The organism is Rhodoflexus sp., from assembly GCF_053489755.1.
The window spans coordinates 1-91399 of sequence record NZ_JBRCHD010000028.1; the positions used below are offsets into that span (position 1 = coordinate 1).

The window sequence follows — 91399 nt, forward strand, 5'->3', positions numbered from 1 at the left end:
AAACCGGCAAGTAGCCCTACTTCTATGAGGGGAGTAGGAGCGGTAAGGGCAAAGTCGAACAGGTAGCCGCGCACTTTGGTTTCTTCAGGCGTACCCGATTTGATGCTAATGAGCCGATAGGGTTTTTTATGATACCGAAGCAGGCGAAACTCAAAAGGGTGGTTTTGCCAGGATGGGTCTAACGAAGCGCCGCAGGATTCGTATTTTTCAATCAGATTTTTGAGCAGTAGATCTGCATATTCTTCGTGTTCCGGGCTAAGGTAGTCGTGTAACCCGCGTTCATTTCTGCGACTTACTACAATGGGCGAGCGCATCTGTAAGTGCGTGGTTGTGTGCAGCGGGGGCATGGGCAATACTTCTACCTGCCGAACAGTCATGCGCAGGCGGTATTGGTTATCGCCTAAAATGCAGTGTTGGTGCATAAAAAGTCCTTGTACAAAGCGCTCGGCTACTGTATCCAAATAAAAATTGAGATGCAAACTTGCTTCTCGGCTTTTAATACGCATCAAGCCGTTTTCTACCGTAAAATTCGTTTGCAGGCTGCTGAACGTGTGTAGTTTGAAGTTTTTCCTCCCACTTTGGTAACCTTGACGGTGTAAAAATTCAGCAAGAGGCGCATCTGCATAGGCGATCTGCTTATAAAGCCAGCTTGCTATGTAGTAGGGGTAATTAAAGTTTAGATAATAGCCATCTTCGATGCTGAATAATAATTTTAATCTCATAAAAAGTCTATTTGACTTCGATTGCAATGTGAGCAAGATAAATTAATTATTCGAATCGAAGCAATTTTCTTGATAAAAATAAACCTGCAATCTTGATGATAAAATTACATCTAATATATACTCAAAAGGATTGACCCATGACAGGTAAATGATTCTTGGAGTAAAAATTATGGGGTGCTGCTGTACTATTTACAGCGGCAACCTATCAATAGCCTGCATGTTGTAGATAAAAGCCACTTACTTACCCCATCTCCAGTCGCCGCTGATGACAAGGGGTTCTTTCAGACCGTTGTCAATTAGGAAATTCTTGACTGTTTCGTCGTCCATGCGCTTGAGTGGCAACTCGGCGGCATTTGCTAACTCATAAAGCGCCATTCCTATCATGCGCACGGTGTGCTTCAGGGCTTGTGCATCTACCAGATTCATATTGTCGCAGTCTGCATGGTAACAGTTGAGTACATGGGCAGGGAGACTCCCTGTGAAACTCATAACCGGTACTCCTTGCAACATAAAAGGCTGATGATCAGAGTGTAAACCTGCACTTGAAGCGAAGTTATTAGTAAAACTATTGTCAATAGCTTTGAGCTTTTCGCCGATTTCCTTGTAGAAAGCCTCTGCTTGCGGCTGTCCGGGCACAGAAAATCCGGTAGGATTAGAAGTCATATCTACATTAATCATCAGGTCTATTTTTTTGATACTGCCGTCGGCGATTGCTTGCTGTACGTACTGGCGCGAACCAAGCAGCCCTTGCTCTTCGCCCATAAACATTACAAACTCGATGGTGCGCTTAGGTTTGAGTTTCAGTGCGGCAAAAGTGCGGGCAATGTCGAGAATCGTAAATGAGCCGATGCCATTGTCCACCGCGCCTGTTGCCAGATCCCATGAATCTAAGTGTCCGCCGATGACAATTTTACCTGCCGAAGGATCGCTGCCTTTGATCGTTCCGATCACATTGCGGGCTTTGATTGTGCCAATATTATTGGTCATGCGGATGCGGGCAGCCAGTTGGCGTGTTTTTAATTCTTCGCGGAGTTTAATGCCGTCGTCATTGGTGATGCTGACAGCGGGAATGCTGATAGTTTTTCCTGTAACCGATGCTGTTCCTGTTAGTAATATTTTACCGGGCGCATTGTTAATCATGATAACACCAATGGCGCCGTATTTGATGGCAAGCGCTGTTTTTTCAGAACGATGCAGATTTTTTCTACCTTCTGCGCGATTGGTCAGGCCAATATTCATCAGCACAATTTTTCCTTTGACCTGGTCTGCTGCTGCTTCAAATTCTGTCGCCAGACCATCGCCCAAGTCTATAATGGCTGCATTTACGTCTGCTTCGGCAGGGGAATGCGCCAAAGTAGCCGCGGGCATTTCAGGAAAGGCATCGCTGCCGACCGCACCTATGCCCAGCGATACAGTTCCACGCGACCATGACTGCACCTCGAACGGCTGAAAGCGAATGTCTTTCAATCCTGATTTTTTCAGGAAATCATAGGTGTATTGTTCTGCTTTTGCACCATTTGCACTGCCCGTCAGCCGATGCCCGATAGTGCTGCAGGCTTTATCTAAAGCGCTGTAAGCCTGAGAGTTGTTGGTTGCTTCGCGATAAATATTTTGCAAAACCTTGTCGTTAGCATTGCTTTGTGCGGCAGCCTCTATTGCCAGAGCAAGGAAAATAGCGGCAAAGATTTGTTTTTTCATGCGTTTGAGATTTGGATGAGCCTATCAAAACCTAAATTTAGCCATAACTTTGCCTTATGGCAAATCCACAAACAACAGAACTTTTTAAAATTGTAGAGAAATACTTCCCCGAACTGAGCGATAAGCAACGCCGGCAGTTTTTGGAGATGTACCCTATATACGAGGACTGGAACGGCAAGATCAACGTAATCTCGCGCAAAGACACTGAAAATTTTTACGAGAGGCATGTTCTTCATTCGCTTTTTATTGCAAAAATCATTCAATTTGCACCCGGCAGTCGTTTGATTGATGTGGGAACGGGTGGCGGATTCCCGGGTATTCCGCTGGCTGTACTTTTTCCTGAGGTTGAGTTTTTGTTGATTGATTCTATCGGTAAGAAGATCCGCGTGGTAGAAGATGTTGCCCGACAATTAGGCCTAACCAATGTGAAAGCCGTTCAGATTCGCGCGGAAGATGTCAATCAGAAATTTGACTTTGTACTGAGCCGTGCAGTTGCAGAAATTAACACCTTTTGGCGATGGACTGCGCATTTGATTGCCAAGAAATCGCAACATGAAATGCCTAATGGATTACTCTGTCTCAAAGGTGGCGATCTGATAGAAGAGTTTGCAGCGTTTCCGCACTTTTTTAAGTTTTATGAGTTGCGCTACTATTTTTCGGAAGATTTTTTCCACACTAAAAAATTAGTTTATGCACATGCCTGAGGAACACCTGCGCGTCAGTGTATTACAAGCCGATTTGCATTGGGAAAACCCCGAAGCTAACCGCGCAATGTTCGAGGAGATGATTTGGCAGTTAGGTACTCCAACAGATGTAATTGTATTGCCGGAAATGTTTACAACAGGCTTTACCATGTCGCCTGAAAAATTGGCAGAGCCGATGAACCTGCACACGCAAAAATGGATGCAGCAAATGGCTGCGCAAACTCATGCGGCTGTTTGCGGCAGCTACATTGTGCAGGAAAACGGGCGCTATTACAACCGATTTTTATGGATGCAGCCCGATGGTAAACATTTACACTACGACAAAAAACACCTTTTCGGAATGGCAGGAGAGACGACGCGCTACACTGCCGGAACTAAGCCGCTGGTTGTAGAGTGGCGCGGCTGGCGCATCTGCCCAATGATTTGTTATGATCTGCGCTTTCCTGTATGGTCGAGGTTGCGGTCAGATCTGCAATACGACCTGTTGATCTATGTGGCCAGTTGGCCTGCGCCGCGTGTACACGCATGGAATACGCTGCTCAAAGCCCGTGCAATCGAAAATCAGTCGTATTGCGTGGGAGTCAATCGCATCGGCAAAGACGGCTATGGACACGACTACACGGGAGAATCTGCCATTATTGATTATACCGGACATGTGCTTTTCTATGCCAAAGAAACGACTGCCACGCCTACTGTTGCTTTAGATAAAAAGCAACTGAACAAGTTTCGGCAGTCATTTCCGTTTCAGCAAGATGCCGATCTTTTTAAGATACTTCCATGAACCAGCGGCTGTACATAACGTAGTTGCCGGGGGTGCGTTGCAAGATGTCGCGCAGTTTATCGTCAATAGGCTTGATTTTTTTTGCAGGAATGCCCGCGTAAAGAAAACCTGCTTCGCAAATTGTGTTTTCCAGAACGATTGCGCCTGCGGCTATGAATGCGCCTTTTTGTACAACGGCATGATCCATCACAATAGCACCCATGCCGACCAGCACGTCATCTTCCAACGTACACCCGTGAATGATGGCATTATGTCCAATAGAGACACGGTTGCCGATAACCGTTGCTGCCCGCTGATAGGTACAGTGAATCACTGCTCCATCTTGAATATTGGTCGTATGCCCGATGGTGATAGTGTTAACGTCGCCGCGAACAACGGCATTGAACCATACACTGCAATTTTCGCCCATCGTTACTTGTCCTACGATAGTGGCATTATCTGCTAGAAAACAATTTTTGCCAATAACAGGCATTATTCCGTTGACTGCTTTGATCAGAGCCATAATATTTTGTATAAGAGTTAGCGTCTTAGTAATTTTGCCGCTTGGTAAGTGTTGCCTGCGGCGTGTTTTCCAACAAAAGTATAAAACTATTTCCAATGTCAAGAATTCTTACAGGGATTCAGAGTTCGGGCAGACCGCACCTAGGCAACTTGCTAGGCGCAATTATTCCCGCTATCGAACTTTCCAGAGACCCTAAAAACGAAGCCTTCATATTTATAGCGGATCTGCATTCGCTAACCACTATTAAAGATGCGGCACTCCGAAAGGAAAATACCCGTGCGGTAGCTGCTGCTTGGCTTGCTTTTGGGTTTGATACTGAGCGCAATACTTTCTACCGCCAGTCAATGGTGCCGGAGGTATGCGAGTTGGCATGGTATCTGAACTGTTTTACGCCCTATCCGATGCTTGCCAACGCACACTCGTTCAAAGATAAATCGGATCGTTTGGCAGATGTGAATGCAGGTTTGTTTACCTACCCCGTGCTAATGGCAGCCGATATTTTGTTGTACGAAGCACATTTTGTTCCTGTGGGCAAAGACCAAGAACAACATCTGGAAATTACACGCGATATTGCCCGCTCTTTCAATCACCAGTACGGCGATGTTTTTGTTATACCCCAAGCCCGCATCAGCGAAGAGGTCAAGACAATTCCGGGTACGGACGGACAAAAGATGAGTAAATCTTACAACAACATAATAGACATTTTTCTGCCCGAAAAAGCACTCAGAAAACAGATAATGGGCATCAAAACAGACAGCACTCCGCTTGAAGAACCTAAAAACCCTGACACGTGTACAGTTTTTAAACTATATTCGCTTGTTGCTACGCCCGATCAGACGCAGCAATTGCGCGAAAAGTACTTGGAAGGCAACTATGGCTACGGTGCGGCCAAGCAAGAATTATATGAAGTGATTGTAGCAAAATTTGGCAAAGAGCGCGAAAGATTCAATTATTACATGTCCGACAGTGCAGCTTTAGAGGCAGCACTTGAAAAAGGCGAAGCCAAAGCGCGTATCATTGCCCGCGAGGTATTGGCTAAGGTGCGTCAAAGACTTGGTTTTTAACAATAAAATGCTAATGATACAACCTGAGATTCACCTGTTACAGGAACTCTTAGAGCAGAGCGGACAGTCTGTTGTGCTATGCAACGCCGCGGGCGAGATTAGGTATGCCAATCGGCAGGCTAAGCAACTGATTGGAGCAGATTGTATCGCATCGCATCGCATTCAGTTTGCTGATACTCCCGTTCTTGTAATAGGTGAGCGCACCCTCAGGCTGCAAGAGCGCCCGCTAAACTCGCCCGATCTGCGTTGGTTTACTATTCTGGAAGAATCTTCCTCTACAGGGCAACTTTACAAAAATCCTGCCGACGAAATTAACAACTTGCTACTCCAACTTTCCAGTGGCATACTGAGCGATGTTCATAATGATCAGAGCATTATCAAAATTCTGGAGAGTATTACGCTGATCGGTAACTACGATGCAGGGGTTATCTATCCCAAAGCCAATAGCGACTGGGCTCAGCACACGCAACTTAGCTTTATCAGAAATAAAGATGTATCGCCTTTACCGCAATTATTATCTCTCAGTTCGGCTATGCTGGACAGCCTGATTAATATTTTAGGGCCGCGTACACGCTACCTCCTCCGCACAGACGCTCATGTGCCTGAGGAATTGAAGCCATTGCAGGATATTGTTCGCCAGAGTGGTTTCAGCCTGATGATCATTGTGCCGATAAGATCCGATCAGGGAGTAGAGGGTTTGCTGAGCCTGTACTCTTCCGGGCCTTTTTTGCTTTCACAAAAAAAACTGGATGCAGTGCTTGTATTTTTTGCTACAACCTTTGCCAACAGCATCCGCAATCTACGCATCAAGCAGCAGATAGACAGCTACCGCGAACTTGCAGAGAAGCAGATCGTACATACGCTTAATGTATTAGATAGCCTACTCAACAACACGCCGCTCGTTGCCATCCAAGCCTACGACCCTCAAGGGATCATTACCTACTGGAATACACACAGCAAAGAGATTTACGGCTACAGCGGTCAGGAGGTAGCGGGGCGGCATCTATCCGAGTTTTTTGTCAATAGCCATGCAACTGTTGAGCAACTGAACAAAGTACTTCGCACCCAACAGCCTTCACAACCTACCGAAATGCTTGTGAAAACAAAAAATGGCAAAAAGATTTGGGTGATTAGCAGCATGATTCCCGTGCTTGCAGACAATTCGGTAATCAATGTATCGAGTATTTACCGTTTAGACGTTGATATTACGCGCCTCAAAGAAATAGAGGCACAGGAGCGCATTACCAAGAATGCGCTTCAGCAATACAGTTTGAGAATTGAACAGCAAAATCAAGATTTACTGCAAAAAGAAGAAGCACTTATCCAAGCCAATGAGGTGCTTAAACTACATCAATACAGCTTAGACAATGCCATTAAGGAGCTTTCCGAGCGCAATTATGAATTAGACCAGTTTGTGCATAAAGTATCGCACGACATCCGCTCGCCGCTTACCTCGCTGCTGGGGCTGATAGACGTTATGTACATGTACTTGCACAGTCCCGAAATGCTCAAAGAGTGTCTTGAAAATATGGTTAAAAGTATTAAAAGGCTCGATCGTTTTGTGCTTTCTATGCTGGACTACTCGCGTGCCAACCGCAAAGAGGACTATCTCGAACCGATTAAGATTGAGGCGATCCTCGAGGAGGCTTTAGAAGACCTGAAATACATGGATAATTTTCAGCGGATGCGGATCACCTATCACCTGCCCGATGAGGCACAGATTTTCAAATCCGATCCGGTGCGCTTGGTCATCATTCTGCGCAACCTCATCTCCAATGCGATCAAATACGCAAACGTCTATAAAAACGACAACCGATTAGAAATTAGCGTACAAGTAACACCTGAAAAAGCTGTTTTTATTATCCAAGATAACGGTATTGGTATCAAGCAAGAGCTTGCAGACAAAGTGTTTGATATGTTTTTCCGTGCAACTGCCAATGCACAAGGCTCAGGCTTAGGGCTTTACATTGTTAAGCAAACAGTTACGCGCATGGGTGGAACAATTGACATGCAAACAGAATACGGACAAGGCACTACTTTTACGGTTATTTTACCGAACCATGCCTAACTGCTATGCAACCAAATAACCTTTTGTCTGTCAAACAATGGAAATCCTTTGAGTGGCTTGCGCTATTGATTGTTTCGATGCACCTCTTCGGCTTTGGCTTTATGCTTTGGGAGCCAACCTCTGCATTATTTGTATCCTTAACTCCCCTTACACTGTTGGTGTCGCTTGGTGTTATGTTGTATTTCCACCAAGATCGCACGAGTTTATTTTTTATCAGTTGTTTTTTGGTATGGCTGGGGGGCTTTCTGGTAGAACTTGCAGGTGTACAAACCGGGTTTATTTTTGGGCAATACGCCTACGGTGAGGTGCTGGGCATCAAAATCTGGGACACACCGCTGATGATAGGTGTCAATTGGCTTTTGCTTATCTATGCCATAGCTGCGCTGATGGCACATAAAACTTGGGCACTGTGGCAAAAAACCCTTATTATCGGTACGGGCATGACGCTGCTGGATGTGCTGATCGAACCCTTTGCTATTCGCTTTGGACTTTGGCACTGGTTCGGTGCGCCTGTTCCTTTGCAAAACTACATCGCTTGGCTGATTACGGGATCTACCATCGGCGCAGTATTTCTGGCGCTTAACCCGCGTATGCAAACGAAGAACCGTATGGCAACCGTTGTGCTGATCGCACAGACCTTGTTTTTTCTGGCACACAACGTAGCCATCTTCTTAGCACTTTAAGTAGTTGTACAAAATTCAGCCTTCCGCGTTCATATACAGGAAATTGTAGGAAACTTTGACCTATGAAGGCTTGCTGAATTTTACAGCCTTCCGCGTTCATATACAGGAAATTGTAGCTGTTACAGCTACGGCATTTTGTCAATAAAAAATACACGATTTTACTGCAAAGACAGCAAGCCCAACGGCTTTTTGTTACGCAAAGCCCATAGGACTGCTACCTTTGTAGGCTATTGTGTAATTTTATTAGCTAAACACCGCAGGTGTGGCATCATAGGGGCATCGAACGATAAAGGAAACTTTAATTTGACTATTTACTTGAACCGACAAACAATGAAAACAAATAAGCAGCGAATTGCCATTGACATGGATGATGTAATGGCAGATGCTACCGGCAGATTCATCCAGTTAGTAGCCGAAAGGCATGGCGTTGTTATAGCAAAACACGAACTTCGCAACGATCTGCTCCAAAAAGCCGGCATACCTTACCAACAGGTCAGGCATTGGCTTTGGGAAGAGGGCTTCTTTCGCCATATGCAGCCCCTACCCGACAGCCGCGAGGTGATGCGCGAATTAGTCGAAAAGTACGAGGTTTTCATCGTCTCGGCAGCTATCGAGTTTCCCCAATCGCTGCGCGAGAAAGTAGAATGGCTCGCTGAACATTTTCCATTCATAGACTGGCGATATATCGTCCTCTGCGGACATAAGTACATGATCCAAGCCGACTACCTGATAGACGATCACGAGAAAAACCTGATTCACTTTACCGGAACACCTATCGTATTTACTGCCCCACACAATATCCACTTACAAGGCTATGAGCGCGTGAACAACTGGGCGGAAATAGGCGCAAGATTTTTGTAAAAAAGGCACTTTGTCGTAATTTGGAAAACGTGAAAGTGAAAATAATACTTGAACCCATATGTCGCGTCTTTTACATTGGCTGCAAAAAAACTTTATTTATGTCTCTGTTTACATCGTAGCCGCACTAATCAGTATAGGTATCATTACTTCCTACAATACTAAGCTCAAAATTGATACATTGGCGGAAAATCGCGCTTTTTATGATACCATGTATGTCCACTACAACATCCAGTACATAGATATTATCCGCGCACTGGATGTTGGTATTCGTGGGTTTGCAATCACGCGCGACACTGTCTATCTGGATGCCTACCGCGAAAATGGAAGACGCTACAAAACCAGCACAGACATCATAGATTCAGTTATGCGCCTGCGTAATTATCCTTTCGAGGATAAAATGCGTTCTGCTATGCAAGCCATCAAGGACTACGAAAGCTACATTCTGGAAATGGAGCGGCAGGTGCGAGAGAACAATATGGAGCGCTTCTATGATTTGCTGCGGGAAGATCGCGGAAAGGCGCTTTGGCACTTCTACTACTCTACATGGATAGCAGTTAGGGACTTTGAAACACAGCGCGTGCAGCAAGCAGAAGCAGATTTACAGTTAGCCTTTGCACTCAACCGAAGTTTCCAACTGCTGTTGTTAATTATTGGTATTCCCTTGCTGATCTGGCTAGCGCGCAAACTACAGCGGGATGCCCTTAACCGCGAGCAACTCTTGCAACAACTCGACTATACCAACCGCACAGAACTTTTTAATGATGGAAAAGAGAAAAAAGGGCTTACCCCATCAGACATTATCAATAACGTTACCCAAAACATGAAACAGGCTGAGTTTTTTATTCGATGTATTGCCGAAGGAAAATACGACATCACATGGGACGGACTTACACCTGAAAACGCAGCATTGAACACCACTAACGTTGTTGGCGAGTTGTTGCAACTCAGAGATAAGTTGGCGCGCGTCAGTCATGAAGAGGCACGTCGCAAATGGGCGGCAGAGGGCATTTCTCAGTTTAACGATCTGTTGCGCAAATATCAATACAACCTCAATGAACTATCTGTTCAGGCGCTTTCTTTCATCGTGCGTTATACGGGCAGCCTGCAAGGAGCGCTATTCATTGAACAAGTACAGAACGACACTGTGGTGCTCCAAATGAGTGCCTGTTATGCCTATGAGCGCATCAAGGCCATACAGCGTCATGTTGCACCCGGCGAGGGGTTGGTAGGGCAGGTCTATCTCGAAAAACAACTGCTGCATATTGCCAAAATTCCGGCAAATTATACGGCTATCTCTGCGGGGCTGGGAGTTCTGAAGCCTTCCGAACTGCTCTTGCTGCCGCTCAAAACCAACGAATTGGTAGAAGGCGTGATCGAACTGGCTACACTAAGCGAATACGACAAGGAAACGATCCTGTTTTTGGAGCGAATAGCCGAGTCTTTAGCCGCCGCAATAGCCGCACAGAAAAATGCAGAGCAGAATCGCATCCTACTCGAGCAGCTCAAACAGCAAACCGAAATTATGCGAGCGCAGGAAGAAGAACTACGCCAAAATATGGAAGAGCTTCATGCAACACATGAATCGCTCAGCCGCACGGTTGCCGCCACAAGAGGCGAGGACAAACAACCGCGCAGCACATACTAAAACTGGTCTGCCAGCGATATGCTTGCCCGAATGCAGTCCGCCAGCGATATGCCGTGTACCCAGTTGGAGTGGCAATAGATGCCGTCTTGTCGTAGTTCTGTTGCCGCCTGTTTAGCAGCGCCTATGTGCAGATCGTATTGCGGAATGGCAGCTTTCCAGCGGGTAAAGTGTGTGGCAAGTGGCTCGTCCTGTATGTGATAAATACGCTGCAACTCTTTTGACACATTATCAATAATTTCTTCATCGGGAAGTTCGGTTTTTTCAGCAAACATAGCGCCGCCAACGAAGTTGGTAAATAGTACCTGATCTTCGGGGCAGCAATCGGGGAAGATACTGCTGCTCCAGATGCTGCCTGCCGTAAATGTACCTTCTGCTTTTGGATGCAATAAGCCAAAGCCATCGGGAAGGTTGTTGACGGCGCTTTTGGCAAATACTGTATGCACCACACACATAGGCGGGTAGTACACTGCTTCAAACGCATTTGCGGCAGAAGGATAAAGATTTGAGAGCAATCGGGCAGCCTGAAAAGCAGGCAAAGCCAGTACCAGCCGCGCAGCAGCAAACTCTCCCCCACTCTCAAATGAGAGTTGAAAACCGTTGTCAGTATCTTTTTGAATAGCAATCAGTTTTGCTCTATAGGTAATATCCAAACCTTTGGCAAGTGCATGGGCAAGTCCCTGCATCCCCCCCTGAAAGGTGTAAGATTGCTTGCGTCCGCCTCCGCCCGCTTTGAGCAAGCCGCGCAATACAGAACCGAACTCGCGCTCGTAAGTGGCAAGTTGTGGAAATGCCTCACGCACCAGTAATTGCTCAGGATCGCCCGCATAAATGCCTGCTACAAAGGGCTTTAATACTTTTTCGACTACTTCATCGGAGAAACGACGGCGGACAAATGCTGCCAGCGTTTCATCTGCTGCCCCCTTGCTTCTTCTGAAAAACTCGGTAAGTATGCGCCATTTGGTGCGCCATGAAAAAAAATCGCCTTTCAAAAGTGCCGGCGGCGATGTGGGCAGCAAAGCAGGGCGGCCTTTCCACAAAATGTAGCGGTTTTTAGATGCTACAGAAGGCGCTATCATCAGATCACTAATGCCTGTGTCAGACAAAAATTGGTGTACCTGCCCATCTACCAGCAGCGAGTTGGGCCCCGTATCGAATCTGTAAGCGCCTGCATGTACAGTTTTGATATTGCCGCCCGGCGACAGATCTGCCTCAAAAACAGCTACAGGAATACCTTTTTTCTGTAGTGCCTGTGCCAATGCCAGCCCCGATATGCCCGCACCTATGATCGCCGTTGGCAGAGATTGATTAGTTTTGCTCATAAAAAATCAATTATATTTAGCCTTCCACATGGCTTTCGCATTTCAATTGCTTGATTATTGCTGAAATAATGCCTTACTTTGCGGCAATCATCAAACAAAGATACACTTGCCCGTCCTCTCATGGAAAACCCGATAGCAAAGAAATTAGAAGCCCTGCTCAAACTACAGCAGATAGATTCCAAATTAGACGAAATTGACAAAATCAGAGGGGATTTACCCGAAGAAGTACAGGATTTGGAAGATGAAATCGCCGGCTATCAGACCCGTATTGCAAAGTTTAATGAGGAGTTAAGGTCTTTCAACGAAACGATCAGCAGCAACAAGCAGAGCATCAAAGATGCGGAAAAGTTGATCGAAAAGTACCAAGCGCAACAAGAAAATGTCCGTAACGACCGCGAGTTTGCCGCTATCAGCAAAGAAATAGAGTTGCAAGAGCTTGAAATTCAAATCTTTCAGAAGAAAATAAAAGAAACCGAACTCAAAATACAAGGTAAGAAAAAGCAGATAGAAGAAACAGAGGTAATGCTTGCAGAGCGCCAAAAAGATTTGGAGAACAAGCGCAAAGAACTTGAGTTAATTATTGCCGAAAGCAAAGAAGACGAAGCAAGGCTGTTCAAAGAACGCGAGAAACGCGCCAAGAGTCTCGATCCTCGCTTGTACAAATCTTACATGAAAATTCGCGAAAACTCAAACAACGGGTTAGCTGTCGTTACTGTCAAGCGCGATGCTTGTGGAGGTTGTTTCAATATTGTGCCTCCGCAGCGCCAAGCCGAGATCAAAGAACAGAAAAAACTGATTATTTGCGAACATTGCGGCAGGATACTGGCAGGGGTAGAAGAGGCAGTCGCTCCCGAAAAATCTGCAACTGCTAAAAAAGGAAGTCGCCGCCGCGCTATCGAAGAAAAAGTCGAGGTTTTAGACGTAGGTTTGGGGAGCTTAGATGATTAAGCGACCACAACGCCGCAAATGTTTTTTAAGGCCCTGAGGATGTATTGCCATCCTTAGGGTTTTTTCAATCATACCGATCCAATTCTTTTTTTGTCCTACCATTGCCATGAAACAATTTACCGGTGTAGCCGATGTGCGTCATTTTTTGAATGACCTTGTGCAAGAAGCGCTTGCGCTCAAAAAAAATCCTTTTGCCCACCAGCACTTGGGCAAGAATAAAGTAATCGGTTTGGTGTTTATGAATCCCAGCCTGCGAACGCGCCTAAGCACGCAACGGGCCGCTTTAAATCTGGGGATGCAGGCAATGGTGATGAATGCTGATAAGGACGCTTGGAAAATGGCAACAGGCGAGGGCGTAGTAATGAACGGCGATGCGGCAGAACATATCAAAGATGCTGTCGCTGTCATGGGGCAATACTGCGATATTCTCGGGCTGCGATCTTTTGCTACTTTGGTCAATAAAGACGATGACTATGCCGAACAAAACCTCACTGATTTTATCCGCTATTCGGGCGTGCCTGTAGTTAGCCTTGAGTCGGCTACGCGCCATCCGCTGCAATCCCTTGCCGATCTGGTAACGATAGAAGAGTACAAGAAAAAGCCGCGCCCCAAAGTAGTACTTACTTGGGCGCCGCACCCACGCGCCTTGCCGCAGGCCGTACCCAACTCGTTTGCCGAGTGGATGCTGGCTGCCGATATGGATCTCACGATTGCACATCCTGAGGGCTACGAACTCGATCCTGCTTTCACACAGGGAGCTATCATCACCTACGACCAGAAAGCAGCCTTCAAAAATGCAGACTTTATTTATGCTAAAAACTGGTCGAGCTATAGCGAATACGGACAGATACTACTTCGCGATCGCTCGTGGACGGTTTCGGCAGATAAAATGGCGCTGACCAACAACGCATATTTTATGCACTGCCTGCCGGTGCGCCGAAACGTAGTGGTGGACGATGCGGTAATTGACAGCCCCCAATCGCTTATCATTCCGCAGGCAGCCAATCGCGTCTGGGCTTGTCAGGCCGTACTGAAACGCATGTTGGAAAACCTATGAGAAGCGCGGAAAAATCATTAATTTTGTAACAGTTAATCTCCTATACACATGACAACGATTCTTTTGGCAGTTGGCATCATGGCCATGTTCTTTGCATTGATGAGTGTGCGTTTGTTATTCCTGAAAAACGGTGAATTCAAAGGCACCTGCGCAACGCAAAGCCCAGTTCTGCGCGAAAATGGCGTAGATTGCTTGGTTTGCGGCAAAAAAGCAGGCGAAGAGTGCAAAAATGAAATAAAAGATGTGAAAGCCGCCTAATGGCTATATTCTTGCTGAACAAACTTCACGTGAAAGAGTATATCTTCCTCTTCCTGAAAGGTATTGCCATGGGATCTGCCGACGTAGTTCCGGGTGTTTCGGGAGGTACAATAGCCTTTATTACAGGTATTTACGAGCGGCTTCTCAATGCCATTCGTTCTGCCAACGGCGCAGCCCTGAAACTCTTATTGGGTTTTCGCATCAAAGAACTCTGGCAACATATAGACGGGACTTTTCTGCTCGTCCTTTTTGCAGGTATCGGCGTGGCTGTTATTGGGCTGTCCAAGCTCATCCTCTACCTGCTTGCAAACTATCCTGAAATGCTTTGGGCTTTCTTCTTCGGGCTGATCATCGCTTCGGCTCTACTGGTTTCCAAGTCAGTCAAAAAGTGGAATGTTGCAGCTATTGCCTTTCTGCTGGTTGGCGCTGTGCTTGCTTACTGGGTAACAGTTGCCGTACCCGTAGAAACACCAACCGACTTATGGTTTATTTTCCTAAGCGGATCTCTTGCCATCTGCGCAATGATCTTACCCGGCATTTCGGGCAGTTTCATTCTTTTGCTGCTCAGTAAATACGAATACATCATCCGCTCGCTGACCGAATTGAATTTTAAAGTCATCATCACCTTTGCATTGGGTTGTATTACGGGACTGTTGAGTTTTTCACATGTACTGCACTGGTTACTGAGGCGCCACCACGATCTGGCTGTAGCTATGTTGATGGGCTTTATGATTGGTTCGCTAAACAAGGTCTGGCCATGGAAGCAGGTGTTGGAATACTACACAGACCGCCACGGTAAGATGAAGCCGATTGTAGAGGCAAACGTATTACCGACACAATATCTCGAACTGACGGGGAAAGATCCGATGCTACTTGCCTGTGTGCTGCTTTGTATCTTCGGTTTTGCTCTTGTTTATCTGATTGAACGCACCGCTTCCCGGCAATCAAACTGATACAGATGCCACTCGTCAGCGTGATTATGCCCGCGCTACAGGCGGAAAAATACATTGACAAAGCTATCCAAAGCGTTGTAGATCAGGTGTTTGTAGATTGGGAACTCATAGTGGTCGACGATGGCAGTTGCGATCGGACAGCTGCCATCGTTACACAATGGACTATGCGCGACCAACGCATTCACCTGTTCTCAAATCCTCAAACGAGAGGCGCTGCACGCAGCCGCAACCATGCCATTGACCATGCCACAGGTGAACTAATTGCCTTTCTGGACGCAGACGATCTGGCCTATCCGCAGCGCTTGCAACAACAAGTGCAATACCTGCAACAGCATCCGCAGGTAGGACTTGCAGCGCATTGGTTAGACATTATAGATGAAAACGGTATGTTGCATCCTGTACAATGGCAATGGCGCAAGGAGAAAGATACACATTTACCTGTTTTTTTGCTGTTTGGAAATGCTTTCGCACTATCTGCTGTTATGATGCGGCGCGGTATTTGGCTACAGCTGAAAGGTTTTCAGCCTGATTTTGAACCCTGCGAAGATTATGCGCTATGGACAGATGTCGCGCAGATAACGGGCGTTCATATACTGCCTCAAAAGTTGGGCGCAAGACGCGAACACCGCAACAGTTGGACAAATCGCGCAGCAGATCGAAGCTCATTGCAGACAGCCCGCATCGTTACTGCGCACTTAAAGGCGATCGGTGTCGAACCTACCGAAGCACAGTTGCACCTCCACCAACAGTTGCGCCATCGCCAATTTGAAAAAAATAATGATTTTGCACGAGCCGCCAAGAACTGGCTTGGACTGCTGCTACAAAAAAATCAGCAAAAAAGGCGCTATTCCCCGGAAGCTATGACAGAAGTACTCGCCGAAATCTGGTATGATTACTGGCATTTACGCCATGCCGAAGGACTTGCTGCCTTGAAACAATACTTCAACAGTCCGCTTTGGCAAGCCAATGGCTTACGCAAAAACGGACTATTGATTGCCCTATGTATCAGGGCTTTCTTGCGCTAAAGTTATACCAATACCTGCTCAGCAGCCATCAGTACTGCTTTGAGCTTGGCTGTATTTTTCCCTGCCGCAGTTGCAAAGAACGGCTGACCGCCGCCGCCGCCTTCCACTAATTTGGCAAAGTCTTTTGCGATTTGCGAAGCGTTCCAGTTGCGTTCTTTTACCAAGTTGTCCGCAATCATCACGGCAACATGTGCTTTGCCGTCAATTGCCGCAGTTAATACAGCAAACAGCGACTCGGTTTCTTGTTTCAACTGGAAAGCCAGCGTTTTCAACGCATCGGCTTTAGGCACATCTACTTGTGCAGCTAAAAACTGAACGCCGTTTTTATTAGTGATTTGCTTGCGTAACTCTTGCTTGACAACTTGAAGCGCTTCGTTTTGCAGGCGCTCAATTTCCTTTTGTAAGGTCTGTTTTTCTTCCAGTAAGCCTTCTAGGGATTTGAGCAAATCTTTCGGATTCTTCAGCAAGCTACGCACTGCATCCAGCAAGGCCATTTCCTGATTAATCATTTCCTCCGCCTTAACGGCTGTAACTGCTTCAATTCGGCGCACACCTGCGGCAGAAGATCCTTCCGATACAATTTTAAAATATCCGATGGTTCCTGTTTGTGCAACGTGTGTACCGCCGCAAAGTTCTACGCTAAAATTTTTATCAAAGGTAATCACACGGACAAAATCGCCGTATTTTTCGCCAAATAACGCCATAGCTCCCATTGCTTTGGCTTGTTCTATCGGCACGTTGCGCTGCTCGTCTAACGCAATGTTTGCGCGGATTTTAGCATTGACAATTTTTTCTACCTGCGCTATTTCTGCCTCCGTCATTTTGGCAAAATGAGAGAAGTCAAAGCGAAGCGCTTCATCATTGACTAATGAGCCTTTTTGCGCCACGTGCGTGCCAAGCACTTCGCGCAAAGCGGCGTGCATTAGGTGCGTAGCTGTGTGATTGCTTTCAATCAAACGGCGGCGGTTGCTGTCTATCAACGCCGTTACAACAGGCGCTCCATTAACACCTGTCAAAATTTCAGGCAATTTATCGTAAGTAAAATGAACAATTTGGTCAATTTCCTTTTTGGTGTCTGCAATGTGGATTTTGCGAGGGGTATCTCCGTGAATGACCAAAATGCCCGTATCGCCTACCTGTCCGCCGCTTTCGGCATAGAAGGGCGTGCGATCTAACACAAGCTGGTATTGCGTTCCTTTTTTGTCTGTGATTTGGCGGTAGCGGAGCAGGCGGGCTTCTGCCTCATCTGCCTCATAACCAACAAATTGGGTAGGTTCATCGGAAGGCTCGAGGATAATCCAATCTCCTTTTTCGGAAGCGGCTGCGCTGCGCGAGCGTTCCTTCTGCTCTTGCATCGCTTTGTCAAAACCGGCTTCGTCTATCAATAAGCCGTTTTCGCGGGCGATGAGCGCCGTCAAGTCCAGTGGAAAGCCGTAAGTATCGTATAGTTCAAACGCTATTTTTCCATCAATAATTTTTTTATCGGCAGACTGGGCGATAATATCATCTAACATACGCAAACCGTTTTCCAATGTACGCAAAAAAGCCGCTTCTTCTTCGCGCACCACGTTTGCGATAAAATCGAGCTGGGCTTTTACTTCGGGAAAGATAGCTGCAAACTGTTCAGCCAACAGCGGCACTAAATGGCACATAAAAGGCTGTCGGAAACCTAAGAATGTGTAGCCATAGCGCACAGCGCGGCGCAGAATGCGGCGGATAACGTAGCCTGCCCTGTTGTTGGAAGGCAACTGCCCGTCGGCAATGGCAAAAACAACGGCGCGCAGGTGGTCTGCCACCACACGCATAGCGACAGCCACTTTGCTGTTTTCCTGTTCAGCCTGATGATAATTTTTACCCGATTCCTGCTCTAATTGGCGGATAATCGGCTGGAAAATGTCGGTGTCGTAGTTAGAAACTTTATTTTGAATGGCTCTTACCAAACGTTCAAAGCCCATGCCCGTATCCACGTGCTTGTCGGGAAGGGGTTCGAGGCTGCCATCCGCCTTGCGATTGAACTGCATAAACACTAAGTTCCAAATCTCAATTACCTGCGGATGGTCTTTATTGACCAAATCATAGCCCGATACCTGCGCGCGCGCGACATCAGGGCGCAAGTCTATATGAATTTCCGAGCAAGGCCCACATGGCCCTTGGTCGCCCATTTCCCAGAAATTGTCTTTTTTGTTGCCGTAAAGGATGCGGTTTTCGTCTATATGCTGCTTCCAGAGTTCGCGGGCTTCATCATCGCGGCTCAGTCCTTCTTTTTTATCGCCGCCAAAAACGGTCACATACAGCCTGTCTTTGGGCAAACGATAAACTTCGGTGAGCAACTCCCAAGCCCACTGAATGGCTTCTTTTTTGAAATAATCGCCAAAAGACCAGTTGCCGAGCATTTCAAACATGGTATGGTGGTAGGTATCCAGCCCTACATCTTCCAAGTCGTTGTGCTTGCCCGATACGCGCAGACACTTTTGTGAATTGGCTACGCGCTTGTGTTCCGGCGCTCGGTTGCCCAAAAAGTAGTCTTTAAACTGTACCATGCCCGAATTGGAAAACATCAGCGTCGGGTCGTTTTTTAATACCATCGGCGCAGAGTGGACGTAAGCATGTCCGCATTTTTTGATAAAAAAGTCTAAAAATTGCTGGCGTATTTCGTTGGCAGTCATCATTGGGATATTTGAACGGGCAAAGATAAAAGTTAATCCGGTTTTTCATCGGCAAATTTCCATGCAAGATACTGCCGCAACACAGGCACATCGGCAGCGCACCAGTCTAACAGGTGCAGCTCTTCGTCGGCGCACCAGCGGATTTTGTTATGTTCAATCAACTGAAAATCAGCATTTTTTTCAGGTTCGCAGACAAAAGGAATCAGGCGGATGGATTTGTCGGGATAGTGATGCACGCAATCGGGCAGGCGGGCAATGATGCGCACTGCCGCGCCTAGTTCTTCGGCAATTTCGCGGCGGATGCACTCCTCCGCTGTTTCGCCTGCATGCATTTTGCCGCCGGGAAATTCCCACAAGCCGCCCTGCGAACGATTCACAGCGCGTTGGGCAGCCAGCACACGCCCCTCGTGGACGATGATGGCACAGGTTACGGAAAGGGTGCGGGACATGGTGCAAATGTCGGTATTATTGCCCTAACTTTGCAGCGTTTACACGATTAGAACGCAGATGACACGGATACATATAGACAAAAAATCCGCCTACATCCGTGCAATCCGCCAATATCAGCGTTTAAGACAGTCAAAAAAATGCGCAAATTAAGCATAGAAGAATTAGGGCGAATAGATGCGAAGGATTACAAGCAATTTGCTAACCGAAATGTGGCCATTGTACTCGACAACGTCCGCAGTGCGCTCAATGTGGGTTCGGTTTTTCGCACGGCGGATGCCTTCGGGGTGTATAAACTCTATCTGTGTGGCATTACCGCCACGCCGCCCAATCGGGATATTCACAAAACGGCGCTTGGCGCACAGCAAAGCGTGGCTTGGGAATATTTTGCCGATACCGCTGCCTGCTTACAACGGCTCAAAGGTCAAAATTTTCAACTCGCGATTGTGGAACAAACCAACGAAAAAATTATGTTGCACGAATTTTTTCCGCAAGAGGAAGTTAGTTATGCCTTTATTTTTGGCAATGAAGCTACCGGCGTAAGCGAAGCAGCAGTCGCAGCGGCAGATTTTGCGCTGGAAATCCCGCAATTTGGCGCTAAACATTCATTTAATATTGCCGTAACGGTCGGTATTGTAATGTGGCATTACTTTGTGCGCGGTTTGGCCGCCCGATGACCAGATAGCCGCTTACGACAACATGTCATTTTTTATTCACCTATTTTAACTCCATGAAAATCGGAATTATCAGAGAAGGCAAGACTCCACCCGACCGCCGCGTGCCGCTAACTCCACGTCAATGTACGCTGATTCGCCGCTTATATCCTCACATTGAAATATACGTACAGCCCAGCCCTATCCGCTGCTATGCAGATAAGGAATATGCCGCCGAAGGACTGCCGCTTAGTGAAGATTTGAGCCATTGCGATGTGCTGCTGGGCATTAAAGAAGTACCCATTCCGCAACTGATAGCCAATAAAGTTTACTTTTTCTTTTCGCATACGATTAAAAAACAGGCTTATAACCGTCCGCTTTTGCAGGCTTTGTTGCAAAAAAATATTACTATGGTGGACTACGAGACCCTGACCGATGAAAAAGGCAATCGCCTGATTGCTTTCGGGCATTATGCGGGGTTAGTAGGCGCTTACAACGGCATTCTGGCTTATGGCGAAAAATACAACCTGTTTCATCTCAAACCGGCGCATCAGTGTTTCGACCGCCACGAACTGATTTTTGGTCTGCATAAACTGGCGTTGCCCCCTATCAAAATTGCCGTTACGGGTAGCGGACGCGTAGCCAAAGGCGCGATGGAAATGCTCGATGAAATGAAAATTGAGCGCGTGGACGTAATGGAATACCTGAACCAAAAGCAATTTTCTATGCCTGTTTACACACAGCTAAACTCTTCTGCCTATCATGTACACAAAAAAGGGCGCAAGTTCATTGCAGAAGAATTTTACAGTTTTCCAGAACATTTTGAGTCGCATTTTGAGCCGTTTTATCGCAATACAGACCTATTAATTGCAGCCGCTTATTGGAATCCCAAAGCGCCGCGATTGTTTAGTGCCGAAGAAATGAAACGCGATGACTTTCGGATTCGCGTCATTGCTGATATTACTTGCGACATTGACGGCTCGATTCCGTCCACGAAGCGCCCCAGCAAAATCGGCGACCCTGTGTATGACTACAACCGCTTTACCGAACAATTAGAACCGCCTTACAGCCACCCTGACAATGTTTCGGTAATGGCGATTGACAATCTTCCCAGCGAACTGCCCCGCGATGCTTCGGAAGAATTCGGCGGCATTTTCATTGAGCGCATTTTGGCGCATTTGTTCAACGATGAGCAAGGCATTATCGCGCGGGCTACCATTACCAAGGGCAATCGTTTGACACAGCGCTACTCCTATTTGCAGGCTTTTGCAGAGGGGCGGGAGTAACTTATTTGCGGTTGCTCGGGCCTGATTCAATCGTAATGCCTGCCTGCAGGTTGCGCATATTGATACCTAAGCGTTTCGCGTCGGTATTGCCCCATGTGTAGGCAATGGCTTCAGGTTTACCCTCTTCGTAAATAGCCAACTTGAGTACTTGCATATCTTTTCCGTACACGACTTCGGATAGCTCTAACCAGTATTTGGTAGGTTCGCCTTTTTCAGTAACGAATTGCACCTTATCGCCTTGATTGTGCAGGCGTAGGTTGCGCATTGTGAAATACTCGTTTTGCTTGAGTGGATTTTGCACGACCATCCATGCGGTGTAATAAGTCGAGCGTTTGAGCATGTGAGGAATCTTCCCTTTATGACCGAATACGTAGTTGCCGTCTTCGTCTTCTGCCTCATCGCGGATCCATATTTCGTCGCGTGTAAGTTTGAGGCTGTCGGTAATATAGATGCGTTTGCCTGTGCGTTTAGAGACTACATTGCAGGCACGAGGCTTCATATAGCCGATGAAGTGATCACCGTTGCGCTTCCAAAACACACCACAGCCGGGCGTAGTAATGAGTTGTTCGGGCTTGAGGTCGCGCAATTTATCAGGCTGTAAATGTGCGTCGTAGTAGAGGCTATCTACGGGAAAACTGTAAATATCTAATCGAATAGCTCTCTCGGCAGCATCTATACCGAAACTGTACAGCCGTTGGCGGTATATTTTTTTCGGATTGCCGTCCATGTATTGCTTTACATAGAATACATGCTTACCGAAAGCAGGCACTTGTACAGGAGCAAAAATAGAGTGAATATGCTCGTGCATCAGATCGGGCTTTACCGAATCGCGCTTCTCTTTCCAGACCTGTTGGAAATTATCGAATTCACCTGTAAACCAGACCATCATAGTGTCGAGGTCTTGCTGTAGCGGATTTTTGTTTTTCTGTGCAATTGCCTGACAAGCAATTAACAGCGATGCAATTGTAAGTAGTTTGATGTTCGTTTTCATAGACAGTTAGTCAAGTTGATAAAGTGTACACTCAAGCAAATTTATGGAAATTTCTGTACCTGCCTGCAAGAGTTTGAATTGTTAATGAGATTAACTAATTTAGGCAAAAGTTTGTTTGTCTCAACCATCCAAATCGCATGAACATGAAAGAACTTAGACACCACCTATTGATTATGGGGCTATTGATGGCTCTACCGCAATGGCTCTGGGCACAATCAGGCACAATCAGTGGTAAAATTACCAATGCAGCGGGTGATGAGCCGCTCATCGGCGCCACTGTGCAGATCAAAGGTACGACCATCGGCACGGCTACCGATTTTGCAGGTCAGTACCGCCTGACAGGTATTCCTGTTGGAAGAACTGTAACTTTGGTGATTCGAAACATCGGCTTCAAAGAGCGCGAGGTAGCTATCCAACTGGCAGCCAATGAGAGTAAAACATTTGATTTTACGCTGGAGAGCACGGATTTGTATTTGGAAGACATTGTGGTAACGGGACTTGCTGTGCAAACCAAGCAAAAAGAATTGGGTACTTCCCGCGCCAATATTAGTAGCAGAACACTTGAGGAATTACCTATTCCAACAGTAGAAGATGCACTGATTGGTCGTTTGGCAGGGGTAGAAACCTACTCAACCGATGGTACACCCGGAGGCGGTTTCCGTTTCAGGATACGCGGGGGCAATTCAATCATTGGCGCTTCCGAGCCGTTGGTGATCGTAGATGGGATTTTTCTGGACAACTCCAATCGAAATGTAACCACAGGTGCTAATGCCGTTAATGGTACAGGCTCAGCCTCTTTTGGTATGAACAATGGTACACGCGCATTGGGGGCTATCAACCCCGAGGACATTGAAAGTATAGAAGTACTGAAAGGCGCAGCAGCGGCTTCGCTTTACGGTTCGCGTGCTTCTTCGGGCGTTATCGTAATCAAGACCAAAAGCGGCGGAGGAGGACAGCCTACTTTTGAGTACAGTTTAGACGCAGGTACGACAGAGGTGCACCGTGGAGTGCTAAACTATAAAATGAACTGGTCGCCTGAGGAGGTGCGCACTTGGGCTGCCTTAGTGAATGAGGCACAAACAGGTGCTGCGATTGCGCGCCGCTATACCCCCGCCGAAATAGATCTATTCGCGCAGCAAAGCGGACTTGGCATCAACTGGATGACAGCGGCTTTCCGTCGCGGTTCGTTTACGCGGCATACCTTCCGCGTAGCAGGGGGCGATAACAAACTCAGCTATTACGCATCTGCCAGTACGCAAAACAACATCGGGCATATGAAAGGAACGGAATTCGGTGCAAACGGCTTCCGTGTGAGCGTTACCTCGCGCCCGACCAATAAATTTGAAGTACGTGTAAATGCCGATTATTCAGCAGACAAGCGCGTACAGTTGCCGGGAGGTGCGCCGGGCTTTTTTATAGTAAACGCATGGGGGCGCAACTCGAACGCCATGCCGTTTATGACCTTAGAGCAGGTGCGTAACCCTGCGCAGGCTGCGCGGGTAGATTTGGGCATCGCCTCGCCAGATGCTTATACAACGCTACGCCGCGAAAACGACATTCAGCGCATTATTGGCAGTGTAAACGCCAAATACAACATCACGCAAAATCTGGTAGTAGATGCCAATTTGGGGGTAGATAACAGCAATATTGATGGTAAAATGATTTATCCGTTCGGGCTGGTGTCGCTGTTTCCTACAGGTCGCCTCGATGTGGATAAAGAAGTGCTGCGCCAGACAACTTTTACCCTTGGTCTGAATCATGCCTGGGAAATCAACAAGGACTTGTATGTTAAATCTGCAGTTGGCTTGCAGTACGACGAAAATCTGCGCACCTATCTGTATGCGCGTTTCCAGAACCGCGTACCGACTATAAATGAGCGTTTTCTCGGTGGTTATCAGGTGTTTAATGCAGGATCTAACTTCGAGCTGCGCACTCCCGTAAATACGCTGGGTATTTATTTCAACGAGACAATTGGGTACAAGGATAAGGTTTTCGTCAATTTAGGTGGACGTTTTGATCGGGGTACTGCTTTCCGCGAAGAATTTTTCTTCTATCCGCGTGCATCGGTAAGCTACAGCATCAAAGATAACATCCGCGCCCGCGCTGCGATTGGCTCTTCGGGTACACAGCCGCCGCCGTTCTTCATCAACCCTACCTTTGGCTTAGATCCAGGGGGCTACAACGGCGCTTCTACGATCAACTACCTGACCCCGGGTAATCCTAACCTCAAACCTGAGACGCAGATCGAATCGGAAATTGGCATTGATGGTTCGCTGCTGAAAGGTCGCCTGAACTTTGAGCTGACCTACTATAACAAACAGTTCCGCGACTTGCTGCTCAACTCGGGCGTGAACCCTGCCACTAATCGCGGCTTTACCGAAAATTTGATCAATGTGGGCGAAATGTACAATCGCGGTTTTGAAATTGCCATCAATGGCGATGTGATCCGCACGAAAGATTTGACTTGGAACTTAGGCTTTACAGGAACAACTTTAGACAATAAAGTTACCAGCCTGAATATTGCCGCACAGCCCGGACAAACGCCGCAAGTACTGGGCGGTTTGCTGAGCATTGCCCGCATCAAGGAAGGTTATCCATTGGGCGGCTTATGGACTCCGGCTTTTACAGGTCAGGATATTTTCCTTGGTTCACCTTTTGCCCGTTTCGATTTCAACTTTAATACTCAAGTTGACTATAAAGGCTTATTTGCCCGCGTATTGTTTGGCGGCAAGAGCGGTCTGAAGCGATTCAATGGCACAGCGCGCGATCTGGCTGCGCCCGGCACACGTATGCACGATGAATTTTGGAATCGCTCGGCAGCAGAGTTGAACGCTCCTGCAGCGCAAGGCGGCATATTCAACGATTTCAGCCGCTGGGTGCAGGACGCAAGTTTTACCAAATTGCGCTTCTTAACAGTAGGCTATACTGTGCCTAAAGATCAATTAAGCAAGATTCCGGGTAGCTTTGTAAAGAAACTCAGCCTCTCGCTTACAGGTGCTAACCTGCTGACATTCAGTAAGTACAAAGGTGGCTTTGACATCGAGTCCGAAACTTCAGGCGCAGGACAGCAGAACGCATGGGTGCGCGGTGTTGATTTCTGGGAAGCCGGTATTCCGCGCAGTTATACTTTCTCTCTCAACGTTGGATTTTAACTCTGCTAAATTGAACAATTATGAAAAACGTACATAAACTGATGATTCCTGTGCTGGGGCTGTTCGTTGCCCTGACAGGTTGCGACAGACTTAAAGTAATAGACAATCCTGTTGCAATTACCCCTACCAATGCGACCAATCCATCGGGAACAATTGCCTTAGTAGCTAGTGCGTTGAAAAACGGCTTTGAGGCACACCAACAAATCGGCTGGTCGGCTTCGCTCATCGGACGCGAAGAACTTCGCGCGACAGGCTCTGCCGGGCAGTTTATTTTTGCCAATAGGATAGAGGAAGAAGGTATAGTAGCCTTAGATAATTCACAAAATTCTACCAACTCGCGTCGCGCGTACACCGCTCATGCGCTGGTGATTGAGGCTTTGGAAGCCATTCCGCGCAACACTTTCAGTAGCAACCCGCAGCAGGACAGCAAAGCAAAAGCCCTGCTGACAGCCAATGCTAAAGTGATCGAGGGGTTGATGTTTCTGGATTTTGCTAAGTTTTACGAACAGACTCCTGAACCCGGTACGGGCAGGCTGCTTTCGCCTGACGAAGCAAAAGCACGTGCTATTGCCGCATTACAGGCTGCTAAGCAACAGTTTCAGGCATATAGCGCTTTAGCTATACCCGATCCTGTGGTAGGTGGTGTTCCCATTACAACAGGATTGCTACTCAACAATAATCGCTCCGGTGAAAAACTATGCGACTCACTGATTGGTATGTTGCATTTCGATACGGGTACGCGCAATCAGGCAGCAGCATTCTTGCAAAACGGTTATACTGCCGCAGATGCTGCTACGCAGGCAGGCTATCGGGTAATTAATGCGCTGACAGGCCCCGGTCTGTATCCGCCTGCAGTTAACTATATTTCATTCCGCGTGAATGACTTCAGCGATAGCTTTGTACAAAACCGCATCCCGGGTGATGTAAACCGCAGGGGAGCGCCTGTCAACTGGTTTGATCCTTCGGTAGCTATAGAAACGCGCATCAACTACTTTTTCCCTGTGCCTCCCGGTCCGGGTGCAATTACGCCTGTCGTGTTATATCCCATCATCAGTTGGCAGGAGGTGGCGCTAATGCTGGCAGAACTGGGGCAAGCTGACCGCAACACTACTGTATTCAATGTGGTGCGCAGTTGGGGAGTCCCTGAAGCACAGGCGCGTACAGTTGCCGATAACCCAACAGAGTTTCCGCTTGCCCGTGTGGCGCGTTATGAGTACGTCGGCAGAGGTCGTCGCTGGAGTCAGGTGAACGCAGAACGCCCCAATACCTACCGCCGCTGGCCGGTGAGCTTTGAGTTTGCGCTGCGCTAATTATTTCGGCAAATTCGCTGTCGAGGTCTATGACCACCGGCAGGTATTAATTACAACCCTGACAGGCTTCAAAAACTTGTCAGGGTTTGTGTTGCCGATCAGCTGAGCAAAATGGTTTGTACGGGCTTTGAAAAATACTGCACCGCACCGGTGCCAATGCCAATCAGCCGATCGCAGTCAGCACCACTCCGCCAAGCAAGTAACTGAGCGCTACATTTTTGGACGGTGTTTTTCGGGGAGTATGTAGATTTCGTTTTCCATTTTTGTAATTTGTTTCTGTATTGGTCAATATTTGTGTGCTTCAAATCATACATCTTTCCCCGAATTTTTTGTGATATGCTGCTCGGCTTCATTCTGATATACCTGCTTATCACCATGCTAATTGGTTATTGGGCTTCCCGAAGGGTTACTACTGCCGAAGATTTTCTGATAGCGGGCAAACAGTTGCCCATGATTGTTACGGCAACGGCGCTGTTTGCCACTTGGTTCGGTTCGGAAACGCTCATGGGCGCGTCTTCCAAGTTTATTGAGCTGGGAGTGCTGGGCGTAATTGAAGACCCCATCGGTGCGGCGCTTTGCTTTGTCCTCGTCGGGCTGTTCTATGCACGACCGCTGTACAGGCTTAACATCCTCACTATCAATGACTTTTTCAAAATCCGCTTTGGCAGAAAAGCCGAACTGATTTCCGCTATTTTCATGGTTCCCTCCTACTTTGGATGGATTGCGGCGCAACTCGTCGCACTTGCGCTGCTGCTCCAAACCATTACGGGGCTGCCGATGGTTTGGGGCATCTGGCTTTCTATGGGCGTAGTGCTGTTCTATACTTACATCGGTGGCATGTGGGCGATTTCCGTTACTGATTTTCTGCAAACCTTTATCATCATCATCGGGCTGCTTTTTCTGCTGCACCGTCTCTGGGGCGATGTTGGCGGCTGGGAAGCTATTGAGCAACACACGCCGGAAGGATTTTTTGATTACACCCCTGAATTTTCGTGGCATGGTATTACGCACTACATCGCCGCGCTGATTACGCTGGGGCTGGGTTCTATTCCTTCGCAAGACCTTTTTCAGCGCATCATATCCTCCAAATCGGAACGCGCCGCCGTCAATGCCTCGCTGCTGAGCGGAGTGATGTACCTTTCCATTGGCGTAATGCCGCTGATGATTGGGCTTTGCGGTTCTATTCTCTATCCTGACATCATGAAAGGCGATACGCAACTCGCCCTGCCAACAATGGTTATGCGACATACGGACATCTGGCTGCAAATCATGTTCATGGGAGCGCTGCTGTCCGCGATTCTGAGCACTACGAGCGGGGCAATCCTTGCACCTGCCGCCGTTTTGGGTGAAAATATCCTCAAACCACTTTTCAAAGGCTCTACCCTGACCAACCGCCAGGTACTAAACCTGATGCGGGCTTCTGTGGTAGTGGTTGCTGTGCTTTCCGCCATCATGGCAAACCTGCATTCCAGCATCTACGAACTGGCAGCAATGGCATCTGCATTTACATTGGTGTCGCTTTTTGCTCCATTAACCGCCGGATTGTACTGGAAACGGGCAAATTCTTTTGGCGCTATTACCTCCATGATAAGCGGACTCGCTGTATGGCTGCTGTGCATCCTGCTGGATACGGCAACTCCTCCTTTAATTTACGGCACGGCAGTCAGTATTTTTTGTATGATTACAGGGAGTTATATCAAAGAATAATTATGATGAATTTATTGAAGGACTATTGACTCATATTGGTGCTTTTTATATCTTAGTATGCAATTATTACTAACCTTAAATTGTCATTCTTATGAAAAATTCCTTCATTATTTATGTTGCAACAATAATACTATTGTCTGCAACAGTTATTAGCTTGAATAGCTGTCAAACAACTGATCAGCAGCTAAATATTGTAGAAAATGTTGTTTATTTATCCGAAGACAAGAGGGCGTTTCATGTAAATCAACAATCGGAGCTGGATGGTTTAGTCAAAGCATTAGCAAAAGAACGTTCCGAAATAGCTATTGTAGAAGCTGCTTTTACAGAGCTTCAAGATAGTCAAGGTACATTCAAGGCTATTGTAGCAAAGTATCATGTGAACGATGAACTTACACAACTTGTAGTTCCTCTTGTAGAGCACAATGCATCCATGGATTTAAATCCTAAAAATGCTACTGTTTACGCTGTTGGTGAATGCGAAATGAAATGTACAAGCGCATGGGGATGCCAAGAGTGCACACAAGAGATTATTGAAAGATGTAAAAAACAAAAATGCTCTTGTACATCCGGCAGTGGAGGGTGTAGCTCTAAAACTACTTTTCTAAGCCTGTAGTTTTGATCTGATAAGCGCACGAGCCATTCTGACAGTAGATTCAGAGTGGCTTTTTTATATTCCGGTCTGACCGCGATTGACAATCGCAAAGACCGCAGTGTATTTCTGATTATCCCTTCAATTTATTGTCGCAACAACCTTTGTGCGACGCAGCCGTTAAACAACAGGAAATAAAAAAGCTGTTCTGAGACAGAACAGCCTTTCGCTACAACAATTAAAACATATCAACCTATAAATTCAAAGCTATCAAGATGAAACTTATTTATTTTATCTACGTGTTGCCAAACCAAGTGCCAAAACTCGTAAACACGTGACTATCAACACTATAAAATAATTGTTGCAACATCAATCATAGATAATATGTCCGATTTTGTCCAATTTTTGTCCGTTTTCGGACAATGTTACGTGCTGTAACAACTAAATTTTTTAATACTGCTCGTAGAGTTGCCATAGGATTTTCCCCATTTCCTCGCGGATGGTAGCTGTCGGCACCATGAAATGATTGTTCATGTAAGAAAAAATCAGCCTCCTGCCGCTGCGCGTAATGAGAAAGCCGCTCAAGTTGTGGTTATTGCTCAATGTACCCGTTTTGGCATACACCGAAGGAGGATAAACTTTTACATTGCGCAGCGTGCCGCTTTTGCCCGCCTGCGGCAGCAGACTAAACAGCCGCCGCTCACCAACGGAGTCTGTTGCCACTTTCGTGTAAATCTTGCGCAGCAGTTCCACGCAGTTGCGCGGTGTGAACAGGTTGTAACGGGAAAGCCCCGAACCATCCACCCAGCGCGGTTGTTCGCTCAGGTCTGCCAAATGTGTTTTCATCATGTGGCTGATGACTTTGTCGCTGCGGAGGGTAAAACTGCCCGCCCGCAGTTCGCCTGCGCAAAGCAATAGCGTATGCTCTGCCAAAAAATTATCGCTTTCCTGTAACATCAGGCGGTAAAGTTCATCAATTGGAAGCCCGGGAAGCGTTTGCCACTGTCCGCTATCGGGCAGTGCGATATTGACCAACTGCACGGGTCTTTTCAGCGTGTCCGCCAGCAATCGCGCCGTCAGTTCGGGGGAAGTGTAGAAAGGCGTTTCTTCCTCTTTGAGCGTTGTGGGGTTGTAGCGGAAATGATTGTCCGAAAGCCCGCGCATCACGGGGCTGAGCAAGTCTTTTTCAGCGGTAGCATTTGCCGCAAAAAAAGTGGGCACAATTCGCACCTGCTTGTCTTTCTTGCTGAATTGCACGAAGTTGCCATACAGCGGCAGCGGCGATTTTTCGGGCTGGTAGCTGTACAGATAGTCATTCCAAGCCCAGCCTGAGCCGAAGCGCTCGTCGGAAAAATTGGCTGCCGAGTAGAAAATATTGCCCTTTGTCTCTTTGAGAAAATCAACGACGGCGCGGCTTTTCAGGTCGGGGTGCAGTTGCGTAGGGTCGCCCGTCCCCCAGATAATAAGCGAGTCGCCGCGCTGCTGATAGCGCAATGCCGGAACTTTGTCGCCCAGTAGTTCCAGCCCTGCATAGAAGGTAAAAAGTTTGACATTGGAAGCGGGAGTAAAGTACTTCTGCGCATTGTAGGCAATCAGATACTTTTCCGCAGCAAGGTCATAGACGGCAAGCCCGTGGAAACTCCGCTCATAGCTTTTGTTTTTGGCAGCTTGCCGTTCCATGCTCCGCGTGGTCAGGCGAGGGTTGCAGGCTGTGGCAATTAACAGCAGCCACAAGCCTGCATAAGCGTATTTTTTCATCCTTAGCAGCAATTATTTTGCGGCTAAGGTAGCAAATTGTTACTTCATTGCTTTTTTGCGCATTGCCAGTTCTTCGGCGGCTTTTTTGCGGCTGGCGGCGATGCTGCGATTGGCCACAACCAGCACTACGACGATAGCAAGGACAATCAGCGCAAACCAGAGGTGCGAATTTGTGGTTTTGAACTCAAATACGCCTGTCGGCTGTTCTTCACCTGTCTGTTCTTGCTGCGCCCGATTGCTTTGCTGCAAGGTGAGTTCTTCGGCATCTATGGTGCAGTGGCGTTTTACGAGCAGGGAAGCATTGGCTTTGAAGTTTTCATGCGTAAAAAATTCTGTCAGTGGCTCTGCCCAGTCGCTTTGGCGGGGCAGCCACCACGAAACGTCCGCCTGTGGCACTTCCAGAAACTTCTGGCGATTTACCTCCAAGCCGCGCTTTACAGCTACAAAATAATCGTACAGCGGCATAATTGCATAGCTGTTTTCTGTAGCAGCAATCGCATCGGCAAGCGCCTCACTGTTTTTGACTGCCACTGTTTTGGCAGCGCTGTTCAGCTTTTGCAACTCATCATAAGCAACGGTATTTTCTACATAGTAAGCTGTTGCTTCTTTCAAAGCAGCCTTGAGCGCTGCCTCAGAAGCTGCCTGCCGGATGCTCGGATGCGTTACGACTACTAAATTGTTATGCATATAGGGCAGTGAGAGCAAGGCAATCTGCCCCATATCGGGCGTGGCTGACATGGCAGGCATACCAATAGTCCCGTTTTTAACATTAGGGAAATAAGCAGCTAACTCTTCGTAGTTGGATAACTCTATCCAGATAGGCTCAATATTTACATTGTACTTCCTTTTGAGAAAACTAATGAATAGATTAACCATTTCATAGTCAATACCTGTCTGCCGAGCATAGTCGTCCATATAATTGAAGGGGCGGCTCTTGTAGTATAGCAAAATTAGCCTGCCTTCCTGATTGGCCTTGACAGAAGCCCATGTTTCCCCCATAATCGTTACATCTAATAGTTCCTGTGCCAGAACTGCCTGCTGTCTTATGAGCAATACCAGCAATAGACCAACTGTTGTTTTTGTAAAATTATTCAACTGCTTTCTCATGTTATTTGATTGATAGAAAATTATAGACTTGTACACACCGGTCGTACAAAACTGTATCACAAGTGTGCTACTGTACCAGTAGAATGTTTTGATGTGATAAGGGGTAGGCTGCCATGTAGCATACTAAGCGAGCATCGTGCAATATAGGGCAAAATTATTGCCAAAACAGATGATGTGATCCTAAAAGCGTCTTAGGATCTGTGACTGTGGCAAATAGTGTACGCTTTGTCAGTGGTTTTGACAACAGGCAGCAAGACGCAAATAGATAGCTTTCAAATAATGCAAAAAACGCGTTTTTTGAGAAAAAGTCTGCTTTCATAAAGCAAAAACCCTGATTTGGAGCGTTCTGAGGGATATTGAACACTAAAAGAAAAAACTTTGTGGCTGCGCCAGGAATCGAACCTGGATCTTGAGTTCCGGAGACTCACGTACTATCCATTGTACTACGCGGCCCTGTTGAAAGGCTTGCAAAAATATAAAAAGCCCGCCAAACAAGGATACACCTACGGCAGTTATTCCGCTAAAAGTTTTCTCAATCTGTAAACACAATATAATATATTATGGCATTAGCACCCGGTACTCAAGCCCCTGACTTTGAAGGTAAAAATCATGCAGGTGAAACCATTCGCCTATCTGACTTCAGAGGCAAAAAAGTAGTGCTTTACTTTTATCCGAAAGACGATACTCCCGGCTGTACGGCGGAGGCTTGCAATCTGCGCGACAACTACGATCGCTTGCTGGCAGCAGGTTATGAGGTAATCGGTGTTAGTACAGACTCCGAAAAATCACACACTAAATTTAAAGAAAAGTACAACCTGCCCTTCCCGCTGATTGCTGACACAGACAAAACAATTCACCAACTCTATGAAACATGGGTAGAAAAAAGCATGTATGGCAAAACCTACATGGGAACAGCACGAGTTACTTATGTGATTGATGAACAGGGAGTTATTACCGACACGATCGAAAAAGTAAAAACTAAAGAACACGCCTCCCAAATCCTTAAATAGAGACAGTTGAAATAAATCAGAAAGGCTGCTTCAGGGTATTTGCTACTACACTGAGCAGCTTTTCTTTGCTCAGAGGTTTACGACAAAAAGCATTGAAATTGGCTTCCCTGCAAATTTTTTCGTACTCTTCTTCTGTAAAGGCAGTAAGGGCAATTGACTTAAAGCGTTGATGAGGATAACTGCGGCGAATATGTTGCAAAAGTTCAACCCCGTTTTCATCTGAATTATCTAAATTGATGTCCATCAGGATGATGTCTATAGATATTTTTTGCAAAATATGTGATAGTATATTGCTGTTATCGGCAAGGTAAACATTATATCTATCTGAAAGGTACTTTTGAAACACAAAAGCATTAATCATGTCATCTTCAACTACTAAGATGTTTATTTTTTTTGAATCTGCTGATTGTGCCTCAAACTGGGACATAAGTGGAGAGTTATTTATTAATTGAGAGTTTTGCGCAAACTACCCAAGTCAATACTGCAATCTCATTTTAAACGCCTCAAAAGCAAAGTTATGATACTTAGCTGTAAAATAATGTCATTTTTTTAAGTTTGTGGAAACTCATACAGATGTCAGTAATTATTTCTGGGCTTACAAAGCAGTACGGCAGCCAATTGGCAGTTAATCAGGTCTCTTTTCACGTAGGTCAAGGAGAGATTGTTGGCTTTTTGGGCCCCAACGGTGCAGGTAAGTCCACAACTATGAAAATTGCTACTGGCTACCTGCCTGCCACAGCGGGTAGCGTAACGGTTTGCGGCTTCGATGTGGCGCAGCAAACCGCCGAAGTAAAGAAGCGTGTAGGCTATCTGCCCGAGCACAACCCACTCTACTTAGACATGTACGTGCGCGAGCATCTCGAGTTTGCCGGTAAACTACATGGACTCAAAGGGGCGCGCTTGCAACAAAGGGTTGCCGAAATGGTCAATCGCTGCGGGCTGGAACGCGAACAGCACAAAAAAGTCGGTGCACTTTCCAAAGGCTATCGGCAGCGGGTAGGTTTGGCACAGGCACTGATCCACAATCCTCCTGTACTGATTCTAGACGAGCCGACTACAGGTTTAGACCCTAACCAGATTATAGAAATCCGCCAACTGATCCTTTCTACTGCAACTGACAAGACGGTACTACTCTCCACACACATTATGCAAGAGGTGCAAGCCATTTGCCAACGCGTAGTTATTATCAACTTAGGCAAGATAGTGGCAGATGCTTCCGTTAGCGAGTTGACCAGCGATACGAGTCTGGAAGAGGTCTTTCGTCAATTGACGCAGCCCGCGCAATAAAATCCATTGCTTCTTTATTGCGAAGGCGAGCCAAAAAAATATTTTGCGAATAACGGCAAATTATCGGACTAAAAAATTTATTATTCCAATCGGAATATGTAGATTTGCAATGTTAATATTTCTCAATAACACCATTCATTAGTATGCAAAAAGGAACAGTTAAGTTCTTCAATTCCACCAAAGGCTTCGGCTTTATCAAAGCTGATAGAACTGGTGAAGAAATCTTTGTTCACGTTACAGGTCTCATTGACGAAATACGTGAAAATGACGAAGTTACCTATGACACGGAACGCGGCAAAAAAGGTTTGAATGCAGTCAACGTTAGATTAGCCAACTAATTCATTAACGATTGCAGTCCACGGTTAGGCAAGCCGTAGAATATGATTTAGAATGCCTTGTTGCAATTAAAATATATTTTAGGGTTTCCTTTACATGTCAAAACCCCGAAGTACACATAAAGTACTTTGGGGTTTTTGTTTGGCTATCGCGATGTGATATTGAATATAACTCTGCCCACAGTAATAGAAGGGCGAGCGCCCGCCGCAGTCGGGCGAAATGAGACTTCGCGCAGCGCTTCCTCGTAAAGCCTTGCTACCGAGGGACTTACAGAGCGAAATAACAGCCGCACACCTACCACGTCTCCGTTTCTATCTACACGGATTTCAAATTCCAGCCTGCCTGTTTCCGAAGATTTGTCGTTGACCACAGGGCGCGTATCCCACGTCCATCCTGCAAGATCTAAGGCAGTGCCGCCGCTGCCACCGCTGCCCATGAGCGCATCGGTGTTCAGGCTGCCATCGGGTTTGCCCTGATCGCCGGTTGCTCCTGCTACGTTGCCGTTGTTGTTGGCAGTGCTCTTATCGCCGGCGCCTCTGCCACTTTCGGTATTACTTGGCTGTTCGGTACGCTGCAGTTGCTCCGTTGGCCGATTGACCACAGGCGGCGATATTTTCTGATCGTTGCGAATATCTGGGCTGTTAGGATCTTCCGTGACTACCGGACGAGCTACGGGCTGCTCCACAACTCTTTCAGGAGTTGGCTGAGCAGGCTGCGTTGTAGGACGCGTTTCGGTTACGGGCGTTGTGTTGGGGCGCGCATCATCCAGATTGTTATTGTTATTGGCTTTGGACTGGCTCTGTATCCTGCCACTGCCCGCATCAGCCGTCCCAAAATTTACTTCTATGCCATAGACGGGAATAGGAGGATCGGGCGGCGACCATACGACCGTAAAAATAAAGATAGCTAGTAGCGCAGCATAAATCACAATAGTGAATATGCCTGCCAACCGACGGTCTTGTTCCTCGCGTTGGGTGCTGTTCATGGTTAATCGGGTTTGGTGGCGATTGAAACTTTCGCGCGGAGCTTTGTGGCTATGCCCGCCACATCTACCAGATACTGGACAGGTACGTCCTTATCTATCTGCAAAACGACCAAACCATCCTCGCGGTTGCGCAATTGCGCACGCAACTCTGCCTCCAGCCGCTCGTAGGGAACGCCAATTTCATTGATAAAATAGCGCCTGTCTTTGGTGATGCTGACGCTGATTTTAGGAATTACCTTGCCGCCTGCCTTGCTTGTCGGTACGTTGATGGGAAGCCCCGAGGGGGTAACAAAGTTAGAGGTGAGCAGGAAGAAGATGAGCAGCAGAAAAACCATGTCCGTCATAGAGGACATGTTAAAATCTGCACTGACTTTATTTTTTGAACCAAGTGCCATTTTGAATGATCGTTAAAAGTAAATGGGCAGATTAAGCTTGTGGGCGTTCGAGCAGTTCTACAAACTCAATCGTAGTCAGTTCCATGTTATAGATTACTTTCTGGATTTGGGTTACCAGATAGTTGTAGCCTACGTAGGCAATGATGCCGACAAACAGGCCTACGGCAGTGGTAATCATTGCCTCGTAGATACCGGCAGAAAGCAGTTTAGGGCTGACCGAGCCTTCCTGCTGCGCAATAGCAATAAAGGCAGAAATCATACCTGTTACCGTTCCGAAAAAGCCAATCATGGGGGCAGCGCCGGAAATAGTTGCCAAAATGCCCAAATTTTTCTCTAACCGGTAGATTTCCAGTTTGGCAGCGTTTTCTATCGTGGCTTCTATGCTTTTCATATCAAAACCAAGCTTACCGATGCCTCTATCCAACATGCGCGAAATAGGATTGTCTTCTTTGGCGCAAATAGCGCGCGCTTTTTGAATATTGCCTTCCAGCACCGCTTTTTTAACCTTTTCAAATAATTCCTCAGGGTTTTGTGAAGCCCGTGTAATATTCAAATAGCGTTCAATAAAAATAAAAAGAGCGGCAGCGCCAAGCAGCGCCAGCGGAATCATAATCAGACCGCCTTTCATCAAAAGCCCGATGAGCGTAATTTCATCATTCATGTCGTAGCCTTCGGTGGCTAAAATATCTGTCTGCAAGAGTAGCATAGCAAATGGTTAGGTTTAAAATTGGGGTATTGATTGTTGTGCCGCTAAATAATACTAAAATGAATTTAATCTCAGTGTTTTCCGCGTAAAACTTGGCGTTCTTTGCGGTAAAAAAGATTCAACCGCTGCAAATAGGTTGCATTGGTAAAATACAACCTAATATCGTTAAAATAATAAATTATCATACCAATTATTTCTCAGGCATCAAAACAAGTTCGCTAAGGCGGTCTTCTGCAAACACCTCACAGGCAATTTCCTGCAAATCGGCGGCGGTGATGCGTTCAATGCGTTCAAAAATTTCGTTTAGGCTCTCTACGCGTCCTAAGTCAAGAATGCTTTTGCCCATCATTAGCATCATGCCGAGGTTGCTCTCTTCTGCCATAGCCAATTGCCCCATGAATTGTTGCTTACAGCGCTGTAATTGCAAAGCGCCGAGCGGTTGTTCGCGCAGTTTCTGCAACTCTTTCATTACAAGGCTTTTACACTTATTGAGCGCGTTGGGGTCAGTGGCAAAATAAATGCTGAACGTTCCGGCATCCAAATAGATGTTATAGCCCGAATCTACACTGTAAACCAAGCCGTGTTTTTCGCGCAGGCTCATATTGAGGCGCGAGTTCATACCCGGCCCGCCGAGCAAATTGTTGAGCATAAAAAATGGAATCCGCCTTTCGTCGTACAAATTGTAGCTATGTCCGCCAATGAGGCAATGCGCCTGATGAATCGGGCGGTATTGTACAACCCGCTGCGGGACATAATCCTGCGGTTTTCGGCGGTTCAGCGCGGCGGTAGTTTTTGGCAAATCGCCTAAGTATTTTTCGGCCAACTGTTTGGCTTTTTCAAAGGCAATATTGCCTACAACCGATACAACGATGCGATTGCTTTGCATATGTCTGCGTACAAAATCCAAGAAATGCTGCCGCGTGAAGCTGCCTATGCTTGCCGTCGTGCCTATGATGTTCCAGCCCAGCGGATGATTGGGGAACAAAATTTGGTCAAAAGCATCGTAAATCGCGTCGGCGGGGTCATCTTCATACATTGCCATTTCTTCGAGAATAACGGTCTTTTCCTTTTCAATCTCCCTTTCGGGAAAGATAGAATGAAAGGCAATATCCGACAGCAGTTCCAGCGCTTTTTCAAAGTGAGATTCCATCACCGAAGCATGAAAACACACCTTTTCTTTGGTCGTATAGGCGTTCAGTTCGCCACCAACATCCTCCAAACGGCTTAGGATATGGTAAGTTTTGCGTTTTTCCGTGCCTTTGAAGGCCATATGCTCCCAAAAATGAGCGATGCCCTGTTCGTGAGAGCGCTCGTCGCGGCTGCCGACATCCAGAATGATGCCGCAATGGGCAATTTTTGTGTGCAATACGCGCTTATGAACCAAACGCAAACCGGAAGGAAACTCGTAGAGTTCGTAATCTTTCATAAGACTTGCAAAAATAAGCGATTATCGGCAAAAAGAGCAGAGCGGCTTATGCCGAAAAATAAATCCGCTTGACCCGCTCGCCGATGCCGGTCAATACCTCGTAAGGAATAGTATCTAACTGATTAGCAAAGCTTTGCAGCGTTGCTGTATCGTAGAAAACAAACGCCTCGTCGCCTTCTTGCGCTTCGGGGATGTGGGTAACATCGGCCATGCACATATCCATGCAGATGCGCCCTACCGTTGGAGCTCGTTTGCCGTGAATTCGGAAATATCCCTTGCCGTTGCCCAGCGAACGCCGGTAGCCATCCGCATAGCCAATTGCCAGCGTTGCGATACGCGAAGGTTGGGTAATTACCCCATGCCTCCCATAGCCGACCGTGTCGCCCGCTATGAGGCTTTTAATTTGCGAAATAGTGGTTTTCAGCGTTGCAACTGATTGTAAGTGAGATTGTTGTGCGCCATTAGCTTCTATGCCATACAGACCAATACCCAGCCGCACCATGTCGTATTGCGCTTCGGGGAAGCGCACAATGCCAGCCGAGTTGAGGGCATATTTGATGACAGACCTTCCCCAAGCGCTTTCTATTTGTGTGGCAGCCTGTTCAAATAAGGATAATTGTCGCCGCGAAAATGTCTCTAAACGTTCTTCATCAGCGCCCGCCAGATGGGTAAAAACACCACTAATATTTATTTTTTCTCTATTTTGACCAATAATTGCACATAGTTCGTTAATTTCATCGGGAAGAAAGCCTAAACGGTGCATACCTGTATCAATCTTCAAGTGGATCGGTGGCCATGAGAGGCTGCCCGAAGCTACAAACCGCAACCACTCCTGCAAAATGCGAAAACTGTAAATTTCAGGCTCTAATTGGTAGCGGTGCAACATTGCAAAACTATCAAGTGATGGGTTCATCACCATGATGGGCAACGTAATGCCCTGTTGCCGCAATGCAACACCTTCATCCGCATAGGCAACTGCCAGATAATCACAACCTTTTTGCTGGAGATACTGCGCAATTTCGTGGCTGCCGCTGCCATAGGCAAACGCTTTGACCATCGCCATTATTTTTACGCCCGGACGCAGCAGGCTTTTGTAGTAACCCAAATTATGTCCGACGGCATCCAGATTAATTTCCAAACGCGTTCCGTGTATTTTTTCTTCCAATCGTGCAACAATCTGTTCAAATTGAAAGATACGAGCGCCTTTAATTAAAATATTTTCTTCTATGAAAGAAATTTCGCCATTGTCAATCGCCGCAAGCAACGATGCGGTATCGGGAAAACGCTGTATCGAGAGGGCTGATGAACTTTGCAAATTAGCCCATTCCTGCCCGACCAGCAGCAAGCGGTCAATAGCAAAGCGACTGGCAAGTGCCGATACTTGGTCACATATAGCTGTTGGTGAAAGACCGCTTTGCAGCATATCGGATAATATCAGCGTGCGGGGGCGATTGGGCAAAGCATGAAGCGCCAAAAACTCCAGCGCAACCCGTAAACCCGCCAAATCATTATTGTAACTATCGTCAATCAGCGTACAGCGGTTGATGCCTTTTTTGCGCGCCAACCGCATGGCAGGTTGCATATGCGAGTTTAATATTTTTGACAATGAATTGTTAATGTAGTTTACATCCCTTGTAAGATACCACATAGCAACGACGCAGTGTAGCGCATTCTCCAGCGATGCCCAATCAGCAAATGGCAGCTGTAGGCGTGTTGGCTGATGAGGATTGAAGCAAATATCTAAGGTTGTTTTTTTGTCTTTTTTTTCTATGTTTTTTATCCTGATGAAACTCTCTTCAGACTCGCCCCAGCTCAAGAGTAGGCAATCGGGGCGGGACTTGTGCCATGCGGCAATCTCATCGCAAAGTTCATGCTGCCAAGTGCTGAATATCAGTACCTTAGCATTGTAGAATAGTTGTAATTTTTCCCTGATTTTCTCGCGGCGGCTGCTGAACCCTTCGTCGTGTGCTGTACCAATATTGGTAAAAATACCGACCATAGGGCGAATTATATCGGCTAAGACTTTCATGCTGTTGCGCATGGCAACCCCTGCTTCAAAAATGCCCAGCGTGTGATGTCCGCTCATTTGCCAGACAGATAGCGGCACGCCCAGCTGCGAGTTGTAGCTTTTGGGGCTTTTCACAATGTTAAATTTTTCTGCCAGCAACTCTGCCAGCCATTCTTTGACGATAGTTTTGCCATTGCTGCCGGTAATTGCTATGACGTTGTAACTAAATTGTTGCCTATGTATCGCGGCAAGGTCTTGTAAAGCGCGGAGCGGATCTGATGCTGCCAAATAATATCCATCTAAGTTTTCGGGTATATGGCGCACGATGAAGAACCGCACACCTTTGGTATGTACATTGGCAACAAACTGATGTCCGTCAACGTGCTTTCCTTGCAAGGCAATGAAAATGCTGTCAGACGCATTTTGAGGCGTAATCGAGCGGCTATCGGTTTGTAATTGCCGCCCGTAGGATGCCTCATAAAAAGCACGGACATCATCAAAAACAAGCTGCATGAGTAGTTCTACTTAGTCAAATTGAGTAAATCTCAGGATTTATCTGCAAAGAAAGAGGACTTATCTTTGCACTAGATATTAATTGGATTAAAGCCAAGTGGCATTAAGATAATTAATAAGGGGTAAATTTAAACAACGCTGAAACAGTCGTGCCAATATTTGGGGCGACTGTTTTTTTATTGCCCTCTCTTAGTAGGTTTACATCGGAGATTTCCCTAATAAATGTTCGCACTTGTAATTTCTTGTTTGCTGCTACCATGTTATCTTTGTAAACGACAAGTTTAACAAATCCATAACTTTTTCAGATAATGGCATTCGATATAGAAATGATCAGAGCCGTGTATGCACGCATGGGTGAGCGCATAGAAGCGGCAAGAAAGACGCTTGGTAGGCCAATGACGCTAAGCGAGAAGATCTTGTATTCTCACTTATACAAAGATCAGCAGTTAGCGGCTTTTGAGCGCGGTAGAACCTATGTTGATTTTGCCCCAGATCGCGTGGCTATGCAGGATGCAACGGCTCAAATGGCGCTGTTACAGTTTATGTCTGCGGGCATTCCTCGAGTTGCTGTGCCTTCTACGGTACACTGCGACCACCTCATTCTAGCAAAAACAGGTGCAAAAGAAGACCTCAAAGTTGCCAACCAGACTAATAAGGAAGTATATGACTTTTTGAGTTCCGTATCGAACAAATACGGCATCGGCTTCTGGAAGCCGGGTGCAGGCATTATCCACCAAGTGGTATTGGAAAACTATGCGTTCCCCGGCGGTATGATGATTGGTACAGATAGCCACACGCCTAACGCGGGCGGATTGGGTATGGTTGCTATCGGTGTAGGCGGTGCCGATGCAGTGGACGTGATGGCTGGCATGGCTTGGGAGCTGAAAATGCCCAAACTAATTGGGGTAAAACTCACCGGCAAAATGAGCGGTTGGACTTCGGCCAAAGACGTTATCCTCAAAGTAGCCGGCATTTTGACCGTATCGGGCGGCACTGACGCTATTGTAGAATATTTTGGCGATGGCGCGGATAGCATCTCCGCCACAGGCAAAGGCACTATCTGCAACATGGGCGCTGAAATTGGCGCAACTACCTCTATTTTCGGCTACGACCGGCATATGTACGATTATTTGATAGCTACAGGGCGTAAAGATGTGGCTGACTTAGCCGAGCAACACAAAGAACATTTGCGTTCAGATGACGACGTTTATGCAAATCCTGAAAAATATTTTGACCAACTCATTGAAATTAATTTAAGTGAATTAGAGCCGCACATCAACGGCCCCTACACTCCCGATTTGGCATGGCCGCTTTCTAAGTTCGCCAATGCGGTACGCGAAAAAGGTTATCCCGCCAAATTGGAAGTAGGGCTGATTGGTTCTTGCACCAACTCTTCCTACGAAGACCTGACCCGTGCGGCATCCATAGCCAAACAAGCCGTTGATAAAAAACTGAAAGCCAAAGCCGAATTTACCATTACACCGGGTTCGGAACAAGTACGCTACACAGCTGAACGCGATGGGATTCTGGGTGTCTTCGACCAAATCGGCGGCGTAGTGCTGGCAAATGCCTGCGGCCCTTGCATCGGTCAGTGGTCGCGCCACGTAAACGACCCGAACAAGCCCAACTCAATCATTACTTCATTTAACCGCAACTTTGCTAAGCGCAACGACGGTCTTTCTTCTACACATGCTTTTGTAGCTTCTCCCGAAATTGTTACCGCGTTTGCCATTGCAGGTGACTTGACTTTTAACCCCATGAAAGACAAACTCGTGAACGAAGATGGACAGGAGGTAATGCTGGACGAACCACAAGGTTTGACTGCGCCTCCGCAAGGCTATGCAGTAGAAGACGCGGGCTATCAGGCCCCGGCCGAAGACGGCAGCAAAGTGCAGGTAATCGTAAGCCCAACTTCTGACCGCTTGCAAATCCTTGAACCTTTCAAACCATGGGAAGGCACCGACCTGAAAGGTCTCAAATTACTCATTAAAGTAAAAGGCAAGTGTACAACCGACCACATCTCTATGGCAGGTCCGTGGTTGAAATATCGCGGACACTTAGACAATATTTCCAATAATTTATTGATTGGTGCTACCAATGCTTTCAATGGTTCAACCAACAGCGTTAAAAACCAATTGACAGGCCAATACGGCGAAGTGCCAGCCGTGCAACGCGCTTACAAGGCGGCAGGTATCGGCTCAATCGTTGTAGGCGATGAGAACTACGGCGAAGGCTCCAGCCGAGAACACGCTGCAATGGAGCCCCGCCACTTAGGCGTTCGTGCAATTTTAGTCAAATCTTTTGCCCGTATCCACGAAACTAACCTGAAAAAGCAGGGGATGTTGGCACTGACTTTCGTTAATAAGGAAGACTACGACAAAGTACAGGAAGATGATAGTATTGATATCATCGGGCTGACCGAGTTTGCGCCGGGTAAAAATCTCACTATTCGCCTGACTCATGCAGACGGTTCGGTAGAAGAATTCCCTGTAAAGCACACCTACAACGAGCAGCAAATCGGCTGGTTCAAAGCCGGTTCTGCCCTCAACCTGATTGCTGCTAAGAGCAAGTAGGCAATAAAAACTTTTTAGTACAAGCGCCACTCCTAATTTTGGGATGTGGTGCTTTTTATTTCAGCCTATCCGCTAACGGGACTGGAAATAATAGTAAAATGAATCATATACCACGTAGATTTTGAGGATGTCCAAAAAGTAACACGGACTTTAGTCTGTGACTTTTTAATCACTTGATAATCAAATAGCTACATACTAAAGTCTGTGCTGCATTCAGCCTTTTTCTCCGGCCTCTGCATATTGGTAACATTGAAATCAACCCTGCCTCCTTTTTTCCTGCTCCGTAGGGACTGTATAGGTAATTTGTCAAGCCTCTAATCGAGCAATGGAAGAGAGGACAATGATTATGTTACTAATATTTAACCTCTTCGGGGTAATTTATCCATCCTGCAATTCATAATGGTATAAAGTTTTCTGACACAATTACCTGACGCAACAGCAATATGTAGAACTTTCAAACACTTACATGCTTATGTGAGTAAAGATGCAGAAACGATGAAAAAGGTTGCCCGGACAGGGTCGGAGCGATAAAAAAAGCCATCCCGATAATTCAGGACGACTTTACGTGTTTTCGGCAGGACTCGAACCTGCAACCTTCTGATCCGTAGTCAGATGCTCTATCCAATTAAGCTACGAAAACGGCTTTGATGCCACAAAACTATACCCTGTGATGAATTATGCAAGTGCCGGATAACGAAAAAAAACTACCGATGCTTTAACTCTCTGAAAATGAAACAGATTATTTTTGCATCCTTATTTTGATGTCATTTTGTCAGCCCTAAGGCTTGTGGCAAATGAATTGATGAATTATAGTTGCTAAAATCTGATAGACTTATGGAAGAATCTACAAACAATACTCACGATAAAGATATTAACGAACATGCTTCTGAAGAAAAATCGCATGAGCATTACGAGGGAATTGCAGCACACGTGCCTGAACCCGATGCAATTGAGAAACTCAGAGACGAAGTAAATGAGGCTAAGGACAAGTATCTGCGCCTCTACGCCGATTTTGAAAACTATCGCAAGCGCGTAGCTAAAGAAAAAATAGATTTCCTCGTTACTGCCAATGAGGAGCTGATTTTGAAATTACTACCTATTTTAGATGACTTTGAGCGTGCGCAAAAGTCGCTTGAGACAGACGCACAGCAGAATGAAGCAGCTCGACAAGGTTTTGAGCTGATCTACTCTAAATTCCTGAAGGTACTGGAGGGAAAAGGCTTGAAAGCAATGACTTCTAAGGGTGAAGTATTTAATCCCGATCTTCACGAGGCGATCACACAGTTCACAGCCCCTTCCGACGACATGAAGGGCAAGGTGATAGAAGAAGTAGAAAAAGGCTATTTACTGGGTGAAAAAGTAATCCGATTTGCCAAAGTGGTAGTAGGTGTGTAGAAAAGTTAAAGTTTTGAGGCAATGACAGTCAAAAGAGACTATTACGATATTCTGGGCGTAAATAGAGGCGCTTCAGCAGACGAGATTAAAAAGGCCTACCGTCGGACGGCTATCAAGTACCACCCTGACAAAAATCCGGGCGATAAGGAAGCAGAAGAAAAATTTAAAGAAGCCGCAGAGGCCTACGAAGTACTTAGCGATCCTGACAAAAGGGCGCGTTACGATCGCTTTGGACATCAAGGAGTGGATAGCAGCAGATTTGGTAGCGGAAGTGTGAACACGGAAGACATTTTCTCTTATTTTGGAGATATTTTCAACAATAGTCCCTTTGGCGATATTTTCGGCGGCGCAGCGAGTAGCAGGCGCTCGGCTCGCAAAGGAACTAACCTGCGTATCAAACTTAAACTTACCCTCCAAGAGATTGCTACAGGTGTAGAAAAGAAAATCAAAGTGCGCCGTCAGGTAGCTTGTAAGAGTTGCAATGGCACAGGTGCTAAAAATGGTACAGCATTTACTATCTGTACAACCTGTAATGGCACAGGCCAAATCAAGCAGGTGGTTAATACCATGCTGGGGCAGATGGTGTCCACGAGTACTTGCCCTGCCTGCGGTGGCGAGGGTAAAACTATCAGCGAGCGCTGCGGAAACTGCGGTGGTGATGGTACAGTGCTGGAGGAAGAAGTAATCCCAATCAAAATCCCCGCAGGTGTAGAAGAAGGTATGCAGTTGCAAATGAGTGGCAAGGGCAACTTCCCTCCGCGCGGTGGTGTACCCGGCGACCTGCTGATTGTTATCGAAGAAGAGGAAGATGCTATACTGAAGCGAGAAGGCAACAACATACATTTTGATCTCTACCTGAGTTTTGCAGATGCTGCATTGGGAACGACTGTAGAAGTGCCGACCATAGACGGCAAAGCAAAAATAGATATTGCCGCAGGAACGCAAAGTGGTAAAGTGCTGCGTCTCAAAGGCAAAGGCATCAAAGAACTAAATGGCTATAGCATAGGCGACCAGTTAGTCCATATCAATATATGGACACCCAAAAATTTGAGCAAGGAAGAGCGTATCATGCTGGAAAAACTGCGCGATTCACCTAATTTTAAGCCAAGTCCGGAAAAAACCGAAAAAGGCTTCTTCGATCGCATGAAAGAATATTTCCAATAAATAAAACTTTGTAACTGTTGCTCGTCTACGCCCTATTGTCATTAGCCAGAAGGTGGCGAAAATTTGTCTCACTGATCCTGATTTACACCCTCACAGTAGCGCTTTTCAGTTCTGCTGTTTTTTTTAGCGATGCTGTCCGCAAAGAGTCTAAAATTATACTTGCAGACCTTCCCGAACTTTGGGTACAACAACTGGCGGGTGGGCGGCTTGTGCCTCTAAAAGCCGGCATTATTGATTCGCTGCGCAATATGCGCGGTATCAAAAGTGTGCATGGGCGCATCTGGGGCTACTGGTTCGACGGCGCAACGGGGGCTGTCCTAAGCATCGTAGCAGCCGATACAACACTCGGCGGGCTTCCGCTGATGGGTAAGGCTACGCTGCCGCGCTTAGACTCCGGTCAAATTCTGATTGGCAGCGGACTTGCCGAACTCCGCAGCCTTACTACAGGCGATTTCCTAGCAATCACCGATGTCGGAACTTCTACTTTTCAGTTTGAAATTGTAGGGCAGTTGCCCCCCGAAACCGCGCTACTCTCTCGCGACTTGATTGTGATGCACCCCCAAGATGCGCGGAAAGTATTGCAATATGCCGATCATCAACTAACCGACGCAGCAGTACGCGTGCGGAATCCTGCCGAAGTAGATAATATTGGCAAAAAAATAGATCTGCTTTTCCCTGATCTGCGCGTTGTGAGCAAATCGCAGTTGACAGCTACCTATGAGGCCCTGTTTGGCTGGCGCGGTGGCTTGGTCATGTACGGCGGATTATTTGCTTTACTGGCATTTCTGGTGTTAGCTTGGGAGCGCGCTTCGGGCTACAGCCGCGAAGATCGCCTCGAGTTGGGCATCCTCAAGGCTTGCGGCTGGCAAATTGACGAAGTGTTGCGCCTGAAACTGCTCGAAGGTTTCCTGATCTCATTTACCGCTACTGCACTGGGAATTATTTTAGCATGGTTGCATGTCTTTTTTGCGGACGCTTACCTGATCAAGCCGCTCATGGCCGGCTGGTCTGTCCTGTACCCCTCTTTCCGACTTTCTCCCTATGTAACAGGCAGCAGTTTATTGTTTATCATGTTGCTGTCTATCGTTCCTTATATGGTGGCTACGCTGATTCCTGCGTGGAAAAGTGCGATTACAGATCCCGCCGAAATCGTACAAGGTTGAGTTTTTCTGTTTTACTTTGTTCGCCAAAACTTGGATTTCGGCTAAACTTTGCTTTTTTTGCCTTGCTAAACAACAGAAAATGAATCTGAATTCACTATTCCGACGCAAAAAAATAGAAGACATAATGGCGAGTCGCGATGAAGTGACTCATGGAGGCTCACTGCAAAGACACCTGAGTATTTTAGATTTAACAGCCTTTGGTATTGCTGCTATTGTAGGTGCAGGGATTTTCAGTACCATTGGCAATGCAAGCGCAGCAGGTGGACCGGCAGTAGTTTTTCTCTTCATTTTTACTGCCATAGCCTGCGGTTTTTCTGCGATGTGTTATGCCGAGTTTGCCAGTACGGTTCCTGTGTCGGGTAGTGCCTATACTTACGCCTATGCTTCATTTGGCGAACTAGCAGCATGGATTATTGGCTGGAATCTGCTAATGGAATACGCTATTGGCAATATTGCCGTTGCCATTTCATGGAGCGATTATTTCACGGGGCTGATGAGCGGCTTTGGTTTGAATATACCGCCGTATTTTTCGATGGACTACCTGACTGCTGCCCGCGTTCATGCTGAGGTAACGGAGGCATTGGCAGCAGGCAAAGTACTCAGCGATTTTCCTTTGGTCTCTCGCGAGGCATACGAAGCATGGGAAAATGCTCCGCGCATCGGCAACTTCCGCGTGATCGCTGATATTCCTGCCTTAGCAATCGTTTTTGTGATTACCTATCTGGTTTATATCGGGATTCGCGAAACGAAAAATACCGCTAACCTGATGGTTGTTTTCAAATTGGCGGTCATTCTGGCAGTTATTGCAGTAGGTGCGTTCTACGTACAGACCGACAACTGGTCGCCATTTGCTCCCAACGGAGTGGAAGGAGTATTGAAAGGTGTTTCGGCGGTGTTCTTTGCCTACATCGGCTTTGATGCAATCTCCACAACAGCAGAGGAGTGTAAAGATCCGCAGCGCGATCTGCCGCGTTCCATGTTCCTGTCTTTGATGATTTGTACAATCCTATATGTAGTGATTGCATTGATTCTCACAGGGGTTGTTCCTTATACAGAATTAGCTGTCGGCGATCCGCTGGCACACATCTTTGCGTTGATCGGTCTGAATTTCATGTCGGGTCTGGTAGCTCTAAGTGCGATTATTGCTATTGCCGGCGTACTGCTCGTATTCCAGATGGGGCAGCCGCGTATCTGGATGGTAATGAGCCGCGATGGACTCATGCCGCGCAAGTTTGCCCAGATTCACCCCAAATACAACACCCCCTCGTTTTCTACCATCGTAACAGGGATTGTGGTTGCCGTTCCTGCACTTTTTATGAACCTGACGGAAGTTACAGACCTGACGAGCATCGGAACGCTGTTTGCCTTCGCAATCGTTTGCGCCGGAGTGCTGTACATGGAGCAGCACGGACTCAATAAGAATGCACGTTTTAAGATCCCCTATATCAGCAGCCGATGGATTATTCCCAGTATCTTACTCGGAGTAGTTGCGCTGCTGATGACCTACATGCCCGATAGCGTAGCTGAATTTTTGACCTACGGCGACTGGGAAACTTTTAAGTACAAAATCCCCATGTGGGGCTTTATTGTTGTTTGTATCGCAGCGGCAATCTACAGCATCGTGCTACAGCCTTCACTGATCCCTATGCTGGGTTTGCTCTGCAACCTTTACCTGATGACCGAACTCGGACTGACCAACTGGACGCGCTTCCTGATGTGGACTTTCGCGGGCATCATCATCTACTTTGGATACAGCTACCGCAGCAGTAAGTTAGCAAAAGGCAACCAATGAGCCGGCGTGGCTTATTTCATTTTTTCAACCGGCGTAAAAGTGCCGCCGTTTTTTGGTGTAAACCAGTTAGCAAATACTATTAAAATGAACCATCTATCATGCGGTTTTTGAGGCCGTCTAAAAAGTAACACAGACTTTAATCTATGATTTGTTAATCACTTGATAATCAAATAGCTACAAACTAAAGCCTGTGCTACATTCAGCCTTCTTGGACAGCCTCATGGATAGGCAATTTATGAAGCTCTTATAGATGTTAGTAATCCTACCTTTATCTAAAAAAAATTTTTTCTTCGCTGTCAATCACATAGATAGGCAGCGAAATAAACCTGCTCATAAGTTTTGCGCCGCCTTTGATCGCAGGTGATTGTGTAATAATCCATAACCCCTGCAGTCTTTGAAAGTTTTTTTGTAAAAAATTTTGGAATATCAACCTTGCTTTGGCTTCATAGTCTGTCATATTGACGCAGTTACACACAATAGGCGTTTTAATCGTTTCTGGCATGTCGCTTATTTGTTTGGATAAATAGCGACAGAGACTCTCCGCGTCTTCCTCACGAAACAAACCGTTGAACATAATGACAAGACAGGTGGTGTCATTAATTGTCTGCCACAATGCTTTAGCAGGCCTGTCCTCAACAGAGCGCTGAGAAAACATTTTACCACTAATCAAGTAGCGACGGAAGTATTTTATCATAACGATTAACAAGAGTTAGTTATTGCATGTACTCTGCAAAAATCTTACCTCATTTCGCAAAGCGGGCTGCTATCTTCATTTCTTTGCCCTGATATTCGTAAAAGCCTTTGCCTGATTTTACGCCTAAGTGTCCGGCGCGAACCATGTTCACCAGCAGCGGGCAAGGGGCATATTTCGGATTGCCGAAGCCTTCGTAAAGTACATCCATAATTGCTTTGCAAACATCTAAACCGATGAAATCAGCCAGATGCAGGGGCCCCATCGGGTGCGCCATGCCAAGTTTCATCACGGTGTCAATTTCTTCTACTCCTGCTACGCCTTCAAATAAGGTATAAATAGCCTCGTTAATCATCGGCATCAGGATGCGGTTGGAAACAAAGCCCGGGTAGTCGTTTACCTCAACCGGCGTTTTTTGCAAAGAGCGCGCGGTTTCCATTACCGTGTGTGTAACCGTGTCGGAGGTAGCATAGCCGCGAATGACCTCCACCAATTTCATCACCGGAACGGGGTTCATAAAGTGCATACCAATTACTTGCTCAGGGCGTTTGGTGGCCGCCGCGATGCGGGTGATGGAAATAGAGGAGGTATTGCTTGCCAAAATGGTGTGTGGCGGACAAATTTGGTCTAACTGTGCAAAAATTTTATGCTTGATGTCCACATTTTCTGTCGCTACTTCTACTACTAAATCGGCGTTGGTAGCTGCCTCTTCCAATGCGGTAAAGGTTTTGATACGCGACAGGGCGGCGGTTTTGTCCGCTTCGGAAACAGCGCCTTTGGCTACCTGACGGTCAAAATTTTTGGCGATAGTTTCCATTGCTCTTTTGAGCGCATCGGCAGATAAGTCCATCAGCGCCACCTCATAGCCGAATTGGGCAAAAACGTGCGCAATGCCATTGCCCATCGTTCCCGAACCGATAACGGTTACATTTTTAATAGTCATGGTTGTCATAATTGATTGGTTTTCAGTGATATATTCAATTTTAGCACGCTGATTACGCAGATGAACGCAGGTTTAAATTCAAAATAAAAATCAGCGTAAATCCGTGTTATCCGCCAATCGGCCGCGTGTCAAAAATCAGTTCAGATACTTTGGCAGCGTGCCTTCGTACAGTTCGCGCGCTTCGCTGACGGTCAGCACGGTAGCGCCATTAACGTTGATTTGTCCATCGGCGCGGACGCTGCCCAACTGCGTAAACGGCGTGTTGTGCGCTTTTAGCAAGGCTTCAAAGGCGGCTACCTTTTCAGGGCTTACGCTCACAGTTACGCGGCTTTGGCTTTCACCAAACAAGTATGCGTCTAAGCGGATGTCGCCGTTGGCAGGCGTTTGCAGATCATAGCCCAAATTACCGTGAATTGCCGACTCAGTGAGCGCCGTCCAGAGTCCGCCGTCGGAAACGTCGTGTGCCGACTGCACCAATTTAGCTTTGATAACCGCCGCCACAGCCTGTTGCAGGCGGTACTCGGTTTCCAAATCAAAAGCCGGTGCCGGCGCAGCCTTTACACCACAGTAGGAATACAAGTATTCAGAACTTGCAATATCGTTTTCAGACTTGCCGATGAGGTAAATCAGGTCGCCGGCTTGCTTGAAATGCAGCGTCATGCGGTTTTGCCAGCCTTCCAGAATGCCCAGCATGCCGATAGTAGGTGTGGGGAATACGGCATAATCCACACCGCCATCGCCCGATTTGGGCGTGCTTTGGTTGTAGAAGCTCACGTTTCCGCCTGTTACGGGCGTTCCGAAGCGTTCGCAGGCTTTTTTCATGCCCTTGATGCTGCCGACAAACTGCCAGTAAACCTCTGGCACATAGGGATTGCCAAAGTTGAGGTTGTTGGTAATTGCCACAGGTTCGCCGCCGCTGCAAACAATGTTGCGCGCCGCTTCGGCTACGGCAATAGCGCAGCCCGTTTCAGGGTCGGCTTTTACGTAGCGTCCGTTGCAATCTACCGTTATGACAATATTTTTGTCTGTTCCTTTGATATTTACAACCGAGGCATCCGATGGGGTAACGCTTCCCAGATTTGCCGTGCCTACCATGCTATCGTATTGTTGATAAATCCAGCGGCGCGAACATATATTAGGATGCGCAATTAAAAATTTGCCAATTTCGCCAACTTTTTCAAGCGCAATATCAGGAACGCTGTTGATGTCAAATTTTTTGTATTCTTGAAAATAGGCAGGTTCGCGGTATTCGCGGCGGTATTGCGGCGCGCCGCCGCCCAGCACAAGGCTTTCGGCAGGCACGTCAGCCACCAATTCGCCGTGCATATAGAAGTAAAGGCGCTCGCCTTCAATCACTTCGCCGATTTGTGCGCAATGTAAATCCCACTTATCGAAAATGCGTTGAATGATGTCTTCTTTGCCTTTTTCAACCACCACCAGCATCCGCTCTTGCGATTCTGACAGCAGAATTTCAAAAGGTTTCATGTTGGCTTGGCGGGTTGGCACGCGGTCTAACCAAACTTTCATGCCATGTTTGCCTTTGGCGCTCATTTCGGAAGTGGAACAGATGATGCCCGCCGCGCCCATGTCCTGAATGCCGATTACACAGCCCGTTGCAATAATTTCCAGCGTGGCTTCCAGCAGCAGTTTTTCCTGAAAAGGGTCGCCAACCTGTACGGCGGGCAACTTTTCGGTGGACTTGTCGCTGATGTCTTCCGAAGCGAAGGTTGCGCCGTGAATACCGTCTTTGCCCGTTGCCGAACCTACGATAAATACCGGATTGCCTGCGCCGTAGGAAATAGCTCGCGCTATTTGGTTGGTTTTCAGGATGCCTGCCGAAAAAGCGTTCACTAATGGATTAATTTCGTAGCAGTCGTCAAAATAGACTTCGCCGCCAACGGTAGGTACGCCAAAAGCGTTGCCGTAGTCGCCGATGCCTTTTACTACCCCCTTGACTAACCATTTGGTGCGGTCGGTGTTTAGGTTGCCGAAACGCAGTGAGTTGAGTTGGGCAATCGGACGCGCCCCCATCGTGAAAATATCGCGGTTGATGCCGCCCACGCCTGTCGCCGCGCCTTGATATGGTTCTACCGCCGACGGGTGGTTGTGGCTTTCAATTTTGAAAGCGCAAGCCAGCCCATCGCCCAAGTCCACGATGCCGGCGTTTTCTTCGCCTGCCTTGGCCAGCATCTTGGGCGAATCTTTGGGCAGCGTTTTGAGCCAGACAATAGAGTTTTTGTACGAACAGTGTTCCGACCACATCACCGAATAGATGCTCAGTTCGGTAAAGTTGGGAGCGCGGCCTAAGATTTGGCAAATCTGTTCAAATTCTTCGGTTAACAAGCCCAGCTTGCGGGCAGTTTCTACTGTTGGGAGTGCTTCCATAAAAATGTAAAAAAAGGCGCAAAGCCGAAGCAAAGGTAGGGCAAAACTTAGGATTTCCTACCCGATTTCTGCTTGTGTTGCTGTGCGTCCTCTATGTTGTGTTTAGTGGCGATTGATGATCTTATCCAGAATTTTGGCAGTGATCAAATAAGTCGGTTTAATACCTATTGTTCCCAAACTGCCTGAAGCCAGCGTACTGCCTGTAACTAAAGGGTTGTCTGAGGCGTAGTAGGCGTAGCGAAGGATAACATCTTTGCTAATGTTCTTTCGGATTTTGGCTGCTGCCTGAATTGCTTTTTGGTAGTGTGCGCCTTCCATCTCCAGTCCGACGGCTTGCCAAGATGACTTCTTGAAATAGGAAAGTACATCTTTGTTTTGCAGTGATGTCCCTAAAACAGTAATCATTGCACCTTCAAATACCTTCAATCCGCAGCCGTCAAAATCCGCAGCCGAGAAATCATTCTCAAAGGGATAATTATCAGCTGTACCCTCAAAAACGTGTGAGGTTGGAATCATCAGATCGCCTTTTTCTCCTTCGAGGATGCCGGCTTTGCCCATAATGGAAATAGAGGAGACATTGAGCAATATATCGCCCGTAGGGCCTTGATAAGGCTTCAAAAGTTCGTCCATAGTTTCATAGGCTTGCTCGCCGAAAGCATAATCCATTACCAGAATCACGGGTTTATGTGCTTCCACGTATTCGCGATTCATTATTATTTCCGGATGTAGCCTGAGTTTAAGCAAGTGTGCTGTGTCAAAAATTTGTACCGGAATGTTCGCCCCCGAATCTTCGTAGAGAAAAGAGCCGCCGTTTTGCTCGGCGAAAAACTCAATTTCACCGCGCAGGTCTTTATTTTCGGGCTTGCTGATTTCTAGCGCCATAGTCTCCAAGTCCATGCCGTTGAAATATTTGGGCAAGGCTGCATAAGCATACAAACAGTTCAGCACGCTGTGTGGATTGGCACTGATGATATGCAAAGGGCGACTAATCAGATCTTTTTCTACCAGAAAACGCTTGATATTGCTTGCCCAGCGCTCGCCGTAGATGTGGTGTCCGATGCGTTCGCGCAGCGCAGGCGAAAAGCTGATTTCACGGTCTTTATTGTGTAAAAATTCTTCAATCGCCAATTTACCCATCCAATAAACAATGTGGAAAAGTCCGTTGTTAGCTTTAGGATTTTCTGCCAGTCGTTGCCAAGCGCGTTTGGTTTCCTCAAAAGTGCGCCCCAGCAGGGTGCTGAGATAGGTAAAGGCAACATCCTTGTTTTGCTCTTCGGTATGACCGGTAACAATAGCTTCTAATTGCAGCCACTCGCGGCTGAACTGTCCTTTGTCGTTAATGGCGCGGTGGCGTATTTTTTCGGCCTCATTATACAAAAATGTCAAGTGTGTCAGTGTATCGTAAATTTCGCTGCGTCCGCGTGTAATTTCCATGAACATTTGCTCCTCGTCTATGCGGTAGCAGTTGCGCTTGCGCTTCGGTGGGATAATCGTTGGGAAGCCTGAAGCGTAATAGCCTTCTTCAGAGATAAATTTGATGAAGCGACATTCTTCGATGCCCTTTGGCAAGCGGTCTATGACATATACCAAGCCATTGAGTTCAACCTTTTTGACATCTTTAATCGAACCGTAGATTTCCGGGCGGAGCGAAAGAAGCGCCTCGTTTACCTCGCGACCCGATATGCCAAAAGGCTTGTAAAAGCCTCGATTGAACAAATGGCGCATCTCTATGTACAACTTTTCTATGGCAGCGCGTGATTCCTGCGCTCGCGTGAGTTCTAGCATAGTTGCAGTAAATGAATAATTGTGAGTAATTGAGGTGGCAGTATAGCCGATTCTCCTGATTACACCTGCAAAGTTAGCAGGATATTTTTTGTTCGTTGTTTGGAAGTGATGAATTTGTCTGTAATTTTGTAGCGCAAGCCGGTATGACCAGCTCCTGCGAACCCCTCCAGGACCGGAAGGTAGCAAAGGTAAGCGGTTGTAGCGGTGCAATACTTGGCTTGCTTTTTTATCCCCACTTATTCTCCTGTTTCCATGAAGTTTTTTATTGACACAGCAAACCTCGACGAAATACGCGAGGCACACGAGCTTGGCGTGCTTGACGGCGTAACGACCAATCCTTCGCTCATGGCCAAAGAAGGCATCAAAGGACGCGACAACATCCTGCGCCATTACAAGGCTATTTGCGACATTGTAAACGGCGACGTAAGTGCAGAGGTAATTGCTACTGACTTCAAAGGCATTGTTCAAGAAGGCGAACTTTTAGCAAGTATTGATGAAAAAATTGTCGTAAAAGTGCCTATGATTAAAGATGGCGTAAAGGCTATTCGCTATTTTACCGATAATAACATCAAAACTAACTGTACGCTTGTGTTTTCTGCCGGGCAAGCACTGCTTGCAGCCAAAGCGGGCGCTACCTATGTTTCTCCTTTCATTGGCAGAATTGACGATGTAGGCGGCGACGGATTAGAGCTTATTCAACAAATTGTCAGTATTTACAATATTTATGGCTTCGCTACTGAGGTTTTGGCTGCATCTATTCGCCACGTTCCCCACTTAATTCAGTGCGCGGAAATCGGTGCAGACGTAGCCACCTGTCCGCTTAGCGTTATTCTCGGCTTGCTGAAGCATCCGCTGACAGATATTGGCTTAGAGAAGTTCCTTGCTGACGCTAAGAAAACTATGTAAGCAGACAAGAATATTTTCATACAGATTTTGTTGCAAGCCACTCGGTCTTTTCGGAGTGGCTTGTTTTTTTAGTACTGGCATCATAGGTCAATCACCCCAGAATTGCCCTGTAACGAGACTGTCTAAAAAGGACGAATGTAGTACTTTAGTCTGTATCTATTTGATTATCAAGCTACTAACAAATCACAGACTAAAGTCCGTGTTACTTTTTGGATGGCCTCACGAAGCAGAAAAAGGGGCAAGGGTGATTTCCATGCTACCCCTATGCAATTCCTCTGGCTTGCATTTGAACACAGTTCCTACGGGATAAAATTTGCGTAGTATATGATTCATTTATGTGTTAAAATAGCTGTAATTTAGCTTACTATACACTTATATATAACAAATGAAAAACCTAATCACGCTGCTTGAGCCGCCCGCAAGATTAAATATTTCGCCTGCTGATGATAAGAATTTCGCCGTAGTTGCATTAGCAAGCATCTTAGGCGCGATTTTGCATTTTCTATTTTTGTTGCTGTTTCTGTACTTTGAAGTTACCTTCATGGCATACTTCAACATCGTCAGCATTTGTATTTTTACCGCCGCTTTTATTATTAACCGAAACTCAGTAGGAAAATGGGTATTGCTGGTCAATATCTTTTGCACAGAAGTGGTTATTCACGCCATAGCATCGGTTACAATTCTCGGCTGGGACTCTAATTTCCATATATATCTTTTTGCGCCGATCCTTTGCACGTTTTTGGTTAGCAGCAGTAAAAGTTTTAGCAAATCTTCCATATTTTTTACAATTACATCTGCGATCAGCTATGTATTTCTGGCTATTTACACACAAAATCATCCGCCGCTGCAAGCGGTTTCTACTCTTGGCATGCACATATTTTCGGTGATGAACGTGCTGAACAGTGTTATCGTAATCACAGCTATTACGTTTTACTTCAACTATACTGCTAATCAATCTATCGAAGAAGTAAGCGTTAAAAATGAAGAGCTAGCACAACAGGCGGATACCTTGCATATGCAAAGTCAGCAATTGCACTATGCCAATAAAAATATGAGCGACAGCATCCAATACGCCTATCGCCTCCAAAAAGCTATTCTATCCGCCGTTGGTCAGATAGAAAACATGTTTGGCAAAGAGCATGCGATGGTTGTTTACCTGCCCAAAGATGTTGTTTCGGGCGATTTCTACTGGTGCAGAGAAAAAAACGGCGAAAAAATAATCGCTGTGGCGGATTGTACCGGACACGGCGTACCCGGTGCAATGCTTACAGTGATTGGCAACAGCCTGATTAACCACATTGTCTTAGAGAAAAATATAACAGACCCTGCCTTGATTTTAGAAAGTATGCAAATGTATTTTACGCGCATGTTTAGCGATACGTATAATATTAGAGATGGAATGGATATTGCGGTGGTTAAAATCAACTTTTTAAGTGAAAAAATTTACTTTGCAGGCGCACGTCGTCCTCTCACCTACGTCCAAAACGATCATGTTCACACAATTAAGGGCTGCCGTTTTGGGATTGGCATTAGCAATGTTAAAAAAGCTCAATATGCCGATTTGTATAAGTTTACAACCCATGCGGTAGATATATCCGCTCCGACGATGCTATATATCTATACCGATGGTTATGAAGATCAATTTGGCGGCATAGAAAACAGGAAATTTTACATTAAAAACCTGCGGAAATTGTTCCTCAACATACATCATTTGCCTATCGCTGCGCAAAGAGAACAGCTACAAACCACCTTAAGCAACTGGCGCGGCAACCTTCCACAAACAGATGATATAACAATCATAGGTATTCGCATCGAGCCTAACGGATATTAAATATCCCCCAACTGCGGGCGCAAGAGCAACTCCTCCACAACAGTATAGCGAGAAAGTTGCCATGCACCCACAACAGCCTTGCCAATATCTTCGGCAGGCATCAAGCGCGATTCGGGCAAGTCCACGCCTGCCCAACTGTCGGTAAGCGTTGCGCCGGGCAAAATAGCCGTTACGCGTACATCATGTTGTTTAAGCTCCTCGCGCAAAACTTTGGTCATACCCAGCAATGCAAATTTGGAAATGCAGTAGCTCCCGCCGTTGGTGTAAGGAATAATGCTTGCCGTCGAACAAATATTGAAAATATGACCCTCACGACGGCTCATCATCATAGGAAGCAAGGCGCGAGTGAGATGATAAGCGCTGTAGAGATTGGTTTCAATTTGTCGCTCTAATACGCCTTCCGCCTCGTTATGAATTTGTCCGGGCATAAAAACGCCGGCATTATTAACCAATACATTTATTATTTTGCCTGTTCCTTTGATAAAATCAGCCAACGCGTTTACTTCTTTGCGCTTAGCAAGGTCGGCAGCAAACCTTTGCACTTCTACTCCATATTGCCGGCTGATTGCTGTAGCAGTAGCTTCCAGTGTAGTTTGGTTGCGCGAGCAAAGAATTAAATCAAAACCGATGGCGGCAAATTGCTCGGCAATGGCTTTGCCGATGCCTCGACTGCCGCCGGTAATAACTGCGGTTTTATTAGACATCATGTCAATCTTTTATGCTTTTTTACGTTTGTAGATAGGTACTGTGCTGCATGGCTCACCATACATGAGCGAGGCAACAACAGGCTGCAATTTACGGCTGATTTCCACATAAGCCGACAATGGCACGGGATATTTACTACAACCTTTCACTACCACTTTGGCATCGCGGTAATCTTCGGGATTGATTTTGGAGAGCGCATCGCGAAAGAGCGCATTTTCCAAATCATCTAAGCTGCCAAACACTACCATGTGTGCATGTGGGGCAAGGTGTACGGATAGCAACATGTATGCCCACGAAGGCACAATGGCATCAGTTGTGCAGGTTACAGCCACGTTTTTATCTTGGTACTGCGTCCAGTCGTGCGATTTTAAAAACGCGCGAAAGTCTTTTTCGCGAAGCAATAATCCCTGAAAAAGATTTTGTTTCAAGTCGTAAACAAAGCGTTCGCCCGGATGATAAAAATCTTCTAAGTCTATGGTTATCAGTCCACTATTGGCTACACGATTAATAATCGGATCATTATTGGTTGTTGAAACATCCATGTGAAGAGTCTTTCGGTTGTTTGCAAAATTCGTTAAATCGCTGCAAATTTCTGCTTTAAGCAGACATATAAACAACCATTCCACTATGCCAAAGGTTCTGATTATTGACGATGAAAAAAGTATCCGCTATTCGCTGCGGGAAATTCTGGAATACGAAAAATACGAGGTAGATGAGGCTAAAGACGGTGAAGAGGGGTTAGAAAAACTGCGATCTCAAGACTTTGACATTTGCCTCTGCGATATAAAAATGCCTAAAATGGACGGCATAGAGGTACTCGAAAAAGCAATGGAACTGGGTAAAAACACGCAGTTTATCATGATTTCTGCTCATGGCTCCATTGAAGCGGCAGTAGAGGCAACTAAAAAAGGTGCTTACGATTTTATTTCCAAGCCGCCCGATTTGAATCGCTTGCTGGTTACGCTGCGCAACGCATTGGACAAATCATCACTGGTAGAAGAAACACGCGTTTTGCGCAAAAAAATTATCAGTAAAAGCGGCAGAATGATTGGAGAATCTGAAGCGCTGAAAAATGTCAAAAATATGATTGCCAAAGTAGCGCCAACCGATGCCCGCGTGCTTATTACAGGCTCGAATGGTTCGGGAAAGGAGTTAGTTGCCAAAGCTATTCACTCGCTTAGCAACCGCGCCGAAGGTCCGATGATAGAGGTTAATTGTGCAGCTATTCCTTCTGAACTTATTGAGAGTGAGCTTTTTGGACATGAGAAAGGCTCGTTTACTTCTGCCATAAAACAACGGATCGGTAAGTTTGAATTGGCCAACGGCGGTACGCTTTTCCTCGATGAAATCGGCGATATGAGCCTCTCAGCACAGGCAAAAGTGCTGCGGGCTTTGCAAGAACACAAAATAGTCCGCGTCGGCGGAGATAAGGAAATAAAGGTCAATGTACGTGTATTGGCCGCTACGAACAAAGACTTGAAAGAAGAAATCAGGCAAGGGCGCTTTCGTGAAGATTTATACCACCGCTTGAGCGTCATAGTTATCCATGTGCCGCCCCTGAAAGACCGCAAAGATGATATCCCACTGCTTGCCGATCATTTTTTACAGGAGATAGCAGATGACTACGGTGCAGCAAAAAAACACATCACCGACGAGGCGTTGAAAGCCCTGCAAGATCACGAGTGGACGGGTAACATCCGCGAACTACGCAATGTGATTGAACGGCTGGTGATCATGAGCGGAGCAGAAATTACAGCCGATGATGTGCGTAAGTATATATAGGCAGATTTGTTTTTGGTCTTTTGTTGTATTTTACGTATTTTTTGTGTGATCAAAACAACACATTGCATACACATTAACACACCCGATTATCATGGAATTATATGGTCAAATCTTACTGATCGCAATGCCGGTATTCCTACTGGCTGTTCTGCTTGAAAAATGGTATGGCTGGTACAAAGGCAAAGACACATACCGCAACATGGATATGATCTCGAGCCTTAGTTCAGGCATTACAAATGTTGTTAAGGATGTGCTTGGGCTAAGTGTTTCTATCATTACCTATGATTGGATGGTCGAACGAGTTGCAATTTTTAAGATCGAATCTACCTTCCTTACCGTAGTTATTGCTTTTATTTCGCTTGATTTCGCAGGTTACTGGATTCATCGCATTGCCCACCAAGTCAATTTTTTTTGGAATAAACACGCTATTCACCACAGCAGTGAAGATTTTAATCTTGCCTGTGCCTTGCGTCAAAGCATCTCTTCCTTTGTCAATTTGTTTGTCTTTTTCTTATTGCCGGCAGCACTTGTAGGAGTACCCGCCAATGTAATAGCCATAGTTGCACCTATACACCTGTTTGCTCAGTTCTGGTATCACACGCAACACATTGGAAAGATGGGCTGGTTAGAGCACATCATTGTAACACCTGCGCATCACCGCGTACACCATGCCATCAACCCCGAGTATATTGATAAAAATCACTCACAAATATTTATCATCTGGGACAAATTATTTGGAACTTTTCAGGAAGAACTGCCTGATGTACCTGCAGTTTATGGTATTACGCGTCCCGCCGCTACATGGAATCCGATTAAGATTAACTTCCAGCACCTGTGGCTGCTGATCAAAGATGCATGGCGAACTCAAAACTGGAAAGATAAGATCCGTATATGGTTCATGCCGACCGGCTGGCGACCTGCCGACGTAGCTGCCAAATATCCGGTGCGAAAAATCGAAGACATTTACAACTATGAAAAATATGAGCCTGAAAGTTCGACAGCACTCAAAATCTGGTCGTGGGTGCAGTTCGCATCTGTTGCACTACTTGTATTTTACATGTTCGGAAATATAGGAGCGATAGGTATGCCGATGCTTTTCTATTACGGCGGATTTATCTTTCTGAGCATCTATGCCTACACCGAACTAATGGATAAGAACCCTTATGCCCTCATCTGGGAAGGACTAAAAGTTGCATTTGGTGCAGGAATTATTGTTGCAACAGGCGACTGGTTCGGCATAAGTGAGGTCTTTGCTTGGGGCAGATATGTAATTGCTGCTTATTTTATCGCATCGCTGGTCGTTACTGCATGGTTTGTAGCAGTTGATTTTAAAAAAGAAGCGCAGGAAAAAATGATTACAGCCTCATAATTACTTCATCGGGGCAATGCCTAACAGTTCCCCTATTACCTGCGGATAATGTTCGTATTCTAAATCGTGAATTCGCATGGCAAGTGTATCAGGTGTGTCGGAAGGATGCACAGGGCATTGCACCTGACGAATAATTTGACCTTCGTCATAACGTTCGTTTACATAATGAATAGTAATCCCTGAAGCAGCCTCTCCGGCAGCGATAACCGCTTCGTGTACCTTCCTCCCATACATGCCCTTACCGCCAAAATTAGGTAATAGTGCAGGGTGTATATTGATGATTTTTTGTGGGTAATGTGCAACAATAGCTACAGGCATTAGCCATAGAAAGCCTGCCAATACTATCAAATCAACTTCATAGTTGATTAATTGTTGCAGAACCGCATTTTGTTCGTAGAATTCCTTGCGATTGAACACAATAGTTGGCACTTCTAATCTTGCCGCCTTTGACAAAACTCCTGCGTTGGGCTTATTGCAAAATACAACAAAGCGTACATTGGACAGATATCGAAATTTTTTAATGATATTTTCGGCATTTGTGCCGCTACCAGAGGCAAAAAGAGCAATTACAGGCATAAAAAATACGAACGGTTAAAATACTTTACTGCCCCATAAAACAACTATCATCCCTACAATCATATACAATTTTAACACCGTAGAAAGATAAGCAAAATTAACAGCAGTTACAGATGTGTGCAGTCTTCGGGCAAAAATACAAAACAGCAGCGAAAGAAGCAGCCAAGCAATAGCTACACCACCACTTTTACCTACTCCTACACCCAAACAGGCAACTGCAAGTCCTAAAGCAGTACCAACCGCCACAATTTGCGCCTTAGATGTGCCTATGACAACAGGGAGCGTCCGGCATTTAGCAACGTCATCGCCTGCTATGTCCTCTAAGCATTTCACTTGTTCGCGCAGGAAATGCGTCAGCCCTGAAAAAAGTATCAATTCGTATAATGATGCCTTATTATTAGTATGCCCACATACAAGCAGGAGCGACGCGAAAGCAGTAGCGCTCAAAACTGCCACTACAAAATTTCCAAGCAAAGGAGTACACTTTAGCCACAGCGCATAAAATATCAGCAATCCAACAGAGGCAAGCGTTAATAACAGTAAATAAAAGTTAATTGTAGAGGCGATTATTGCCAATAAAAAAAACGTTACGGATAATATTTGAGCCTGAAACGGGCTTATTTTTTCGGCAGGTAATGGACGATTGGGTTTATTGATGCGATCAATGGCAAGGTCTGCTATGTCGTTGGCAACATATCCGCCCGCAGCAGCAAAGACAACAGCGCCCAACCATGCAAGTATGGAAAAAGTATTCGTCGTACAAGCGCTTGCAAGTAGCCAACGAGCGCCCAACAGCGACAGTGCCAGCAATAACAAATTAGGAAAGCGAACAAGGCGAAGAAAAGCAATGATCACCGTATAAGGAAATAAAAAGGCAAATACAACAAGAGGGCGGCTTGCACCGCCCTTCCTGTCTCTTTCAACCAGCTATGAAAAGAAATATCTAAAGCATGGCTCTAAATATTTACTGCCTACACAAAACTATTGCTTTTTGAGATGGGTGTAAATTTTTTAACACTTTTTAACAAAACAAGAAAATTTCACGTTTGTTTGCTGCGTCTCTTAGTCGTAGGTTTTGCGCTGCCAGAGATTTTCTCGCTCCGTTTAGACTTGGGTTTACCTGTAGCTTTGCGTGCAACAGGCGGTTTATTCTTTTTCTCATGGAAAGCTCCTTTGAAGTCCGGATTTTCACGGCGTTTTTGACGGTCTATTTCACGCGCCATTTCCTGAGCTTCTTCAAAGCCTGTCGCCTCTATTTTTACTGCTTCAGGCAAAGGCATCACCGGAATAGACTGACGAATGAGTTTTTGTATTTTTTCAATGTGATAGGCTTCCGCTTCAGTACAGAAAGTAATTGCGATACCGTCCTCTCCTGCCCTGCCGGTACGTCCGATGCGATGCACATAATCTTCGTAAATAATCGGCACATCAAAATTAATTACATGACTAACTTCGCTAACATCTATGCCTCGCGCAGCTACATCTGTTGCAACCAATACCCGTACTCCACCTTCTTTGAAAGCCTGCATGGCATTAATGCGCGTATTTTGCCCCTTATTGGCGTGAATTGTACGCACAAATGGCGTTACTTTTCGCGATAAGAACTTACCGATATTTTCTGCATTTTCTTTAGTTCTGCAAAATATAATGGCACGTACAACATCTGCTTCATCGGCTAGCAAGTGCCCCAGCAGATTGATTTTAGTTTTCAGATTTGGTACAAAATAAAGTTGCTGGGCAACTGTTTGTGCAGGGGTTGCCTGCGGGGCTATTTCTACACGCAACGGGGCTTCCAAAAACTCTTCGGAAAGGCGCACTACTTTGTCGGGCATGGTAGCAGAAAATAGCAGGTTTTGCCGTTTGCGCGGGATAATTTCCAGCAGTTTGCGAATCTGTGGCATAAAACCCATGTCCATGAGTTTGTCTGCTTCGTCCAGAATGAAGGTTTTGAGTTCTTTCAGCACCAGCTCGCCTGTGCGGTAAACGTCCATGAAGCGCCCGGGCGTGGCAATAATTACGTCGGTGCCTGCTACAACAGACTCTACCTGTGCCTTCATGCCGATACCGCCGTAAAGGGCTGTGCAGCGCAGGTCGGTGTAGGCAGCCAGCAATTTGAAGTGCTCGGCAATCTGCATCACCAACTCGCGCGTCGGGGCGATGATGAGCGCACGCGGAAAATCACTTTGTGCATATTTCAGACGCATGAGCAGCGGCAACAGATAAGCGGCTGTTTTGCCTGTACCTGTTTGTGCAATCCCCAAAATATCGTGTCCTTCCAGCGCCAGCGGGATGGCTTTTTCCTGAATAGGCGTAGGATTTTCCCAGCCCAAATCCTGAATCGCGCTAAAAAGTTGTTTATTGAGTTTGAATGCTGCAAATCCGCTTGTGTCTTCCATGCCAACTTATGATTGAAACCGCAAAGGTACACCATGATAGCGTGATTGCTGAATCTGTGGCATAATGAGGCTGTCTAAAAAGGCTGGATGTAGCACAGACTTCGGTCTGTAGCTATTTGATTATCAGTTATTTAAAAAATCAAAGACTAAAGTCTGCGTTAATTTTTGGACAGCCACCTAAACGCGCTCAGCTATCAGTGCCAATACCTCCGCATTAGCCTGCTCAATTTGCTGTAAATCAGCTTCGGTCAGGGCTGTAGAAACGAAAAGACTTTCGTATTGCGAAGGAGCCAGATAAACTCCGCGCTCCAGCATTTCACGGAAATAGAAGCCGAACATTTCAGTGTCTGAAGTTTTAGCACTTTCAAAATCTGTAACAGGCTGATCAGTAAAAAACAGGCTGTACATTGATCCGATTTCATTGATGGTCAATGATAAGTCGTTAGCTGCCAGCGCCTTGCGTATTCCCGCTGTAATGCGTCCGGTATTTTGAGCTACCTGCGTGTAAACCTCCGGATGCTCATTCAAATAGTTGAGCATTGCCATACCTGCGCTCATCGCTATTGGATTTCCGGAGAGCGTCCCTGCCTGATAAACTTTTCCTGCAGGCGATACGCAATCCATGATTTCTTTTTTACCACCATAAGCACCTACAGGCAATCCTCCTCCAATAATTTTGCCCATAGTGGTCATATCAGGTCGGATACCGAATAGCTCTTGTGCACCACCCTTAGAAAGGCGGAAACCTGTCATCACTTCGTCGAAAATGTAGACAATCCCGTGTTTATCGCAGAGCGTGCGCAGACCTTCAAGAAAACCTTTTTCGGGAATCACGCAGCCCATATTACCTGCTACAGGTTCAATAATAATGGCAGCAATTTGATTAGGGTTGGCATCAATCAGCGCTTCTACTGCCGCCAGATTGTTATACGGTGCGGTTAGCGTATCGTTTGCTACGCCCTGTGTAACGCCGGGGCTATCCGGTGCGCCCATGGTAACAGCCCCGCTGCCGGCTGCAATCAGGAAACTATCACCATGACCGTGATAGCAGCCCTCAAATTTGATGATTTTGCTACGACCGGTATAGCCTCTTGCTACGCGAATAGCAGACATACAGGCTTCGGTGCCACTGTTTACCATGCGAACTTTTTCTACAGAAGGCACCATGCTGCAAATCAGCTCAGCCATCTCCACTTCCTTGCGCGTAGGCGCTCCAAAAGAAAAAGAGTTTTCCACCGCTTTAATAACAGCCTCTTGAACAATCGGATTAGCATGACCGAGGATCATCGGGCCCCAAGAATTGATCAACTCGATGTAGCGATTGCCGTCTTCATCGAAAATGTAAGCTCCTTTGGCAGATTTAATAAATACAGGATTACCTCCTACGGCGCGAAAAGCGCGCACCGGTGAGTTAACCCCGCCGGGGATGTACTGTAAAGCCTCTTGGAATAACTTCTGGCTAGTTGTGTAGTTCATAGCGTAGTCGAAATTAGATATTAGAATTATTTACCTTGCGGAAAACGCATGCGATAGGTGTGCTTTACCTCACCTTTGCTGATTTTGGCGAGTTTGCCCTGAATCAAGCGCTTTTTCAGCGGGTTGATGTGGTCAATAAAAAGCACACCCTGAATGTGATCGTACTCGTGCTGGATTACGCGAGCTTTCATGCCACTGTAGGTTTCTTCGTGCAGTTGCCAATTTTCATCATAGTAGCGTACGCGCACCTGTGCCTGCCTTTGTACGTCTTCCCGAATAGAGGGAATACTCAGGCAGCCTTCCTCGAAAGCCCACTTGTCGCCAGTTTCTTCCAAGATTATCGGATTGATAAAAACTTTTTTAAAATCTTTAATCTCTTCATCTTCCGTCCCACTGCCATCTACTACAAACAGGCGGAGAGAAAGTCCGATTTGAGGCGCAGCCAGTCCGATACCTTCTGCATGATGCATCGTATCGAACATATCAGCAATGAGCTTGGGTAGATCTTTCGGGTTGTCTTTTGTGAGTTCGGTGGCTACTTTTCGCAGCACCGGATCGCCGTAGGCTACGATCGGGTATATCATAAAGCGATGTTCTTTTTTCGTTCCATGTAAGATTGGAGAATGATAGCAGCGCTAACTTTATCTAAATTGCCCTGCTTCTCTATTCGATCCTTTTTTTTACTTCCCGCAGCGATCATACTCTGCATCGCCAATACAGAAGTAAACCGCTCGTCAATTTCGTAAATGGGCATGTTAGCAAATTTTTTACGAAAGGCCTTGATAAAACCTTTCACCATGAATGTTGTATTAGTATCGCTATTGTCCAACTTTTTTGGCATACCAATCACGATTTCATCTACAGGCTCAGCGGTCATATATTTGGTCAAAAAATCTATCAACTGTGCAGTAGGTACAGTTTCCAAAGGCGAGGCAATCAGTTGCAGAGGATCGCTCACTGCAATACCTGTGCGCTTGCTTCCGTAATCAATAGCTAATATTCTACCCAATTTTTTTACGAAATTGCAACGCAAAGGTAAGAAAAAACACGCAAACCCATGAAGATAGATTTCTACAAGTATCAGGGAACAGGCAACGATTTTATTATGATTGACAACAGGATGCTTTGGTTTCCTGCTGAAGATGAGCGGTTGGTGGCAAGGCTTTGCCATCGCCGTTTTGGCATTGGGGCAGATGGGCTGATTCTGATACAGCAACATCCTGATTATCAGTTTGAGATGATTTATTTTAATGCCGATGGCAGGCCTGGCAGTTTGTGCGGTAATGGCGCACGCTGTACTGTGGCTTTTGCACATCGCTTGGGTATCATTAATAATACGGCACACTTTCTGGCAGCGGACGGCCCGCACGAAGCCCGCATAGACGAAGCGCATTTGATATGGTTGCAAATGGCTGATGTACAAACTATTAAACCTTGGAACAACGGCTATTTTCTCAATACAGGCTCGCCTCATGTTGTGCAGTTTGAGCAGCAACTTGCCAACTTTCCGGTCTATGAACAGGGCAAACATATTCGCAACCTGAATGACTTTGCACCGAGCGGAACTAATGTGAACTTCGCCGAAATACAGTCAGATTCGGCGCTTTATGTACGTACCTATGAACGGGGTGTCGAAGACGAAACTTACTCTTGCGGCACAGGGGTAACGGCAGCGGCGCTGGCTTACAGCGCCGCTCGGGCAAGCTCTGATCGCTTGGGGAAACAACAGATCATTGATGTACACACTATAGGAGGTAATTTAAAGGTAGCTTTTCGCCATTTACCCGAATCTTTTTCCGATATTTGGCTGATAGGCCCTGCGGAATATGTCTTTAGTGGAACGATTAACTAAATTCGACTTTACTCCTCGCAACAAACTCTTATTGATTGGTTTGTTATGCTGTTCTTTGTTTACAACAGCAGCCGAAAGGGCGCTCGCACAATCGCTTCAGCTGCCCGATAGTCTCGTGCGTGTAGTTGCAAACCGCCCGCCTGCGGAACAACTCGAGGTACTCATACCTGCATGGGAACAGTTGTCGGAGTACTCTGTTGCCGGGTCGGACTCACTTTGGCGTATCATTACTAAGCTGGCAGAGAAGGCAGACGACGATCGCTCTAAAGCCCTTTATGCAAGAGCAAGTGCCTACTCGCACTATTACCGCAATCAGTTAGACAAAGCAATTGAACTTTGTATCCAGTCTATCAAATTATTGTCTGAAGGGTCTAATCCGACAGGTGCTCAGAGTGAGCATAACAATATTGACTATTCAGTAGACAGAATGCAAATTTTATTAATCAGAAGTCGAATCTACTTAGCCCTTGGAGAGCTAATCAATACTAATCGCGACCTCAATGAAGCACTTTTGATAGCCACCCGACTCAATAGGACACCAATAAATTCTGTTTTTAGAAATAATTTCATCGCCCATGTCTATTTAGTCAAAGGACAAGCAGATATGCAGCGCAAAGATGGAAACTCTGCTGAAGATCATTTCACTAAAGCGCGCTTGTACTTTCAAAAAACTAATAACCGGATAGGTGTAGCAATAGCAGATGCACACTTATCCGATATATATATAGCCCAAAAGGACTATCCGAAAGCAGAGATACAGCTTAGGCGCAGCCTTAATCTGTTCATCAGCCAAAGAGCCTATCACTACACTGCCCAATGCTACCTATTCTTAGGTAACCTTGCACTAAGTCGCGGCAATACAGACGAAGCCTTCGATTGGTACGAGCGCTGCATCAGAACAGACAGCGTCAACCAGAAATTAGTTGCGCTACAGGGCTACTACCTGAAGACTGCAGAGGTGCTGGCAAAAGCCAAAAACTACCCTTCTGCATTCAGGTACGTGCGCAATGCAAAAGATATAGCAGACAGTACGAGCAATAAATATGCACTCATGTTAGCCTATGATATCGAATCTATGTTGCACTATAACCTTGGTGAATATCAGCAGGCATACGAGGCGCAACAGATCAGCAGCCGATACCGATCAGAAGTATGGGATCAACAACAGCTGACAGAAATTGCCAAAAATCAGGTTGAATCCATCCAACTCAGGGTCATTGACAGCCTGCGCGGAGTAAATGCAATTAAGCAAGAAGAATCTGAAGAAAACAAACGTTTGGCAACACGCCTCTCATGGCTGAGCGCTTTGCTGTTTATCGCAATACTGGTGAGTATTTCCCTTTCAATAAGAATCAAAAAAACTTACCAGCAGTTTAAGGATAAAACTTATGAACTCGAACTGGTCAACAAAGAACTGGCCGCTAAAAACAATGAGCTTAATTACAAAAATGAGCGCTTAGACAGTGCACTCTTAGAGTTGGAACGCACACAAAAGCAATATGTTCAATCCGAGAAACTGGCAGCGCTGGGCAAACTCTCAGGTGGCATCGCCCACGAAATCCTCAATCCAATGAATTTTATACAAATCGGTCATCAGCAACTAGAGAAGAGCATCAAAAAACTAATCCAGATCAATAACGACTATTATCAGGTAATCAGTAGCATTCAGCCCGATCATAAATGTATAAGCCAACAAAATCAACAAATGACGGCAATAATACAAGCAGAAATCCAGCAATTTCTGTTAATTATTCAGTCCGGTATAGATAAAATTCTGCGTATCATACAAAGTATGAGACAGTTAAAGCCACATGATTTTAAAAAAGGCGATATACACAAAACAATAAATTACGCATTGATGATGTTGCAGGTGCAGTATCCTGATATTGCTGTTGAAAAACATTTTGAAGAAAATATGCCGCCTGTTTTTGCAGATCACATACAGTTAGAGCAGGTCTTCACTAATATTATTAACAACGCTTTTCAGGCAATCAGAATGGCAAAGAGAACAGATGGAAAAATCATCATAAAAACAAGTTATCTTGAGTATAAAGAAGATAATAGTAAGATCTTTGCTGTTATTGAGATTGGAGACAATGGTATCGGAATGACCGAAGAAGTGAAACAGCAAATCTATGAACCTTTTTTCAGCAAAAAGGACGAAGGCATGGGCACAGGGCTGGGACTATATATTACTAAACAGATCCTCGATCTGCACCGTGCCAAAATAGATGTTGTTTCTCAGGCAGGCGTTGGTACCAATTTCATAATTGCTATTCCTACAAATTGATTGCTTGGAAATGAATTTGTAAATTGTTTGCACTAAGTTACACACAAATAACCAACTAAGATAATGGAGGTTAACGAGCCTTACAAGATTCTCTATTTAGACGATGAGTCAAACAACCTGATTTTGTTTAAAGCCCAATTTGCGGAGGATTTCAAAGTACATACAGCGCAAACGGTATCCGAAGCTATGGATATTTTGCAGCAAAACGAAATAGAGTTACTCATAACTGATCAGCGAATGCCCAGCATGACAGGTATCGAGTTTTTGCGCAGCATCAATGGCATATATCCGCGTATTACCAAAATTATTCTGACCGGCTTTGTTGATATTGAAGAAATCAAGATTGCTATCAACGAGTTAGGTATCGCAGGCTACATCAATAAGCCTTGGGACGAACCTTCACTGCGCCTGCTGATGCAAAAAGCCTGCGAATCCTATCGCCATGAGCGTCAGAACAGGCTGCTGACCGAAGAATTGGAGCAGCGCGTCATTGAACGAACCGAAGAATTGAACAAAAAAAGACAAATCCTCGAGATGCAAAACGAACTATTAACCGAACTTAATAATGAAAAAAACAGCATCATCGCATTTATTGCACATGACCTGAAAGGCCCACTCAATAGAATAGAAGGTTTAGTAAATATTATTACCAACTACACCGAAGTCACCGACCAACAATTACAGTATCTATCCCTCATTACAGTTTGTGTAAACGATGGCAAAAACCTCATCCGCAACTTGTTAGATGCCAAAGCAATGGAGGATAGTAGTCAAGAGGAATTTTATCAAGTAAACATACATGAAATCATTGATAAAATTTTTAACGCATATCATGGACAAAGCACACAAAAACAAATCACCATGCATCTGGAGAATAACATGCCTGAAGCATATATCAAAGGAAATACAGACCATGTAATGCGTATTATGGAAAACTTGATTTCTAATGCTATTAAGTTTTCACCTATAGGTAAAAATATTTATGTACGATTGAAAGACCTTGAACGCAATTTGATTGTAGAAGTACAGGACGAAGGCCCGGGCTTTACCGAACAGGATCGGAAAAATTTGTACAAATCATTCAAGACACTGAGCGCACAACCTACAGGCGGCGAATCTTCCACTGGGCTGGGGCTGGCAGTTGTCAAGTCGCTTGTAACTAAAATGGGTGGACAGATTGTACTCGAAACTGAACCCGGAAAGGGCGCTCGCTTCATCATCAGCTTACCCAAACCTTAGCTGTCAAAACTCATACCTTGTATAGCTGTAAAAATGGCAGTCTATTTGTACATTTTCAGATATGAGTAATGACATATCCCATCTGTTCATTTTTTGGACTGCCATGTGTTTAGGTAGTACATTCAATCTTTTTTCTCAGACGCCTAAGTCCCAAAAAAATACTGATCAGTTCTATAACCGGCTGGCAGAGACTTACATGGATTCGCTGCCTGCACAAGCACTTATCTATGCCGAAAAGGCATATGAGGCAGCTAAAAGTCAACAAAATCAGCAAGGAATTTATCGCTCGCTGAGTAATATTGTTGTAGCGCATTGGAAACTCAACAACCGAGAAGCGCACAAATATTACTCTAAGCTGCTTTTTGAAGCCTTCAGACAACTTGAGCAAAGGCAGCAGTCTACGCCTTGGGATAAAATTATGGAATTACAACGCGAGGCAGACCTTGCTCAATTACAATTGCAGAAAGAACGTTACGAAAAAACCATTAATGCAACCGAATACGAAAATTTTATACTGCTTATTTCGCTTGTATTTACAACGACTATGATAGCATCTGTGCTTATTTTTTTATGGAAAACAAAACTTACCAATGCACTATTAAGACAGCAAAAGCAAGCGATTATTTTGCAAAATAACCAATTAAAAGCGCAAAATGAACAATTGCGCCTGATGGAAAAAGAACGCAACGAGTTTATTCACATGCTTTCACATGATTTGCGCACGCCTTTTAGTGCGATTCATGGATTATTGCGACTCATAGAGACAGATGGTCCGATCAACCCCCAACAAAAAGCGTATATTGAACAGATAGACATTACTATCGAACGTGCCAACCAACTCATCAAAGAAGTACTCGAAATTAGTATGGCAGAACAAAGCGCTCATAGTAGTAGCGCTACAGGCGAAATAGTTGCCGCGCGCCAACTGCTAGGACAAGTAGTAAACGAATTCAGACCGCAAGCTGAGCGTAAAAATATACAAATCATTTTTGACGACCGCGCCCTCGAAGTTTACGCTTTAGCCAATAGACAAGCCCTTACCAGAGTATTGGAAAACCTACTTTCTAATGCTATTAAATACTCTCCTACGGGTAGGCACATCATAGTTGAAACCGGACTAAAGGACGCACAATGCTTTTTTAGCATACAGGATTTTGGTCCCGGATTTACTGAAGACGACAAAAAGAAGATGTTTGGGAAGTTTCAACGCCTCAGCGCTCAGCCCACAGGCGGCGAAAGTTCTACCGGCTTAGGCTTGTCTATTGTCAAAAAACTGACAGAACAAATGAACGGTTCAATCAGATGTGAAAGTGAATATGGCAAAGGGGCCAAGTTTACCATCATGCTACCAGTTGCATGGGACAAACCTACCATAGTTGCCAACACATAGTCCGATAAAAGTAATTTATGAACATGTTTACTGTAAACGATCTTATCAATGCGGCCGCAGCTGCAAGCCGGCTGATAGCACAGACTCCTCAAGCTGTCATTGCTGACTTGCTCCAAGCGCTGGCAGTGGCGATAGAACACGCAGCGGCAGATTTGATGGCAGCTAATGCACGCGACCTTGCGCGAATGTCGCCCGATGATCCTAAATATGATCGCCTGCTGCTTTCCAATGAACGAATCTCTCAAATTGCTGCCGAAATTCGCCATGTGTCCCGGCTTCCCTCGCCCGTAGGCGATGTGCTGGAAGAGCGAACGCTACCTAATGGGTTGCTAATCAAGAAGGTGCGTGTACCGTTGGGCGTAGTAGGAATAGTATATGAAGCTCGCCCCAACGTAACACTTGACGTAACGGCTTTGTGCCTCCGATCGGGCAATGCTGCCTTGCTGAAGGGCGGCAGCGATGCCACAGCTACCAATGAAGCTATAGTCAAAATTATTCACCAAATACTTACCGATTTTCAACTGCCTACCCAAGCCGTTACCCTCCTTCCTGCCACGCGCGAAGCTACAGGAATTATGCTACAGGCGGTCGGCAAAGTAGATGTCATTATTCCACGCGGCAGCCAGCAACTCATTGATTTTGTTCGTCAAAACTCCCGCGTACCCGTCATAGAAACAGGTGCAGGCATTGTACATACCTATGTGGACAGCAGTGCAGATATTCAAAAAGCTGCCGATATTGTTTACAATGCTAAAACGCGGCGTGTCAGTGTTTGCAATGCCTTAGACTGTCTGATTGTGCATCGGGAACTGCTGTCAGCGCTGAAAAAGATTGTGAGCCGCCTCGCAGAAAAACAAGTTACAGTCTTTGCTGATCCAGATGCGTTCTTGTCCCTGCAAGGACACTACCCTGAAAACTTACTACAACCTGCCGAACCTCAGCATTTTGGCATCGAATTTTTAGATTACAAGATGAGTATTAAAACTGTGGCAGGAATAGACGAAGCTCTGGCACATATCGCTCGGTATTCTTCGAGGCACAGCGAAGCAATTGTAGCAGAAGACCCTAAGGTGCTAACGCAGTTTTTAGATGCGGTAGATGCTGCAGCTGTTTATGCCAATGCTTCTACTGCATTTACCGATGGGGCACAATTCGGCATGGGTGCAGAGATAGGCATTAGTACGCAAAAACTGCACGCACGCGGCCCTATGGCGCTGCCCGAACTAACCAGCTATAAATGGAAGGTGTACGGCAACGGGCAGATTCGACAATAAAATTATCATGGATTGCAAAATGTACAAACAGCAGGGTCTGCAAACTCCTTTTCATGACTGATTACCTCTACAGTATGTTGGCAAGTCGGACACCGCATCCGATACCCTTTTATCTCTTGGGTAGGTAGTCCGCACCAACTGCAAGGTAGCCCATAGATCGGCTCCTCTTTGCCAAAACCGGGTCTGTTACAGGCCGGACAAGCTGTTATAAGCCGCTGCACCAAATCTTCCGTTGCTTTGGCTATTGCCTCGCGGCGCATCGGATTATGCATTGCGCGCATATCGGTTTCTATATACAGCAAGCCATCGCCCTTTGTCAGTTCTGTTTCTACGGTTTGTATCAGATGCTCGAATGCTCGGATGCCTTTCACAACGTTATTGCGCCCTCTTACGATGAGCCCGTGTGCAGGAAAACCAACCGAATCCGCAAAAGCTAAGGCTTCGGCAACAGCGCTAACTGTTTTTTGGGAAAAATTGGTAGCTGTTGTCAAGTAGCGACCGCAAACTTCAAGATCTGTTTCGAGGTCTTTAAGCATCACCAATTCGTAATTACAGGCAACAAAAGGCATTTGGGGATGCGGGCCGAAAGATCCTTCGCTGGCGATGCCGATAGATAGCCCTGTTTGTGCAGTTGCGGCAAGGCATTTGCGCCTGATCGTCTCTATTTGTGTGCCCTCGCGTGCTATTTCACCCGTAAAAGTGCCGAATTGATCGGTATTAACTGCTGCAACACAAATATTTAGCTCAATAAATTGATCAAAAATCGGTAAAATGATTTTTTCTTTTTCATGTATGGTAGCTAATGCCGCCATACGATTGCCAAAAAGTCGGTGCTTCATTTTTTATGAACAGATGCTTCTTGTGCAGACAAAGCCTTAGCGTCTTTGGACTGAACAGAATTTAAGGGCAAAGTAACGGTAAATTGTGTTTGTCCTGTTTTGTTGCACACCAATTCGATCTTTCCCCCCAATTTTGCCGCAGCGACCTGCGAAGCGTACAAGCCTATTCCCCCGCCGCGCACCGACTCCGTTCCGGCATACGTGTTTGTAAACAGATGCGGCATTACTTCTTTTGGGATACCAAGTCCGTTGTCCACTACGTTGATTATCAATTGTCCATCCATGAAATAAGCAGCAATACGCACATAGGCATTCCGATAAGAGGGATCGCGGTACGCTACTGCATTTTCTAACAGATTGCGCAGAATAACAGCTATCAGTGTTTCATCTGAATTAACGGTCATTTGCGGTGGCATTTCGATTAATAGAGTAATGTCTATTCGTTTGTGGAGCTGTACTTCTTCTATAACACGATTGACAAGTCTGAAAATATTTACAGGCTGTATCTCAGGCGATCTATTTTTCAAATTATTGAACATCAGCAGCTTTGATAGTGTATAATTGATTTGCGCGGAGGCATTTTGCACCATATCAAAATATACTAAGGCGTGCAAATCTCCGATTTTGCCTTCTGCTTTTACAAGATTGCACACACCTTCTATGTGCGCAAGCGGTGCTTTGAGATTTTGTGCGGCACGGTACACAAAACAATCCAATTCTTCCAATGATACCAACAACTCTTTTTCGACTTGCTTGTAATGACTGATATCTACAATAACAATCATCAAAATAGCCACATCCGCCGAAATTAATTCTGTGTATGCTTTTACGTCAATTATTTTTTTATCTGAAGTGATTTGCTGCCACTCTTCCGAGACAAACTTATGACGACCTGCCAAAGCGCAGTTTAATTCGTAGGCTACACGCGGCTGCATCCATTCGGGGCATAACTCTACAATATTCTTCCCTATGAGTTGCTTCTTAGAACATCCATAAAATTTCACAGCAATCTTGTTAGCATCGACAATAGCGCTACTATGATCAATCAGCAAGGCAGAAACAGGCAGATTATCAAACAGATCTATCAACAGCTGATCGCTTTCCGAAGAGTTCTTACTCAAAACTTTGGTTGTATTTTCAGCTCTGCGTACAAGGAAAAATATAAAAAATGCGACAGATATTACATAAAAAATTTCAAAAATAGGTGTGTAACTCACCTTACCTGTATAAAGAATGTAACGATCTGTAAGCGTAAAGAAGGCAAAACTTACCAATATGTAAGCTGCTATGAGTAAGAGAAAGTTTTTATTTTTAAGCATTTTAATAACACGTGTAATATTTTACGAAATTACGAAACATACAGAATTCCGACAAACATTCCATCGGCAGATGAACAAACTTCTATAATTTTGCCCGGCAAAGATCAACGCGAGTGGAGCTATCTGTTTTTTGGCTGTATGCCATTATTGTTATCAGTAGTATTGTTTTATTACATCTTTTACTACAAGGTGTCTGGTTTGTGCGGCTGGCGTTTTTTAAACCTAAGTCATTCATCCCGACCAAGTATGAAGATATATCTGTCATTGTTGCGGCGCGAAACGAACACGACAACCTGACGCACCTGCTGCCAATGCTTTTAGAGCAGGAATACCCTGCCGACTATGAGATTATTGTAGCCGATGATAACTCGACAGATGATACATTTTGGCTATTGAAAACAGCCTGTCAGGCTTTTGATCGCCTCAAAGTAGTTACCGTCAGCTACACTCCGCCGGGTATTCATCCCAAAAAATATGCCCTTACACTTGCCATCAAAGCGGCTCGATTTGAACGACTTGTATTTATTGATGCCGATTGCAGACCTGCATCAAATGGCTGGTTGGCGGCGCTCGCTGCACAATTTGACGACAAACAAATTGTGTTGGGCTATTCGCCTTACCGGACGAACAACAGTCTGTTGGGCAGGCTAATTGGCTACGAAACACTCTATACTGCCATGCAGTACATTTCTTCGGCACTTTGGGGATACCCATATATGGGCGTTGGGCGCAATCTGGCATATACCAAAACACTCTTCCTCGACCATAAGGGATTCAGTAAATTTCAGCGCGTTATTGGCGGCGACGACGACCTGTTTGTGAATAGCGTAGCTAACAAATCAAATACTACAGTAGCCATCGGGGCCGACACACTAACTTACTCTATGCCTAAGACCAAGTGGTCGGAATGGTGGAAGCAAAAGCGCCGCCACTTATCTGTCGGGAGGTACTACCACTGGAAAGACCGCCTGTGGCTCGGCTTGAACAGCATCCTGACGATGAGCGTACAACTAATTACTATTGGTGCGCTTGCCGTAGCATTAGTCATGCAACAATGGATAGTAGCTGCAATTATGGCAGGTATTATCTTGGTTCGGTGGAGTTTCTTAGGAACTATTACCTATCTTTGTGCAAGGCAACTTGGCGAGCGATTTAATATTATCTGGTTTCCTTTACTGGATTTCTTCCATACGGTTTATTATTTTACAGTAGGCTTATCTGTGATGATCAGCGAAAAAGTAGAATGGAGGTAAATAATTTAACAAATAACGATACTAACGACGAACAAGATAGTGAGCGATCTTTTTCGACTAAGGCACTCGCTGACTTTAAACTGATTGACAAGGCGATCAATGGCGATGAGAAGGCTTATGCAGAGTTGATGCGTCGCTACAAAAAGCCCGTGTACCATACACTGCTCAAAATGGTACGCAACCCCGACGATGCGGACGATCTGACCATAGAAGCATTCGCAAAAGCATTCAAAAATTTACCGAAATTTAAGAAAGATTACACTTTTAGTACATGGCTGTTTCGCATAGCTACTAACAACTGTATTGACTTTATCCGCCGCAAGCGTTTGGAAACAACAAGTATTAATACAGGCTATTCGGATGAAAACGGCGATCCGATTGATATAGATGTCAGAGATGAAAATCTCAATCCACAGGAAAATACAATCAATCTGCAAAAAATCGAGATTGTAAGAACAATGGTAACACTCCTGCCCGATAAGTACCAGCAATTGGTTCAGTTGCGTTACTTCGACGAACTTTCATACGAAGAAATAGCCAAACACCTGAACGCACCTCTTGGAACAGTAAAGGCACAACTACACCGGGCGCGCGAGTTACTCTATGATATTGCACGTGCTAAAAAAGACATGATCTGATGAAGAAATATACAAATCTGTCGGGCTTATGGATATTCTCTGTAAGCCTTTTCTTTGTCTCACCAATAATTTTAGCGCAGCAGACCACACCCAAGCGGGAGTTTAGGGCAGTGTGGATTGCTACGGTAGCCAATATTGACTGGCCTTCTGCCAAAGGTTTGCCTACGCAAAAACAACAGGAGGAATTTGTCAATCTTTTAGACTTTCACAAACGCAATGGTATCAATGCAGTAGTGGTACAGGTGCGCCCTGCCACTGATGCCTTCTACTTCAGCGCACAGGAGATGTGGTCGGAATGGCTGACAGGCAAACAGGGCGCAATGCCCGAACCCTACTACGATCCCCTGCAATTTATGATTGCAGAAACCCATCGTCGCGGAATGGAGTTTCATGCGTGGATCAATCCATACCGCGCCCAGTTTGAAGGCGACTCGCTGCGCGTCCATCCCGAACATATTACCCGCCGCAAACCCGAGTGGTTTGTTACCTACGGAAAATCTAAGGTGTTTAATCCGGGTATCCCACAGGTGCGGCAATACATCGTAGATATTGTAGCAGATATTGTACGTCGCTATGACATAGACGGCATCCACTTTGACGATTATTTTTACCCTTACCAAATTCAAGGGCAAATTTTCAACGACTCAAGCACCTACAAGCAGTATGGAAAGGCTTTCACGAAAATAGACGACTGGCGACGGGACAATGTCAACCAACTTATTGAGCGCATCGCACTGCAAACCAGAAACATCAAACCCTATGTCAAATTTGGCATCAGTCCATTTGGTGTATGGCGCAACCGCTCGCAGGATTCGCGTGGCTCGGCAACGCAGGGAGGACAAACCTGTTATGATCATTTGTTTGCAGACATCCGGCTTTGGTTGGAAAAAGGCTGGATTGACTATGTAGCTCCGCAGATTTACTTTAGCATCGAATTCGATAAGGTGCCTTACAAGGTGCTAACTGACTGGTGGGCTGATAACAGTTTCGGGCGACATGTGTATATCGGTCAGGCACCGTACAAGGCACTCCCCAACAGCAGCGGCAGCAGCGATCCGCACTGGGCAAATCCCTCGCAGTTGCCCGAACAGATTCGCTACAATCGGCGAAAAAGTAATAAAATTCAGGGCAGTATCTACTTCAGCTCAAAATCACTGGTACACAATCCCAACGGCTTCTCCGATTCGCTGCGCAATCATTTTTACAAACACACAGCGCTCATGCCGCTCATGCCTTGGAAAAAGGGCAGCCCCCCGCCTACTCCTTCAGGACTTGAGGTATTGGCATCTAAGAAAGGCGCTTTACTACGGTGGGATCAGCCTGCCAAAATTTCAGAGGTTGAAAACATGACAAAGTACCATGCTATTTACAGGGTACGTGCCAATGAGGTGCTGAATCTGGATAATCCTGCCCAAATCATTGCAATCACAGGTGCCGAGCCATTTTTTCTGGATGACAACGTTCCGGCAGATGGCGAATACCGCTATGCCGTAACAGCACTCAGCCGCCTGCACCACGAAAGCAAAGCGGCTTATTCACCCATGATCAGGCTACGGGCACAAGGCGCATGGACAGATTTCGTAACCACGCTCATCCGTATCTATAAGCAAAACCTGCGAAAGCCACAGTAAGTTACTGTAGCACATACTTCAGGGTGTAAAAAAATTGATTGTCAGCAGGCTGTCAATGCGCACCCTGAAGGGTACGATACGTTTTAAAATTGACTGATGACTTAAGTTCAGTTTGACAGCTCAAGGATAAGTGCGCTGCGGGCAGGTAGTTCCAACTGTGCCAGATTGCTGATTGCCTTACCCGAAATTACATCTTTACCTTGTTTAAAACGTTCAAGTATCTCGCGGAATGGCTTGGTATCCAATTGCTTAGGCTGATCGCCAGTGTGCAGAACGACCATTACGGCTTCTTTCTCATTATGACGAAAATATACGTAACAGTCGTTGGCAGGAATAAAATGCGTGAGCTTGCCATGATGTACTACGCTTTTACCCTTGCGCCAGTTGGCAAGTGTTGATAGGTAATTCCAGAGTTCATTTTGAGCTGCTGTGCGTCCCTGTGGAGTAAACGCGTCCATAGTATCTCCTGCCCAGCCACCGGGGAAATCTTTGCGCACGTCAGGATGGAAACCGCCATCACCGGTCATAAGCAGTTCGGTTCCGTAGTAAATCTGTGGTACGCCCCGCGTAGTCAGCAGAAAAGCCAGTCCCATTTTCATTTTGTTCAGATCCTGCCCGATCGCAGTTGCAAAGCGCGTAACGTCGTGATTGTCTAAAAAAATAACATTGTTATTGGGTGCTTCATACAGAAAATCCTCTGCCAATACATGATACAGACGCGAAAGCCCGCTACCCCAGCCGGTTGGCTCGTTGAGCGCAGGCGCAATGGCTTCAAATAAAGGAAAATCGGTGATGGAAGGCAGCGTCGAGCGGTAGCCGTCCCGATTCTGCGTTCCCTTTAGCCAATAGGACTCCATTGCCGCCGAATGAATCCACACCTCTCCGACAATGTTAGATTGGGGATACTCTGCCAGTACAGCGGCCGACCACTGCGCCATAAACTCAGGATCGGGATACGGGTAAGTATCCATGCGGATGCCGTCTATCCCAAACTCCTCCAACCACCATATCGTATTCTGAATCAGGTATTTAGCTAATCGAGGATTGCGCTGGTTCAGATCGGGCATGGTCGTATCGAACCATCCGGTATTCATCAGGGTACGGTCGTGCTCCGAAGCATGCGGGTCGGAAATAGTAGCCAGCCTGTAGTTAGACCGCGTAAACTCGCTGAACTGGTTTACCCAATCGGGATACGGCAGATCGTCCATCCACCAGTGATAAAGCCCGCAGTGGTTCATCACCATGTCCTTGATTACTTTCATGCCGCGCTTATGGCAGGCTTCGATTAGTTCGCGGTATTTTTCATTGCCGCCAAAACGTTTATCTACCCCGTAAAAATCGGTGATAGCATAACCATGATAAGAGGACGTTGGCATATCGTTTTCCAGTACCGGATTGAGCCAAAGTGCCGTTACACCAAGCGACTTGATATAGTCCAATCGCTGCAAGATACCATCTATATCTCCGCCATGCCTGCCAAAGGGCGCGCTTCGGTCTGCCTTTTCGCGCATTCCTGCCACGTTGTCGAGCGCAGGATTGCCATTGGCAAATCGGTCGGGCATAATCAGATATATCAGATCCTGCGGGCCAAAACCCTGAATGCGACCGGTAGCGGATTGCTTAGCTTTCAGCGTGTAGTTGATTCTTGTAGATTTTTTATTGCTACCTGTAAATGTAAAAGTCAGTGTACCGGGTTTGGCTTGTTCAAGAATTTCTAACTGTAAGAAAATGTAGTTGCTGTTTTGCGGGCGTATTGTCTCTATCAAGCGCACACCTTCATAGGTTTGCATTTGCACCTGAGACTCACCAATATTTTTACCATATACCAAAATTTCCAGCAATTTTTGCTTCATACCTGTCCACCAATGAGGTGGCTCCACCCGATCAATCGCAAATTGCGCATGGACAAATGGGGCAAAAGAAAACTGCATGAACAGAAAGCAAAGAAGATAAATCAGACTTGTTTGTTTCATTGTGTTAGACGTGTAAAAAATCCCTGATAAGTCAATTTCAGGGATGCCAATAGTGATTTAAAACAGTTTAAAACTTGCGTCCGATAAGCTCGTAGAACTCTTTGACCTCATCTTTAGAAAAATCCCAGCCATATTTTGGCAGATACTTATTTTTCACAATCATAATCGCCTCGTGATAGTCCTTGCAAGCGTCAATCGCTGTCAGCGCATCGTTAAAGTCTGCTGTACTACCTGCAAAAAGTTCGTTGATAAACTTATATCTCTGGTTAAGCGGGATAAAATCGCTCATGTTCTGGATCTTGGTATTCTTGTAAAGATCGGATACTGTTGTTGATTTGACCTGCTGCCGGGCAAGCACTTCATTGAGCGAGGGCTTTTTTTGTTCGACTGTACTTGCAAATCTGTTGTTAAGTGGCACAAACTTAGGTTCTTCTTTCGGTGGTTGTGGCTGTTGTTGAGCCGGCTGAAAAACAGGCTTTTCAGGCTCTTTGAAGAATGACTGTACGACCGGTTCGTCTTCTGTGTACAGCGGGCTGTGCGGCGGTTCGTCGTTTTCTACTCCGAAACTCAACTTTGATACTTGAAACGACATACTGTTGATACTGTCGTTGCTAAAGTCGAGCGGATCTTCGGGCGTATCGGGCGAGGTAATGTAAGCCAACTGATTTTTATCGAGCGGCAGCGTTCTGGCCAGTGCAGCAATCACCTCATCCTCATTATCCATCAGCGCCTTTTGTTCGGCTATTTGCTGTACTAATTCCTGTGCAAAAGGCAAACTCAGCGGGCTGACTGTAGTGCTCATGCGGCGCACCAACTCGTCGGCCATCTTGCGATGCACCTTAAAATACTTGAGTAAGGGCTTCAAGTCTGTTTCTACTGAGATAGGCTGCTGCTTTTGTGCGAGCAAATCGCTGAAATAAGCTCTCGGTGCAAGGGTTAGAAACAGTGTTTCCTGCACTGCTTCAGCCAGCAGCGGCTCAAAATGTTTTCTGGCAATGCTGATGTGCTTAGACACAACATTCATAAATGCAGCCAGCGCCTTTTGCACCTCCACCGATGTATAGTCAAAAAATGGGCTGCGCAGGTTGGAGGTTTCAGACTGCCATTTCAGAAATATATTTTTTACAATAAGCAGGCTCACTTGCTTTTCTATGGGCAGTGAAATAATTTCCTGCCCACTGATCTTGTCTTTTTGCGCAAAAAAACTGCTGCAAACTGTCGTAGCAAAGCGGCGAGCGTATTTCTCGATCTCAGGAAGATTCAACTGGCGTTGTAACATACAATCAGTTTTTGATAAAGGCAATAGCGGAATTCGGTACAATACCTTTGCAAGGTAGTATTTTTTCAATGATTCTACAGCAACTGCATCGGGTTTCTATGCGTTTTTTTAGTTTTGCCGATGCAAGTCTTGTTTGCAAACTCTTCTACCACATGAGAAAATACATCTTGTTTGTGCAACTGCTGGCAGCAGTTTTCGCTTTAGGCAGTTGCAGCACGTACTACACCGCACAATTTTTTGCCATTAACGACACCTACGAAATTGCGCCCTTAGCTAATGGAACGGTCGGCGGTATGGCGCGTGTAGCAACAGCTTATCAACGCGAAAAAGCAAAAGATCCGAATACTTTTTTTGTTCATGCCGGCGACTTTGTAAGCCCATCGGTCATTAGTACGCTGCACAGCGAGGGCAAACGGATCGCAGGCAAGCAAATGATAGAGGCAATGAATGCCGCAGGTGTACAGTATGCCACTTTCGGCAACCATGAATTCGACATTGATGAAGCTGATCTTATTTCGCGCATAGAAGAGTCTGATTTTCAGTGGCTTGTAGCCAACTTGCAACATCAGAAAGATGGCGCTACCGCTCCCTTTATGCAGCGCGGAAAACCGATACCCGGTTCAGTGATACTGCAAACAGAACACCTGAAAATTGGTTTGCTGGCAGTTGCTATTCCCGTAGATAAGTCCTATGCCGTATTTGAAGATTTCTATGCTGCTGCCGAACGCGAGTACAAAGCACTGGCCCCGCAGTGCGATGTTGTGGTTGCACTTACGCATTTGGAACTGGCACAGGACATGGAGCTGGCGCGACGACTGTCCGGACTGGCGCTTATCATCGGCGGACACGACCATGAAAATATGCGCCATCGCGTCGGTAAAACTGTCATAGCAAAAGCCGATGCCAATGCAAAAACAGCTTACCTGCATCGCTTTCGCATTGCACCGCAATCAAAAAAATGGAAATTAAATTCACAACTAATTGTTATCTCCCCTGCCCTGCCCGATGACCCGAAAACAGCCGCCAATGTGCAAAAATGGCAGACGATCGCCGAGCAGAGTTTTTCAGAAATGGGCTTTAATGCCTCCGATGTAGTTGCAGTTGCCCGCCAACCTTGGGATGGACTCGAAAAAAGTGTGCGAAATGCGCCAACCAACCTCAGCAAGCTAATTGTTGAAGCTGTAAAAACTGCCGTTCCGGATGCAGATGCAGCCATCATCAATTCCGGATCTATTCGCGTAGATGACAAGCTGGAAGGCAACATCACTCAATATGACATCGTACGCATATTGCCGTTTGGAGGCGGTCTTTCCAAAATGAAAATTACAGGTGCGCTGCTAGTTGATGTACTGGAAGGCGGCGCAAAAAATAAAGGATTAGGAGGCTACTTGGTGCATGCAGGTATCTCACAAAACAGCGCAGGCGATTGGCTCATCAACCAGCAACCGATTGACAAGGCACGTACTTACACGCTTGCCACTACCGATTTTCTGGTGAGCGGACGGGAGTTTAACCTTAGCTTTTTTAATGCGCAAAACCCGCAAATCAGTGAGCTTGAGATTTTTACAGATAAGTCCGACATCCGTTCGGACATTCGAAAAGTATTTATCCAATACCTGCGCCAGCAGAAAAATTAAGGTGCAAATTAAAAGCCGTGTTACTTTTTGGCCAGCCTCGATTGACCCATCATGCAATTCACCATGGTCTTATTACTTCGGAAGTTGCTACAGGCGGCATCCATTATTCGGTCGTGGCATTAGCCGAAGTAGTGCCTTCGTCCGGCATCCGCACCTGATACAAACGATTATCTTCCGGTCCTTTTACCAGATTCAGGCGGCGGATTAATTGCTTACGAGAAATACTTGCGGCTCAATCGGCTGATTCACAGCAAATTGATTCCAGCGAATATCCATCCATTTTGTCCCTTCAAAATACAGTCGCACGCGGGTAGGCTGCAAAAAGGATACATTGGGCGCTTGCTTGAAATCGGAATAAATGCGGTGGTGGTAGCCGACTTCCGTATTAAAACCTACCATGCGGATGTAAAAATTTTTAGCATCTATGGCAAACATAGTTTTATTTTGCTTAGGGTCGGTGATTTGAATAAAATAGCAAGGATGTCCTTCTACTTGGTCGTTAGCAAGCAAATCCAGTCGGAAACCCGGCGAATCGGCAAAGCGGATAATGCCAAAGCCGAAGTTATTGCTCCAAGCAAAGTGTTTTTCATAAGGTTTTGCCTTTGGCGAAAGATAAGTTGAAGAGATTTTGCCGTCGAAGGTCAGTTTGAAAAATACTGAATCGCCTTCGGCTGCATCAAATCGCACGCGACCGTTGGCTTTGTGCGCCTCATCGTTTTCAGATGGATAGACGCGGTACATGGCATATTTGTCAAAGTGCATGTGCATATCCTGCCTCCCATCAGGGAAAAAATCGGCAGTGCCTCGCAATACTAATGTTTGGGGGCGTTGCCATGTGTCGCCGCCAGCTACAGCCACAGCGCGTTTCAGAATGTCAGCAGCGGTAAGTTGCGGCACATGAGAGGTTGCGCTTTGTGTGCCTTTGCAAGCGGTCAGCAAAACCATGCAAAGTATTGCCAACCCTGAAAAATGCAGGTTCGGTTTCATAACTTTAAACTAACAAAAAAATGAGAATATGCAAAAGGGCCGGCTTATTAATTTTCAACCATTAATTGCCGCATAAGACATGCCTTCTTAGTTAGGACGTAATTGCTTGGTGATTTCATACGCGCACTTGCTTCATCATAACCTAAAAATCTGAACATGAAATTTGTCACTATGCCAATTCTATGTAATTCTACCGAACAGTGCAAATAAACTTTTCCTTTGTTTTGCAACTTGCTTTAACAATATTCGGTTTATTAGCGTTTTTGAAATGCAAAACACTGATAACAACTAATTGCAAAGTAAATTTGCAATTATGTAGCTCTGCATTTGTTACAATACGTAGATTTTATCCTGTTACGCGAACAATCAAAAAGTAATCGCCGTAAAATAAATCATCTGTCATACAGTTTTTATTCCGTAGGAATTGCATATTGGTAGCATTGAAATCAACCCTGCTCCCCTTTTTCTAAAGTTTTCCAAAAGGTAACACGGACTTCAGTCTATGATTTGTTAATTACTTGATAATCAAATAGCTACAAACTAAAGTCTGTGCTACATTTAGCCTTTTAGGACAGCCTCGATTGACCCATCATGCCATTCATAATGGTATAATTGTTTTGTTACCCTAAAAGCAGCAGGCTAAAAAGAAAATACTACTACTCTCCGAAGAACAAAGATTACTTGCGCGACTTTTTCAATTTGGATGTTAAAACGCGGAAGTCAAGAGCTAAAACATTCAATAGAGTAAGCTATTTCTTTCCGGCATTGTCTTGTGGCGAGTTACCATAAGGACAATGCCTACAGCCGCGCTTGCAGCAATAACCTCTCTTTCGGTGGTACAACGCTGTAAAAATAAGAACTCTGTTTTCTATGTAGTAATAACGATTTTCAGCAGCCGGATGATCGTTGTTATTTGAGAGAGGATTCTTCATCAGACGATTTTTTTACTTGCGATATGGCGCGTTCTTTAATCTGCCGCGTAGCCTCGTCCAGACGCGTATCGCCCCATTGTTGGCGCGCAGAATCCCAGCATAGCAAAGGACATGCGGACTTTTGGGGTTTAGATGATTTTTTCCTAAACGAAAATTCAGGCAGCATTTTGTTAGATTTAGTCATATAAACTTTTTGTGAGAATCGAGTGTTTAAAAAAAGATGTACTATTTATCCGCCGACCGCTTACGAAAAGGCGTAATCAGGCGTTGAAACATCTTCTTCTCAAACTCCCAGAAGAAACGAAACTGCCCAAACATAAAGCCATATGCTAAAAGCACGACCTGATATAGTGGAAGGATAACAAATACACTGGCAAATGCGCGCAAAGCAAAAGGACTCTCATCAGTAACACCCAAAACAGGCAGAATCAACTTCTTGAGGTATAATGTGCTAAATCCGGTACAAGCAAATACAATTAAAACTACTGCAACTTGCCACCCACTTATTAAGCCCCAGCGCTCTTTTAAGCGCTCAGTCCAGTTTTTTTCTGCCATCAGTGATGTATCTTTCCTATCTTTCCACAAAATTACACATTATGGAGGAATTGCTTTACCTGTTGGGAGGAATGCTTATCGGCGGTTTGTTGGCGTGGCTCTGGCTGCAAAACAGATTAACCGCACAACAATCTGATTATCAACAGCAAATAATTCAATTAAACGCCGACAAACAGCTTGCACAAACCCGCTTACAAGACAAAGAAAAAGAGTGGCAGCAACTGCGCGAGCAACTGCACAGTCAGTTTCGACAGATTGCCGGAGAGGTATTAGATGAAAAAGGCAAAAAAATAGCTGACACCAACCAGACGCAGGTTGCTATGCTGTTAGCGCCTATGCAGCAGCGTTTGTACGAATTTCAACAAAAAATTGAAGAAGTTTATGACAAAGAATCTAAACAAAGATTCGCACTTGAAAAAGAAATCAGGCATTTATGCGAATTAAATCAACAAATTACAAAGGAAGCACATAATCTAACTAATGCACTTCGCGGACAGGCAAAAACACGCGGCCATTGGGGAGAAATGATTTTGGAGAGCATCCTCGAAAAAAGCGGCTTGGAGCGCGATCGGGAATACCGCACCCAGTTCAGCCTGACCGACTCCGAAGGCAAACGACTACAGCCTGATATTGTTATCTCATTGCCCGAAGGGAGGTACTTTGTTATAGATGCAAAGGTTTCGCTCAATGCTTATGAGCAGTACACAGCAGCCGAGGCTGATCAACAACAGCTATACCTGCGCGAACATCTGCAATCTGTACGGCGGCATGTGCAGGATCTGAGCAGTAAAAACTACCAACAGGCAATCGGCACGGGTAGCCCCGATTTCGTCCTGATGTTCATGCCTGTTGAGCCGGCATTTTACCTCGCTGTCCAACACGATCCCGACTTGTTCTCTTGGGCATTCGAGCGACGTATCATTCCTGTAAGCGCGTCAACACTGATGGCAACCCTGCGGACGACCGCCACTCTTTGGCGATTAGACAGACAAAATAAGAATGCAGAGGAAATTGCACGCGAAGGAGGTGCGCTTTACGAAAAATTAGTAGGCTTTATTGCTGACTTTCAGAAGATTGGAAGCGAACTTGACCAAGCCCGAACTATCTACGATCAGGCTTTTTCCAAACTCAACACCGGCAAAGGCAACTTGATCAGCCGTGCAGAGAAAATGCGAAAATTAGGTGCAAAAACGAGTAAATCGCTACCCGCAGGACTTTTTGACAACAACGAGGATTGAACATAAAAAGAATAAGCCGGTTGCAAGGCGATCGGCTTATTCATAAGTTTCACTAAACTAAAAATACCATTATATACAGCTTTAACAATTTGTACGTGCAACATTCTGAATTATACATGTGCAACATTCAAATTACCAAAGTATGCATTCCAAAATTGGTGTATATCTCTTAGAAAAACTAACTTTTGAGGGATCATTTTAGCACGCATGTAACTTTTTAGCTCAAGTTACTTTTTTGCTTGTAACTAAAATATACAAAACACTGATTTACAAGCGTTTACAAAAGCATAAAACTACAGTAATTTTTCAGCCATGCAAGAAAAGTTTTTTACACTACTACAGCTCAATAAAAGTATTCGCAATCTGATAACAGGTATCGGGCGCGAATTCTGGATCACAGCCGAAATTGCCCAATTACAAATACAGGAACACGCCTACCTTGAGTTGGTACAAAAAGAGAACGAACGCATTGTAGCCAAAGCAAAGGGCATTATATGGTCGAACGTATTACAAGGGCTGTGGGATACTCACGGAGCAATGCTCACAAGCATACTCAAAAATGGTGCAGGTATCCGCTGCCGCGTTTTGGTCAATTTTCACGAAGTACACGGACTTTCGATGCAGATCAAAGCTGTTGATACTTTTTATACCCTTGGAGAGATGGAGCAACAGCGACTGCAAACGCTTGCCAAATTAGAGCAAAATGGACTATTATATTTACAGCAAAAATTATCACTTCCTGTAGTTCTGCAAAAAATAGCAGTAGTATCCTCTGAATCTGCCGCAGGTTTTGGCGACTTTATGAACCAGTTGGAAAATAATCCGTGGGGATACCGCTTTGCTGTTACACTTTTTCCCGCAAGTGTGCAAGGAGAAGGCGCGGCTGCAGGGCTGGTAGAGCAAATCAGAAGAGTAAGCCTTTCATTCGACGCATTGGCTATCATTCGCGGAGGCGGTGCGCGCTTAGACCTTGAAGTATTTAACAATGAAGCAGTTGCAAGTGCCATTGCGCGATGTCCCATTCCCGTACTGGCAGGTATCGGCCATCAGCGCGACAGCACTATTTCCGATCAAACGGCATATCTTTCGCTCAAAACCCCGACTGCAGTAGCCGAGTTTATTCTGCAACACAACATGCAGTTCGAGGGAAAAATAATAGATCTGACGCGTAGGATTGCCTTGTACAGTTCTGGTAAAATAAACGAGCAGAAGGCTCAACTAAGCAGTCTGCGGCTAGCATTAATGCGGCAAATACACGAAAAAACCAGCAGTGAGGCCATAAAACAGCAGCGCCTGCAAATCAATATACAGTCTTTGGCAAAAAATAAGTTGCATACCGACCGACATCGCTTAGAAGTTTTTGAACAATTTTTCCGTTGTTCCAATCCTAAATATTTACTTAAAAAAGGCTATTTCCTCATCAGAAAAGAGCAACACTATTTGAAATCTGCTGATTTACAGGTAGGTATGCAAGTAACGATCAAGGGTGAAAGCACTATTTTTAAAGCTGATATTATCAACAAGACAACAGATTAAAACAAGATTTTTATGCATGAAATGTCTCAAAAAATTTACGGATCAGATATTTTACTGCTGACCGGCGAACAGACAGCCTAATCTGATATTAGCGCAGGAATACGCGCTTTGCAGGCTGTACTGTAGCAAATAGCTGAATCAAGGCAAGAGCGGGCTACCCTCTGCATCTCGCTCGACACCAAACCACACCGTAGCAAAGCTATTGCTCATACCGATACCAATAGCTTGCCATTTGTAACTTTTCCAAATATCCCTGTTGAGTATCACATTGTTATGTCCCGGACTATTTCGCCAACTGTTGAGGGCAGTTTCCGCCGTAACATCCGCCCCAAACCTCCTGTGTGAAATCTCGAAACCGTTTCCTGTGTACTTGGTAAGTTCGCGAGGCTTATTCCACATACACTCAGATGCCCGATGGTCGGAGGTGTAGCAACAAGGCGACCATTTGCCTTTGTTTGACCAGCTGTGCATATTACAGTTAGTTGTCAAAATGTCCGGATTTTCTTCCAGATCTTTGCAATGGGTTTGCGCTACGAAGGTCAATGCACTGGAAAGCGGAATCTCAGGCAGTCCGTTTGCCTTTCGATATGCCATCATCATGCGGTACAACTTCAGCTCCTCCTGCGAAAGTCGTACCTGAATACTTGCGGGCAGAGTTACCGCGCGAATAGGGGGCGTAGGTTTGACAGGTGGCGCTACCTCTACAACTTTTTCTTTTACTTGATCGCTGTCTGTATTGGTACTCTGACTCCAAAAACCTGCTGTACAGGCTATTAAAGATAGCTTCAACGAGATCAAACAAGTAACAATGTATATTTTTTTCATAACTAAACGCTACAGATTTTGATGGCTTGTGCTAAAGATGCCAACTTATCGGGATTTTTGGGCACAAACTCCTGCCCTATGAAGCCTTTGTAACCCGTTTCTGCGATGGCCCGCATCACGGCAGGGTAATTAATCTCCTGTGTTTCGTCAATTTCATTGCGTCCGGGTACGCCTGCTGTGTGATAGTGGGCAATATATTGGTGGTTATCGCGGATCGTTCGGATAATATCGCCCTCCATAATCTGCATATGATAAATGTCGTAAAGCAATTTAAAGTTTTCCGAACCTACCATTTTGCAGAGTTCAACGCCCCAAGCCGTTCGATCGCACATATAGTCGGCGTGATCAACCTTGCTGTTAAGCAGCTCCATGACCAGCGTAACCTTATATTTTTCTGCAAGTGAAATAAGTTTTTTGAGTCCTGCGGCACAGTTTTTCAGTCCTTGCTCGTCACTCATGCCCTCGCGATTGCCGGGAAAGCATATCAGATTGGTCATGCCTGCTTTGGCTGTTTCGGGGATCAGCAGGTCGGCATAGAGTTTTAGTAACCCCTCGTGGTTTTGGGTTCTGTTCCAGCCTTTAGTAATGCCGTAACCATCGCGGATAGAAGAAACCATTGCGCAGGTAAGATCATACTTTCGAAGCAGCGGCAGTTCTTCCACGTTCAGCAACTCGACAGACTCGATTCCAAAGCGTTTGGCTGCTACACAAAGTTCGTCTAAAGTCAAGTCGCTGTAGCACCAGCGCGAAACTGAGTGCCTGAATTGCCCTGAAAAGCGCTTGCTAAGTGCTGCCTCATTTTGTTCCATCCGTTTGGCGAGTGCGTTAGTGGACAATGCTACCGCTCCTGCTGCCATCAGCTTGAGCGCATTTCTTCTGTGTGTCATATCTGCAAATAGGTTACAGTGTAAAACTGTTGATAAATATAACTTTTTCTCTCCCATCAACAAAAAACCCGACAAGCCTCAAAGACCTGTCGGGGTTTTTAGTTTGGAAAGAATCCGCTATCAGGGATTTACAGCTTTACTCTTTCACCAACTTCTCCGTCCATACTTTGCCGTCTGTCTGACGGATTTGCAGCAGGTAAACGCCCGTACTCATCTGTTGCAGATCTATTAGCTCATTGAACTGACGACCGCTGATGGTCTGGCGGCTGATGA

Annotated in this window: 80 protein-coding genes, 2 tRNA genes and 1 other RNA gene; 43 read left to right on the forward strand and 40 right to left on the reverse strand. The window is 45.8% G+C overall.

Annotated features, from left to right (window positions below):
• Both cas6 and ACWIP2_RS06250 read right to left on the reverse strand, forming a co-directional pair.
• Positions 1–722 (reverse strand): CRISPR-associated endoribonuclease Cas6 (gene cas6, locus ACWIP2_RS06245; protein WP_448519051.1); only part of this gene is annotated, 722 nt, incomplete at its 3' end.
• Positions 723–959: 237 nt separating this feature from the next.
• On the reverse strand, positions 960–2420 hold the full coding sequence (locus tag ACWIP2_RS06250) for a M28 family peptidase (protein ID WP_448519052.1): 1461 nt from the start codon (positions 2418–2420) through the stop codon (positions 960–962).
• A 56-nt stretch (positions 2421–2476) separates the two neighbouring features.
• Between ACWIP2_RS06250 and rsmG the strand changes: the two genes are divergently transcribed.
• Positions 2477–3124 carry a 16S rRNA (guanine(527)-N(7))-methyltransferase RsmG gene (rsmG, locus tag ACWIP2_RS06255; protein ID WP_448519053.1) on the forward strand — a complete coding sequence of 216 codons (648 nt, stop codon included), beginning with the start codon at positions 2477–2479 and terminating at the stop codon, positions 3122–3124.
• On the forward strand, positions 3117–3905 hold the full coding sequence (locus ACWIP2_RS06260; protein WP_448519054.1) for an amidohydrolase: 789 nt from the start codon (positions 3117–3119) through the stop codon (positions 3903–3905). Before rsmG ends, ACWIP2_RS06260 begins: the two co-directional genes overlap by 8 nt.
• Here the strand turns inward: ACWIP2_RS06260 and ACWIP2_RS06265 are convergent.
• On the reverse strand, positions 3889–4407 hold the full coding sequence (locus ACWIP2_RS06265) for a gamma carbonic anhydrase family protein (protein WP_448519055.1): 519 nt from the start codon (positions 4405–4407) through the stop codon (positions 3889–3891). The genes ACWIP2_RS06260 and ACWIP2_RS06265 overlap by 17 nt on opposite strands.
• 95 nt (positions 4408–4502) lie before the next feature.
• Here ACWIP2_RS06265 and trpS point away from each other — a divergent pair, with 95 nt between their 5' ends.
• The 5 genes from trpS (at position 4503) to ACWIP2_RS06290 (ending at position 10728) form a co-directional block, all read left to right on the forward strand.
• Positions 4503–5471: a tryptophan--tRNA ligase gene (gene trpS, locus ACWIP2_RS06270; protein WP_448519056.1), complete on the forward strand. Its 969-nt coding sequence runs from the start codon at positions 4503–4505 to the stop codon at positions 5469–5471.
• Positions 5472–5484: 13 nt separating this feature from the next.
• Positions 5485–7539, forward strand: a complete 2055-nt coding sequence (locus tag ACWIP2_RS06275; protein WP_448519057.1) for a PAS domain-containing sensor histidine kinase — start codon at positions 5485–5487, stop codon at positions 7537–7539.
• 5 nt (positions 7540–7544) lie between these two features.
• Complete coding sequence (locus ACWIP2_RS06280) at positions 7545–8222, forward strand: carotenoid biosynthesis protein (RefSeq protein ID WP_448519058.1); 678 nt, start codon at positions 7545–7547, stop codon at positions 8220–8222.
• Positions 8223–8552: 330 nt separating this feature from the next.
• A complete protein-coding gene (locus ACWIP2_RS06285) occupies positions 8553–9083 on the forward strand; it encodes a 5' nucleotidase, NT5C type (RefSeq protein WP_448519059.1) in 531 nt (176 codons plus the stop codon).
• 58 nt (positions 9084–9141) lie between these two features.
• Positions 9142–10728: a GAF domain-containing protein gene (locus ACWIP2_RS06290; RefSeq protein WP_448519060.1), complete on the forward strand. Its 1587-nt coding sequence runs from the start codon at positions 9142–9144 to the stop codon at positions 10726–10728.
• Here the strand turns inward: ACWIP2_RS06290 and hemG are convergent.
• Positions 10725–12047: a protoporphyrinogen oxidase gene (hemG, locus tag ACWIP2_RS06295; RefSeq protein ID WP_448519061.1), complete on the reverse strand. Its 1323-nt coding sequence runs from the start codon at positions 12045–12047 to the stop codon at positions 10725–10727. The two genes, ACWIP2_RS06290 and hemG, sit on opposite strands and share 4 nt — an antisense overlap.
• A gap of 120 nt (positions 12048–12167) precedes the next feature.
• Here hemG and ACWIP2_RS06300 point away from each other — a divergent pair, with 120 nt between their 5' ends.
• From ACWIP2_RS06300 to ACWIP2_RS06320, 5 genes are all read left to right on the forward strand, one after another.
• Positions 12168–12995 (forward strand): zinc ribbon domain-containing protein, encoded by an 828-nt coding sequence (locus ACWIP2_RS06300; protein WP_448519062.1) that lies wholly within the window; start codon positions 12168–12170, stop codon positions 12993–12995.
• Positions 12996–13101: 106 nt separating this feature from the next.
• The gene (locus ACWIP2_RS06305; protein WP_448519063.1) at positions 13102–14052 is read left to right on the forward strand and encodes an N-acetylornithine carbamoyltransferase; all 951 of its coding nucleotides are present in this window, start codon (positions 13102–13104) and stop codon (positions 14050–14052) included.
• Between the two features lie 48 nt (positions 14053–14100).
• Positions 14101–14310 (forward strand): hypothetical protein, encoded by a 210-nt coding sequence (locus ACWIP2_RS06310; RefSeq protein ID WP_448519064.1) that lies wholly within the window; start codon positions 14101–14103, stop codon positions 14308–14310.
• On the forward strand, positions 14310–15263 hold the full coding sequence (locus tag ACWIP2_RS06315; RefSeq protein ID WP_448519065.1) for a DUF368 domain-containing protein: 954 nt from the start codon (positions 14310–14312) through the stop codon (positions 15261–15263). Before ACWIP2_RS06310 ends, ACWIP2_RS06315 begins: the two co-directional genes overlap by 1 nt.
• A gap of 5 nt (positions 15264–15268) precedes the next feature.
• Positions 15269–16288, forward strand: a complete 1020-nt coding sequence (locus ACWIP2_RS06320) for a glycosyltransferase family 2 protein (protein WP_448519066.1) — start codon at positions 15269–15271, stop codon at positions 16286–16288.
• Positions 16289–16290: 2 nt separating this feature from the next.
• On the opposite strand, the gene alaS is transcribed toward ACWIP2_RS06320, so the two are convergent.
• Both alaS and ACWIP2_RS06330 read right to left on the reverse strand, forming a co-directional pair.
• Complete coding sequence (gene alaS / locus ACWIP2_RS06325; RefSeq protein ID WP_448519067.1) at positions 16291–18954, reverse strand: alanine--tRNA ligase; 2664 nt, start codon at positions 18952–18954, stop codon at positions 16291–16293.
• 32 nt (positions 18955–18986) lie between these two features.
• Positions 18987–19403, reverse strand: a complete 417-nt coding sequence (locus tag ACWIP2_RS06330; protein WP_448519068.1) for a (deoxy)nucleoside triphosphate pyrophosphohydrolase — start codon at positions 19401–19403, stop codon at positions 18987–18989.
• A 138-nt stretch (positions 19404–19541) separates the two neighbouring features.
• Here ACWIP2_RS06330 and ACWIP2_RS06335 point away from each other — a divergent pair, with 138 nt between their 5' ends.
• Both ACWIP2_RS06335 and ACWIP2_RS06340 read left to right on the forward strand, forming a co-directional pair.
• Positions 19542–20078: a TrmH family RNA methyltransferase gene (locus ACWIP2_RS06335; protein WP_448519069.1), complete on the forward strand. Its 537-nt coding sequence runs from the start codon at positions 19542–19544 to the stop codon at positions 20076–20078.
• A 53-nt stretch (positions 20079–20131) separates the two neighbouring features.
• Positions 20132–21340, forward strand: a complete 1209-nt coding sequence (locus ACWIP2_RS06340; protein WP_448519070.1) for an NAD(P)-dependent oxidoreductase — start codon at positions 20132–20134, stop codon at positions 21338–21340.
• 1 nt (position 21341) lies between these two features.
• On the opposite strand, the gene ACWIP2_RS06345 is transcribed toward ACWIP2_RS06340, so the two are convergent.
• A complete protein-coding gene (locus ACWIP2_RS06345; protein ID WP_448519071.1) occupies positions 21342–22331 on the reverse strand; it encodes a chromophore lyase CpcT/CpeT in 990 nt (329 codons plus the stop codon).
• 143 nt (positions 22332–22474) lie between these two features.
• On the opposite strand from ACWIP2_RS06345, the gene ACWIP2_RS06350 reads away from it, so the two are divergent.
• The 4 genes from ACWIP2_RS06350 to ACWIP2_RS06365 all read left to right on the forward strand — a co-directional run bounded on the left by ACWIP2_RS06350 (position 22475) and on the right by ACWIP2_RS06365 (position 29113).
• Positions 22475–25483: a SusC/RagA family TonB-linked outer membrane protein gene (locus ACWIP2_RS06350; RefSeq protein WP_448519072.1), complete on the forward strand. Its 3009-nt coding sequence runs from the start codon at positions 22475–22477 to the stop codon at positions 25481–25483.
• 20 nt (positions 25484–25503) lie between these two features.
• A complete protein-coding gene (locus tag ACWIP2_RS06355) occupies positions 25504–26793 on the forward strand; it encodes a hypothetical protein (protein ID WP_448519073.1) in 1290 nt (429 codons plus the stop codon).
• Positions 26794–27129: 336 nt separating this feature from the next.
• Positions 27130–28500 (forward strand): sodium:solute symporter family protein, encoded by a 1371-nt coding sequence (locus ACWIP2_RS06360; RefSeq protein ID WP_448519074.1) that lies wholly within the window; start codon positions 27130–27132, stop codon positions 28498–28500.
• Between the two features lie 91 nt (positions 28501–28591).
• Positions 28592–29113 (forward strand): hypothetical protein, encoded by a 522-nt coding sequence (locus ACWIP2_RS06365; RefSeq protein WP_448519075.1) that lies wholly within the window; start codon positions 28592–28594, stop codon positions 29111–29113.
• Positions 29114–29539: 426 nt separating this feature from the next.
• On the opposite strand, the gene ACWIP2_RS06370 is transcribed toward ACWIP2_RS06365, so the two are convergent.
• From ACWIP2_RS06370 to ACWIP2_RS06380, 3 genes are all read right to left on the reverse strand, one after another.
• The gene (locus tag ACWIP2_RS06370) at positions 29540–30847 is read right to left on the reverse strand and encodes a D-alanyl-D-alanine carboxypeptidase/D-alanyl-D-alanine-endopeptidase (RefSeq protein WP_448519076.1); all 1308 of its coding nucleotides are present in this window, start codon (positions 30845–30847) and stop codon (positions 29540–29542) included.
• A 39-nt stretch (positions 30848–30886) separates the two neighbouring features.
• On the reverse strand, positions 30887–31954 hold the full coding sequence (locus tag ACWIP2_RS06375) for a hypothetical protein (protein ID WP_448519077.1): 1068 nt from the start codon (positions 31952–31954) through the stop codon (positions 30887–30889).
• Positions 31955–32335: 381 nt separating this feature from the next.
• Positions 32336–32407: transfer RNA gene (locus ACWIP2_RS06380), tRNA-Arg, on the reverse strand.
• Positions 32408–32514: 107 nt separating this feature from the next.
• Here ACWIP2_RS06380 and bcp point away from each other — a divergent pair.
• A complete protein-coding gene (gene bcp / locus ACWIP2_RS06385; protein ID WP_448519078.1) occupies positions 32515–32964 on the forward strand; it encodes a thioredoxin-dependent thiol peroxidase in 450 nt (149 codons plus the stop codon).
• A 16-nt stretch (positions 32965–32980) separates the two neighbouring features.
• Here bcp and ACWIP2_RS06390 read toward each other — a convergent pair whose 3' ends face one another.
• Positions 32981–33391, reverse strand: a complete 411-nt coding sequence (locus ACWIP2_RS06390; protein ID WP_448519079.1) for a response regulator — start codon at positions 33389–33391, stop codon at positions 32981–32983.
• Positions 33392–33537: 146 nt separating this feature from the next.
• Here ACWIP2_RS06390 and ACWIP2_RS06395 point away from each other — a divergent pair, with 146 nt between their 5' ends.
• A complete protein-coding gene (locus ACWIP2_RS06395) occupies positions 33538–34251 on the forward strand; it encodes an ATP-binding cassette domain-containing protein (protein WP_448519080.1) in 714 nt (237 codons plus the stop codon).
• Positions 34252–34394: 143 nt separating this feature from the next.
• The gene (locus tag ACWIP2_RS06400; RefSeq protein ID WP_448519081.1) at positions 34395–34589 is read left to right on the forward strand and encodes a cold-shock protein; all 195 of its coding nucleotides are present in this window, start codon (positions 34395–34397) and stop codon (positions 34587–34589) included.
• A 143-nt stretch (positions 34590–34732) separates the two neighbouring features.
• On the opposite strand, the gene ACWIP2_RS06405 is transcribed toward ACWIP2_RS06400, so the two are convergent.
• The 5 genes from ACWIP2_RS06405 to ACWIP2_RS06425 all read right to left on the reverse strand — a co-directional run bounded on the left by ACWIP2_RS06405 (position 34733) and on the right by ACWIP2_RS06425 (position 40620).
• Entirely contained in the window at positions 34733–35572 is an 840-nt protein-coding gene (locus ACWIP2_RS06405) for a hypothetical protein (protein WP_448519082.1), read from the reverse strand.
• Positions 35573–35574: 2 nt separating this feature from the next.
• On the reverse strand, positions 35575–35967 hold the full coding sequence (locus ACWIP2_RS06410) for an ExbD/TolR family protein (RefSeq protein ID WP_448519083.1): 393 nt from the start codon (positions 35965–35967) through the stop codon (positions 35575–35577).
• Between the two features lie 31 nt (positions 35968–35998).
• Positions 35999–36673 carry a MotA/TolQ/ExbB proton channel family protein gene (locus ACWIP2_RS06415; protein ID WP_448519084.1) on the reverse strand — a complete coding sequence of 225 codons (675 nt, stop codon included), beginning with the start codon at positions 36671–36673 and terminating at the stop codon, positions 35999–36001.
• 190 nt (positions 36674–36863) lie between these two features.
• Positions 36864–38099: a M16 family metallopeptidase gene (locus ACWIP2_RS06420; protein WP_448519085.1), complete on the reverse strand. Its 1236-nt coding sequence runs from the start codon at positions 38097–38099 to the stop codon at positions 36864–36866.
• A gap of 46 nt (positions 38100–38145) precedes the next feature.
• Complete coding sequence (locus ACWIP2_RS06425; RefSeq protein ID WP_448519086.1) at positions 38146–40620, reverse strand: bifunctional UDP-N-acetylmuramoyl-tripeptide:D-alanyl-D-alanine ligase/alanine racemase; 2475 nt, start codon at positions 40618–40620, stop codon at positions 38146–38148.
• A 308-nt stretch (positions 40621–40928) separates the two neighbouring features.
• Between ACWIP2_RS06425 and ACWIP2_RS06430 the strand changes: the two genes are divergently transcribed.
• Entirely contained in the window at positions 40929–43193 is a 2265-nt protein-coding gene (locus tag ACWIP2_RS06430) for an aconitate hydratase (RefSeq protein WP_448519087.1), read from the forward strand.
• Between the two features lie 566 nt (positions 43194–43759).
• Here the strand turns inward: ACWIP2_RS06430 and ACWIP2_RS06435 are convergent.
• A tRNA-Arg gene (locus ACWIP2_RS06435) sits at positions 43760–43833 on the reverse strand.
• A 194-nt stretch (positions 43834–44027) separates the two neighbouring features.
• On the opposite strand from ACWIP2_RS06435, the gene ACWIP2_RS06440 reads away from it, so the two are divergent.
• From ACWIP2_RS06440 to ACWIP2_RS06455, 4 genes are all read left to right on the forward strand, one after another.
• Positions 44028–44588 (forward strand): nucleotide exchange factor GrpE, encoded by a 561-nt coding sequence (locus ACWIP2_RS06440; RefSeq protein ID WP_448519088.1) that lies wholly within the window; start codon positions 44028–44030, stop codon positions 44586–44588.
• Positions 44589–44609: 21 nt separating this feature from the next.
• The gene (gene dnaJ, locus ACWIP2_RS06445; protein WP_448519089.1) at positions 44610–45752 is read left to right on the forward strand and encodes a molecular chaperone DnaJ; all 1143 of its coding nucleotides are present in this window, start codon (positions 44610–44612) and stop codon (positions 45750–45752) included.
• A 17-nt stretch (positions 45753–45769) separates the two neighbouring features.
• Positions 45770–46915, forward strand: a complete 1146-nt coding sequence (locus tag ACWIP2_RS06450; RefSeq protein WP_448519090.1) for an ABC transporter permease — start codon at positions 45770–45772, stop codon at positions 46913–46915.
• 79 nt (positions 46916–46994) lie between these two features.
• Positions 46995–48707, forward strand: coding sequence for an amino acid permease (locus ACWIP2_RS06455; protein WP_448519091.1), 1713 nt, complete (start codon positions 46995–46997; stop codon positions 48705–48707).
• 268 nt (positions 48708–48975) lie between these two features.
• Here the strand turns inward: ACWIP2_RS06455 and ACWIP2_RS06460 are convergent, their stop codons facing one another.
• From ACWIP2_RS06460 to ACWIP2_RS06475, 4 genes are all read right to left on the reverse strand, one after another.
• Complete coding sequence (locus ACWIP2_RS06460; protein WP_448519092.1) at positions 48976–49401, reverse strand: hypothetical protein; 426 nt, start codon at positions 49399–49401, stop codon at positions 48976–48978.
• Positions 49402–49450: 49 nt separating this feature from the next.
• Positions 49451–50335, reverse strand: a complete 885-nt coding sequence (locus ACWIP2_RS06465) for a 3-hydroxybutyryl-CoA dehydrogenase (protein ID WP_448519129.1) — start codon at positions 50333–50335, stop codon at positions 49451–49453.
• Between the two features lie 141 nt (positions 50336–50476).
• Entirely contained in the window at positions 50477–52726 is a 2250-nt protein-coding gene (gene purL / locus ACWIP2_RS06470; RefSeq protein WP_448519093.1) for a phosphoribosylformylglycinamidine synthase subunit PurL, read from the reverse strand.
• A gap of 102 nt (positions 52727–52828) precedes the next feature.
• The gene (locus ACWIP2_RS06475; RefSeq protein WP_448519094.1) at positions 52829–54511 is read right to left on the reverse strand and encodes a DUF6909 family protein; all 1683 of its coding nucleotides are present in this window, start codon (positions 54509–54511) and stop codon (positions 52829–52831) included.
• Positions 54512–54643: 132 nt separating this feature from the next.
• Here ACWIP2_RS06475 and ffs point away from each other — a divergent pair.
• From ffs to ACWIP2_RS06490, 3 genes are all read left to right on the forward strand, one after another.
• Positions 54644–54737, forward strand: an RNA gene (gene ffs / locus ACWIP2_RS06480) — signal recognition particle sRNA small type.
• 26 nt (positions 54738–54763) lie between these two features.
• Complete coding sequence (gene fsa, locus ACWIP2_RS06485; RefSeq protein ID WP_448519095.1) at positions 54764–55417, forward strand: fructose-6-phosphate aldolase; 654 nt, start codon at positions 54764–54766, stop codon at positions 55415–55417.
• A 385-nt stretch (positions 55418–55802) separates the two neighbouring features.
• On the forward strand, positions 55803–57248 hold the full coding sequence (locus ACWIP2_RS06490) for a PP2C family protein-serine/threonine phosphatase (protein WP_448519096.1): 1446 nt from the start codon (positions 55803–55805) through the stop codon (positions 57246–57248).
• Here ACWIP2_RS06490 and ACWIP2_RS06495 read toward each other — a convergent pair.
• Together ACWIP2_RS06495 and ACWIP2_RS06500 are read right to left on the reverse strand one after the other, a co-directional pair.
• Positions 57245–57952: an SDR family NAD(P)-dependent oxidoreductase gene (locus ACWIP2_RS06495; RefSeq protein WP_448519097.1), complete on the reverse strand. Its 708-nt coding sequence runs from the start codon at positions 57950–57952 to the stop codon at positions 57245–57247. The two genes, ACWIP2_RS06490 and ACWIP2_RS06495, sit on opposite strands and share 4 nt — an antisense overlap.
• 12 nt (positions 57953–57964) lie before the next feature.
• Complete coding sequence (locus tag ACWIP2_RS06500; protein WP_448519098.1) at positions 57965–58495, reverse strand: DUF2480 family protein; 531 nt, start codon at positions 58493–58495, stop codon at positions 57965–57967.
• An 85-nt stretch (positions 58496–58580) separates the two neighbouring features.
• Here ACWIP2_RS06500 and ACWIP2_RS06505 point away from each other — a divergent pair, with 85 nt between their 5' ends.
• On the forward strand, positions 58581–59735 hold the full coding sequence (locus ACWIP2_RS06505; RefSeq protein ID WP_448519099.1) for a sigma-54-dependent transcriptional regulator: 1155 nt from the start codon (positions 58581–58583) through the stop codon (positions 59733–59735).
• A 91-nt stretch (positions 59736–59826) separates the two neighbouring features.
• Positions 59827–61104 (forward strand): sterol desaturase family protein, encoded by a 1278-nt coding sequence (locus tag ACWIP2_RS06510; protein ID WP_448519100.1) that lies wholly within the window; start codon positions 59827–59829, stop codon positions 61102–61104.
• Here ACWIP2_RS06510 and purN read toward each other — a convergent pair whose 3' ends face one another.
• From purN to ruvX, 6 genes are all read right to left on the reverse strand, one after another.
• The gene (gene purN, locus ACWIP2_RS06515) at positions 61105–61680 is read right to left on the reverse strand and encodes a phosphoribosylglycinamide formyltransferase (RefSeq protein ID WP_448519101.1); all 576 of its coding nucleotides are present in this window, start codon (positions 61678–61680) and stop codon (positions 61105–61107) included.
• A 15-nt stretch (positions 61681–61695) separates the two neighbouring features.
• On the reverse strand, positions 61696–62535 hold the full coding sequence (locus ACWIP2_RS06520; RefSeq protein ID WP_448519102.1) for a UbiA family prenyltransferase: 840 nt from the start codon (positions 62533–62535) through the stop codon (positions 61696–61698).
• A 185-nt stretch (positions 62536–62720) separates the two neighbouring features.
• On the reverse strand, positions 62721–64076 hold the full coding sequence (locus ACWIP2_RS06525) for a DEAD/DEAH box helicase (protein ID WP_448519103.1): 1356 nt from the start codon (positions 64074–64076) through the stop codon (positions 62721–62723).
• 177 nt (positions 64077–64253) lie between these two features.
• The gene (gene hemL / locus ACWIP2_RS06530) at positions 64254–65552 is read right to left on the reverse strand and encodes a glutamate-1-semialdehyde 2,1-aminomutase (RefSeq protein ID WP_448519104.1); all 1299 of its coding nucleotides are present in this window, start codon (positions 65550–65552) and stop codon (positions 64254–64256) included.
• A gap of 26 nt (positions 65553–65578) precedes the next feature.
• Positions 65579–66136 carry a peptide deformylase gene (gene def / locus ACWIP2_RS06535; RefSeq protein ID WP_448519105.1) on the reverse strand — a complete coding sequence of 186 codons (558 nt, stop codon included), beginning with the start codon at positions 66134–66136 and terminating at the stop codon, positions 65579–65581.
• The gene (gene ruvX, locus ACWIP2_RS06540; RefSeq protein ID WP_448519106.1) at positions 66133–66561 is read right to left on the reverse strand and encodes a Holliday junction resolvase RuvX; all 429 of its coding nucleotides are present in this window, start codon (positions 66559–66561) and stop codon (positions 66133–66135) included. Before ruvX ends, def begins: the two co-directional genes overlap by 4 nt.
• Positions 66562–66609: 48 nt before the next feature.
• Between ruvX and dapF the strand changes: the two genes are divergently transcribed.
• The 5 genes from dapF (at position 66610) to ACWIP2_RS06565 (ending at position 73597) form a co-directional block, all read left to right on the forward strand.
• Positions 66610–67404, forward strand: coding sequence for a diaminopimelate epimerase (gene dapF, locus ACWIP2_RS06545; protein ID WP_448519107.1), 795 nt, complete (start codon positions 66610–66612; stop codon positions 67402–67404).
• The gene (locus ACWIP2_RS06550; protein ID WP_448519108.1) at positions 67388–69694 is read left to right on the forward strand and encodes an ATP-binding protein; all 2307 of its coding nucleotides are present in this window, start codon (positions 67388–67390) and stop codon (positions 69692–69694) included. Before dapF ends, ACWIP2_RS06550 begins: the two co-directional genes overlap by 17 nt.
• 63 nt (positions 69695–69757) lie before the next feature.
• Positions 69758–70933 carry an ATP-binding protein gene (locus tag ACWIP2_RS06555; protein WP_448519109.1) on the forward strand — a complete coding sequence of 392 codons (1176 nt, stop codon included), beginning with the start codon at positions 69758–69760 and terminating at the stop codon, positions 70931–70933.
• Positions 70934–70994: 61 nt separating this feature from the next.
• The gene (locus tag ACWIP2_RS06560; protein ID WP_448519110.1) at positions 70995–72323 is read left to right on the forward strand and encodes a sensor histidine kinase; all 1329 of its coding nucleotides are present in this window, start codon (positions 70995–70997) and stop codon (positions 72321–72323) included.
• Positions 72324–72340: 17 nt separating this feature from the next.
• Complete coding sequence (locus ACWIP2_RS06565; protein ID WP_448519111.1) at positions 72341–73597, forward strand: glutamate-5-semialdehyde dehydrogenase; 1257 nt, start codon at positions 72341–72343, stop codon at positions 73595–73597.
• 5 nt (positions 73598–73602) lie between these two features.
• Here the strand turns inward: ACWIP2_RS06565 and ACWIP2_RS06570 are convergent, their stop codons facing one another.
• Together ACWIP2_RS06570 and ACWIP2_RS06575 are read right to left on the reverse strand one after the other, a co-directional pair.
• Positions 73603–74436 (reverse strand): DUF6671 family protein, encoded by an 834-nt coding sequence (locus tag ACWIP2_RS06570; protein WP_448519112.1) that lies wholly within the window; start codon positions 74434–74436, stop codon positions 73603–73605.
• Positions 74433–75557: an ATP-binding protein gene (locus ACWIP2_RS06575; RefSeq protein WP_448519113.1), complete on the reverse strand. Its 1125-nt coding sequence runs from the start codon at positions 75555–75557 to the stop codon at positions 74433–74435. The genes ACWIP2_RS06570 and ACWIP2_RS06575 overlap by 4 nt, the downstream gene beginning before the upstream one ends.
• A 311-nt stretch (positions 75558–75868) precedes the next feature.
• On the opposite strand from ACWIP2_RS06575, the gene ACWIP2_RS06580 reads away from it, so the two are divergent.
• Genes ACWIP2_RS06580 through ACWIP2_RS06590 form a run of 3 tightly spaced genes read left to right on the forward strand, consistent with a single transcriptional unit; the run spans position 75869 to position 79277 of the window.
• Complete coding sequence (locus ACWIP2_RS06580) at positions 75869–77008, forward strand: glycosyltransferase (RefSeq protein WP_448519114.1); 1140 nt, start codon at positions 75869–75871, stop codon at positions 77006–77008.
• Positions 76999–77646, forward strand: a complete 648-nt coding sequence (locus ACWIP2_RS06585; RefSeq protein ID WP_448519115.1) for an RNA polymerase sigma factor — start codon at positions 76999–77001, stop codon at positions 77644–77646. The genes ACWIP2_RS06580 and ACWIP2_RS06585 overlap by 10 nt, the downstream gene beginning before the upstream one ends.
• Complete coding sequence (locus ACWIP2_RS06590) at positions 77646–79277, forward strand: family 10 glycosylhydrolase (protein WP_448519116.1); 1632 nt, start codon at positions 77646–77648, stop codon at positions 79275–79277. The genes ACWIP2_RS06585 and ACWIP2_RS06590 overlap by 1 nt, the downstream gene beginning before the upstream one ends.
• 107 nt (positions 79278–79384) lie before the next feature.
• On the opposite strand, the gene ACWIP2_RS06595 is transcribed toward ACWIP2_RS06590, so the two are convergent.
• Together ACWIP2_RS06595 and ACWIP2_RS06600 are read right to left on the reverse strand one after the other, a co-directional pair.
• The gene (locus ACWIP2_RS06595; protein WP_448519117.1) at positions 79385–81250 is read right to left on the reverse strand and encodes a glycoside hydrolase family 13 protein; all 1866 of its coding nucleotides are present in this window, start codon (positions 81248–81250) and stop codon (positions 79385–79387) included.
• 67 nt (positions 81251–81317) lie between these two features.
• Positions 81318–82529 carry a hypothetical protein gene (locus ACWIP2_RS06600; protein WP_448519118.1) on the reverse strand — a complete coding sequence of 404 codons (1212 nt, stop codon included), beginning with the start codon at positions 82527–82529 and terminating at the stop codon, positions 81318–81320.
• Between the two features lie 152 nt (positions 82530–82681).
• Between ACWIP2_RS06600 and ACWIP2_RS06605 the strand changes: the two genes are divergently transcribed.
• Both ACWIP2_RS06605 and ACWIP2_RS06610 read left to right on the forward strand, forming a co-directional pair.
• Positions 82682–84166, forward strand: coding sequence for a bifunctional metallophosphatase/5'-nucleotidase (locus ACWIP2_RS06605; protein ID WP_448519119.1), 1485 nt, complete (start codon positions 82682–82684; stop codon positions 84164–84166).
• 17 nt (positions 84167–84183) lie between these two features.
• Positions 84184–84324: a hypothetical protein gene (locus ACWIP2_RS06610; protein WP_448519120.1), complete on the forward strand. Its 141-nt coding sequence runs from the start codon at positions 84184–84186 to the stop codon at positions 84322–84324.
• A gap of 46 nt (positions 84325–84370) precedes the next feature.
• Here the strand turns inward: ACWIP2_RS06610 and ACWIP2_RS06615 are convergent, their stop codons facing one another.
• The 4 genes from ACWIP2_RS06615 to ACWIP2_RS06630 form a co-directional block, all read right to left on the reverse strand.
• Positions 84371–85153: a hypothetical protein gene (locus tag ACWIP2_RS06615; RefSeq protein WP_448519121.1), complete on the reverse strand. Its 783-nt coding sequence runs from the start codon at positions 85151–85153 to the stop codon at positions 84371–84373.
• A 749-nt stretch (positions 85154–85902) separates the two neighbouring features.
• The gene (locus ACWIP2_RS06620) at positions 85903–86085 is read right to left on the reverse strand and encodes a DUF5522 domain-containing protein (RefSeq protein ID WP_448519122.1); all 183 of its coding nucleotides are present in this window, start codon (positions 86083–86085) and stop codon (positions 85903–85905) included.
• On the reverse strand, positions 86063–86251 hold the full coding sequence (locus tag ACWIP2_RS06625) for a hypothetical protein (protein WP_448519123.1): 189 nt from the start codon (positions 86249–86251) through the stop codon (positions 86063–86065). The genes ACWIP2_RS06620 and ACWIP2_RS06625 overlap by 23 nt, the downstream gene beginning before the upstream one ends.
• A gap of 59 nt (positions 86252–86310) precedes the next feature.
• Positions 86311–86640, reverse strand: a complete 330-nt coding sequence (locus ACWIP2_RS06630; protein ID WP_448519124.1) for a DUF6787 family protein — start codon at positions 86638–86640, stop codon at positions 86311–86313.
• 41 nt (positions 86641–86681) lie between these two features.
• Here ACWIP2_RS06630 and ACWIP2_RS06635 point away from each other — a divergent pair, with 41 nt between their 5' ends.
• Together ACWIP2_RS06635 and xseA are read left to right on the forward strand one after the other, a co-directional pair.
• Positions 86682–87878: a DNA recombination protein RmuC gene (locus ACWIP2_RS06635; RefSeq protein WP_448519125.1), complete on the forward strand. Its 1197-nt coding sequence runs from the start codon at positions 86682–86684 to the stop codon at positions 87876–87878.
• Positions 87879–88190: 312 nt separating this feature from the next.
• The gene (xseA, locus tag ACWIP2_RS06640; RefSeq protein ID WP_448519126.1) at positions 88191–89414 is read left to right on the forward strand and encodes an exodeoxyribonuclease VII large subunit; all 1224 of its coding nucleotides are present in this window, start codon (positions 88191–88193) and stop codon (positions 89412–89414) included.
• A 138-nt stretch (positions 89415–89552) separates the two neighbouring features.
• On the opposite strand, the gene ACWIP2_RS06645 is transcribed toward xseA, so the two are convergent.
• The 3 genes from ACWIP2_RS06645 to ACWIP2_RS06655 all read right to left on the reverse strand — a co-directional run bounded on the left by ACWIP2_RS06645 (position 89553) and on the right by ACWIP2_RS06655 (position 91397).
• Positions 89553–90239: a CAP domain-containing protein gene (locus tag ACWIP2_RS06645; RefSeq protein WP_448519127.1), complete on the reverse strand. Its 687-nt coding sequence runs from the start codon at positions 90237–90239 to the stop codon at positions 89553–89555.
• Between the two features lie 2 nt (positions 90240–90241).
• Positions 90242–91126 carry a hydroxypyruvate isomerase family protein gene (locus ACWIP2_RS06650; RefSeq protein WP_448519128.1) on the reverse strand — a complete coding sequence of 295 codons (885 nt, stop codon included), beginning with the start codon at positions 91124–91126 and terminating at the stop codon, positions 90242–90244.
• 136 nt (positions 91127–91262) lie between these two features.
• Positions 91263–91397 carry a T9SS type A sorting domain-containing protein gene (locus tag ACWIP2_RS06655; RefSeq protein WP_448519130.1) on the reverse strand — a complete coding sequence of 45 codons (135 nt, stop codon included), beginning with the start codon at positions 91395–91397 and terminating at the stop codon, positions 91263–91265.
• Positions 91398–91399: the final 2 nt, after the last annotated feature.

Bases quoted from the DNA above. Each gene is read 5' to 3' on its own strand.
- ACWIP2_RS06250 (WP_448519052.1), bottom strand. From the start codon at position 2,420: ATGAAAAAACAAATCTTTGCCGCTATTTTCCTTGCTCTGGCAATAGAG.
- rsmG (WP_448519053.1), top strand. From the start codon at position 2,477: ATGGCAAATCCACAAACAACAGAACTTTTTAAAATTGTAGAGAAATAC.
- ACWIP2_RS06260 (WP_448519054.1), top strand. From the start codon at position 3,117: ATGCCTGAGGAACACCTGCGCGTCAGTGTATTACAAGCCGATTTGCAT.
- ACWIP2_RS06265 (WP_448519055.1), bottom strand. From the start codon at position 4,407: ATGGCTCTGATCAAAGCAGTCAACGGAATAATGCCTGTTATTGGCAAA.
- trpS (WP_448519056.1), top strand. From the start codon at position 4,503: ATGTCAAGAATTCTTACAGGGATTCAGAGTTCGGGCAGACCGCACCTA.
- ACWIP2_RS06275 (WP_448519057.1), top strand. From the start codon at position 5,485: ATGATACAACCTGAGATTCACCTGTTACAGGAACTCTTAGAGCAGAGC.
- ACWIP2_RS06280 (WP_448519058.1), top strand. From the start codon at position 7,545: ATGCAACCAAATAACCTTTTGTCTGTCAAACAATGGAAATCCTTTGAG.
- ACWIP2_RS06285 (WP_448519059.1), top strand. From the start codon at position 8,553: ATGAAAACAAATAAGCAGCGAATTGCCATTGACATGGATGATGTAATG.
- ACWIP2_RS06290 (WP_448519060.1), top strand. From the start codon at position 9,142: ATGTCGCGTCTTTTACATTGGCTGCAAAAAAACTTTATTTATGTCTCT.
- hemG (WP_448519061.1), bottom strand. From the start codon at position 12,047: ATGAGCAAAACTAATCAATCTCTGCCAACGGCGATCATAGGTGCGGGC.
- ACWIP2_RS06300 (WP_448519062.1), top strand. From the start codon at position 12,168: ATGGAAAACCCGATAGCAAAGAAATTAGAAGCCCTGCTCAAACTACAG.
- ACWIP2_RS06305 (WP_448519063.1), top strand. From the start codon at position 13,102: ATGAAACAATTTACCGGTGTAGCCGATGTGCGTCATTTTTTGAATGAC.
- ACWIP2_RS06310 (WP_448519064.1), top strand. From the start codon at position 14,101: ATGACAACGATTCTTTTGGCAGTTGGCATCATGGCCATGTTCTTTGCA.
- ACWIP2_RS06315 (WP_448519065.1), top strand. From the start codon at position 14,310: ATGGCTATATTCTTGCTGAACAAACTTCACGTGAAAGAGTATATCTTC.
- ACWIP2_RS06320 (WP_448519066.1), top strand. From the start codon at position 15,269: ATGCCACTCGTCAGCGTGATTATGCCCGCGCTACAGGCGGAAAAATAC.
- alaS (WP_448519067.1), bottom strand. From the start codon at position 18,954: ATGACTGCCAACGAAATACGCCAGCAATTTTTAGACTTTTTTATCAAA.
- ACWIP2_RS06330 (WP_448519068.1), bottom strand. From the start codon at position 19,403: ATGTCCCGCACCCTTTCCGTAACCTGTGCCATCATCGTCCACGAGGGG.
- ACWIP2_RS06335 (WP_448519069.1), top strand. From the start codon at position 19,542: ATGCGCAAATTAAGCATAGAAGAATTAGGGCGAATAGATGCGAAGGAT.
- ACWIP2_RS06340 (WP_448519070.1), top strand. From the start codon at position 20,132: ATGAAAATCGGAATTATCAGAGAAGGCAAGACTCCACCCGACCGCCGC.
- ACWIP2_RS06345 (WP_448519071.1), bottom strand. From the start codon at position 22,331: ATGAAAACGAACATCAAACTACTTACAATTGCATCGCTGTTAATTGCT.
- ACWIP2_RS06350 (WP_448519072.1), top strand. From the start codon at position 22,475: ATGAAAGAACTTAGACACCACCTATTGATTATGGGGCTATTGATGGCT.
- ACWIP2_RS06355 (WP_448519073.1), top strand. From the start codon at position 25,504: ATGAAAAACGTACATAAACTGATGATTCCTGTGCTGGGGCTGTTCGTT.
- ACWIP2_RS06360 (WP_448519074.1), top strand. From the start codon at position 27,130: ATGCTGCTCGGCTTCATTCTGATATACCTGCTTATCACCATGCTAATT.
- ACWIP2_RS06365 (WP_448519075.1), top strand. From the start codon at position 28,592: ATGAAAAATTCCTTCATTATTTATGTTGCAACAATAATACTATTGTCT.
- ACWIP2_RS06370 (WP_448519076.1), bottom strand. From the start codon at position 30,847: ATGAAAAAATACGCTTATGCAGGCTTGTGGCTGCTGTTAATTGCCACA.
- ACWIP2_RS06375 (WP_448519077.1), bottom strand. From the start codon at position 31,954: ATGAGAAAGCAGTTGAATAATTTTACAAAAACAACAGTTGGTCTATTG.
- bcp (WP_448519078.1), top strand. From the start codon at position 32,515: ATGGCATTAGCACCCGGTACTCAAGCCCCTGACTTTGAAGGTAAAAAT.
- ACWIP2_RS06390 (WP_448519079.1), bottom strand. From the start codon at position 33,391: ATGTCCCAGTTTGAGGCACAATCAGCAGATTCAAAAAAAATAAACATC.
- ACWIP2_RS06395 (WP_448519080.1), top strand. From the start codon at position 33,538: ATGTCAGTAATTATTTCTGGGCTTACAAAGCAGTACGGCAGCCAATTG.
- ACWIP2_RS06400 (WP_448519081.1), top strand. From the start codon at position 34,395: ATGCAAAAAGGAACAGTTAAGTTCTTCAATTCCACCAAAGGCTTCGGC.
- ACWIP2_RS06405 (WP_448519082.1), bottom strand. From the start codon at position 35,572: ATGAACAGCACCCAACGCGAGGAACAAGACCGTCGGTTGGCAGGCATA.
- ACWIP2_RS06410 (WP_448519083.1), bottom strand. From the start codon at position 35,967: ATGGCACTTGGTTCAAAAAATAAAGTCAGTGCAGATTTTAACATGTCC.
- ACWIP2_RS06415 (WP_448519084.1), bottom strand. From the start codon at position 36,673: ATGCTACTCTTGCAGACAGATATTTTAGCCACCGAAGGCTACGACATG.
- ACWIP2_RS06420 (WP_448519085.1), bottom strand. From the start codon at position 38,099: ATGAAAGATTACGAACTCTACGAGTTTCCTTCCGGTTTGCGTTTGGTT.
- ACWIP2_RS06425 (WP_448519086.1), bottom strand. From the start codon at position 40,620: ATGCAGCTTGTTTTTGATGATGTCCGTGCTTTTTATGAGGCATCCTAC.
- ACWIP2_RS06430 (WP_448519087.1), top strand. From the start codon at position 40,929: ATGGCATTCGATATAGAAATGATCAGAGCCGTGTATGCACGCATGGGT.
- ACWIP2_RS06440 (WP_448519088.1), top strand. From the start codon at position 44,028: ATGGAAGAATCTACAAACAATACTCACGATAAAGATATTAACGAACAT.
- dnaJ (WP_448519089.1), top strand. From the start codon at position 44,610: ATGACAGTCAAAAGAGACTATTACGATATTCTGGGCGTAAATAGAGGC.
- ACWIP2_RS06455 (WP_448519091.1), top strand. From the start codon at position 46,995: ATGAATCTGAATTCACTATTCCGACGCAAAAAAATAGAAGACATAATG.
- ACWIP2_RS06460 (WP_448519092.1), bottom strand. From the start codon at position 49,401: ATGATAAAATACTTCCGTCGCTACTTGATTAGTGGTAAAATGTTTTCT.
- purL (WP_448519093.1), bottom strand. From the start codon at position 52,726: ATGGAAGCACTCCCAACAGTAGAAACTGCCCGCAAGCTGGGCTTGTTA.
- ACWIP2_RS06475 (WP_448519094.1), bottom strand. From the start codon at position 54,511: ATGCTAGAACTCACGCGAGCGCAGGAATCACGCGCTGCCATAGAAAAG.
- fsa (WP_448519095.1), top strand. From the start codon at position 54,764: ATGAAGTTTTTTATTGACACAGCAAACCTCGACGAAATACGCGAGGCA.
- ACWIP2_RS06490 (WP_448519096.1), top strand. From the start codon at position 55,803: ATGAAAAACCTAATCACGCTGCTTGAGCCGCCCGCAAGATTAAATATT.
- ACWIP2_RS06495 (WP_448519097.1), bottom strand. From the start codon at position 57,952: ATGTCTAATAAAACCGCAGTTATTACCGGCGGCAGTCGAGGCATCGGC.
- ACWIP2_RS06500 (WP_448519098.1), bottom strand. From the start codon at position 58,495: ATGGATGTTTCAACAACCAATAATGATCCGATTATTAATCGTGTAGCC.
- ACWIP2_RS06505 (WP_448519099.1), top strand. From the start codon at position 58,581: ATGCCAAAGGTTCTGATTATTGACGATGAAAAAAGTATCCGCTATTCG.
- ACWIP2_RS06510 (WP_448519100.1), top strand. From the start codon at position 59,827: ATGGAATTATATGGTCAAATCTTACTGATCGCAATGCCGGTATTCCTA.
- purN (WP_448519101.1), bottom strand. From the start codon at position 61,680: ATGCCTGTAATTGCTCTTTTTGCCTCTGGTAGCGGCACAAATGCCGAA.
- ACWIP2_RS06525 (WP_448519103.1), bottom strand. From the start codon at position 64,076: ATGGAAGACACAAGCGGATTTGCAGCATTCAAACTCAATAAACAACTT.
- hemL (WP_448519104.1), bottom strand. From the start codon at position 65,552: ATGAACTACACAACTAGCCAGAAGTTATTCCAAGAGGCTTTACAGTAC.
- def (WP_448519105.1), bottom strand. From the start codon at position 66,136: ATGATATACCCGATCGTAGCCTACGGCGATCCGGTGCTGCGAAAAGTA.
- dapF (WP_448519107.1), top strand. From the start codon at position 66,610: ATGAAGATAGATTTCTACAAGTATCAGGGAACAGGCAACGATTTTATT.
- ACWIP2_RS06555 (WP_448519109.1), top strand. From the start codon at position 69,758: ATGGAGGTTAACGAGCCTTACAAGATTCTCTATTTAGACGATGAGTCA.
- ACWIP2_RS06560 (WP_448519110.1), top strand. From the start codon at position 70,995: ATGAGTAATGACATATCCCATCTGTTCATTTTTTGGACTGCCATGTGT.
- ACWIP2_RS06565 (WP_448519111.1), top strand. From the start codon at position 72,341: ATGAACATGTTTACTGTAAACGATCTTATCAATGCGGCCGCAGCTGCA.
- ACWIP2_RS06570 (WP_448519112.1), bottom strand. From the start codon at position 74,436: ATGAAGCACCGACTTTTTGGCAATCGTATGGCGGCATTAGCTACCATA.
- ACWIP2_RS06585 (WP_448519115.1), top strand. From the start codon at position 76,999: ATGGAGGTAAATAATTTAACAAATAACGATACTAACGACGAACAAGAT.
- ACWIP2_RS06590 (WP_448519116.1), top strand. From the start codon at position 77,646: ATGAAGAAATATACAAATCTGTCGGGCTTATGGATATTCTCTGTAAGC.
- ACWIP2_RS06595 (WP_448519117.1), bottom strand. From the start codon at position 81,250: ATGAAACAAACAAGTCTGATTTATCTTCTTTGCTTTCTGTTCATGCAG.
- ACWIP2_RS06600 (WP_448519118.1), bottom strand. From the start codon at position 82,529: ATGTTACAACGCCAGTTGAATCTTCCTGAGATCGAGAAATACGCTCGC.
- ACWIP2_RS06605 (WP_448519119.1), top strand. From the start codon at position 82,682: ATGAGAAAATACATCTTGTTTGTGCAACTGCTGGCAGCAGTTTTCGCT.
- ACWIP2_RS06615 (WP_448519121.1), bottom strand. From the start codon at position 85,153: ATGAAACCGAACCTGCATTTTTCAGGGTTGGCAATACTTTGCATGGTT.
- ACWIP2_RS06620 (WP_448519122.1), bottom strand. From the start codon at position 86,085: ATGAAGAATCCTCTCTCAAATAACAACGATCATCCGGCTGCTGAAAAT.
- ACWIP2_RS06625 (WP_448519123.1), bottom strand. From the start codon at position 86,251: ATGCTGCCTGAATTTTCGTTTAGGAAAAAATCATCTAAACCCCAAAAG.
- ACWIP2_RS06630 (WP_448519124.1), bottom strand. From the start codon at position 86,640: ATGGCAGAAAAAAACTGGACTGAGCGCTTAAAAGAGCGCTGGGGCTTA.
- ACWIP2_RS06635 (WP_448519125.1), top strand. From the start codon at position 86,682: ATGGAGGAATTGCTTTACCTGTTGGGAGGAATGCTTATCGGCGGTTTG.
- xseA (WP_448519126.1), top strand. From the start codon at position 88,191: ATGCAAGAAAAGTTTTTTACACTACTACAGCTCAATAAAAGTATTCGC.
- ACWIP2_RS06645 (WP_448519127.1), bottom strand. From the start codon at position 90,239: ATGAAAAAAATATACATTGTTACTTGTTTGATCTCGTTGAAGCTATCT.
- ACWIP2_RS06650 (WP_448519128.1), bottom strand. From the start codon at position 91,126: ATGACACACAGAAGAAATGCGCTCAAGCTGATGGCAGCAGGAGCGGTA.